This window comes from Marinobacter koreensis, assembly GCF_023156285.1.
GTDB classification, from domain to species: Bacteria; Pseudomonadota; Gammaproteobacteria; order Pseudomonadales; family Oleiphilaceae; genus Marinobacter; species Marinobacter koreensis.
In genome coordinates this window covers 513299-628641 of record NZ_JAKZAJ010000001.1, presented here as the reverse complement: position 1 = coordinate 628641, position 115343 = coordinate 513299, and the positions used below count along the sequence as shown (strand labels likewise).

General features: G+C 55.6%; 101 protein-coding genes (1 of these 101 cut by a window edge). 42 read left to right on the top strand and 59 right to left on the bottom strand.

Translation table 11 applies throughout. The annotated features are described in order from the left end of the window. The 30 genes from MLD04_RS02975 to MLD04_RS02830 all read right to left on the bottom strand — a co-directional run. Nucleotides 1-118 carry the 5' portion of a LegC family aminotransferase gene (locus tag MLD04_RS02975; RefSeq protein ID WP_248154625.1) on the bottom strand. Its footprint begins 1034 nt before the window's first position, so the window shows 118 of its 1152 coding nt (coding positions 1-118); the start codon lies at nt 116-118; the stop codon falls past the left edge of the window. Then, nucleotides 111-1097, bottom strand: coding sequence for an NAD-dependent 4,6-dehydratase LegB (locus tag MLD04_RS02970; protein WP_248154623.1), 987 nt, complete (start codon nt 1095-1097; stop codon nt 111-113). The genes MLD04_RS02975 and MLD04_RS02970 overlap by 8 nt, the downstream gene beginning before the upstream one ends. 108 nt (nt 1098-1205) lie before the next feature. After that, the gene (locus MLD04_RS02965) at nt 1206-3149 is read right to left on the bottom strand and encodes a polysaccharide biosynthesis protein (RefSeq protein WP_248154621.1); all 1944 of its coding nucleotides are present in this window, start codon (nt 3147-3149) and stop codon (nt 1206-1208) included. A 22-nt stretch (nt 3150-3171) separates the two neighbouring features. After that, nucleotides 3172-3729 carry a sugar transferase gene (locus MLD04_RS02960; RefSeq protein WP_248154618.1) on the bottom strand — a complete coding sequence of 186 codons (558 nt, stop codon included), beginning with the start codon at nt 3727-3729 and terminating at the stop codon, nt 3172-3174. A 1-nt stretch (nt 3730) separates the two neighbouring features. After that, the gene (locus MLD04_RS02955) at nt 3731-4684 is read right to left on the bottom strand and encodes a UDP-glucose 4-epimerase family protein (RefSeq protein WP_248154616.1); all 954 of its coding nucleotides are present in this window, start codon (nt 4682-4684) and stop codon (nt 3731-3733) included. Continuing rightward, nucleotides 4677-5810, bottom strand: coding sequence for a glycosyltransferase family 4 protein (locus tag MLD04_RS02950; RefSeq protein WP_248154614.1), 1134 nt, complete (start codon nt 5808-5810; stop codon nt 4677-4679). The genes MLD04_RS02955 and MLD04_RS02950 overlap by 8 nt, the downstream gene beginning before the upstream one ends. A gap of 116 nt (nt 5811-5926) precedes the next feature. Next, nucleotides 5927-7066: a glycosyltransferase family 4 protein gene (locus tag MLD04_RS02945; RefSeq protein ID WP_248154612.1), complete on the bottom strand. Its 1140-nt coding sequence runs from the start codon at nt 7064-7066 to the stop codon at nt 5927-5929. Then, entirely contained in the window at nt 7059-8996 is a 1938-nt protein-coding gene (gene asnB, locus MLD04_RS02940; RefSeq protein WP_248154610.1) for an asparagine synthase (glutamine-hydrolyzing), read from the bottom strand. The genes MLD04_RS02945 and asnB overlap by 8 nt, the downstream gene beginning before the upstream one ends. Nucleotides 8997-9713: 717 nt before the next feature. Beyond that, nucleotides 9714-10826, bottom strand: a complete 1113-nt coding sequence (locus MLD04_RS02935; protein ID WP_248154608.1) for a glycosyltransferase family 4 protein — start codon at nt 10824-10826, stop codon at nt 9714-9716. A gap of 147 nt (nt 10827-10973) precedes the next feature. Continuing rightward, nucleotides 10974-12092, bottom strand: coding sequence for a glycosyltransferase family 4 protein (locus MLD04_RS02930; RefSeq protein ID WP_248154606.1), 1119 nt, complete (start codon nt 12090-12092; stop codon nt 10974-10976). A 229-nt stretch (nt 12093-12321) separates the two neighbouring features. After that, on the bottom strand, nt 12322-13209 hold the full coding sequence (locus MLD04_RS02925; RefSeq protein ID WP_248154604.1) for a sulfotransferase family protein: 888 nt from the start codon (nt 13207-13209) through the stop codon (nt 12322-12324). After that, on the bottom strand, nt 13196-14569 hold the full coding sequence (locus MLD04_RS02920; protein WP_248155390.1) for a flippase: 1374 nt from the start codon (nt 14567-14569) through the stop codon (nt 13196-13198). The genes MLD04_RS02925 and MLD04_RS02920 overlap by 14 nt, the downstream gene beginning before the upstream one ends. Nucleotides 14570-14672: 103 nt before the next feature. After that, complete coding sequence (locus tag MLD04_RS02915; RefSeq protein ID WP_248154602.1) at nt 14673-15701, bottom strand: NAD-dependent epimerase/dehydratase family protein; 1029 nt, start codon at nt 15699-15701, stop codon at nt 14673-14675. Between the two features lie 3 nt (nt 15702-15704). Beyond that, nucleotides 15705-16979: a Vi polysaccharide biosynthesis UDP-N-acetylglucosamine C-6 dehydrogenase TviB gene (gene tviB, locus MLD04_RS02910; RefSeq protein ID WP_248154600.1), complete on the bottom strand. Its 1275-nt coding sequence runs from the start codon at nt 16977-16979 to the stop codon at nt 15705-15707. Nucleotides 16980-17839: 860 nt separating this feature from the next. Then, nucleotides 17840-19606 carry an SLC13 family permease gene (locus MLD04_RS02905; protein WP_248154598.1) on the bottom strand — a complete coding sequence of 589 codons (1767 nt, stop codon included), beginning with the start codon at nt 19604-19606 and terminating at the stop codon, nt 17840-17842. Nucleotides 19607-19616: 10 nt separating this feature from the next. After that, nucleotides 19617-20225 (bottom strand): adenylyl-sulfate kinase, encoded by a 609-nt coding sequence (gene cysC / locus MLD04_RS02900; protein ID WP_248154596.1) that lies wholly within the window; start codon nt 20223-20225, stop codon nt 19617-19619. 18 nt (nt 20226-20243) lie between these two features. Further along, the gene (galE, locus tag MLD04_RS02895; protein ID WP_248154594.1) at nt 20244-21239 is read right to left on the bottom strand and encodes a UDP-glucose 4-epimerase GalE; all 996 of its coding nucleotides are present in this window, start codon (nt 21237-21239) and stop codon (nt 20244-20246) included. 24 nt (nt 21240-21263) lie between these two features. After that, complete coding sequence (locus MLD04_RS02890; RefSeq protein WP_248154592.1) at nt 21264-22460, bottom strand: glycosyltransferase family 4 protein; 1197 nt, start codon at nt 22458-22460, stop codon at nt 21264-21266. Further along, nucleotides 22460-23419: a glycosyltransferase gene (locus MLD04_RS02885; RefSeq protein WP_282451709.1), complete on the bottom strand. Its 960-nt coding sequence runs from the start codon at nt 23417-23419 to the stop codon at nt 22460-22462. Before MLD04_RS02885 ends, MLD04_RS02890 begins: the two co-directional genes overlap by 1 nt. Then, complete coding sequence (gene galU, locus MLD04_RS02880) at nt 23403-24302, bottom strand: UTP--glucose-1-phosphate uridylyltransferase GalU (RefSeq protein ID WP_248154588.1); 900 nt, start codon at nt 24300-24302, stop codon at nt 23403-23405. The genes MLD04_RS02885 and galU overlap by 17 nt, the downstream gene beginning before the upstream one ends. Nucleotides 24303-24331: 29 nt before the next feature. After that, nucleotides 24332-25480 (bottom strand): UDP-galactopyranose mutase, encoded by a 1149-nt coding sequence (gene glf / locus MLD04_RS02875; RefSeq protein ID WP_248154586.1) that lies wholly within the window; start codon nt 25478-25480, stop codon nt 24332-24334. Beyond that, a complete protein-coding gene (locus MLD04_RS02870) occupies nt 25473-26531 on the bottom strand; it encodes a hypothetical protein (protein ID WP_248154584.1) in 1059 nt (352 codons plus the stop codon). Before MLD04_RS02870 ends, glf begins: the two co-directional genes overlap by 8 nt. A gap of 43 nt (nt 26532-26574) precedes the next feature. Continuing rightward, nucleotides 26575-28488 carry a DUF4422 domain-containing protein gene (locus MLD04_RS02865; RefSeq protein ID WP_248154582.1) on the bottom strand — a complete coding sequence of 638 codons (1914 nt, stop codon included), beginning with the start codon at nt 28486-28488 and terminating at the stop codon, nt 26575-26577. A 33-nt stretch (nt 28489-28521) separates the two neighbouring features. After that, on the bottom strand, nt 28522-29592 hold the full coding sequence (locus MLD04_RS02860; protein ID WP_248154580.1) for an acyltransferase family protein: 1071 nt from the start codon (nt 29590-29592) through the stop codon (nt 28522-28524). Then, nucleotides 29589-30224: an ABC transporter ATP-binding protein gene (locus MLD04_RS02855; RefSeq protein WP_248155389.1), complete on the bottom strand. Its 636-nt coding sequence runs from the start codon at nt 30222-30224 to the stop codon at nt 29589-29591. The genes MLD04_RS02860 and MLD04_RS02855 overlap by 4 nt, the downstream gene beginning before the upstream one ends. Nucleotides 30225-30233: 9 nt before the next feature. Continuing rightward, nucleotides 30234-31709 (bottom strand): ABC transporter permease, encoded by a 1476-nt coding sequence (locus MLD04_RS02850; protein ID WP_248154578.1) that lies wholly within the window; start codon nt 31707-31709, stop codon nt 30234-30236. Between the two features lie 729 nt (nt 31710-32438). After that, nucleotides 32439-33206 (bottom strand): 3'(2'),5'-bisphosphate nucleotidase CysQ, encoded by a 768-nt coding sequence (gene cysQ / locus MLD04_RS02845; RefSeq protein WP_248154576.1) that lies wholly within the window; start codon nt 33204-33206, stop codon nt 32439-32441. Nucleotides 33207-33292: 86 nt separating this feature from the next. Next, complete coding sequence (locus tag MLD04_RS02840; RefSeq protein WP_248154574.1) at nt 33293-34654, bottom strand: MBL fold metallo-hydrolase RNA specificity domain-containing protein; 1362 nt, start codon at nt 34652-34654, stop codon at nt 33293-33295. A 176-nt stretch (nt 34655-34830) separates the two neighbouring features. Further along, the gene (locus MLD04_RS02835; protein ID WP_248154572.1) at nt 34831-36366 is read right to left on the bottom strand and encodes an O-antigen ligase family protein; all 1536 of its coding nucleotides are present in this window, start codon (nt 36364-36366) and stop codon (nt 34831-34833) included. A 170-nt stretch (nt 36367-36536) separates the two neighbouring features. Beyond that, nucleotides 36537-37049 (bottom strand): pilin, encoded by a 513-nt coding sequence (locus MLD04_RS02830; protein WP_282451707.1) that lies wholly within the window; start codon nt 37047-37049, stop codon nt 36537-36539. 384 nt (nt 37050-37433) lie between these two features. Here MLD04_RS02830 and pilB point away from each other — a divergent pair, with 384 nt between their 5' ends. The 12 genes from pilB (at nt 37434) to MLD04_RS02770 (ending at nt 51161) form a co-directional block, all read left to right on the top strand. After that, the gene (pilB, locus tag MLD04_RS02825; protein ID WP_248154570.1) at nt 37434-39149 is read left to right on the top strand and encodes a type IV-A pilus assembly ATPase PilB; all 1716 of its coding nucleotides are present in this window, start codon (nt 37434-37436) and stop codon (nt 39147-39149) included. 2 nt (nt 39150-39151) lie between these two features. Beyond that, nucleotides 39152-40372, top strand: coding sequence for a type II secretion system F family protein (locus MLD04_RS02820; RefSeq protein ID WP_248154568.1), 1221 nt, complete (start codon nt 39152-39154; stop codon nt 40370-40372). Then, nucleotides 40372-41247 (top strand): prepilin peptidase, encoded by an 876-nt coding sequence (locus tag MLD04_RS02815; protein ID WP_248154566.1) that lies wholly within the window; start codon nt 40372-40374, stop codon nt 41245-41247. The genes MLD04_RS02820 and MLD04_RS02815 overlap by 1 nt, the downstream gene beginning before the upstream one ends. Before the next feature lie 3 nt (nt 41248-41250). Continuing rightward, nucleotides 41251-41850: a dephospho-CoA kinase gene (gene coaE / locus MLD04_RS02810; protein WP_248155385.1), complete on the top strand. Its 600-nt coding sequence runs from the start codon at nt 41251-41253 to the stop codon at nt 41848-41850. Further along, nucleotides 41843-42928: a hypothetical protein gene (locus MLD04_RS02805; RefSeq protein ID WP_248154564.1), complete on the top strand. Its 1086-nt coding sequence runs from the start codon at nt 41843-41845 to the stop codon at nt 42926-42928. Before coaE ends, MLD04_RS02805 begins: the two co-directional genes overlap by 8 nt. A 2-nt stretch (nt 42929-42930) precedes the next feature. After that, nucleotides 42931-43674: a tRNA (N6-threonylcarbamoyladenosine(37)-N6)-methyltransferase TrmO gene (gene tsaA, locus MLD04_RS02800; RefSeq protein ID WP_248154562.1), complete on the top strand. Its 744-nt coding sequence runs from the start codon at nt 42931-42933 to the stop codon at nt 43672-43674. Between the two features lie 42 nt (nt 43675-43716). Next, nucleotides 43717-46068: a response regulator gene (locus tag MLD04_RS02795; RefSeq protein WP_248154560.1), complete on the top strand. Its 2352-nt coding sequence runs from the start codon at nt 43717-43719 to the stop codon at nt 46066-46068. A gap of 49 nt (nt 46069-46117) precedes the next feature. Then, entirely contained in the window at nt 46118-46315 is a 198-nt protein-coding gene (gene yacG / locus MLD04_RS02790; protein WP_008938919.1) for a DNA gyrase inhibitor YacG, read from the top strand. Beyond that, on the top strand, nt 46312-46875 hold the full coding sequence (locus MLD04_RS02785) for a YfaZ family outer membrane protein (protein ID WP_248154558.1): 564 nt from the start codon (nt 46312-46314) through the stop codon (nt 46873-46875). Before yacG ends, MLD04_RS02785 begins: the two co-directional genes overlap by 4 nt. A gap of 115 nt (nt 46876-46990) precedes the next feature. After that, nucleotides 46991-49189: a hypothetical protein gene (locus MLD04_RS02780; protein ID WP_248154556.1), complete on the top strand. Its 2199-nt coding sequence runs from the start codon at nt 46991-46993 to the stop codon at nt 49187-49189. An 86-nt stretch (nt 49190-49275) separates the two neighbouring features. Beyond that, nucleotides 49276-50202 (top strand): glucosaminidase domain-containing protein, encoded by a 927-nt coding sequence (locus MLD04_RS02775; RefSeq protein ID WP_248154554.1) that lies wholly within the window; start codon nt 49276-49278, stop codon nt 50200-50202. A 38-nt stretch (nt 50203-50240) separates the two neighbouring features. Then, the gene (locus MLD04_RS02770; protein WP_248154552.1) at nt 50241-51161 is read left to right on the top strand and encodes a 1-acylglycerol-3-phosphate O-acyltransferase, YihG family; all 921 of its coding nucleotides are present in this window, start codon (nt 50241-50243) and stop codon (nt 51159-51161) included. Here MLD04_RS02770 and MLD04_RS02765 read toward each other — a convergent pair. The 5 genes from MLD04_RS02765 to zapE all read right to left on the bottom strand — a co-directional run bounded on the left by MLD04_RS02765 (nt 51127) and on the right by zapE (nt 59960). Continuing rightward, nucleotides 51127-53829, bottom strand: coding sequence for a LuxR C-terminal-related transcriptional regulator (locus MLD04_RS02765; RefSeq protein WP_248154550.1), 2703 nt, complete (start codon nt 53827-53829; stop codon nt 51127-51129). The two genes, MLD04_RS02770 and MLD04_RS02765, sit on opposite strands and share 35 nt — an antisense overlap. A gap of 248 nt (nt 53830-54077) precedes the next feature. Continuing rightward, entirely contained in the window at nt 54078-55439 is a 1362-nt protein-coding gene (locus MLD04_RS02760) for a DUF1329 domain-containing protein (RefSeq protein WP_248154548.1), read from the bottom strand. A 33-nt stretch (nt 55440-55472) separates the two neighbouring features. After that, nucleotides 55473-57305 (bottom strand): DUF1302 domain-containing protein, encoded by a 1833-nt coding sequence (locus MLD04_RS02755; RefSeq protein ID WP_248154546.1) that lies wholly within the window; start codon nt 57303-57305, stop codon nt 55473-55475. A 306-nt stretch (nt 57306-57611) separates the two neighbouring features. Next, nucleotides 57612-58796 (bottom strand): thiolase family protein, encoded by a 1185-nt coding sequence (locus MLD04_RS02750; RefSeq protein WP_248154544.1) that lies wholly within the window; start codon nt 58794-58796, stop codon nt 57612-57614. Nucleotides 58797-58862: 66 nt separating this feature from the next. After that, on the bottom strand, nt 58863-59960 hold the full coding sequence (gene zapE / locus MLD04_RS02745) for a cell division protein ZapE (protein ID WP_248155383.1): 1098 nt from the start codon (nt 59958-59960) through the stop codon (nt 58863-58865). A gap of 231 nt (nt 59961-60191) precedes the next feature. Between zapE and MLD04_RS02740 the strand changes: the two genes are divergently transcribed. After that, entirely contained in the window at nt 60192-60635 is a 444-nt protein-coding gene (locus MLD04_RS02740) for a Z-ring associated ZapG family protein (RefSeq protein ID WP_248154542.1), read from the top strand. Between the two features lie 172 nt (nt 60636-60807). Here the strand turns inward: MLD04_RS02740 and MLD04_RS02735 are convergent, their stop codons facing one another. From MLD04_RS02735 to MLD04_RS02685, 11 genes are all read right to left on the bottom strand, one after another. Next, nucleotides 60808-61551, bottom strand: coding sequence for a Nif3-like dinuclear metal center hexameric protein (locus MLD04_RS02735; protein ID WP_248154540.1), 744 nt, complete (start codon nt 61549-61551; stop codon nt 60808-60810). A gap of 162 nt (nt 61552-61713) precedes the next feature. Next, a complete protein-coding gene (hisC, locus tag MLD04_RS02730) occupies nt 61714-62766 on the bottom strand; it encodes a histidinol-phosphate transaminase (RefSeq protein ID WP_248154538.1) in 1053 nt (350 codons plus the stop codon). Continuing rightward, nucleotides 62763-64079, bottom strand: coding sequence for a histidinol dehydrogenase (gene hisD, locus MLD04_RS02725; RefSeq protein WP_248154535.1), 1317 nt, complete (start codon nt 64077-64079; stop codon nt 62763-62765). Before hisD ends, hisC begins: the two co-directional genes overlap by 4 nt. 204 nt (nt 64080-64283) lie before the next feature. Beyond that, entirely contained in the window at nt 64284-64931 is a 648-nt protein-coding gene (gene hisG, locus MLD04_RS02720; RefSeq protein ID WP_008938933.1) for an ATP phosphoribosyltransferase, read from the bottom strand. A gap of 29 nt (nt 64932-64960) precedes the next feature. After that, nucleotides 64961-66223, bottom strand: a complete 1263-nt coding sequence (murA, locus tag MLD04_RS02715; protein ID WP_248154533.1) for a UDP-N-acetylglucosamine 1-carboxyvinyltransferase — start codon at nt 66221-66223, stop codon at nt 64961-64963. A gap of 28 nt (nt 66224-66251) precedes the next feature. Further along, the gene (locus tag MLD04_RS02710) at nt 66252-66494 is read right to left on the bottom strand and encodes a BolA/IbaG family iron-sulfur metabolism protein (RefSeq protein WP_248154531.1); all 243 of its coding nucleotides are present in this window, start codon (nt 66492-66494) and stop codon (nt 66252-66254) included. Nucleotides 66495-66542: 48 nt separating this feature from the next. Next, a complete protein-coding gene (locus MLD04_RS02705; RefSeq protein WP_248154529.1) occupies nt 66543-66851 on the bottom strand; it encodes an STAS domain-containing protein in 309 nt (102 codons plus the stop codon). Continuing rightward, nucleotides 66848-67504, bottom strand: coding sequence for an MlaC/ttg2D family ABC transporter substrate-binding protein (locus MLD04_RS02700; RefSeq protein ID WP_379883322.1), 657 nt, complete (start codon nt 67502-67504; stop codon nt 66848-66850). Before MLD04_RS02700 ends, MLD04_RS02705 begins: the two co-directional genes overlap by 4 nt. A gap of 38 nt (nt 67505-67542) precedes the next feature. Beyond that, a complete protein-coding gene (mlaD, locus tag MLD04_RS02695; RefSeq protein WP_248154526.1) occupies nt 67543-67992 on the bottom strand; it encodes an outer membrane lipid asymmetry maintenance protein MlaD in 450 nt (149 codons plus the stop codon). Between the two features lie 22 nt (nt 67993-68014). Beyond that, on the bottom strand, nt 68015-68797 hold the full coding sequence (gene mlaE, locus MLD04_RS02690; RefSeq protein ID WP_248154524.1) for a lipid asymmetry maintenance ABC transporter permease subunit MlaE: 783 nt from the start codon (nt 68795-68797) through the stop codon (nt 68015-68017). After that, nucleotides 68797-69606, bottom strand: coding sequence for an ABC transporter ATP-binding protein (locus MLD04_RS02685; RefSeq protein ID WP_248154522.1), 810 nt, complete (start codon nt 69604-69606; stop codon nt 68797-68799). The genes mlaE and MLD04_RS02685 overlap by 1 nt, the downstream gene beginning before the upstream one ends. A gap of 200 nt (nt 69607-69806) precedes the next feature. Between MLD04_RS02685 and MLD04_RS02680 the strand changes: the two genes are divergently transcribed. The 12 genes from MLD04_RS02680 to yjgA all read left to right on the top strand — a co-directional run bounded on the left by MLD04_RS02680 (nt 69807) and on the right by yjgA (nt 78827). After that, the gene (locus tag MLD04_RS02680; RefSeq protein ID WP_248154519.1) at nt 69807-70787 is read left to right on the top strand and encodes a KpsF/GutQ family sugar-phosphate isomerase; all 981 of its coding nucleotides are present in this window, start codon (nt 69807-69809) and stop codon (nt 70785-70787) included. Then, nucleotides 70787-71353: a KdsC family phosphatase gene (locus MLD04_RS02675; RefSeq protein WP_248154518.1), complete on the top strand. Its 567-nt coding sequence runs from the start codon at nt 70787-70789 to the stop codon at nt 71351-71353. The genes MLD04_RS02680 and MLD04_RS02675 overlap by 1 nt, the downstream gene beginning before the upstream one ends. After that, entirely contained in the window at nt 71350-71955 is a 606-nt protein-coding gene (gene lptC / locus MLD04_RS02670; RefSeq protein ID WP_248154516.1) for an LPS export ABC transporter periplasmic protein LptC, read from the top strand. The genes MLD04_RS02675 and lptC overlap by 4 nt, the downstream gene beginning before the upstream one ends. Next, nucleotides 71939-72490 carry a lipopolysaccharide transport periplasmic protein LptA gene (lptA, locus tag MLD04_RS02665; protein ID WP_248154514.1) on the top strand — a complete coding sequence of 184 codons (552 nt, stop codon included), beginning with the start codon at nt 71939-71941 and terminating at the stop codon, nt 72488-72490. Before lptC ends, lptA begins: the two co-directional genes overlap by 17 nt. Further along, nucleotides 72468-73193 carry an LPS export ABC transporter ATP-binding protein gene (lptB, locus tag MLD04_RS02660; RefSeq protein WP_248154511.1) on the top strand — a complete coding sequence of 242 codons (726 nt, stop codon included), beginning with the start codon at nt 72468-72470 and terminating at the stop codon, nt 73191-73193. The genes lptA and lptB overlap by 23 nt, the downstream gene beginning before the upstream one ends. Nucleotides 73194-73342: 149 nt before the next feature. Continuing rightward, on the top strand, nt 73343-74863 hold the full coding sequence (locus tag MLD04_RS02655) for an RNA polymerase factor sigma-54 (protein ID WP_248155379.1): 1521 nt from the start codon (nt 73343-73345) through the stop codon (nt 74861-74863). Between the two features lie 17 nt (nt 74864-74880). After that, nucleotides 74881-75189, top strand: coding sequence for a ribosome hibernation promoting factor (gene hpf, locus MLD04_RS02650; RefSeq protein ID WP_008938947.1), 309 nt, complete (start codon nt 74881-74883; stop codon nt 75187-75189). 84 nt (nt 75190-75273) lie between these two features. Then, the gene (ptsN, locus tag MLD04_RS02645) at nt 75274-75744 is read left to right on the top strand and encodes a PTS IIA-like nitrogen regulatory protein PtsN (protein WP_248154510.1); all 471 of its coding nucleotides are present in this window, start codon (nt 75274-75276) and stop codon (nt 75742-75744) included. 27 nt (nt 75745-75771) lie between these two features. Continuing rightward, nucleotides 75772-76656, top strand: a complete 885-nt coding sequence (rapZ, locus tag MLD04_RS02640) for an RNase adapter RapZ (protein WP_248154509.1) — start codon at nt 75772-75774, stop codon at nt 76654-76656. A gap of 6 nt (nt 76657-76662) precedes the next feature. Then, entirely contained in the window at nt 76663-76932 is a 270-nt protein-coding gene (locus tag MLD04_RS02635; protein WP_248154507.1) for an HPr family phosphocarrier protein, read from the top strand. Continuing rightward, nucleotides 76929-78290 (top strand): magnesium transporter, encoded by a 1362-nt coding sequence (mgtE, locus tag MLD04_RS02630; RefSeq protein ID WP_248154505.1) that lies wholly within the window; start codon nt 76929-76931, stop codon nt 78288-78290. Before MLD04_RS02635 ends, mgtE begins: the two co-directional genes overlap by 4 nt. Nucleotides 78291-78305: 15 nt before the next feature. Further along, a complete protein-coding gene (yjgA, locus tag MLD04_RS02625; RefSeq protein WP_248154503.1) occupies nt 78306-78827 on the top strand; it encodes a ribosome biogenesis factor YjgA in 522 nt (173 codons plus the stop codon). 18 nt (nt 78828-78845) lie between these two features. Here yjgA and MLD04_RS02620 read toward each other — a convergent pair whose 3' ends face one another. Genes MLD04_RS02620 through MLD04_RS02590 form a run of 7 tightly spaced genes read right to left on the bottom strand, consistent with a single transcriptional unit; the run spans nt 78846 to nt 87980 of the window. After that, a complete protein-coding gene (locus tag MLD04_RS02620) occupies nt 78846-79688 on the bottom strand; it encodes a carbon-nitrogen hydrolase family protein (protein ID WP_248154501.1) in 843 nt (280 codons plus the stop codon). A gap of 19 nt (nt 79689-79707) precedes the next feature. Next, complete coding sequence (locus MLD04_RS02615; protein ID WP_248154498.1) at nt 79708-83442, bottom strand: YhdP family phospholipid transporter; 3735 nt, start codon at nt 83440-83442, stop codon at nt 79708-79710. Between the two features lie 38 nt (nt 83443-83480). Further along, nucleotides 83481-84962 carry a ribonuclease G gene (gene rng / locus MLD04_RS02610; protein WP_248154496.1) on the bottom strand — a complete coding sequence of 494 codons (1482 nt, stop codon included), beginning with the start codon at nt 84960-84962 and terminating at the stop codon, nt 83481-83483. Further along, a complete protein-coding gene (locus MLD04_RS02605) occupies nt 84959-85561 on the bottom strand; it encodes a Maf family protein (RefSeq protein WP_248154494.1) in 603 nt (200 codons plus the stop codon). Before MLD04_RS02605 ends, rng begins: the two co-directional genes overlap by 4 nt. 2 nt (nt 85562-85563) lie before the next feature. Continuing rightward, nucleotides 85564-86040: a rod shape-determining protein MreD gene (gene mreD, locus MLD04_RS02600; RefSeq protein WP_248154492.1), complete on the bottom strand. Its 477-nt coding sequence runs from the start codon at nt 86038-86040 to the stop codon at nt 85564-85566. Continuing rightward, entirely contained in the window at nt 86040-86906 is an 867-nt protein-coding gene (gene mreC / locus MLD04_RS02595; protein ID WP_345799605.1) for a rod shape-determining protein MreC, read from the bottom strand. Before mreC ends, mreD begins: the two co-directional genes overlap by 1 nt. Before the next feature lie 30 nt (nt 86907-86936). After that, nucleotides 86937-87980: a rod shape-determining protein gene (locus MLD04_RS02590; protein ID WP_008938959.1), complete on the bottom strand. Its 1044-nt coding sequence runs from the start codon at nt 87978-87980 to the stop codon at nt 86937-86939. Between the two features lie 409 nt (nt 87981-88389). On the opposite strand from MLD04_RS02590, the gene gatC reads away from it, so the two are divergent. From gatC to gatB, 3 genes are read left to right on the top strand one after another with little or no spacing between them, the layout of a single operon-like run. Next, nucleotides 88390-88677, top strand: coding sequence for an Asp-tRNA(Asn)/Glu-tRNA(Gln) amidotransferase subunit GatC (gatC, locus tag MLD04_RS02585; RefSeq protein WP_248154490.1), 288 nt, complete (start codon nt 88390-88392; stop codon nt 88675-88677). 56 nt (nt 88678-88733) lie between these two features. Beyond that, a complete protein-coding gene (gene gatA, locus MLD04_RS02580; RefSeq protein WP_248154488.1) occupies nt 88734-90191 on the top strand; it encodes an Asp-tRNA(Asn)/Glu-tRNA(Gln) amidotransferase subunit GatA in 1458 nt (485 codons plus the stop codon). A 22-nt stretch (nt 90192-90213) separates the two neighbouring features. Next, nucleotides 90214-91665, top strand: coding sequence for an Asp-tRNA(Asn)/Glu-tRNA(Gln) amidotransferase subunit GatB (gatB, locus tag MLD04_RS02575; protein WP_248154486.1), 1452 nt, complete (start codon nt 90214-90216; stop codon nt 91663-91665). Between the two features lie 420 nt (nt 91666-92085). Here gatB and rimO read toward each other — a convergent pair whose 3' ends face one another. Further along, nucleotides 92086-93432 carry a 30S ribosomal protein S12 methylthiotransferase RimO gene (gene rimO / locus MLD04_RS02570; protein ID WP_248154484.1) on the bottom strand — a complete coding sequence of 449 codons (1347 nt, stop codon included), beginning with the start codon at nt 93430-93432 and terminating at the stop codon, nt 92086-92088. Nucleotides 93433-93730: 298 nt separating this feature from the next. On the opposite strand from rimO, the gene MLD04_RS02565 reads away from it, so the two are divergent. From MLD04_RS02565 to MLD04_RS02550, 4 genes are all read left to right on the top strand, one after another. Next, entirely contained in the window at nt 93731-94141 is a 411-nt protein-coding gene (locus MLD04_RS02565) for a PilZ domain-containing protein (protein WP_248154482.1), read from the top strand. A 152-nt stretch (nt 94142-94293) separates the two neighbouring features. Then, nucleotides 94294-95208 (top strand): sulfate adenylyltransferase subunit CysD, encoded by a 915-nt coding sequence (cysD, locus tag MLD04_RS02560; protein ID WP_345799598.1) that lies wholly within the window; start codon nt 94294-94296, stop codon nt 95206-95208. 1 nt (nt 95209) lies between these two features. Continuing rightward, the gene (gene cysN, locus MLD04_RS02555) at nt 95210-96868 is read left to right on the top strand and encodes a sulfate adenylyltransferase subunit CysN (RefSeq protein WP_248154478.1); all 1659 of its coding nucleotides are present in this window, start codon (nt 95210-95212) and stop codon (nt 96866-96868) included. 163 nt (nt 96869-97031) lie between these two features. Next, nucleotides 97032-98048: a nucleoid-associated protein gene (locus MLD04_RS02550; RefSeq protein WP_248154476.1), complete on the top strand. Its 1017-nt coding sequence runs from the start codon at nt 97032-97034 to the stop codon at nt 98046-98048. Nucleotides 98049-98185: 137 nt separating this feature from the next. Here the strand turns inward: MLD04_RS02550 and trmH are convergent, their stop codons facing one another. Next, on the bottom strand, nt 98186-98923 hold the full coding sequence (gene trmH, locus MLD04_RS02545) for a tRNA (guanosine(18)-2'-O)-methyltransferase TrmH (RefSeq protein WP_248154474.1): 738 nt from the start codon (nt 98921-98923) through the stop codon (nt 98186-98188). 364 nt (nt 98924-99287) lie between these two features. Between trmH and miaB the strand changes: the two genes are divergently transcribed. The 5 genes from miaB (at nt 99288) to lnt (ending at nt 104564) form a co-directional block, all read left to right on the top strand. Beyond that, nucleotides 99288-100634, top strand: coding sequence for a tRNA (N6-isopentenyl adenosine(37)-C2)-methylthiotransferase MiaB (gene miaB, locus MLD04_RS02540; RefSeq protein WP_248154472.1), 1347 nt, complete (start codon nt 99288-99290; stop codon nt 100632-100634). 94 nt (nt 100635-100728) lie between these two features. Next, on the top strand, nt 100729-101715 hold the full coding sequence (locus tag MLD04_RS02535; RefSeq protein WP_248154470.1) for a PhoH family protein: 987 nt from the start codon (nt 100729-100731) through the stop codon (nt 101713-101715). Next, the gene (ybeY, locus tag MLD04_RS02530) at nt 101712-102185 is read left to right on the top strand and encodes an rRNA maturation RNase YbeY (RefSeq protein WP_248154468.1); all 474 of its coding nucleotides are present in this window, start codon (nt 101712-101714) and stop codon (nt 102183-102185) included. Before MLD04_RS02535 ends, ybeY begins: the two co-directional genes overlap by 4 nt. Beyond that, a complete protein-coding gene (locus MLD04_RS02525; protein WP_008938972.1) occupies nt 102182-103027 on the top strand; it encodes a CorC family transporter in 846 nt (281 codons plus the stop codon). Before ybeY ends, MLD04_RS02525 begins: the two co-directional genes overlap by 4 nt. Beyond that, nucleotides 103017-104564, top strand: a complete 1548-nt coding sequence (gene lnt / locus MLD04_RS02520; RefSeq protein ID WP_248154466.1) for an apolipoprotein N-acyltransferase — start codon at nt 103017-103019, stop codon at nt 104562-104564. Before MLD04_RS02525 ends, lnt begins: the two co-directional genes overlap by 11 nt. Here lnt and MLD04_RS02515 read toward each other — a convergent pair. Continuing rightward, a complete protein-coding gene (locus MLD04_RS02515; RefSeq protein ID WP_248154464.1) occupies nt 104561-105109 on the bottom strand; it encodes a zinc ribbon-containing protein in 549 nt (182 codons plus the stop codon). The two genes, lnt and MLD04_RS02515, sit on opposite strands and share 4 nt — an antisense overlap. A gap of 152 nt (nt 105110-105261) precedes the next feature. Between MLD04_RS02515 and leuS the strand changes: the two genes are divergently transcribed. The 5 genes from leuS to MLD04_RS02490 all read left to right on the top strand — a co-directional run bounded on the left by leuS (nt 105262) and on the right by MLD04_RS02490 (nt 110632). After that, nucleotides 105262-107847 carry a leucine--tRNA ligase gene (gene leuS, locus MLD04_RS02510; protein WP_248155375.1) on the top strand — a complete coding sequence of 862 codons (2586 nt, stop codon included), beginning with the start codon at nt 105262-105264 and terminating at the stop codon, nt 107845-107847. 1 nt (nt 107848) lies between these two features. Then, nucleotides 107849-108439 carry an LPS-assembly lipoprotein LptE gene (locus MLD04_RS02505; protein WP_248154462.1) on the top strand — a complete coding sequence of 197 codons (591 nt, stop codon included), beginning with the start codon at nt 107849-107851 and terminating at the stop codon, nt 108437-108439. Then, nucleotides 108436-109443: a DNA polymerase III subunit delta gene (holA, locus tag MLD04_RS02500; RefSeq protein WP_248154460.1), complete on the top strand. Its 1008-nt coding sequence runs from the start codon at nt 108436-108438 to the stop codon at nt 109441-109443. The genes MLD04_RS02505 and holA overlap by 4 nt, the downstream gene beginning before the upstream one ends. Before the next feature lie 101 nt (nt 109444-109544). Beyond that, the gene (locus tag MLD04_RS02495; protein ID WP_248154458.1) at nt 109545-109808 is read left to right on the top strand and encodes a hypothetical protein; all 264 of its coding nucleotides are present in this window, start codon (nt 109545-109547) and stop codon (nt 109806-109808) included. Nucleotides 109809-109996: 188 nt separating this feature from the next. Next, nucleotides 109997-110632: an endonuclease gene (locus MLD04_RS02490; protein WP_248154456.1), complete on the top strand. Its 636-nt coding sequence runs from the start codon at nt 109997-109999 to the stop codon at nt 110630-110632. 89 nt (nt 110633-110721) lie between these two features. Here the strand turns inward: MLD04_RS02490 and MLD04_RS02485 are convergent, their stop codons facing one another. The 3 genes from MLD04_RS02485 to MLD04_RS02475 all read right to left on the bottom strand — a co-directional run bounded on the left by MLD04_RS02485 (nt 110722) and on the right by MLD04_RS02475 (nt 115326). Continuing rightward, nucleotides 110722-112512: an acyl-CoA dehydrogenase C-terminal domain-containing protein gene (locus MLD04_RS02485; RefSeq protein ID WP_248154454.1), complete on the bottom strand. Its 1791-nt coding sequence runs from the start codon at nt 112510-112512 to the stop codon at nt 110722-110724. 210 nt (nt 112513-112722) lie between these two features. Next, nucleotides 112723-114522 carry an acyl-CoA dehydrogenase C-terminal domain-containing protein gene (locus MLD04_RS02480; protein WP_248154452.1) on the bottom strand — a complete coding sequence of 600 codons (1800 nt, stop codon included), beginning with the start codon at nt 114520-114522 and terminating at the stop codon, nt 112723-112725. Nucleotides 114523-114768: 246 nt separating this feature from the next. Further along, nucleotides 114769-115326 (bottom strand): putative metalloprotease CJM1_0395 family protein, encoded by a 558-nt coding sequence (locus MLD04_RS02475; RefSeq protein ID WP_248154450.1) that lies wholly within the window; start codon nt 115324-115326, stop codon nt 114769-114771. Nucleotides 115327-115343: the final 17 nt, after the last annotated feature.

Genomic DNA, 115343 nt, shown 5'->3' with positions numbered 1-115343 from the left:
TGTCAGCCACATAGCGCTTCTCATTGCCTCGAAAAACGGGAGCGTGTAGCGGAATAAACTCATTACTTTGGTAGTGATCCCGGACGAACTCAACAAGGCTTTCTGCTATGTCAGACATTATAAATGCCAGCCTTGTAGTGCTTCAGGTTGTCTGAATTCAAAAACCAGGCAATGGTTTTTCTTAATCCATCTTCAATGGAATGCTCTGGCTTGAAGCCGGTCAGCTCATGCAGTTTGGTATTGTCTCCCCACAAACGAAATACCTCCGATTTACCGGGCCGGATTCTTTGCTCGTCCGTAAGAAATTCCACGTCACTTTCCATGATATCTCGGATTATCTTCAGTGTATCACCCACTGAAATCTCGAAGTTCGAGGCAATATTCACTGTCTCCCCAATCGTCTTTGGCGATCGGGCAAGGGCCAAAAATCCCCTGCAAGTATCTTCCACATAGTTAAAATCCCGGGTTGGGGAGACGTCTCCCAACTTGATAGATTTCATGCCCGAAGCGATTTGGGTAATGATCGTTGGAATAACTGCTCGAGCCGACTGGCGAGGGCCATACGTATTGAACGGGCGAGCGATGGTCAGAGGTAAATCAAACGCGTTGTAAAAGCTCATCGCCATTGCGTCAGCGGCAATCTTCGACGCACTGTAGGGGGACTGGGGCTGAACCGGATGCTGTTCATTGATCGGCACGTATTGGGCAGTACCATATACCTCACTGGTCGAAGTATGAACAACACGCTTTACACCATTCTCAAGCGCAGCCTGGCAGATATTCAAGGTGCCCTTCACATTGGTATCTACGTAGCTATCCGGAGCCACGTAGGAGTAGGGAATAGCAATCAATGCCGCCAGATGGTAGACCGTGTCGACGCCCTTGGTAATATGCTTACAGTAGTGAGGATCCCGCACATCACCATTCAAAACCTCAATTGAATCGAGGCAGTCGGTATTTTCTAGCCAGCCCCAATAATTGAACGAATTGTACTGGGAGAGAGCCTTAACCTTATATCCCTCCCGGGCCAGAAGCTCCGTCAGATGGGAGCCAATGAATCCGTCCGCGCCGGTCACTAATACCGTTCCTTTGCTCAAAGCATCCCTCCTGTTTACCAAGTTGTGTTCGAAACTACTATTATCGCAATCGCGGTATAGAGGCGATAGAGGGAAATGGACTTCCTTGTCGGTCAACAGCTATCGAAATCAGGACTGGGGCAACTGATGAACGACTGCTTTGCGTTCAATCGGACTGAGACGATCCTGAATTTGGTTACACCATACCAAATCCTCAACATCACCATTAGGGGCAAATCCCGTCGGAGCGTGCCTTAACGTATCCACAACGGTCTTACAATCAAATGCGTGGCTGGCCCTTGTGAGATCGTTAAGGACCTTCTCCACCTCCTTCCATGACATAAAAGCCTCTTTGGCCATCATGATTCTCGGATGCGCAGTGCCCTGAGGGTTGTCACTAATCAGCAACTCTTCAAACAATTTCTCGCCAGGCCGAAGACCGGTATAGACAATTTCGATGTCACCATCGGGCGCTTCTTCGGTTTTCTCCGATAAGCCCATCAAATGAATCATTTTCCTGGCCAGATCCGCAATCTTGACCGGCTCCCCCATATCCAATACGAAGACTTCACCACCGGCTCCCATGCTTCCCGCCTGAAGCACGAGCTGGCTGGCCTCGGGAATGGTCATGAAGTAGCGAATGATTTCTGGGTGGGTCACAGTTATTGGGCCGCCGTCTCGGATCTGATCACGAAAGAGGGGCACGACCGAGCCCGAAGACCCCAGGACATTGCCAAATCGCACTATCGAGAACACCGTGGAAGCTTGGCGCTCTGCCAGCCCCTGAAGCACCAACTCCGCCATGCGTTTGCTGGCACCCATGACATTGGTCGGGCGCACGGCTTTATCCGTCGAGATGAGAACGAATCGCTCCACGCCTACATCAATGGCGGCTTCCGCCAAATGGTAGGTACCAAACACATTGTTCTGAACACCCTCAATTACGTTGTGTTCCACCAGCGGAACATGTTTGTAGGCTGCGGCATGATAGACCGTTTGTATACCAAAGGTCCGCATCACGGATTCACACCGCCGACGATGCACCACGCTACCTAGTAAGGGGTGAAGTTCGACGCCAAGACTCTCAACCTCGTTGATCCTCTTGAGCTCTCTTTCGATCTTGTAAAGGGAGTATTCACTTCGCTCAAAAAGAACGAGAGATCTCGGTTTATGGCGCAGAATCTGCCGACACAACTCCGAACCGATGGAGCCTCCCGCTCCGGACACCATCACGGATTTGTCAAACAGGCTTGCCGCAACCACGGCTGCGTCTGGCCGCACAGGATCCCGCCCTAACAAATCCTCGATTTCCAGGTCACGAATATCATTGATGCGTGCCTGCCCCGATAATAACTCTGATACCGATGGTACGGTCTGGACAGGAATTTCCAAAGGCTCAAGCCTGGACAGTAACTGTTTCCGATCGACCCCTGAATAAAGGTCTAATGCCAGAAGAATCCGACGGACATTATACCGAGCCAAATGCTTGGAAATCAGGTCGATGCTCACCACCGGGAGATCGTCAATCATGGTTTTGTGATTGGCCCTGTCCATAGTGACAAACAATACTGGCCGGTACTCCGTTCCCTGACGCAGGGCCGATGCGAGTGCCATACCGGTTTCACCTGCTCCCACAATCGCCACCGGCTCCTTGTTTCGCTGGTTAGGATGATTCACCAGCATGCGAATACCGAGACGGGTGCCACTCACGAACAGGAAAGCCAGGGCGCCGTATATGATAGGAACGGAGCGCGGGACTGGCACCTGCAACATGTACCCGAGAACAATAAGCGCCAAGGACGAAGCTGCAACCCCATAGATGATCGTCATCAAAGCCTTGTCACCCAAAAATCGGATAACTGCCCGGTAAAGTCCCAGCCGTATAAATACCCCAATGGTAAAAACAACCGTAATGGCCGCGACCAGAATGTGCTCCCTGGTTGGTATCCAAAGATCCTGCTCCAGGCGAAGCGAAAACGCCGCCCAGATAGCCACGAACAAGACGATCATATCCGAGGCAACGGAAATCAGACGCTTGTGAACCCTTGGCAAATTCAGGAAGGTAATAAGCATTTTGTTTCCTTCACGACGGAAATCAATTTTTCCCTGGCACCCGATCACCGACCCCTTTTCCAGTGAAAGTCATCAGAATATATCGAAAGTAGGCGGATATAGTCAGGCTTGCAAGCATCTTTGCGTCAGTCTCAGCCAACAGCACCGGCGTGGACATGTCAATGTCACTAACTTGAGCCAATCCAGTAATGCCAGGTCTTGCGGACAGAACACCACGAATCTCACGCTCCCGAATCAAATCCTCCTGATTGAAAAGCGAAGGCCTGGGACCAACTAAGCTCATCTCCCCCTTCAGCACATTCCACAACTGTGGCAGCTCATCAAGCTTGGTCTTGCGCAGGAGGCGCCCCAACCGCGTAATGGAAGTTATACTTGCCAAATGACTGGCCACAGAGGACGTATTCACCTTCATCGTCCGAAACTTAACCAGTGTAAATGGTCTCTTGCCCTTACCTACTCGCTCCTGAAGAAATAAGGGGGCACCCGTATCAAATATTCCAATAATAAACAGCAAGAGCAGTATCGGAAATCCAATTAAAAGACCAACCAAAGAAAACACAATATCCAAAAAACGAATCACCCTAACCATCCTGACTATTGCTAAAACAGCGCCTTAACCCCTCATCTACGGATATCGGAGGCTTCCAATCCAACACATCTCGTGTTTTAGAAATATCTACTTGCAAAGACCCAACTAGCCGCTGCGCTATAGCTCCTTTGCCGATAACCGAAAGCCCGAGCTGCAATAAGGCAACGGGCAAGGGCAAGAGTCGCGCCTTTCTTCCCATGGCCTCACCCACGCGCCGCAAAAGCTCGCACGTTGATAGATCCTCTCCATCGCCTGCCAAAAAGACCTGATTTGCGGCGGAAGGATGGTGGATACATGTGACAATCAGATCTATCAAATTATCCAGTGCCACCAGAGAGCGTTTATTGTGAACCGCACCCAAAGGCAAGGGCAATCTCTTAGCAATGATTCTGGCCATACTAGCGAAGTTGCCTTTCACTCCCGGACCATACACCAGCGGGGGACGAATAATCACCACCTCCATGCCTGTTTCCAGCGCAATCCGCTGCAGGCCCTGTTCTGCCTCCCACTTTGAGATGGCATATGGATCTTCCGGAGCAGGAAGGTCATCAGCCTTGAAACATCCTCCTGGCGGGCTCTGCTCTCCATTTACCTTAATAGAACTGATAAAGATAAAACGGCGAACTGCAGCCGCTGCGGCTTGGCGGGCAAGGTTGAGAGTACCAGCCACATTCACCTCGCGGAACTCGGCAAGCGGATCAACGGCTCCATCATCCATGATATGTGCTCGGGCAGCGGCGTGAACGATAACACGCTGGCCCTGCAATGCCTCAGCCCAATCCGTATCGGCATTGATCTCACCCACGGTGATAAGCACGGAATGATCACCCTCCAACTTTGCTCGCACGGCACCCCGAACAAGGGCCGACGGCTGAGCAGCTAACCGCGTTATCAGTTGGCCGCCGACAAAACCGGACGCTCCCGTGACCAGAATCCCCTCAGGCATCCTGAAGTAACTCCTCATAAATCTCTAAGTGCTGTTCCACAATACTATTAATAGAAAAGGCTTGCTCCGCCAGTTCACGACCTGCTTTGCCCATGCGCATCCGGCGTTCGGGCGCTTCAATCAATACTTGTATGGCATCCGCCAGTGCCGATGCGCTTTTTACCGGTACCAGAACGCCTGTTACATCCGGCTCTATAGCATCGCGGCAGCCGGGTACATCCGTCGTAACCACAGCCCGACCACACGCTGCCGCCTCAACCAGACCTTTCGGCAAACCCTCCCGATAGGAAGGCAAACACACAATATTGGCGGCTCCATACTGCCTCGCTATATCAGAGCGGTAGCCGACCAATTCGACAATACCTTCGGCTGACCAATCATCTAGCTCTGCCTGCTCGACGCTGGTAGGGTTGCCCGGGTCCGGCGCACCGATGAGGCGCATCACCAGCTCAACACCACGGGACTTTAACAGCCTGGCCGCTTCAACAAACTCATAAACACCCTTATCCCGCAACAATCGGGCAGCCATCACAACAACCGGCGTGCCTTCGGGTTCTGGCACAAATGAGTAGTTGAAGAGATTCACGCCAGAACCACGAATCATTCGCGTCTGACCTTTTTGAAGTGCGCCTGCCGCCAACAATCCCTCACGATCATCTGGATTCTGAAAGATCACCGCCAGACGTCTATGTTTAAATGCCAACCGATAAAGCCCCGAGACCAACACACGACGAACCTTAGCTGTCGCCGACTGCGCAACAAAAACGGTTCCCAGTCCGGACACGGCAGCAATCACGGCAGAAACTCCCGCCAGCCGGGCAGCTATGCCGCCGTATAGGACAGGTTTTATGGTAATCAAATGCACCAGGTCCGGTTTTAATGCCCGGAACAACCAATACAAACTGATGAGAGAACCCAGCTCCGCAAACGGGTTTTGCCCACTTCTGGCAATGGCAACAGTATGGTGCACTATGCCCAGGCAACGGATTTCTCGGACGTCCCCCCCTTCTGCTGTCGCAACATGAACCTCATACCCGGCGTCTTGAGCGGCAATGGCTATCGGCAACCGATGCGAAATAAAAAACTCAGGGGCATTGACAACAAACAGGATTTTTTTAGCTGTCAATGTACTACCGCCCACGCCTGATCATCACCAAACTCCAAAGATAAATACGGCCAGTTGTGCCTGCCACTCAGATGCTCAACTCACAGCCAAAACGACCGGCCCAGCCATTACAAACTCTAATCGCAAGCGGCATGAAACCAGCATGCCTCATACGCTTCTACCATAGCGTCTATTGAAAACTTTTCCGAAATTCGCCGACTACTCGCAACTTTTCGAGCCTGCCACTCTGAGGGAGAGTGAACCCACTCCTGAGCTAACTTAATGATCAGATCACCCAATGCCTGTGGATCACGCGCAGGACAGCATGCTTCTTGATCGCCCAAGATCTCCAAAGCATCACCGACATCAGTAGAAACACAAGGAGTACCGCAGGCCATAGCCTCGGCGATGACATTCGGAAATCCTTCCGAAGAGCTAGAAAGTATATGCAGATCCAACGCGTTCATAACAGCCGGAACGTCCGGTCGTTGCCCAAGCAAAAGCACTCTATCTTGCAGGCCAAGCTCCGCAATATGTTTTGCCAGGCTAAGGTTATCAGGAGACAGCCCTTTGCCAATCAGTAGGCAGCAAAAGGGGATCTTGGATTCCGCTACCCGAACCAGAGCTCGCAGCAGGTTGGAATGATCTTTCAATGGATCAAAGCGCCCGACGCTGCCAATGATAAAATCGTTTTGGCCCAGGCCCAGCTCCGCGCGCACCTTGGCACCGGCGGCCGCGTCAGACCTGAAGCGAGATAGATCGTAACCGTTTGGTATCACGCGCAGCTTTCGCGGCGAGTAGCCGATGTCAGCATGAACATCCCGTGCTTTTGTGGCACAGCAAATGATCTTATTCGGTACCCAGCTCGATAAAAGCGCACATAAACGGGCAATCATGATCGTTGATCGTTTCGACTTACCCTTCTCAAGTGTTGAATGACGAATTCCCCAAAATACGCGCCGCACTCCAGCCAACTTTGCCGCAATGCCGCCCAGCAAATCGGCGTGGTACATCCAGGTCTGCACCAAATCTGGCTGCTCCGCACGAATCAGCCTGACCAACCGGAAGAGCCGGACGATGCCAGGTTTTCCAGGATTCATCCCCAGGCAATGAACCGTCACACCAGACCGACCCAATAGAGGTCCATACTTGCCCTCATCCATCAGTGAAATGACCACATGTTGCACTTGTTCGCTATGCAGGCACAGTCGAGCCAGGACGCCTTCCGCACCACCATCATTCAGGCCGGTGATGATATGTACAACTTTCTTAGTCATGCTGATGTTCCAACCAGGCCTGAAACATCAGCACGTCCCAAAGGTAATAATGCCAGCGACGCTTTCCGGAGACATGTTCCTCCCACATCTTGCGAATAGGGGCCGGATTGAAAAAGCCTTCCTCACGCAGGCGCTTCTCGTCCAACAATTCCTCCGCCCATTCCCGCAATGGCCCACGCAGCCAGTGCTCAATCGGTACTCCAAACCCCATTTTAGGCCGATCCATAAGCGCTTTAGGGACATATCGATAAAGCACCTGACGGAGCAGCCACTTTCCCTTCCCATTGCGGTATTTGTAATCAGTCGGCACCCGCCAAGCGAATTCGATCAATCGATGATCAAGCAGTGGTACGCGAGCCTCCAAACTCACCGCCATACTGGCCCGATCAACTTTGGTGAGGATATCGTCGGGTAGGTAGGTCATTGCATCCAGGTACATCATCCGTTCACGCAACCCGGGCAGACCAGACATGCCCTCGGACCGATTTAGTATGGTGTGTGGTTCCTTGGCTCCCAGTACGAGCTCTTCGGGCTTCTGCGCATGGGAAACAAAATGGCGGTAAAATGATTGGCTATCCGGATAGGCCAGCATCTCGGCCAGCTTAGGCAAACGGTCAGCGAAGTGATCGATACGCAGCCGCCGGGGCAAAAATCCCATGGCTTTTTCCAGTCCACGGGCCGGCGCATGCGCAATCAGTGACGCCAAGGCCCGACGCAATGGCACGGGCACGCGTCCCAGTTTTCTCCAGATCGCATCTGCCTTGAAATAGCGTCCATAACCGTAGAACAATTCGTCACCGCCATCCCCGGATAAGCTCACCGTTACATGTTGCCGGGCGAGCTGGCTGACCAGAAACGTGGGAATCTGGGACGAATCTGAAAAAGGCTCGTCATACATGGCTGGTAGTTTGGGGATGACGGCCATCGCCTCCTCTGGCGTGACGTAAAGTTCCGTGTGATCGGTACCCAGGTGCTCCGCTACTGCCTTGGCATGCTGGGCTTCATTGTACCCCTTTTCATAGAAACCGATGGTAAAGGTCTTAATCGGCCGCTCGCTCTGCGCCTGCATGAGCGCGGCAACGGTTGTCGAATCATACCCACCGGAGAGGAACGCCCCCAGGGGCACATCTGCAGCCATGCGCCGGCCCACGGCATCGCGCAGTAGCCCATCAAGCTCATCAGTTAGTGCCACAGGTTCTCCAACGGCAGCGGCGACACCTTGCTCTGCTATCTTACCAAGGTCCCAGTAACAAATCGGTTCGCCCACATTTTTCCCGTTCTCGCGGATGGCGACGAAATGCGCCGGCGGCAGCTTGGCGATGCCCTGGTAAATACTCCAGGGCGTGGGCACGTAGTTGTGGCGCATATACAGCGCCAAGGCATCACGATCAATTTTGCCCTGCCAGTCCGGATGTGCGGCGAGCGCCTTGAGCTCTGAGCCAAACAAAAAATTGTTGCCGCTACGGCCATAATAAAGCGGCTTCTCGCCCATGCGGTCACGTGCCAGGAACAAAATTTGGTCATCCGCATCCCATAACGCAAAAGCGAACATGCCATTCAATCGCTCAAGCGTCCCTCTTACACCCCAGTGGCGCAAGGCCGCAAGCAAGGTTTCCGTATCAGAATGACCGCGCCACTTGAAGGCGGCATTTTGAGCCTCAAGGTCGGCTCGCAAATCCTGATGATTATAGATTTCGCCATTGAAAATCAGCGTGTAACGCTCGCAAGGCGACTGCATAGGCTGGTGCCCTGCTGGAGAGAGGTCGATAACGGCCAAGCGACGGTGTGCAAGTGCAAGTCCGGCAGCCACATCGTTCCAAACGCCGGCGTCGTCCGGACCGCGACTTTGGATTCGCAAGGCCATCCGCTCGGCGACTGTCTTGTCCACTACCCATCTTTTATTCCCCCAGAATCCCGCAATCCCGCACATAAATTCTAGCTAATCCTTATCTCAAAATGCGATGAACCACAAACGTGCCCACAGGCATAGGGTTCAGCCTTCGTATGATAGAACCGCGCTTACAAAAGGCCATTAAAAATCCATAGAGCTTGGACTTCACCTTTCGATCAGTTTTTCATACCGTTGAAGGGACCATGCATTGAGCTCTACGGCCCATGATGGCCCCGTGGATGGTCACAAAAGCTATAATTATTGAAAAGGCAGGCTGCTCAAGCTGATTATGGGAAAAAAGTCCGGCAACCCACAGCTGCAAAACTATAGCGCGCCCGATGCCGAAACTGTGTCTCGATAGCAAAAACATCAACAAGAAGTATAGTGCCAGCCCTATGACTCCCCCTTCTACTAAAGACAGTAGATACATATTGTGAGGCCCCACCGAAAGCCCCCCACTCCTTCGTGTATCCGAGCCCGTGACCAAGCAGCAGAGCGCTAGCAGCTTCGTGAAAAGAAAATTCAATCAGATGTATACGACTCGACGCGGCATAGTCCGAAAGAGAAGAGGAATATTGATTACACCCCGCCTGCCACGCTGACCGGAATTTCGCTTGCTTGAGCAGACGAAGTCCACCAGATCTCGGTACAGATGGATGAAGCCACTAACCGGAAACTCTGCTGCAAGCGCGAATTGAACAGGGTTGCCCAGTGGTAGCTGGACAAAACAAAAAGGTCTTCTCAAACCTCAGCACTCTATTTATTGAGACCCAGCGCATCATCCCATTGAGCCATCACCCGTTCGGGAGAAAACCGATCCCTCACAGTGGTGGCAGCCTTGCCCATGCATCGAAGCCGCTCATCGTCTTGCATGAGGGTCACCATCGCCTGGGTTAGACCTTCCTCGCCGTCGGAAGGAGGAACCAGAATGCCATCAACCCACTCCCGTATTATATCGGCCGGGCCGGTTTCACAATCGAAACTCACTGCTGGCAACCCGTGCGCCAAAGCCTCGAGCAAAGTGTTCGGAAACCCCTCGAAGCGCGAACTCATCACATACAATTCAGCCCGTTGATACCAGTCGGCCATATTCCCTACACGCCCGGGAAGAAGGATTCTCGCCGACAATCGTAACTTTTCGACTCGCGCCTCAAGCGCCGCGCGCTCATCTCCCTCCCCAAGGATCACCAAATCCCAGCCCGGGAAACACTCCACCAGTTGGGCAAATGCATTGATCAGGCCTGAAAATCCCTTCTCCTCACCCAGACGACCAACCGCCAAAACCACACGCCGTGCCGACCCTATCCAAACCGCCGGATCCAAGTACGGCTCAGAAACCGGCAGCGGGTAAACGCAGGGATTTGGAATCACCACGCTACGGGCCCTCGGGCTTTCTACAGCCAACCACTCGCTACCACGCAGTGTCTGCATCACCACCGTTGAAGCCCAAGGGTATGTCCAACGGCGCAATCGGCTCCAGAATTGACCCATCGGCATGGCGGGTGGATATGTTCGTTCCGAGACCACCACCGACATCTTAAGCCCGCGCGTTACCATCAGCGCTGCCACATTTACATGCGGCAGAAATGATATCACGCAATCAGGTCGCCACTCTCGCACCAGCTGCCACATGGCCAGAAAGCGCCTCGGAAGTGTTAGTGGTGACCTGCGCGTAGTGCCGACCCGGTCAGCAAGGTAGACCAGTTGCACCCGTTTATCCAATGGATAAACGCAGTCACCCCGTCCGGAGAACGTCGGCACAAGCATCACCCGATGTCCTTGCTCTGCCCAATGATTACAAAGTAGAGCGGCCACGCGCTCAGCCCCTCCTCCGTGCATGGAGCTTACGAAAAAAAGGACACGTTTCATGAATCCGCTCCGGCAAGAGGAATGGCGCGGCACAGTCGGTGAGTCAGACTGGAATAAAGGAGGCTCGAGAGTTCTGAGGGAAGATTCGATAAGATTGGAAGAAGAGCTGCCTGATAAAACTCCCTGACAGCAATGCAGTGGCGGCCTTCATACATTAGAAAACAATTTCTCCCACATTCTCGCAACGCGCTCCACAGCGAACCGCTGTCTTGCCTCGACTGCTCGTTTACCAAAGCTCTTCCTTAACTCATCATCCATCATCAGCCTCTCAAGGGCACCGACCAATGCAGCAGAATCATCCTGAGGTACCAGTAAACCATCCACCTCATGCCGCAAGATTTCGCTCGGCCCGGTCTCACAATCAACAGCTACAGATGGCAAACCGTGAGCTAAAGCCTCAAGCAAGGTGTTTGGAAAACCCTCGAACCGGGAAGTCATGACATATAGATCAGCGGCATCATAGCACTCCCCCACATTGCCCACCGAACCGGGCAAGCAAACTCGCGCCTCTACACCATTCGCTCGGCACTGTGCCTCCAATGCCGAGCGCTGCTCACCCTCGCCAAGAATCACAAGCCCCCACTCTGGCTGTTGGTCGGCGAGCTGCGCAAAGCCATCTATAAGACGGTCAAAGCCCTTTTGACGATCCAAACGACCAACTGCCAAGAGGATGCGCTTATAGCCCATATCGCGTTTACACTCAGCCAAGACGAGACTCGGCCGACTAGCAAGCAGCGGCAAAGTCACCGGATTCGGGATAACAGTGATGCGGTCACGTTCTGCGGTCGAATTCTCTGCAAGCCAATTGGCACTTAATTCGGTTTGCGCAACGATGGCCCTCAAACGGCCATAGCAAAGTCGCCTGGCGCTCTCCCATAGCCTCCCAAGGGGCATGCAGGGCGGATGCACACGTTCCGAACCGATTGTAGGAATGCCCATTCCCATGGAGGCTAGAACAAGCAACACGTTTGCCGCGGGCATCAGGGCTATTGCGATGGAGGGCCGCTCTTTGACGAGAATCGCACGCAGCGCCACGACTCTTCGATAATTATTCGCTATTCCTTCCAAACTACCTCGACTAACCCCATCCAGAGCGAGACCGATGCGGCGGACAGCCGGATGCAACGGGTAGAAGTCAAGGTCTTCCCCCGTCACCGTCACAATGACCACATCTGTACCTTTTGCCGCCCAGTAATTAGCAAGAGTAACCGTCACTCGCTCCGCCCCGCCAGACGACAAGGAGGAGATGAAGAAAAGTAGTTTCACATCTGCACCTCGGCACTATCAAAGCGAAACGTTCCCCAGCAGCGGAGCCCAACCACCAACATCGATAAGGGCCATCTTAGCCATATCCTGTCCGGTTGTGGCCTATTGATCTTCAGACGATGCCTTTCGCGTCCGCGAATATGCTGAGCATCATGAAATAACACCAGTCCCGTAATTTTTTGCAACACCTGCCGCTGATTTCCCCGTATCTCCCAATACACCTAGAGCTTCAGTTTGACTCCAACCAATGCCGGAGATCTCTATTGGTAAGCTCACCTAGTAACTTGATGTCCGACTCAAATTCACGTCTCAACAGATTATCAAATTCTTTGGGTAGCGGTTCCCTGGGTGCAAAAACCATATTCCATCTATTCAAACGAGAAAACAAACCCGTACCAAAACCAGAAAAACCTATTGTCGACCGAGCCTTCGCATATAAATCATTCACTCGCATTAGCATATGGGACTTTCTTTTTTTTGCTGAGTTTATTACTGGAAAATCAACACGACCATCATCTGGAACCGACAAAAAACTCAGCAAACTCTCCCACACCTTTTTTGGATTTTCCTTAAAATCATCGTAAAACACAGTATACAATTTTCTTCTATCAACTCGGCTCAGCAAACGCTCATACTGAAAACCCAATGAACAAGCCGATTTATATTGAAGTAATTTTGGCTCTGGACACATTCGAGGGCAATTCTCTCCATTTCTACGACACGCTTGGAGTGCCCAAGCATCCATAAAAGAAGATACATTTTCATAGTTGGAAAAAACCATCTGCTCGTGCAAAGAGTAAACCATCTCAACAGGATTTCGCAACATAACTATAAACTTGGCATCCGGATATTTCGATAGAATATTTGGAATCGCAGTATCCGAATAAAGATACCAAACCGAGGCCTCCCCTACTGCACTTACACTGTCGCTCACACCTAAAAAAAGGCTACGATAATCTTTATCGCTCTTATAAGAACCATGATTAAGGTCAGTATTAAAATGATGTGGTTCTTTAGGGTTTGTGATAAAAACTGAAGGGTGTTCGGAAAGGTATGCCGCAAGTGCCGTTGTTCCACATTTCGGTGCGCCAATAATAAAAAAATTAGGACGACTCATTTATATCACCATTACTACTAACATTCGAACCAAAGGCAAAAGAATTAATACCAAGTTTTTTTCGAACACGACCAAACAATAAAACATTCCACATCAGAAGACTTATGGACGAAGCAACGGCGGCACCAACCATACCGTAGAGAGGGATCAATAAAGCATTTAGCACGATATTCAAAAGTGCCGTCTGCCACAACGCCCTTGCCACCTGGCGCTCATTTCCAGTCATGTTCAGCAGAAAGCCCACGGAGCCGAAGGCGGCATTCGCCAGTTGCCCAAGTGCCAGAATAGCTAGCGGCAGGTGGCTGGCTACAAATTCAGTCCCGAAAACCCAAGTAACAATGGCACCCCCGGCAAAGACGAAGGCGAGTGCGAGCGGCAGGGCGGCCAGCAACACAACACGCGCACTCGCGGTCACCAGGCGCTGAAGCTTTTCGAGGTCCCCCTGCGCATAGAGCCGCGCAAACTGCGGTGCAACCACGGCATTGGCAGCTTGAAGCCCAAAGACCACCAAGGTGGCGCCCTGCACCGCTACACGATATATACCAACATCTGCTGTGCCACCAAACCAACCCAGCATTATGATATCGGCCTGATTGTTGATAATCCCGGCGCCGCCTATCAGAGCGAAGGGTAGTGTACTACTGAGCCACCGGCGAGTTTGATACTCCACTGGCTCCGTTCGGCTAGCGGCAGGCAGATAGCGGCGAAGCATCAACCCGCCCACCAACAATACGATCCCGGCCGCGACAAACTGAACCCCCATGGCATATTCGGGCTGACGGAGCGCCGGGGCGAGCAGGAACAGCGATCCGACACCCGCCAGCACGAGCAGCGGGCGCAGCAGCATGTCTAATGCTTGGCCAACGACCACTCGGTGCAGCCCTCGCATAGCGCTGGCGATGGCTTGCGTCATCGCTGCCAGCGGCAGCACCAGTAGCATTAACAAAGTTGTGTAGAACTGACCCGGGCTAAGGCGGTCGAACATTACAGTCAGCACGAGCATGCCAGCAATAGAAACGCTAGTAGAAGCCAGCAGCACAAGCTGACCTGCACGAATGAGCGCCCCGTATAGTAAGCCCCAGCGCTGCTGACTTTGAGCGGCCGCCACCTCGCGCAGGAGCAACGTCGGCACCCCTGCCTCGGCAGCCACCATCAGAAGGCCCATGATCGCGAAAGCATACGCGTAGGTTCCGTAACCGTCTGCACCCAGGCCACGCGCCAGCACGATGCCCAGCGCAAGCGCCAGGACCCGACTGAGCGCCTGGATGCCAGCGCTACCCAGGCCGCCACGGATCAGACGTGCGCGCAGTGCATCACCCCGCGATTGCGCCAACACGCGATTAAGCCAGCTCTTGAACATCACACGAATCTATCCGCCAGCATGCCCTCTGCATAAGTGTTCTGGGGATGTGCAGAATGAGAGCAGAGTCGGTAAAGCCTGCGCCGCCGGCAACCCAGGCGTTTCATAGCCGCCCTACATTTTCGATATACCAAGGCATCGCTTTGGCAATCCCTTCATTGATTCGGTATTCCGGCGCATAGCCGAGCTTGCCAGCCGCCTTGCCAATATCGGCTTGAGAATGGCGGACGTCGCCCGCCCGAAATTCCCGGTAAACCGGCGGTTTGGCATAGGGCTTTCCGTTTTCTGACAAGGCAGATTGCAACGCGTTGAAGAGGTCATTCAGAGTAGTTCGATCGCCCACTGCCACGTTATAAACTTCATTTTTCGCACTTGGGCCGGCGGTGGCAGCGAGAAGATTAGCCTGGATTGCATTTTCAATAAAACAGAAATCCCGGCTAGTTTCGCCGTCGCCATTGACGAAAATATCGTCGCCCCGAATCATTGCAGCGGTCCATTTCGGAATAACGGCAGCATAGGCACCATTTGGATCCTGGCGCTTGCCAAACACATTGAAGTAGCGAAGGCCAATGGTATTGAATCCGTATGTTCTGGCGAATACATCTGCATACAGCTCATTGACGTATTTGGTGACAGCGTAGGGCGATAACGGTTTCCCGATGTTCTCCTCAACTTTGGGAAGGGCCGTATGGTCGCCATAGGTAGAGCTGCTGGCCGCATACGTGAAGCTGGCAACTCCGGCATCACGAGCGGCCACAAGCATATTCAGAAACCCGCCAATATTTGTGCCATCGGTGGTGATCGGGTCGTCGATGCTGCGTGGCACCGACCCGAGGGCGGCTTGGTGCAGCACGTAATCCACACCCTTGCAGGCTTTTTGGCAGTCCTTCAGGCTCCGAATATCACCTTCGATAAACGTAAAGCGCTGCCATTTTTCGGCGCTCGTAGAACTTTTGACTTCATCCAGGTTGCGCTTATGACCTGTCGCAAAGTTGTCTAATCCGACTACTATCTGGTTTAGCTGCAGTAAATGCTCCAGCAGGTTGGAACCAATAAACCCAGCCACACCAGTTACTAGCCAGATTTTAGGCGACTCTTTGAGTTCATTCTGCAATTTTTGGTATCGGGTCATGTTTTACAGCCTAATGTCGGATTCGTCCGCAGACAGAATATATTTCAGGTCATAGATTACTCCACCACCTTTCACTAGCGAACGAATACCTGTAGCACCCAGCTCTTTAAACTGATTGTGCCCCACAGCAAGGATCACTCCATCGTACTGTCCGGGTTCAGGCTGCTCGATGGGTTCGATGCCGTATTCATACTGTGCTTCCAAGGCATTCACCCAAGGATCGTAAACGTCCACTTCAATATTGTATTCTGCCAACTCCTTTACGATATCGATCACCCGAGTGTTTCGCAGATCAGGGCAGTTTTCCTTGAAAGTAAGCCCCATCACCAACACTCGAGAGCCTTCCACGTGGATACGCTTTTTCAACATGGCTTTGACGAGCTGGGATACCACATAGGCGCCCATACCATCGTTCAAACGGCGACCGGCGAGAATGATTTCCGGATGGTAGCCGATGGTCTGAGCTTTATGTGTCAAGTAATAGGGGTCTACGCCAATACAGTGCCCACCCACCAGCCCGGGACGGAATGGCAGAAAATTCCATTTGGAACCGGCGGCCAGCAAAACGGCTTCGGTGTCGATGCCCATTTTGTTGAAAATCATCGCTAATTCATTGATGAGGGCAATATTCAGATCTCGCTGGGTATTCTCGATGACTTTGGCGGCCTCGGCCACTCTGATACTGCTGGCCTTATGGGTGCCTACTGTAATGATCTCGTTATAAAGTTTATCCACCAGATTAGCGACTTCCGGGGTAGAACCGGAAGTGACTTTTTTGATGTTGGTAACACGATGTTCTTTATCGCCGGGGTTGATCCGCTCGGGGCTGTAGCCAGCGTAAAAGTCCCGGTTGAAAACGAGGCCGGATACGCGTTCCAACACAGGCACGCAATCGTCCTCGGTTGCGCCCGGGTAGACCGTGGACTCGTAAATAACAACATCGCCCTGCTTGAGAACCTTCCCGATGGTTTCACTGGCCCTGATCAGTGGAGTCAGGTCCGGACGCTTGTGCTCATCAATCGGGGTTGGTACCGTCACGATGTAGACGTTAGCTGCCTTCAAGTCATTGACACTGGCCGTGAAGGTCAGGTGAACCGCCTCTGTCAGTTCCTCAGGACCGACTTCCAAGGTGTGGTCCTGACCGCCCTGTAGTTCTGAGATACGTTTTTGATTGATATCAAAGCCGATTACAGAACGTCTTTTACCGAATTCAACGGCCAATGGCAGGCCTACGTATCCGAGGCCAATTACAGCGATTTTCAGGTTATCTTCCAGCATTTTAAATAGTCCGGCTTGGTTAAAACTTGGGCTCTCCTAGACTGAGGGAAGCCAGATCCAAATTCGTCAGGGTACTCGCTTAAAAAAACGCTGCCTATTTCTGGCGCATTAAATGGATTCAATTTCAGAAAGTATACGGGCCCGCTCCTGAATGAGCTGCGCCTGGGCTTCACCACTTACCTGCATTTTCAATAACTCGTCAAGCGTTTCCTTTAATGAATCTACACGCTGCTCCAGTTCTCGCTTTCGACGATTCAACAACTTGGTTTGGTGTTCTTTAATGCGGTTAACAAATTCCTGATAGTACGCTTTAACGGTCTCTACCAATGCCGGTGAAGCTTCTCATGACAGCTTTATCAGATTGGTTTTCCCCGGATTAGTGGCCAAAACATTGAAGGGTCTCTTTTCAACTTCCACGGTCTGGCACTCACTCCAGACCTCAGGGGATCCAGTAGCCTTCGATACTGGTGATCACAGATTGGGATGGTTCAAGTGGATTACTGCGTTCACCACCAGCTTGTTCACCTAACTGAACCAACGTAGCTTATGAACGCACTTCGCCGACCAAAGCCAATGCAAAAAGAAGCGCAGCCCCTACGCTCCGTCCAAACACTACATAAAAACCCACCGGCGGCGGATAAACGTAAAGGCCGGATCCACCAAGCTTATTTCATCATCGTAGTGAGCCGATGGACGGTCGTTAGAACTGTTCATGGTTTAAAACTTTCAAGCCATCTTGATTTTTCCCAGTTGTACGGATTCCCTACCGCTTCATCGCGCAGAACCAGTTTCAAGATCCTGCCGAAGTGAAGACTTTTTACAGCCGGGGAATACACTGGTATCTAGGGTTACACATGTTCTCAAAATCCCCAAACCACAGGCACAAGACCAACAACCACCACTCCGACCAATACGCTCAGTGGTGCTCCAACTCGCAGGTAATCGGTAAACCGATACCGACCAGGGCCATAAACCATCAGGTTTGTCTGGTACCCAAGGGGCGTCATGAAAGAAGCAGAAGCTGCAAACATCACGGCAACTGCAAAGGGCAATGGACTCACTGCCAATTGATCCGACACTGCCACGGCAATGGGGAACATAAGGACAGCGGCCGCATTATTGGTGATCAATTCCGTAAAGACCAAGGTTAAAACGTAGATCACCGCCAGCGCTAACCAAGGCGTGAACCCTCCGAAACTCAAAAGCCCCTCTGCTATGAACTGAGCCGCGCCGGTTTCGGTCATGGCATTACCCAAAGCAAAGGACGCAGCTATGACGATCAAAACCGGAATATCCAGGCTCCGTCTAGCCCGGGTTGCCGTCACACATCCAGTGGCGATCATGGCACCTGCAGCCAATAGCGCCGCCTCCAGAATTGACAATACCCCGAATGCACTTACAGCGGCCATTAACGCAAGAATTACCAGAGCCCTGGGTGCCTTGTGGAAGTCTGGAGGGGTGGAATCATTCAAGGCGCTGACCAACAGAAAATCCCGGCGAAAGCGGTACTGCTCCGCAAACTCATGGCTGGCCTCCAGGAGCAAGGTATCCCCAACCTTGAACTGAATGTCACCCAGCTTGCCGGGCACCCGGCGCCCCTCACGAGACACCGAGAGAATCGCGGCATTGAAACGGGTTCTGAACCGACTCTCTCGAACCGATTTTCCCAGTGCCGGAAACTCCTGGCCCAATACCACCTCCACCAGACAGCGCTGGTGATTGGCGATATCCAGCTTGTGAACACTGCCACTGGCTGGGCGCAACCCCTGAATACGGCGCAGCTCACTGGCGCACTCCGGCGCACCCACAAAATATAGCTTGTCGCCAGACTGCAACGTGCGGTCTGGTTCTACGGCGGTAATCAATCGACCTTTACGATCAATTTCTGTCAAATAGCCATAACTCAGTGCGCGCAATCCGGCTTCGGCAATGGTTTTTCCGATCAGAGGCCCGGCGCTGTCCACTTCCACCTCAACTCCGTATTCGCGAACGGCCTCCAGATCCTCATTCAGTCCGCCGCGATCCGGTAGCAGGGGGGAACCAAACATAACCAGGAACGCGCCACCAGTCAGCAACAAGGGCAACCCAACCCATGCCAACTCAAATAGCCCCAGCTGTATGCCCAGCTGGCTTTGCAACATACCATCTACCACCAGATTGGTGCTGGTGCCAATCAACGTGCAGGTACCGCCAAGAATGGCCGCGTAACTGAGAGGCAAAAGCAATTTAGAAGCAGGAATTTGCAGGCGCTGAGCCCAGTCCTGAATAGCAGGGATAAACATAGCCACCACGGCCGTGTTGTTCATAAAGGCACTGAGTAACCCGGTGGGGGCAATCATCCGAGTTTGCGCCCCTCTCAAGGTTTGAGGGTGGCCCAGCAACTTGCGGGCGATCCACTGCACCGCGCCGGTTTCCTTTAGACCAGCGGCCACGACGTACAGCGTTGCAATAGTGATCACGCCAGGATTACCGAAGCCCGACAAAGCAGAAGCGGGCGCCAACACCCCAGATATTACAAGTAGCGCCAACGCCGCCATCAGCGTGAGGTCCGCAGACACCCGGGTAAACATTAACGTGGACAACACACCCCCGAGCACCGCCAGGGTAAACAGAGCTTCCCATCCCATCGGCTTATCCTCAGCCGTTAGGCTTCAAAATCAACTCGCGGTCCTGCAGATATCCAATCAACTGAGCAACACAGTCATCCACCGACTGAACGGACGTATCCAGGGCCACCTCTGGGTGTTTCGGCACCTCATACGGTGAGTTAATACCGGTAAAGTCCTTGATCTCACCCGCCCGGGCCTTGCGATACAGACCTTTTGGGTCGCGGTGCTCACAGGTTTCGATGGGCGTGTTCATAAACACTTCCACAAACTCACCGGCCGGAAACAGATTGCGCACCATACGACGGTCACTGGCAAACGGCGAGATGAAGGCGCTGAGCACAATCAAACCCGCATCCGTAAATAGCTTACTGACTTCTCCCACCCGGCGGATGTTCTCTACCCTATCCTCATCGGAAAAGCCCAGATCCCGATTCAAACCATGGCGAACGTTGTCACCATCCAGCAGAAAGGTATGATACCCACGCTGGTGCAACGCCACGTCCAGCGCATTCGCTATAGTAGACTTGCCAGAACCACTCAAACCAGTAAACCACAGCAAGCACGGATGCTGGTTCTTGGGTTCAGCGCGCTCTGCGCGGGTGACTTTGTGATTGTGCCAGACAATGTGTGTGCTCAAAGCGTAACCTTACCTAGTTCATTTTTTACTTGTTAGGTTCTTTTCCCAACACCAGGCATGCCGGATGATGGTTTCAAGATCCGCATAGGCCGGCTTCCACCCGAATTGTAACCTGGCCTGGGTTGCATCAGCGACCAGAACCGCCGGATCACCGGGTCTGCGCTCGCCCTCTCTCACAATGATCCTTTTGCCATCCTCAGCAACAACATTGCTAGCGACCCGGATAACTTCATCAACCGAGAAACCTGCACCGTTACCCAAGTTAAAGGCGGAAAAGCCGTCAAACTCGCCGTCAATAAGTTTCTTTAATGCAAGACTGTGGGCCGAGCACAAATCCTCGATATGGACATAATCCCGCACACAGGTGCCATCCTCCGTAGGGTAATCTCGACCAAACACCATGATTGAATCACGACGACCCGATGCAGCTTGCAGTATCAAAGGAATAAGGTGCGTTTCGGGATCGTGGCACTCACCCAATTCACCCTCGGGGTCTGCACCGCAGGCGTTGAAATAACGCAAGCAAACTGATCGAAGCCCGTATGCAGCACAGTAGTCCCGCAGTATTTCTTCCACCATTAATTTGCTTCTGCCGTAGGGATTGATGGGCACCTGGGGGTGAGCCTCATCAATGGGGGTATACTCCGGATTGCCAAATGTCGCTGCAGTGGACGAGAATACAAGATTGGCGACATTATGTTTTATCATAGCGTCCAATAGGTTCAGAGTACCAGCAACGTTATTACTATAATACTTTGCCGGACTGCGAACAGATTCACCCACTTGACTATTGGCAGCAAAATGCAAAACACCATCGAATTTCTTTTTTGAGAAAAGCGTATCCAACAGTTCAATATCGTTTAGATCACCAATAACAAGATCGCCATATTTTGTAAGGGAACGAAAGCCCGTTGAAAGGTTATCCAGAACAACTACCGAATGACCACCTCTAACAAGCTGTTTGGTCATTTGCGAACCAATATAACCTGCACCACCTACCACTAGAAGATCCATAACCACTCAACTATTAAATTTTTTTTAAATCAAGCTTTCATATAACGCCACAGTATCAGCGTTTACATAACCCTGATCAAATTTCTCCAAAACAATATTTCGGCCGGCTTTCCCAAAATTCGAGATCAGCTGCGGTGACTCAACAAACTGCTTTAACGCCTCCCGCAGAGCCAAAGGGTCTTCAGGACGTATCAAAGTCCCATTTACACCATCTATTATAATTTCCCGGCATCCTGCAATATCGGTCGCCACACAAGGCTTTCCGCTGGCTGCTGCCTCAATTAATATTCTGGGCACGCCCTCTCCGTATGAGGTAGGCAGTACAACAACATCACAGCTCTTCAAAACGTTCGACATATCCCGGCGCTGGCCCAGCCAATCAACAAAAGCCAGTCTGCTCCAATGCTCTAACACCTTTGAAGGAATAGCATCGGGGTTTCCTGAGTCTTCAAAACCACAAATTCTGAGAACACAGTTGTAGCCATCGTCATTTAGCGCCCCAACAGCAGCAATGAGATCTCCCAAACCTTTGCTATATAAGAAACGAGATGCAAAAAGAAATACTATCGGCTTATTATCTGTGTAACAGTCAAATCCTCTTTTTTCTTCAGCGGAAGGGTAATAAACTGAAGTATCAACTCCGGCACCCAAAATCAGTCTGTCGTTGGCATTCCTCGCTATACGCAGCTTTCTGAAGAGTGCTTGATCATCATTATTTTCAAACACAAACCTGAGCAGAGGGTTACGTGCCACCCAACGGAACCAGAAAACAACAAAAGTACGCAACATTTTCGCAAAGCCTGTACTACCACTGAAAACCCATCCGGTGCCTGTGATACTGCAGATTACTGGCCGGCTCCCCGTCTTGGCGACCATTGCACCTAAAAGATTGGGTAATAATGTAATACAATGAATGACATCCGCATCCAGATTACGAAGAATACGGCGCACGTGTATATATGTCTTTATCAACCTGAACGGGTTAAAGCTCCCCCGAACCAATGGTATTTCGTGGCACTGGATACCCTGATACTCCATTGCCTCGCGTGTTTCTTGAGTAAGCTGACCTGCCAATAAATGAACCTGCCAGCCCGCCTCTAATGCAGACTTGGCTCGCTCCTGCCAATGCAACTCAAAATACCACGCAACATTCACCAGGTAACACAACGTTCCCCGGATCGGTTTAGGCTCAGTGTAGTCAGCCTCAGTTTTGGCCGCCATCAGATCTCGTTCTTTGTAGTGTTTTTATACAGTGGATTGTAAGCGAAGTTTCCAGTAAGCCCATGCCAGAACCCGCGCACACTGTGTGCCAAGATAGCCTTACGGGCACCAGTCTGACGAGCAGCAACCAATAACACATTTGCCAACCGCATCATCACGGGCACCAGAAACCAGACCGGTGAATAGGCCCTGTATAAAGGGAACATGTTCCGAGTGTAAAAATAGGCTTTCCAGGGAGGGTTAATAGATTGACCACGACGAAAATTTACGCGGTGGACGAAGTGCAAATCAGGCGCAAAACACCCAGAGTATCCTCGTTGAGTTAAGCCCCAAGTAAAAAAAACATCATCAAAATAAATAAAAAACTCTTCTCGCAAAAGATCCAAATTCGCAAGCGCGATATCCGCCCGAATAGCAAGACCCACGAACGAGGCTGCCTCAGTTCTGGATATGTGAGCATAATCACTCACCACATAATGCTGCCGATTAAAAGCAAAACGAAACTGATCAATGAAAGAACGCGGCACACGTGCCAACGCCCGGTTCATCTCAATCGGCTTACCATCCGTGCCATAAACAGCACTAACGAGTACGTCACACTTTCCTCCGCTCGCGCGCCTTGAAAGCGTCTCGACAAATCCTGAGGCAGGCTGGGCGTCATCGTCGAACAACACCAGCCACTCATCCGAGGTATATCTGGAGCGCTGCAACCATTGCAGCGCAACCTTGAAACCACCGGCTCCGCCAGAATTCCGATTCAGCCTTAGCACAATCAGTCGATCATCATCTTGGGAATCCAGCCATTCACCGGTACCGTCAGACGAATGATTATCCACCACCACAACACGGGTAAACGGCTGACTCAAGGTAGCTGCAAGGGTGACCTTCAACTCTGCGAGCCGATTAAAGGTCACGATTACAGCCGTAACCGGACGGTGCTTGTTACACAGCGACAACATTTTCCCTCAACCATCGAGAAAACTGCTCTCCGAACCGCTCGTGCCGCGCCGCATATTCAACGAAAGCCTTGAGGTAACCCAGCTTGTCGCCACAATCGTGAGATTTACCAACCATGTGGTAAGCCTCGACGCTTTCCTGTGCCATAAGCGCAGCGATTGCATCGGTAAGCTGAACCTCACCACCGGCTCCTGGCCCTGTATGCGCAAGAATGTCCCAAAGCGCCTCAGAAAACACATAACGCCCAACGACGGAAAGGTTTGATGGGGCCTCATCTGGTGCTGGCTTCTCAACAATTTCCCTCAACTCCGCGCTGTTGCCGGGCTGAAGCTCCGTACCGCTTACATCAACCACACCATAATTCGATACTTTCTCCCGAGGGACCGGTTCCACAAGCACCTGGCTACGCCCCGTACTTTCGAAACGCTGCACAAGAGCTGCCAGATTCTCCTTTCTGAGATCCGCACTCGCATCATCCAATAATACATCCGGAAGTACCACTGCAAAGGGGGAATCGCCCACTAATGGGCGAGCGCTCAGCACCGCATGCCCCAACCCCATGGCGACCCCCTGGCGTACATGCATGATGGTGACACCACGTGGGCAAATGCTCTGAACCTCTTCCAACAACTGCCGTTTTACACGCTTCTCCAGTGTGGCCTCCAGCTCAAACGACGTATCAAAGTGATTCTCGATAGAATTTTTCGACGAGTGGGTTACCAGAACAATCTCTTTAATACCCGCAGCAATACATTCGTTCACGACATATTGAATCAGCGGTTTATCGACAATCGGCAACATTTCCTTCGGTATAGCCTTCGATGCCGGCAGCATTCTCGTTCCAAGGCCCGCTACCGGAATAACCGCCTTTTTGATTTTACTCATCAGAAATTAGTCCCTTGTACTTCACTATGCTAAACATCTACAAAGAAGGCCGGTACTGCTTTACCCGCTTCCAGGTGATTCAGGAATCCCCTTGCCGTGTCCAAAGCTTCTCGGATCGTTACATCCATATCCAGGTAACGATAGGTCCCCAGGCGCCCTACAAACGTCACCTTATCAACCTCGCGCGCCTTCTTAACGTATTGCTCCAGCAGCGATTTCTCCTTGACCAACCGAATCGGATAGTAAGGAATATCGTCAGCCCCGCACGCCCGGCTATATTCCCGGTAGCACACACTACCCTCGTGGGATTCCCAGGGCGAAAAATGCTTGTGCTCGGTAATTCGGGTAAAGGGCACCTGCTCATCGCCGTAATTCATTACCGCGCACCCCTGATAATCCCCCTCGTGGGTGAACCGTTCAAAATCCAATGTGCGATATCCCAAACGCCCCAACTCATAATCGAAGAAGCCGTCCAGCGGGCCGGAGTAGAACACATGATCGTAGCCCGCCGCCATATCTCGGGTGAACCGAGTATTCAACCGTACCGTAATCTTCGGATGATCAAGAATACCCTCAATCAGAGGCGTGTAGCCGTTCTCTGGCATCCCCTGAAAGCGATGGGCGAAGTAGTTGTCATCATAATTAAACCGCACAGGCAACCGCTTGAGGATGCTCGCCGGCAATTCTGTGGGGCTGCATCCCCACTGCTTCTGCGTGTAGCCTTTAAAAAAGGCCTCATACAGGTCTTTGCCGACAAAACGCAGCGCCTGCTCCTCGAAAGTCTGGGGGTTCTCGATGGACGTATCCGCTTGCGCCTCAATAAAAGCGCGGGCCTCTTCCGGCCGCAGGGCTTTACCGAAGAACTGATTAATGGTGTGCAGATTGATGGGCAGTGAAAACACCTGGCCCTTGGCCGTGGTTTTCACGCGGTTCACAAACGGCTTAAACGTACTGAACCGGTTTACATACCGCCAAACCTCCTCATCGTCCGTGTGGAAAATATGCGGGCCATAGACGTGCACCATCACATTGGTATCGGCATCACGCTCGGTGTGGCAGTTGCCGCCGATATGATCCCGCGCATCGAGAATGGTGACTGTGTGGCCGGCCTCAGCGAGTTCACGGCCGATGACTGCGCAGGAGAAACCTGCGCCTATCAATAGAACTAACTTATTCATCTCCACTCCTGGCTTTAAGCAAAGTGAGCAGTTCACCCATCTGTTCTTCAAGGGAATGTAATCTGCGGTTCTGATTTTCAATCCTGCGCTGTTGGTTCTGACATATCGCCGATAGATAGGTAAAATATATTTCTGGATCGAACTCAAAATCCTTCCCTTTCTTCACCGGCCTATCAGAGAAAAAACCGTCACTACGGCCCAGAATTTTGGCAAGGCTTTGATTAGCTTCCGCGTAACGATCAAATATTGCTTTTCTTGTTTCATAACTAACAAAAAAAACACCATCCTCACCCAACTCAATAAGACCAGCATCCCGAATTACCCCAACAAATTCACCTGGCAAAACCGAACCAACTCTTCCACGATTATACAAAGAAACTAACTTACTTAATGTGGAACCAAGTGATTCATGAACGTTACTGTACTTATCAAACGAAGCGCAGTAATCAACACCAAAATACTTGCAAAAATAGTTAACTATTCCACCATCATTCAAAACGTCATCATAAGAGAAAACATCCAGAACCCCCTCAGAATAAAGCCAACTATCAACAATATCTTGGAACTCAAAAAGTCTTTTGTTTCTTTCAACATATTGATCTGGGGTCATTATATATGTCTCAGCATTAGTCTTATGCTTTAATGCCCACTGTTTATATGCAGACTCAACCCACTCATCTTGCCTTCGAAGCACCAATACAAATTTAATTGATTTAAAATATTTAGATCGCTCCACATACCTTAAAAAATAATTTGCAATCTCTCTCGAGTTATACCCCATAGAGAACGCTTCATTAGACCAGATTGCCTTATCAAAAACTTGAGACTTTTTTCCTAGTTCATGCTCCAGAGCACCAAAGGCTTCATTTAAAACTTTAATATCGCAAACATCGCCCTGACTGATGATAGGCGTATTTACCAAAATTTCCTGTAGACGAATGCCTAACGGTAGCACTCCACTATTCATCAACCTTTCTTTTTCGTTATCTAGGAAGGATTGTAGCGCCGTCGTACCAGTTTTCCCCATACCTATATGAATAATGAGCTCCATACACACCCTACCCTATACACTCGGAAAAGCTGAAAAAAGTTAGTTATTTCAAAAAATCAAAAATCCGCCTATAAAAAAACAGGGCGCGAAAATAATATTTGCTAGCGTATTTCAACCGCTTGGAACCTACAGGAAGAACATTTTTTACGTACGGCTTCAAAAACCGCCTAAAACGCTCTTCCTTACTCAGCCGAACGACTGGACTCTCATGATGAACGTTGCTATCTCTCAGACGTTTACTAATGAGGTTTTTCACCCGCTCTTCATACCAAGGAGTCTCCCCGAGAGCAGCCCAGTAAAGCTCTGCAAAATCCACCCCCGGATTGTCCCAAGGCTTCTGATCGCCCGCGAAATGCACCATAGATGGCGCCCTTCTGGCTTCGAGAAAACGGGAGAAGGTCGAGAACTTCAACCCCGGGAAAAACTCATACGTATTTCCATTACCGTGGAAAACGTTCCAGTTTAACGGCAAAAAATGCACTCGACCCTCAAACACCTTATTCATGATGTCCTGATCGAGAAACCAATACACTTTCTCTGTCAGCACTTTGATAAGACGGGAGTATGTATCCTCTTCGCGCATTTTCTCGAGATTGAACAAAATCAAACCGGCCTGGAAGTAGTCGTCCGGGTTTCTCATGCCAAGGTACTTTCGAAGATACTCCCCGGCCTCCAAGGCGCCCGTGTGGTGGTCGGAAATCGCCCGAAACCTGACAAAACCCTCCATCACGATGTCCTTAACTGCGGCAATGAGGTTATCACCAAGCTCAGTTTGGAAGAGTTTGGCAACATCATCGTTGACAACGGTATCCGCATCAATAAACAGCACTTTGGATTGTTCGACGAAAATTTTCGGTATGAACAGCCGAGCATAGGTGGCCGGGCTAAAATGCGCCCGGGTGTGAACGTGCTTGATTTCGTCAAAAGCATTAACATTGAAGAATCGGAGATAAACGTTTTGACGGCTTTCCACCAGCTTCAGAAGCCGCTCCTTATTCCTCAGGGAGACTCCATTTTCCAGAATCAGAATGTCATAATTTTTGTCAGAAGACGCGTTGTTGACAATCGATTGGATAAGCGCACCGCCCGAGTGCGCGTAATTGTTGTCGAAACAAATAACGATTGGATGGTTCTTGGAAGAAAACCAAGGCTTCACACCGCCATTGAATGACTCTTTCTGAACGAAGGTTCTCTGAAGCTCTTTAATCACCCACTCATTTTTGTGATGGGTAAAATAAATTCCCAATAGCCGCTCAGAAATATGTCCGAACACCCGACATTGCTGCTGAGTGTAGTTCTGCAATGAGATGACCTCTTCAAGCTCTCTCATAATTCCAAACAGCCATTCTGAGTACTGCTCGAATATCCTACGCTTCATAACAAACATATTGGTATAATAACCAAATGGGCTTTCATTGTATTCTTTTACCGCCCCGTAATATTCAGGATGCTGTTTCAGCAGAACATCAATCGCCGCCTGATAGTCTTCAATAAAAAGATCCTGTGATTTCCGATAATGATCATAGTTATCACGGCTGCCTGCCTTTCGAACATCCCACTGTTTCGGCAGAAGCACATCATGCTGGGTTAGGAGACTTTTGATGGCCTGCTCATTGAGCCCATGCTTCTTCTGGTACGCGTCGTTAATTTCCTTATCAACCACCACACCCCAATTGTCTTCCTGTAACTCGGTTTCAGTCTGGAAGGATAAATGTCGGCGATAATGCATTAAACCAAGATAATCATTTTCGCCTGCATTCTTCCACATCCAATAATGTGCAGTCAGCTCGCAATAATAGGGATTTTTAAAGGAAATATTATCTCCGGTATCATCACCCGGGCATCCAATATCGTTGGGATTGTTCGCTTTGCCAACATGAATCGGCTGAAAGACAGCGTCTTTCAAAAACGCACTTTCTTTGTGGTGGCAAGTAAAAATCTTAACTGACTTTGACATATCCAATCCCTGTAGCTATCAAGTAAAACCAAACTACCATTTATAGGCGAACTTCTTCTCAACGTGCTTATTCAAGTACACCGACAAACCCAACGATATCGCTATCGCCAAATGCGCCAAAAGCACATTTGCGAATTCTCCATACCCTTTGAACGGGAGCAAAAAATAGATCACCGGCGTGTGTAGCAAATACACACTGAACGACAGCTCTCCGAGACGGCGAATAGCTGAATTTTCTAATAGCTGAAATGTCCAGCCCTGAGAGAATGGGAGGCACATCACGCCCACCGCAACCAAAATGGTTGCCACAATGTATTGCCACTTTGTGGGTGAATAGCCAATCACAAACGCTGCAATGATGACAAATACTGCAGCTGACAATACATTTAACACAGGTACGTTCAGGCGAACTTTCATTCTTTCGAAAAACTTATACACAAGAACACCTAAGGACATCCCGAAAACGCATCGCCAAACGCCAGAAGAAAACGCGAGATATTGCCCCCCCCCTCCGTCTTTGACGCTAATATCTGGCTGAATAAGAACGCTTGCCCCTAATACCACAAGAGGCACAGCAAAAATCCAAGATCGAAAAAAGGCAAGCATAACTAAAGAGCCCGCCCACATTTCAACAGAAATCGACCAGCTTGGTTGGTTAACTGATCCATAATTGCCAAAAAGGCCAAGGGAACTCAGAAGCGCACTATCCAGTGCAACCCCTTTAACCGAGTTATGAACCTTAACCCAACCTGGTAGAAGGATGCCTTGTGTTAGCAAAAATGCAACAAAGACTAGCACTAGGGTAACAATATGAGTTGGCCACAATCTAAAAAATCGAACTAAAACAAAGTTCTTAATTGGCCGCTCCGATTCGTCAAATCGATGCTTGTAGGCATGATAAAGCACAATTCCCGAAAGAATAAAAAAAACATCAACTGCATAAGCTCCGTTTTTTATTGGAGAATAGCTATCTTGCCAACCCAAAATGTGACCAAAGGAATGGGAGTACGCCACACTGAGCGCGAGCAAGCCACGTAACCCATCCAGCGCTGGGAGCCGCTTTGGCAATACACGGGACGCGCTTTTTGCCTCCGTGAACCTCATAAACAAATAACCCTGTCGCAAAGCCGATTAATCTGATTTTCCGAGTGTGAGACCAAGACAATGGTCTGGTCGGAACTCATTTTCCGGGTCATTTCAGACTCGGCCTTTTCACGGAAGCCCCTATCACCCACGCTCAGAATTTCATCCAGCAAAAGCACGTCCGGTGTCATAAATACGGAAACAGAAAAGCCAAGCCGAGAGCGCATGCCGGACGAATAGGTTTTTACAGGCTCGTCGATAAAGTCGCCCAGTTCGCTGAATGCAACGATATCGGTCATTCTGGCCTCTACTTGCCGACGGGTATAACCCAGTAGCATTCCGTTCATAATGGCGTTGTCACGGCCCGGTAACTCCGGATCAAATCCAGCCTGCAGAGCCAACAAAGACACAGACACTCCATAGTTGATGACCCGGCCCTGATCCGGCCGAATAATGCCAGCCATCACCCGAAGCAGGGTCGATTTTCCAGCGCCGTTGCGGCCTACAATCCCAAGCGTTTCCCCTTGGCGAAGATCAAAACTCACGTTTTTCAGGGCCTGGAAGTACTCGGGCTTTTGCAGTAGACCGCCCCGGCGCTTATAGCGGACGCCAACGTCACACAGAGACAGGACTGTATCGTTCTGAGGATGCATCACGGACAATTACTCAAGAACTACGCGCGGATAAATTGGCGCCAACCGACGGTAGGCGGCCAGCAGGACCAATAACGTCAACCCAGAGCCGAGCATCACCCATCCCAGGGATGACCACACCGGCCATTGCTGGTCGAGCAGGACGACTCGATACTGCTCCAGCAGAGTTGCCATGGGGTTGAGGAAAAATACTGTTCGCCATCGATCGGGGACAATGTCAGTGTTGTAAAATACTGCACTCATAAACATCACAAACTGGAGACCCGTTGGAATCAAATTGGCAATATCGCGGGCGAACGGAATAATCATGGCGACAGCGGCAGACACAACCACCGTGAGAATCAGTTGCGTCACGATCACAGGAACCAGACCTACCCAGTGCCAACCCGGGTACAAACCGTACAGCATCAGAAATAGAAATAGCATTCCAAAGACGAGTAGCTGCTTCCCCGCCGTTTGGACAATCATCACGAGGGGGAAGAACATCGGCGAGATGCGAACCTGATGCATTAGCCCACTGCCGGCAATAATGGACCCGGAAGCAAGCTGTACCGTTTTGGCAAACCACTGGAACGGCACCAGGCCGGACAAAAGATACACCACAAAATTATCGCCCCCCCGGTTTAGCAGCAAACCAAAAACCACGTAGAACACCGCCATATAGAGCAACGGATCGATGATCCACCAGAGGTAGCGAAGATAATTCTGGTTGGCCTCACTCTTTAAATTCAGCCGAGCTTTCGTCCAGACCAATTCTATGAACTGCAGCATACCCCGGCGCTGAGGCGGGTTCACACGATGAGCCGTCGCTCGGCTATCGCCACCAAGCGTGCTCTCCAGCCAGGCATTACCGTATTCGCGCGCCAGTCGGAGCGTTTTGGCCAAACGCCGGTCGCCAAGGTTTTCCGCCGCTACAGCGGCACGCATATACCCGGCGGCGTGATTGGCAAAGCGCTCCCGCATCATGGACCAACGCGTCAGGGCTTCTGCCCAGCGTTCTTGCTGCATTGCGAGTTCGGCGTATTGCTGCCAGCCGCGAGGCCGGTCGGGAAAAAGCTCTCGCACACGCTGGTTTACCTTAGCCGCCTCATCGAAGCGGCCCAGCGTCGCCAGCACGTCTGTGAGCCTGGCATAACCGGCCATGTCATCTGGAAACGCGTCCACTACTGTCCTGAGCTTTTCCAACGCGAGATCGGCTTGCTGCTCAACTATATGCAGCTCGGCCCACTGAAGAAGCACATTAGGATTCCCGGGGAACGCCTGCTTCGCATGCTCAAGCAACGCTTCGCTCTGCGCATAATTTTTCAACTCACGCTCGGCAATAGCACCCTGCACCCATCCCGGCGCATGCTGAGGGTAAAGCTTTCTGACCAGCGCCCAGCGACTGGCTGCCTCATCCCAGGCCCGATCATTGGCGGCACTCACAGCCCATTGACTCAGGCTGCCTGCATCCGGCGTGGTTCGTTCGTTCAAATCGGCTTGCACGCCCACTCCAGCTGGTTCTCTACGATGCATTAGATAAGGTCTCACTCCGTCTCGCCATGTTAGCGCGTATTAGGATGTCAACAGCGAGTTCGCAGATAATTAGCGATCTGCTCCGAATCCCAATATTTCAGGTACGCCTTTTTCAACACTTCTAGCGAAATACACAGAGTACTCTGAAGCGAGCAACTATCATTCGTTTAAAGGCATGAGGTTCATGTTTCCAAACGCCCTGCAGTCTTTCGACAGGTTGGTGAGTGTACGTAAACTTTCCCCACACGCAAGGGGTTAATCTTTTTTTAACACAAAATCAATTACTTAAAACCGTTAAAAGTTGTAAAGTGATGAAATAAACTTCCTGGGATTCTATCTTAAGCGATGAAGAACTTTCTGACACTCAAACGACTTGAAAGCCTCCTGAATCTGCTTGAGAATGCTATAGAATTAGCCCCAGCCCAGACAGGATTCCCTAACCTTCATAATAAGCCGGTGGACCGTCGCCAGTGCATGATTTCCTATTAGCAATTCTTCATAAAGCCTTTCACCAGGACAAGTGTCGGCGACCTTTTGCAGTCTCGCCCAAGGCAGACCGAACCTAACTGCCTGCCACTTCCGAAATGTGAATAAAAATTGTCTTCGGTCGATTTGAAACTGGCGTGTATGGAAAACTTGATTGGTACCGGCGAGAATCCGCTGTTTTGCGTCAGTTGCAAAATATACTATGTCATAAACTCAGAAGTACCAACCGCCAGCTGCGACAAAGAACGGATTCAGGACATTTTCCTTGCCGTACTTCAGCGGCTCACCTTCCAGGGTCTCTATGCGCCCACCCGCGGCCAAAAGGACCGCATGGGCAGCCGCCGTATCCCACTCACAGGTCGGACCTAGGCGCGGGTATATGTCGGCGTGCCCCTCGGCGATCCGACAGAATTTGAGTGAGCTGCCCGCCTGAACCAACTCATGTTCGCCCAGAGTGTCTATGAACTGCCGCGTCTCCTCGTTCAGGTGGTTCTTACTGGCGACCACCCGCTTCGCATCCTTTGGCTCGGCGACCCGGATGCGATGAACCTTCCCAGTGCGGTCCCGTTTGTAGGCGCCCTCGCCCACGAGCCCCCAATACGCCTCCTTAAGCGCCGGAGCAGTGACAACGCCCATAACGGGCTCGCCATTTTCGATCAGGGCAATATTGACGGTGAATTCGCCCGTACGTTGGGTGAAATCCTTGGTGCCATCAATTGGATCAATGAGCCAGAACCGATGCCAATGTCTACGCTCTTCCCAGGGAATGCTCTTCCCTTCTTCGGACAGTATCGGAATATCCCGACTGATGTTACGCAAGCCCCGCACAATCTCTTCATGACTGGCGACATCGGCTGCCGTAATCGGGGATTTATCGTCCTTGTACTGGACCTTGAAGTCAGACTCATAGATGTGAAGGACTTTTTCACTGGCGGCATCCGCCACCTTGATAACATCCGGGAGGATGGAGCTGTAATGCATCGGTGGTGCTTCCTGCTTCTGAGTTTGAATCTATGGTATCAAAATTCACCACAGGTCCCGCAGTGATCTGAGAAGAAAATTACCGCTTAGATGTCCACCTCTTCGTAGAGCTCGGGCACCTCAGCCTGCCAACCGAAGGTCTCGTGGATACGTTTACGCATCGTGTCGCTGGCGACCATTTCGCCATGGGTCACATACACTTTTTCAGGCTTCAGACTACCCTGCTCCAGCCAGGCGAGTATCTCCCGATAGTCTCCGTGCGCGGAGAGCGAGTCCAGGTTGTGGATCTCTGCCTTTACAGGCCAGTACTCACCATGAATTTTCACCTTGTCTGCGCCGCTTACCAGAGCGTCGCCCCGCGTTCCGGGCGCCTGGAAGCCGGCGAATACGACGCTGTTCCTGGGATTGGGCAGAAGCGTTTTCAGGTGATGCAGCACTCGACCGCCGGACGCCATGCCACTGGCCGAAATGATGATGCAGGGATAACGAACCCCATCCAGTTCAATGGACTGATCGACGGTTCTGACGAATTCGGTTTTGTCGTCAATCAATTCGCACTGGAGGGTATTGAGCTTATGTTCTTTATGGTGCTTACAGAAAATTTCTGTGGCTTTGATGGCCATCGGACTGTTCAGGAACACTGGTAGTTTGGGAATGCGCCCCTCCCCCATCAGCTTATGCACCACGTACAGAAGCATCTGGGCTCGACCAACCGCAAATGCCGGCATCAGCACAATACCGCCACGACCAGCCGTTCGGGTAACAATATCTTCCAGTTCCTTTTCCGGATCCGAGTCCCGATGTTCCCTGTCGCCGTAGGTGGATTCACAAATCAGCACATCGGCTTTCTGGAGAGGCTCCGGCGGACGCATGATCAGGTCATGCTGACGCCCTACATCACCACTGAAGACAATCGTACGGGACGACTCACGATGAGTGACATGGACACAGGAGGAGCCGAGAATATGGCCGGCCGGCGTAAAACTCACTTCAAAGCCTTTAACCGGCTGAAAGGCCTCATGATAGTGGAGAGACTCAAAATGCTTCAGAGCTTCCCATGCGTCTTTCTCCGTAAACAATGGCTCCGGCTTTTCATGTTTGGAGAATTTTTTCCGGAACGCGTACTTGGCATCTTCCTCCTGCAGAAAGCCGGCATCGGGCAGAAGGACTTTGCACAACTCGTGGGTGGCCTTGGTGCAATAGATTTTGCCTTTGAATCCATTCTTGACCAAAGCCGGCAAATAACCGGAATGATCGATGTGTGCATGGGTCAGAACCACGGCATCAATGGTTGACGGATCGACCGGAAATTTTGCCCAGTTCCTGCGCCGAAGGGTTTTCACGCCCTGGTACATGCCGCAATCAATCAACAGGCGGTGTTTTTCGTCAGACAGCAGATAGCGGGAACCAGTGACCGTTCCGGTGCCACCGAGAAAGCGAAGTTTCATACCGAGTCCCTTTTTTGATACTGGTTCGGGGAAGCTTAACGCATAATCAGGGGGTGGGCGCCAGACCGGGGTCAAAATGAGAGGCGGCAACCTCTAAACCATTATACAGTTACTGAGTTTGTATCCGGAATCCCGCCCCTTGCACGACGACTTTAGCTTTGGCCTGGAACTAAAAATTACCGTTCCGGAAATGCTGGACTAGCATGGCGAGGAAAATTGCCATGAAACCAGAATCTCGGCAAAGGCCTATTTGAGCTGTTTTTTTGATATGTAATCCAGTCTCTCTCCATTGCCTTTTCATAGCCTAGAACGTCTAAAAACCAGGACCCAGAAAACACTAAAAAAGCAAGAACTAACAAAAGCCCATACCCTGGGAATCGAACGTCCAAACCATTTCTTTCTGATCGGTTTTCATTGGGTAGTGAAATAGCCCAAAACAACGAGAGAATCAGTAGGCCGATTAACATCGAGCCAGGCGCTAAAAACACAGCAGAAACACCAGCATGAAATAGAGCCGCCGAGACTGAAGCTAAAAAGGCAATCAACACACTGCCATCAGGATTTAAACCCGCTCGAGTCAGCGAGAATTTGGGCAGTAAATTGCGGAAAGCAAATGCACAGAGCACCCCCAATCCCATTATTGAGAGCCACCCATATTCCGCGGCCCACATCAGATACATGTTATGAGGGTGACCGAATTTTGGGGCTGCTTTATAGGTATCGGTGATCGTGTCATGCCACAACCAAGCTTGGGAACCCATCCCAAAGGGAAAGTTCTGCAGACTCATAGCCCAAGCTTCTTGCCATAATGGCCATCGCCCAGAGCTAGCACTCTTGATTCCACGAACCTGGATTTCATCAAAGACGATACTTGGAATCAGAACTGATAAAACAAGCCAGGCGAGCATTCCCCAGAACGCAAATCTCAAAAGGCTCTTTAACCAAGGTAGGGTGGCCTTTCCCATGAACAACCAAACAATAACACAAGAAAACACGATACCAAGAATAGAGCCTCTGGAAGATGACAGGAGCAAGATCCACCACCAAATCGCTGCGGTAGATTCAACTCCGATCCGCCACAATTTATTGCCTTTCAGCTTATCCACTGAAAGAAACAACGGAAACAGTGGCAAAAGCCATGTCGCAACGTGACTCCAATATCGAATATTTACAAAACCCCAAGGAATAACATCATCAATTTTCGCGAAATTATCAGTAATCGCAAAAAAGTATACAGTGATCGTCATTGCGCCATAAAAAAAACACGCAAAGAAAGCAATAATGAAAAAAACATCTAAGCAAAAAGAAATGGATCCAACAACTAAAATGGTTCTCCCGAACAACACAAAACAAAGAAAATACAGTACGTAAAGGCCTGACTCAATTAATGAAAATGGCGTCTCAGAAAAAAGAAATGCACCAATAAAAAACGCGGACATTAGAACATACAGAGGCATTAGATCTCTGAGAATATACGATACACCCGATTTATAGGTAAGGATAAGTAGGCATGCTGCGGGGAGGAAAACCAACAAGAAGCACAGCAACACCCTTTGATCCGCATATCCTCCAAAAACCGAAGGTATAAAATCAATGAATAGTACATAAAGAAAGACTAGCAACGAAACAACCAGAAAACCGAGCCCCACAAGCTTTCCGGCTAAGTCATCAAAATTCCTGTCAAAATTCATTAGTTTTGGCTTAGACATCATTATTTTTTTAGTCTTCAAACGGTTTTTTAGAGTAAACGTTTACTTTTTATCGCTAAAAGTTCAAAAACAAAATAGATGCCTTAGACAAATAGAAAAAACCTCCGCCGAGGCGGAGGTTTTTTTACAGCTAGCTAACTAGCTAAGCCATTTCAAATATCGAAGGGCTTAGCTTAGGATGCCGGACAACCTGCAGGAGCGTAGCTGTCTTTCCAACCATCGGTGCCATCAGTCTTGCCAGTAATAGCACATGACCAGTTTCCTGACGCTGTCCGAGTCAGAGTCACGACCGCACCAGCTACTGCAGCTGAAGAATCGCCGCCCATGAACGCCTCAATTGTCGGTGCAGCAGTATCACCGGCAGAGATCGTAACACCGTTGGTACCACTATTAGGATCGAGCAGATTGGATTTGTCAGCATCATAGCCCAATGCGATTTTAATAGGCGTCGTGGACAAATCGTCGCTATAACCTTCAACAATCGTCGCGCCCCGCATCAGCGCATCTTCAACGTTGGTTTTCAGACTGCTTACTTCGCCTACAACACGGCTAACCTGGGAGCGGGCAATATAGTCCTGATACTGAGGGATCGCGATGGCAGCCAGGATACCAATGATCGCCACAACGATCATCAGTTCGATCAGCGTAAAACCTTTCTGAGCGTGATTGATTTGCATGTTTTTCATTATCGACCTCGTTTGTCGTTGATCAACTCGTCATGGCCCGGGTCGAAGATTCCACCCCGACCGGTTTTGAGCCTGACGAGAGTAGAGCATTCTTCGTGCCAATTATGAGAGAACAAATTTCCGCCAGCAAATTCAGTAGCCTGGAGGCTTTCGTGAAATCCATCACACGATTGCACTCAAGGCGAATACCGCCAAACAGGGTCACCCTCTGACGTTTTTCGTCACCTTCATTTTCACGTCATGTAGCCTGAAAGCAGAAGTGGCCCATTGAATCAGATCAACAAAAAGCGTCATCGTCTTTCCAAAGCAACCCAGTCCATCTAAACTCTGATCAATTCACCCATTCCGGTTTCAGACACTTACAACGCATTTCTGACCTCATTTATGGCGACAAACAAATCCAACGTGACGCTCACAGGCCTGGCCCGCCGCTTTGTTGACGACGGCATCCTTGATGAAGATACGGCCAAGGACGCATTCATCCAGGCATCCCAGAATCGCATTCCACTGATTACCTACCTCACACAGAACAACCTGGCCGACAGCGGAAAGCTGGCATTTTCAGCGGCCATGGAATTCGGGATGTCAGTCCTGGACCTCGATGCCTTCCTCCCCGAGATGCTCCCGGAGAAGGCGGTCGATGAGAAGCTGATCCGGAAACACAACGCCTTGCCTCTTTATAAGCGAGGAAATCGACTCTTTATCGCCGTCTCCGACCCGACCAACATCCAGGCTCTGGATGAGATCAAGTTCAACACGGGGCTGAGTACCGATGCGATTCTCGTCGACGAAGCGAAACTCCGGGCAGCTATTGATCGATATCTTGAATCCCAGGACACCTCCATGGGAGATCTGGAGGACGCAGATCTCGAGGGCGTGGAAACAGAGGGGGGTGAACAGGAGGATGAAGGCACCGTTACCGCCAGCGAGGTTGATGACGCCCCTATCGTGAAATACGTCAACAAAATGCTGCTTGATGCAATTCGGGGCGGAGCCTCCGACATTCACTTCGAGCCGTACGAAAAGATCTACCGTGTTCGTTACCGGACTGACGGCATTCTGAAGGAAGTCTCACGACCCTCTATCAAACTGGCCCCCAAGATTTCAGCCCGCGTAAAAATTATGGCTCAGCTGGATATTTCCGAGCGGCGGGTTCCCCAGGACGGCCGGATTAAAATGAAGCTGTCCAAGACCAAGGCCATCGATTTCCGGGTCAACACCCTCCCGACGCTCTGGGGAGAAAAGATCGTTCTGCGGATTCTCGATCCGAGCCAGGCAAAGCTGGGTATCGATGTGCTTGGCTACGAACCGGATCAGAAGGAAATGTACCTGGCGGCACTGGAACAGCCCCAAGGCATGATTCTTGTGACCGGCCCCACAGGCTCGGGTAAGACCGTTTCCCTCTACACCGGATTGAACATTCTGAACACCAATGAACGCAATATCTCGACGGCGGAAGACCCGGCGGAGATCAACCTGGAGGGCATCAACCAGGTCAACGTAAATACGAAAGTCGGGCTCGGGTTCGCCGAAGCTCTTCGGGCGTTCCTGCGTCAGGATCCGGACGTCATCATGGTGGGTGAGATCCGGGATCTCGAAACGGCTAACATTGCCATCAAGGCAGCCCAGACCGGGCACTTGGTTCTGTCTACCCTCCACACAAACAGCGCTGCCGAAACCCTGACCCGGATGATGAACATGGGGGTACCGGCCTTCAACATCGCCACATCGGTCAGCCTGATCATTGCTCAGCGCCTCGGGCGCCGACTGTGCAACAGTTGCAAGGAAGCAGCAGACATTCCCCAGGACGTGCTTTTGAAGGAGGGGTTCACACAAGAACAAATTGATACAGGCTTCACGTTGTACCGCCCCACGGGCTGTGATAAATGCAATGGAGGATACAAAGGTCGCGTCGGTATTTATGAGGTGGTCAAGATAACCGATGAGCTGGCGAACATGATTATGGAAGAGGCCAGCTCCATCCAAATTGCAAAACAGGCTCAGGCAGAAGGCTTCCAGAACTTGCGCCAGTCCGCCCTCCTGAAAGTCATTCAGGGCGTGACAAGCCTTGAGGAAGCAAATCGCGTGACGAAGGATTAAGCATGGCAGAAAAAGCTCAGAAGTTAGACTCCTTCATCTGGGAAGGCAAAGACCGCAAGGGCAACAAGACCAAGGGAGAGCTGACAGGTGCCAATCTGGCACTGGTCAAGGCCCAGCTCCGTAAACAGGGCATTATTCCGGACAAGGTCAAGAAAAAGCCTAAGCCATTGTTTGGCGGTAGCAAAAAGATCACGCCATTTGATATTGCTATGCTCACTCGCCAGTTGGCGACAATGATGAAAGCAGGCGTCCCTCTTGTACAAAGTTTCGATATCGTCGCTGACGGTCTCGAAAACAAAGGGCTTCAGGAGCTCGTGACCAATATTCGCAACGACATTGCCTCAGGGACAAGTTTCGCAGGTGCGTTGCGCAAACACCCGAAGCACTTTGATGATCTCTACTGCAATTTGGTCGACTCCGGTGAAAAAGCTGGTGCCCTGGAACAAATGTTGGACCGAATTGCCACTTACCTTGAGAAAACCGAAATTCTCAAGAAAAAGGTCAAGAAGGCAATGACCTACCCTGTGGCAGTAATTGTTGTGGCAATCATCGTGACCGCCATTCTTTTGGTCAAGGTAGTTCCACAATTTGAGAGCCTTTTTAAAGGATTTGGTGCGGATCTACCGGTATTTACCCAGATGGTCGTGCGTCTTTCCGAATGGCTACAAAGCTGGTGGTTTGTCGTGCTTTTAAGCATTGTTGGTGTAATCTTCGTATTCAAGGAAATGCGCCGACGGTCCCAAAAATTTTCAGATTTGGTTGACAAATACATCCTCAAGATGCCTGTTGTCGGCGAGATTTTGGATAAGTCAGCTGTAGCAAAATTTGGACGAGTACTATCCACAACATTTGCCGCAGGGGTCCCGTTGGTCGATGCTCTCGATTCCGTCGCAGGTGCGACAGGAAATGCGGTGTATCGAGAAGCGATTAATCGAATCAAAAGCGACGTATCCAGCGGTACTCAACTTCAGGCGTCTATGCGTCAACAAGACATTTTCCCCGTCATGGCCGTTCAGCTAACAGCCATCGGCGAAGAATCGGGTAATCTCGACGAAATGCTGGCAAAGGTAGCGGAGCACTACGAGGCCGTCGTCGACGACATGGTCGATAACCTCACGGCCCTTATGGAACCGATGATCATGGCGGTTCTGGGTGTCCTGGTTGGCGGTCTCATCATCGCCATGTACCTGCCAATCTTCCAGATGGGACAGGTTGTGGGTTGATGGCACTACTGGATGTATTTTTCGCCACACCCTGGCTGCTGTACCTGACTATCACACTGGTTTCACTCTGCATAGGCAGCTTCCTGAATGTCGTCATTCTGAGGCTGCCGAAGATGATGCATCAGGAGTGGCGATGCCAGTGTGAAGAGTTCCTGGAGGTTCCGGAAAAGGACCGCAAGACTGAGGCGCCGGTAACGCTGTCAAAGCCGGCTTCAACTTGCCCTTCCTGTGGTCATCGGATCCGGGCCTGGGAAAACATTCCTGTTGTCAGCTATCTGGTGCTTCGTGGTAAGTGTGCCTCGTGCAAAACCGGGATTTCCCCACGCTACCCGCTCATTGAGGCACTGACCGCCATTTTCTCCGTGGTTACGGTTGCGGTTCTCGGGGCGAACACCACCGCCCTCTGGGCCCTGGTACTCGTCTGGTGTCTGATCGCCCTGACAGTGATCGATTTCGACACCCAGCTGCTGCCGGACAACATCACCCTGCCCCTGCTTTGGCTGGGCCTGATCCTCAACTATTTCGGCGGCCTGACCGAGTTTACCAACGCCTTCTGGGGTGCGGTTGCCGGTTATCTGTCGCTCTGGTCCGTGTACTGGCTGTTCAAGCTGGTGACCGGAAAGGAAGGCATGGGCCACGGAGACTTCAAATTGCTGGCCGCGCTCGGTGCCTGGCTCGGATGGCAATTGCTGCCCGCGGTTATCCTGATGTCGTCGGTCGTCGGCGCCGTGGTTGGTATTGCCCTGATGGTTTTCCGCAAGCATGGTCGCGAGGTTCCGATTCCGTTCGGGCCATACCTGGCTGCCGCGGGTCTGTTGTGCCTGTGGTTCGGCCCCCAGATCAAGACCTTCTGGTTTGCCTTCCTCGGAGTCTGATTGATGGTTGTCGTTGGTCTGACGGGAGGCATCGGATCCGGAAAATCCACGGTGGCGAGGCTGTTTGGCAGCCTCGGGGTCCACTGGGTGGATGCGGATGATGTTGCCCGAGAGGTGGTGGAGCCGGGAACCCCGGCACTGGCCAGCATCGCAGAGCATTTCGGTACCGGGATTCTCCTGCCTGAGGGCAGCCTGGATCGCGCTGGGCTCCGGCAGATTGTGTTCAATGATCCATCAGAACGTGCCTGGCTGGAGTCGCTGCTGCATCCCATCATCCGGGACGAGTTGATACGCCAGCTACGACCGGCCGATTATGAGCTGCCCTATACACTCCTGGTTTCACCGTTGTTGCTGGAGACCGACCAGCACAATCTGGTTAACCGTATTGTCGTGGTCGACGTGCCGGTGTCCGTTCAGATCGAGCGCACCATGGCTCGGGATGCTAATGCGCGGGATCAGGTGGAACGGATCGTTGCCGCCCAGATTTCCCGGGAGAAACGTCTTGAGCGGGCCGACGATGTCATCGACAATGATCGTCCGATGAACGAAGTGGAGCGCCAGGTTCTTGATCTGCACAACCGTTTCCTGGTGGATTTTGACTGAAAAATTTCGGCCGCTGGCCCCCGCCGGCTTTGCATGTTTTCTGTCACTGATGACCCTGCCGGCGTTTGCTGCCGAACCGGTGTTCGACATCCGGGAACAGCCGATTTCCGAGCGTCTCTCACCTGAGAACGCCCCGCTCATCGACTACACCTTCACGCCGGATGAATACTGGGCGGAACCGCGGGATACCTACTGGACCAGCTTTACCGACTGGGTTATCCGCCAGGAACGTATCCAGGGCCCCCGCATACAGAGGCTCGGCGCCTGGGCTGATCGGACACTGTCCGGTTCCACCCAGTCCCTGCCGAACAACGAAAGCTACCTTCGTCTCGGCTTTGCCACCAAGTCGGAATACAGCAACCCCGCACAGTTTGAACCGGAAGCCCGTTTTCGCCTGGACATCCCAACCACCCGCCGCAAACTCCGGCTCGTCATTGAGAGCGAGAGCGAGGAGCAGATCCCCCTGGAGGAGCGCCAGCGGGATCGACAACTGACGGAACCTGACCGCACCAGCACCCAGGCCACAGGCGCACTGCGGTATCTGACCCTGGTGGGTGATGCCATCAACTTTTCCACGGACATTGGCGGTCGTTTACGGTTGCCCCCGGACGCTTTCTGGCGCATGACCGCCCGCAAATCCTGGCAGCCCGGCCCGATCTGGACCTTTGGCACTCGCCAACGGGTCTACTATTACCATCAAAGCGGATGGGGTGCCCGGACCTGGTTCGGCGCAAGCCGGTACCTGAGCGATGGCTGGGACTTCTCCTCGTCGTCGGAGCTGGAATGGGTGCACAGTGACCGGAAATTCAAGGCAGCCCAGATCCTCGCGATCCGTAAGCAGTTGAATAGCCGCTCCCGGTTGATTCCCCGGATCGGGGTGTTGGGTGAAAGTCAGCCTTCCTGGCGGACGACGTCCGTTTTCGCAGACTTGACCTGGCGCTATCGGGTGTACAGCGACTGGCTTTACGCCGAACTTATTCCCGGGCTGGAATTTCCGCGGGATGAAAACTTTACCGACCAGGCATCGCTTCTTTTCAGGATCGAAATGTATTTCTCCGGCACCATCGGACAACGCTGACCATGCCCAGACACCTAGCCAGACCTTCAGACGAAGCCCTCTCCTTAACGCCGGTGGCCATCACTCACTCATGCTTCAAGGATAAGTTCGGCGTACCCCGCCAGCCAGGCCTGACGAAGCATGCGCACGCAGAACTGGTCATCCAGGCGCCCTTTGATCGGGAAGACGCGTTTCGAGGACTGGAAACCGCCAGCCATCTCTGGCTGATTTTCCAGTTTCACGAGGCTGTGCGCGCGGAGTGGCGACCGGTTGTGCGTCCGCCTCGCCTGGGTGGAAACCGGAAGATGGGCGTGTTTGCCAGTCGCTCTCCCTTCCGGCCAAACAGCCTTGGCCTGTCGGTCGTCCGGAATGAGGGTCTGATTAGAAAAGAGGGCAAGCTGGTCCTCAAGATCAGTGACCACGATCTGATCGAAGGTACACCGATTCTCGATATCAAACCCTACCTTCCGTTCGCCGATGCCCTGCCCGAAGCCAGTCTCGGCTGGGCTGGCGCGCCCCCGACCGAGCGGTTGCCGGTGCGATTTCTGGAGGAAGCAGAAGTTCAGCTTGCCGGGCTCTCCGGAGATGCCTATCCGGATCTCAGAGCCTTGATAGAAGATGTGGTGGGCTACGATCCCAGGCCTTCTTTTCGCCGTGGCCGGGACGAGGAGCGTATTTACGGCGCTCATCTTTACGACCTCAATGTCCGATTCCGCTTCGTGACGGAGGAAAGCGATAAACGTGTCGAAGTCCTGACGGTCTGTTAAACTCGGTTGGTGATTTTGTAGTCGACACAGGGAAGTTGCGTCTTGCCTTCAAACCGGTTTCTAAAGCGATGGGGCGTCCGACCGCTGGCCGCCAGATTGCTCGTCTACGTACTGCTTTTCAGCCTTGTCCTGTCCCTGGCAGCGACGGGTGTCCAGATGATTGGCGAGTTTGACCGACGCAAGAACGATCTGATGAACACCCAGACCAAGGCGGCTGAACTGGTATCGGGCGGCATGAGCAACAACCTCTGGCTGATGAATTTCAGTGAGGTGGCCAACAGCCTTGATGACATGAAGGCCGTCCCTGCCATCCAGTACGCCCAGGTGGCTACAACGACCGGCGAGGAATTTTCCACCGGCACCTACCCCAGTGGGCGGGTCATCTCCCAGACCTTTCCCCTGATTTTCGATCGCTCCAGCTTCCAGGAGCCCCAACGGGTCGGCACGCTTACCCTGGTCTCTTCCGTCGAGCAGATCCACAAAGACCTCCGTGGCACCGCGCTTCTGACACTGCTATTCGTGTCTCTGGTCGTGATGCTGGGAACCCTGGGACTGCTGCTCATCGTACGTTTTACCCTGTCACGGCACCTCGAGGCCATGGCGGACTACGCGGCGAAGCTGAATCTGGACGCCCTGGTCGAGCCCCTTCGCCTGAGGCGTAAAGCGCCCCGCGCGCCGGACGAGCTGTCGGAACTGGAACAGGCGCTGAACAAGATGCGCCTGCAGATTCTGGAGGACACCCGCTCCCTCCGGCAGACGACGCTGCAATCCCAGGGAGAGCGGGACGAGGCCGTACGCGCCAATCACGCCAAGAATCAGTTTCTGGCGAACGTAAGCCACGAACTGCGTATTCCTCTGCAATCGGTCCTGGGCTACGCCAACCTGCTCACCGACACCCCGCTTGACCAGGAACAGCGGGACTATGTGAACACACTGTTGAACGCATCGGAATCACTCTCCGCCATCATCAACGACCTGCTGGACATTTCCAGCATGGAAGCCGGCAAACTGGTTCTGGACCAGATTCCGTTTGACCTGCGGGAAACCCTGAACGACCTGGTGCACATGCTGGGCAGCCGGGCCCGGGAGAAGGGGCTGGCACTGGAGTTACGAATCGACGAAAACCTCCCCTGGGCACTGCAGGGCGATCCGGTTCGCATTCGGCAGATTCTGCTGAACCTCGTCTCCAACGCGATCAAATTCACTGACTCGGGCCACGTACTGATCAGCATCGAGGTACTCGGGCGCCGGGACGAAAAGGCCAGGCTCCGGCTTTCGGTGGAAGACACCGGGGTAGGTATCAATCCGGAGGACATTCCGCTGGTCTATGAGCCCTATGTACAGCTTGGCCAGCAGTTCCAGCGGCAACTGCCGGGGGCGGGACTGGGTTTGACCATCTGTCGCCAGCTGGTGCAGCTGATGGACGGCTCACTGGATCTGGAAAGCCGCCCGGGCGAGGGATCCACCTTCTGGGTAGAGTTAACCCTGCCAATTGCGCCCGAAAGTTCGGCACGGGTTCGGCCGGACACCCGCATGGTCCGTGACCGCCGGATTCTGGTGGTGGATTCCTACGAACTCTCCCGGAAAATCACACTGGAAATGCTGTCGCGCTATAACGTTCACATTGAAGCGGTCAAATCCGCCGGGGAAGCGCTGACCTCAATACGGCAGGCGTTTGACAGCAGGGAACCGTTCGATGCCATCGTCCTTGATGGCTTTGTGCCGGACATGGACAGCGACCTGCTCTGTCGCCAGATCCGGGGCAACCCTCAGTGGAGTAATATGCGCCTTCTGATCCTCTCGTCCAACCCGCAGCGGGGCGATGCCGAGCACTTCCGCCAGGCAGGTGCCGATGCGTTTCTAAGCAAGTCACTGCGCGAATCCTGCCTGATGCCGATTCTGAACCAGCTGTTCTCGGACGCCCATAATAACGAACGCCGGTTCCTGACCCGCTTCTCCCTGCAGGCGGTCACCGATACCACCGAGCGACGTGAATTGCCCTGTGGCCGCATGAAGGTGCTTCTGGTGGAAGACAATCCGGTCAACCGGACGCTGACCCGGCGGCTTCTGGAAAAGCTCGGGTGCGATGTCATGACCGCCAACGATGGCGAGGCCGCGGCCGCACTCTGGCAATGGCATCCGTTTGATCTGATCTTCATGGATTGCGTGATGCCGAAAGTCGACGGTTTTGAGGCAACCCGAAGACTCCGTGAGTGGGAAGCCAGCCACCACACCCGCCATGTCCCGGTGGTGGCCCTGACCGCGAGCGCCATGGAAGAGGACGAGGAAAGATGCCGCCGTGCAGGCATGGATTCCTTCGTTGCGAAGCCTGTCAATATTGAAATGTTGCGGGCAGTACTGGAACAATACTGCCCCGCATCGGCAGCATCGTGAATCCAGTCGCTGTCTGCCGGCTTCGAGTCATCAACCTGAAAAAATCGCCATGTTTGTGCAATGCCCCACCTGTAAGCAATCCGTAGAATGGTCCGAAGATAACCGGTACCGGCCCTTCTGCTCTGAGCGCTGCAAGCTGATCGATCTCGGTGCCTGGGCAAATGAGGAATACCGGGTACCGTCCGAAGACGAGGACGCGCTGTCCGACGCGTATCAACAATCCGAAAACAGGAAGGTAGAAGAATGAAAGTCTCCCGTGTTTCAGTAATCCTGATTACCCTGGCCTCGGCACCGTTCGCGTATGCGGGTGATGTCGACCTGAGCCTGACCAACAACTCCGTCAAGGGACAAGTGGATTTCTTCGGCTCAAACAACGATACCCAACTGGGCGCTGGCTACACCTATCACGAGGGAAGCCGCCACATTGTCAACCTGGACTTCCACGCCCAGGGTCGTACTGCGCTTGGCAATCTGCCGACAACAGCGGGCATCGGCGTCAAGGGCATTGCCTGGGATGACCATAAACTGGATGGCGGCGCACTGGGCATCGGCGGCTATGCCACCGTGAACCTGCCTCGTGTGCCGGGCCTGTCCTTCACTGGCTCACTGCATTACGCGCCGAGCATTCTGTCCTTCGGTGAATCCGATGACATGACCAACCTGGAACTGCGAGGCAGTTACCGGGTCATTCGCAACGCTGAGGTGTTTGCCGGCTATCGGTACCTCAACACCGATCTGGATGCCCCCTACCGGGGCGATATCAATCTGGACGAAGGCGTTCTGGCCGGCATCAAGGTTTATTTCTGACCCATAAGACCGGGGCCCGGATCCATGGGCCCCGGTTTCGTGCCTTTCTTCACGATTTCTCCCCCCTTGCGCTGTTAGACTGGGTCCTCCGAATTCCTAGCACGGATGGCCTCACATGTATTGGAAACTGGGACTGTGTCTGTCTCTGTCGACCGCTCTTCTGACCGGCTGCGGCAGCGGCGAGCAGGCGATAAGTGGCGCACGAAGCGAGCCGAATGACTTCGCCGGGGTCAAGAACCCTGTCGATGACTTCAGCAACAGCAGCACCGGTGACTCCACCAACAATAGCGATCTGGCGTCCAACGAAGTCCGTATCACCATGGAAGTTCCCGGCAGTGTGGCGCCCGACGGCGAACTGACACGCCGTCAGCTTCGGATCGTCCAGCCAGATACCGTCAGCGTCTACGTTACCAACACGGCCCTCCAGAAGGTAAGCAGCGTCAAGACCACGACCCGCCTGGACTCGGCCGGCTACACCATCATTGCCTTTGAGAATGGTCAGCCGCTGGCGCCCAATGTGGTCATCGATGCGACTTACGGCAATGCCCGGATGAGGGCCCTCGCCGCCGATTCCGATCGGGACATCAAGGTGAATCCTTTCTCGGAATACCTCGTGCGCTATGGTCTGGCCAACTACACGCCAGGCGAACTCGGGAGCATCCTGGACTGTGTTAACGATGCGTCCGGCCAGCTGTGCCTGAACAAGTACGTCTGGTCCACCCTGGCCGACCAGATCCAGGATTTCGAGATCGACATCCCTGAAACCGCGACCGTGCAATCCGCCCTCGATCTTCTGCATCAGCGGGGTGACTTCGCCCATTACGTGTCGGCAATGGCGGATTACGCCCTGCTCGACGAGGACTCCTCCGGAAAGATCAGCGCCAGTTCCGCTGATTACAATTCCGTTTTTCTCGGTGTCGGGCTGGGCCAATCCTTCGCGGAACCCATTATCAGCGGCGCCGGACAGTGGACGGTGCAAACCGCCCAGGAGGAATGCTTGCCAGATTCCGACGGTAACTGTGCTGCATATGTCTACCCCGCTCTGACGCTCGCGAGTTTTGACGCCTTCAGTATCCGGGTAACGTCTCTCGCCACGGACATTCCCTATGACCGGGCTCTGCTGCTGCACGCCGATAGTAATCAGTTTTTCCTCAGGGGCTCGGAATACTGGGAAAGAAACACCCACTCATCCTCACCCGGCGCGGCCACATTGAAAGGTGACACCCGGCTTCTGGCAGGCCGTTCGCTCTACCAGAGCATCACCGGGCGTGGCAGCTCCCGGATAACCGGCTGGACGAGAAACCCCTACTATCTGGACGCCTTCACCAGCACGCCGGTCGACAGCACCGTTGGACCTGATCGGGTGCTTGCCGGTTATTTCGACGCGGGCAAGACGATCGAACTGGAGGTGAATGGCGATCAACTGCGCCGCAAGCAGACGCTCGAAAAGAACTATCAGTCGATTTTCGAGCTGCACCTGTTACGTCCGGCCGGGAATGACACGTTCGATCCGTCGGTCATCCAGAACAAGGACTATAACGCCCTGTACCTGTCCACCCGCTTCAACGATCCGAACAGCGCATCCACGCCCCTGGCCTTCGAAAGCGGCCTGGGCACCTGGTCGATTGACGGATCCGGCAATATCACCCAGGCGCTGCAACTCTCAACCGTTCGACAGGACGATAGCGGTACGGTGACAAAGAGCGAAGCGGGAACCATAAATGATCAGTGGCTAGTAACCGCCCGAAAATCGCGACTCAGCAAGGAAGATAAACAAATTGGTCGTCTCAATCTTGACCAAAATACGCCTGCGAAGGATTTCGCGAGCCCAGACGTTGGAATGGGGGCGAGTACGCCCACGGGCTCACTGCTTGCTTTCAATCTCGACGACAGCCCGGTGGGCGATGGCCTGCTGATTGCTGCGCCACAGCCTTCCTCAGGGGCCCCAACGTCCGGACGCTATCGTTTGCAAGGCGTGGCTCTGGGCCTGTCTTCCAGTGCCAATCACCTGCGACACTTCGATAATGCTGTCCTGACGCTCCAGTCTGACACTGCAACACTGACTGGCGAGGTCCTTTCAGTGATTAATACCATCTCCGGCAATCAGGTGGCCCCGCCGGCCTCTTCGTCCATCGACCAGACGTTTTTCTACACCCATAGCGGAGCCATCAATGGCCAAGTGTCATTCACCAGCGGCAACTTCATTCTGGATGGTTTTTATACCGACGATCACTCTCAACTGTTCCTGCGACTGCGCGATACCAACAGCGGCGAGCAGGCCGTCGGACTGGTGATGGCCACGCGGCTGCCCTGAGCCCTGACCTCGAATTGGATCCAATCGGAGATTCGCCCGTATAACCTGTTATAATCATTGTCATATCGGTTCTGACGAGAGGTTTTATGTCTGCAGGAAAACGGGCCCTGTTGCTGATACTGCCACTTATCGCATTTGCGATCGGAGGCGGTTTCTATGTGCCGGTACCGAATTCTGATTTTGATACCAACGGCAGTATCGCACTGGCATCAAAAGACCTTCCGCGGTTGCCTGACTGGGCCCGGGAACCCCTGCCGGATTTCAGCCAGATCAGGGACACCACCGAGAAAAAGGCCGCTTTCTTCTCATTCCTCTACCCCCGTATCGTTCTGGCGAATTCCCGGGTGCTGATTGAGCGGAACTATATGATGCAATTGAGGCAGAAGTCCTCCCTGACGGCTCGCGAGAAAAAGTGGCTCCAGGGCCAGGCAGACCGCCTGAAGATTGATGCAGCACCGGGCAGCGAGGAACAATGGCAACTGCTTGAAAAGCGGCTCGATGTGATTCCACCGTCCCTGATCATGGCCCAGGCCGCCAATGAGTCTGCCTGGGGAACCTCTCGCTTCGCGAGGAAAGGCAACAACCTGTTCGGTCAATGGTGCTTCAGCACGGGTTGCGGCCTGGTACCCAAACACCGGGTTGAAGGCGCAAATCACGAGGTGGCGCGATTTTCATCTCCCTATGGCTCCATCAGGGCCTACATTCAGAACCTGAACCGGCACGCCACTTATCAATCGCTTCGTGAGATCCGGATCCAGGATCGTGAGCAGCAGCGTCCTTTGTCAGGCATCGAAATGGCTCAAGGCCTCCTTGGCTATTCCGAACGCGGGAAGGAATATGTAAAAGAAATCCGGGGCATGATCCACTACAACAACCTGGAGTTCTACGATGATGATTTTCGGGCGACGGTCAAGGATCACAACCTCGCCACCCTCCAGCAGCTGGTATCGACTCGCTCTGAGGATCGACTGCTGCCCGGTAATACCGCGTTGTCCGATAACGCGGAAGGCTGACCCCTTCTCAACAACGTTCAAGACCGAGATTCAATCGAATGCTAGATAGCCTGCCTGCGCCGCTGAAGGGAACCCTGGCGGCCTTGTCGATCCTGCTTAACACCCTTGTCCTGCTCCCCGTACTCCTGGTTGTTGCCCTGATAAAGCTCGCGATCCCCGCACACTCGCTCCGCAAAGCCTGTACCCGCATTCTCAACTGGATTGCCAGGATCTGGATCGGGTTCAACAACCTGCTGATGGACCTTCTTCACAAGGTACGCTGGGATGTGCGTGGCGTTGACAACCTCAGTCGCGAGCACTGGTATTTTGTCACCTGCAATCACCAGAGCTGGGCAGATATTCCGGCCATCCAGTACGTCATGAACAGCCGCATTCCCCTGTTGAAATTTTTCCTCAAGAAGGAACTCATCTGGGTGCCCTTGCTGGGGGTCGCATGGTGGGCACTGGATTTTCCGTTCATGCATCGCCACACCAAGGAACAAATTGCCAAACGGCCGGAACTGAAGGGTAAGGATATCGAAGCGACCAAGGCAGCTTGTGAGAAATTCCGGTACACGCCTGTCACCATTTTCAATTTCATGGAAGGCACCCGATTTACCGATGAAAAGCACCGCCGCCAGAAATCACCCTACACTCACCTGCTGAAGCCCCGGGCCGGCGGAACCGCGTTTGTGCTCGGCGCGATGGGCGACATGATCCATACCATGCTGGATATCACGATCGTTTATCCGGGGACTCACACCGGGTTCTGGGACTACCTCTGCGGCAGGATCCGACACATCATTGTGGATATTCAGGTGCGGGAAATTCCCACCCGCTTTCTGGGGATGGACTATGAGAATAACCGGGAAATCCGGACCGAATTCCAGCGCTGGATCGGTGAACTATGGGCCGAGAAAGACCAGCGGATCGGCGAACTGAAAGCTACAGCAGCCCTAACTCCCGAGCCCGTACAATAGCTTGGGTCCTGGACCGGACCTCCAGCTTGGCGTTGATCCGCCGGGCATGGGTTTTCACTGTATGCAGGGAAATGTGGAGCTTATCCGCAATTTCCTGATTCGAAAGCCCCTGGGCGATCAGTTCCAGGACCCCCTGCTCCCGCTCACTGATCGGTTCCTGCAGGGTATCAGCGTTCCCGTCTTCCGAACGCAGGCCGAACAGTTCCGCCAGTGACTGCTTGAATCGGGAGTCGGGCAACTGATCGTTGCACTTTTCCATCAATCCCTGAAGCTCGCCCCGCAATTCGGCAAATGGACTGATGAAATGCTCTGGCGTGGCTTCTTCGACCACCGCGACCAACGCTTTTCGGGCAGGGGCTAGTCCCTTCTCCTCGTGGAGAAGTACGGCATCCAGCAACTTCACGTGCAGCTCCACGCCCCAGGGAATAGTCTCCTGATATTGCCGCGCTGTCTTTAGCAGGGTTTCCCGTGCCCGGACAAGATCGCCCCGGGAAAGGTGTATTCGCACCTCGAGGCAGTCCAGCAATCCGGGCATCATCGGGAACAACTCCGGCACGCACCCGGCGTCCCGGTATGGCTGCAATCGCTGTAGGGCGTGGAAGGCGCTGTCTGGTTGGCCCTGGGCCAGCCAGCAACTGGCCTTGAGTGCTTCGAGTACCGGCACAAACAGGGATTCGTCGACTTGCCAGGAGTGCATCGTCCGCTCGGCCCGACCAATCCAGACGAAGGCATCGTCAAGGCGCTGCTGGGCACGGCAGATCAGAACCCGTATCGCCATGGCCAGCAACAGACCCAGATCCCGGGTCTGCTCTGCATGGCGACCGCAGAGCACCAGCAGACGGTCCGCTTCGTCGAACCGGCCCTGGTGCCACAGGACCAGAACCAGATTCAGCTGCAGCCGTGTTTCTCCAATCCGTGCGGGCCGCGCCAGTTCCTGAATCGCGGTATCCAAGCCGGTCCGCAGCAATTGCTCCGCATGTCTTAGCGCCCCCTTGCCCAGCTCGATCCGGGCATGGGAATACACGGCTAACGCCTCCGAACCGGAGTCGCCCGCCTCCCGAGCCAATCGGGAGGCTGCGCGATTGGCGTCCCTGGCATCCTGGAATCGGCCTGCTGCACACAGGGCACTGGAACGGACCATTTGCGTTACCAACTGGCCTTGCGGTGACAGCGTGTCGTCAGCCAGTGCCTGGTCCGCGAAGTCCAGCGCCGGCTGAACCTTGCCCTCACCCCGAAGGATAAAGGCCTGCAAGGCGGCGAGACGCGCAGCATGTTGGGAGCGTTCCTCATCAGCAAGGCCATCAATCAGAGCGCGGGCCTGTCGGAACTGACCGCCGATGGCGTGGACCCAACTGTAAACGATGCGCAGCCGCCCGCTGTGCTCAAGAAGCCTGGGAGGCAGGCTCTTCCTGAGCCGGAGCAAGGATGCCGTGTCCTGCCCCAGCAACAAAGCTTCGGAACTCTCTGACGCAATCCGGATGACCTCGTCACCATCACCGGCAAGCAGCGCATAACGCAGCGCCTCGGGAAACTGCTGCTGCCGACTGAACCAGCGACTGGCAATCACCATACGCTCGCTGTAGCCCGCCATGGCCTGTGTCTGCAACCATTCCTGCAACAAGGGATTCAGACGATACCAGCGACCTCTGCCGGGCATAGACCGAATCGGTAGCCCCCGCTCGCACATCTCGGAAGGCGGCATCGTTGCCTCGGCCAGACATTCCTGCAGGATGGAGAAGAGATCGTCGGAACACAGCTCCAGTTCGGCCACGGCCCGAATGGAACGACTCTGCGCCGACGTAAGCTGGCCCAGAACCGTGTCCCTGAGGAAGCGCTCGACACTCGCACATTCCTGGAGGGGTTTGCGATCAGGGCCACGCTGTAGTTCCCGCCGGTAAAGCGCAAGAGGCGTCGGCCAGCCCTCGGTCAGGTCGTACAAGCGGTCGATCGCCACACTTGTCAGCCCCCCTCCGTCGGGTGACTGCCTGAAAAATTCGAAGGTCTCAGAGCGACTGAACTCCAGGAATTCCGAAGCAATCCGGACGAACCGATTCTCCAACTCCAGATTGTGAGTTTCAAAGGGCAGATGACACCGGGAAGCGACAATCAGGCAGAGGCTCTTCGGGAGATCCCGGCATAACTGATGAACCAGTGCGGTTGCCGCCGGGTTGGTCAACGACTGGAACGAATCCAGAACGAGTACCTGGAGTGCTGAATCGGACTGCCGCGACCAGGCGACCAGCAACATGGCCAGGGCGTCGGAAAAACTGGCACCACCTTGCAGGGCGCTCTCCAGCTCCTCGGGCAACTCCAGTGCCATGGATAACAGTGTGAGAAAGCGAACCGGCGCGTTCTCCTGATTGGTCAGGGAAATCCAGCGCAGCCCACCAGAATCGCTCTCTCGCGATTTCATCGCACTGAGGATGGAGCAGGATTTTCCGAATCCGCTCGGTGCTTCGACAAAGACGGTGGTCGCAGGACGGATTGCTTCTGCAAGCTGGGCATCCAGGTTCGGCCTTGCCATAAAATCCGAGGGAAGATCAGGCACCTTCACGCGCTGACGTAACAGGTCCCGAACCAGTTCCCCTCGCTGGAGTCCCTTGTTCGCAGACTGGAATTCGTCGTTGGCGGCTCGACCGTCACTGAATGGTTTCACGCACTGCCCCATGTTCAAACCGAACCGCGATAGCAAGAAGTACCGCAACCGGTATTGGATATGCCCAATGACTTTTGATTGGCGTCCTGCTTCGGGTACGCCTTTAGTATTAGAGGAAGGTTAAACCAAGTGGGGGCACGCCTGCAAAACTTTGACGTGTAACAAATTGTTTGAGCGCCGTTTTTTTAACAGCATTGGCTCTCAACACAAAAAAAGGCGGACCAGATGGTCCGCCTTCGCTACTCGAGGTTCAGGAACGCTTACCGCGTTCCCGCCCTGCGCAGGGCCGCAGGTGTGTAATCACGGGAACTGCGCTTGATACCGAACTCGTAGGGATCGGCTTCCTCGTTCGTCAGACCCAGCGCCAGATAACGACCGGACAAGCGATCGTAGAGAACTTCGATCGCGTACCAGGGCACTACCTGATCGTAGAACTGCACTGCATGAGCTTCCGCAACACGCCACAGCTCGCCCCGGCCATCGTAGTGGTCGATGACCGCTGCCTGCCAGGAGTCTTCGTCGATGTAGAAGTCTCGCTGGGCGTATACGTGGCGCTCGCCCTTCTTCAGGGTCGCACGAACATGCCATACCCGATGCAGCTCGTAACGGGTGTACTCCTGATTGATGTGGCCAGCCTTGATGATCTGATCGTAGTTAAGATTGCGATCCATCAGCTTGTAGGAGTTGTAGGGGATATACATCTCCTGCTTGCCAACCAGTTGCCAGTTGTACTTGTCGGGCGCGCCGTTGTACATGTCGAAGTTGTCCGAGGTACGCATGCCGTCGGCAGCGGTACCCGGTCCGTCATAGGCAACCTGCGGGGCGCGACGCACACGACGCTGACCCGCGTTGTAGATCCACGCACGACGGGGCTCGGCCACCTGGTCAATGGTCTCGTGAACCAGCAGCACGTTACCCGCCAGACGAGCCGGTGCCGTAATAGCCTGCTTGAAGTAGAACAGAACGTTGGGATCGTCACCCGGCTTGTAATCCGTCAGGTAGGTCCGCCAGGTCAGCTCGTCCTGGAAGCGGACGACGGAGTAATCTCCGTCAACCGTCGGGGTCACCTGGCCCACGTTACGCTGAACCGATCCACCCCGGTAGCGGGTGATATGGTTCCAGATGACTTCCAGACCATTCTTGGGAATGGGGAAAGGCGTGGCACTCTCGTAGTTGCCCAGGCCATTACCGTCCTTGATCAGCTCGGTCTTGGTCGCGTTCTCCACGGTCTGCTTCATGACGTCATCAGGGTAAGCAGCCGTACGGTGCGTTTCATAGACCGGCATGAAGTAATCGTCGTACTTCTTGATCATGGCAACCTGACCGGGCGAAAGCTTGTCTTTGTACTGGTCAACATTGCTCTGATCAATCACGAACTTGGGCTTCTCCTCCGGGAAAGGATTGACGTAGATACCATCGCCTCTGTATCCCGCAGGCGGTGTCGTCAGACCACCCGTCCAGGCCGGGATAGCACCGCCATTACCGGCTTTCTCGGCGCCCATCGGCGTCAGGGTATCCCCCAGCTTCGCCGCTTCTGCCGCAGAAACCGCACCCCAGGCCTGGCCGGCACACAAACTGGCAGCCAGAACACCCGTGGTCAGTAGTTTCTTGTTCAATTTCATTTAAGTTACCTCGTTGAACGAATTCTTGCCGGTTCAGAAGGAGTAGGACACGCTCGCGGTTACGAAATCACGGTCGGTCAACTCGTTATACGGTTTGCCGCCGAAAAAGTTCGTGTACCCGATGTTGCCGGTAATCTTGTTCTGGTAAACCGCCTGCAGGGACAGACCAATTGCCTTGCTGCCTTCGTTGAAAGCACCACCCGGCTGCGGGCTGTAACCCTGGACGTCGTGACTCCAGGCCAGCTGCGGAGACAGGTTGATACCGGCGATGGCATTCGGATAGTCCCAGACGAACCGGGCACGGTAGCCCCAGGAGAAGGCTGTGGTGTAGCCATCCGTAGTACAGTAGGAGTCATTCAGGTTCAACTCTGCACAGCCACCGCCAACTCGGGTACCGACACCGAAAGTACCTGAACGACCATAAAGTGCCTCGTCTGTATTCGGAAGGTCATGAACGTAAGTTGCGCCGAATTCCGTGATGAACGACAGCCGGCTGGCACCCATGACCTGATCGAAGAACTTGATGAGAGTGAACTGGGCCTGTGACACCTTGAAGCGGTCATAACCCTTGACCACCTGACCGCTCAGATCAGCACCGCCGGCCTCAGCCTCACGCTGATCCTGAAGAAGACTCGCATTATCTCCAGTGACCGGATTTTCGATTTGCGCGCCTCCATATAGCAGCTCGAAGGCGTTCCACTGAAGCGGTAGGTTTTCACGGAAGCTGTACTCGGCACCCAGAGACCACCCCCCCGGAGTAGTGGTGTTGATACTGATACCGTAAAGATCAATATTCTCGGGATACTCAATAAAGTAGGACGGGAACTGAACACCGTTCGCCGGATCATTAACCCGGCCGCTGACGTAGGGAAGCCTGCTATTGTATTTGATGTAGTAGAAACCCAGCTCGGAGTCGTTCAACTCAGGCACATACCAACGTACGGCAACACCAAACTGGTCTTTTTCATCCGCCTCTCGATCACCCTCACGCGGCGCGATAAAACCCTGCGCATACGCCTGTGAGTCAGGCAACTGCCCAGCCAGAAGAACCGGTCCACAACCATCAGCAGCAAAATCGTTGGTGGAGAAGAAGGTACCGCAGTCATCCGGACGCACGGGCTCCCAGTCTGTCTGGACAAAAGTCTCGACCGTGACATTCTGGGTAATCCCCGCCGAACCATAGAACATTTCGACTGGCAGCAGTGCGTCTTTCAGCTGGGAACCCGGAGCGCGGAACGCAGGAACGTCGATGGGGTTGATGGTATTGATACCGCCCTGAATGAACGTACTTTCGCCCCAGCTCACCACCTGCTTACCGTAACGCAAACTCACCGGAACATTCCCGAAGTACCAGTCAGAGAAGACGTAGGCATCCAGAATCTCACCGCCGGAGGCATTGTCCTTGGCCTGGTCATTCAGTTCCCGCTGCTGGCCAACATAATCCACGGCCCGGCTTTCATCCTTGAGCTCGAAGTCATACCAGTACCGACCGCGCAACAGACCACCAACGCGGGTGAGCATGTCACTGTCCACGGAATAATCCAGGAACAGCTCGCTGTTGCCCTTCACAATCTTGGAATAGGTATCCCACTGATCGAAATTAAGGTTGCCGTCGTCGTAGTTATTGGTCGAGGCACCCACCGTGGTATTGGCATACTCCGGGCCGAGATTGCCTTGAGCAATCAAGCGGCTATCCCTGTCCTCAACACGCCAACCCACACCCGCAGACAGCGTCGTATTGAACTGGGCTTCCACATCTCCCATGTAGAAAGAGTAGGCAGAGGCCTGACCCGATACGGTGGCCGCGATCGCCGCCGCCAGCGGCAATTTGGTCCAACGCTGCCATTGCTGAGTTTTTCTTGTCATTGGAAGGCTACTCCATTGTTGTTCTGAGTCGCTGCTCTGATTATTGGTGTTCACGATGTATTGGAGGCTTCATGCACAGTGCTCGTGATGGTGGCACTATAGCTAACGGAATCGGAGGCTTTGATCAGTCAAAAGTATGATTTTGCTTTTCATCCCCAACAGCCGCCCGGTTTTCTCGCACTGAAAATCACTATAGACAACAAATGGATCGCCAACCAGATTCGATAGCTTCCGAACGCAAGAGGGCGGCCGGATGCGTCTTTCCGGCCGCCCTCTTTGAAACGCCTGGCGTAAAACCTGGCGCGATCAGAGCATCTCGATCGCCATTGCGGTTGCTTCGCCCCCACCGATACAGAGAGCCGCAACACCTTTTTTCTTGCCATAGTGCTTCAGAGCATACATCAAGGTAACCAGCAGGCGGGACCCCGTAGACCCGACCGGATGGCCCTGGGCGCAAGCTCCGCCATGAACATTCACCTTATCCGGATCCAGCCCCAACTCCTTGATCGGCATCATGGCGACCATGGCGAACGCTTCATTGATCTCGAACAGGTCCACGTCATCTTTCGACCAGCCTGTCTTCGCGAACAGCGTTTCCATCGCAGCTACGGGCGCACAGGTAAACTCGGACGGATGCTGGGACTGCGTGCTGTGACCGACAATTCTCGCCAGCGGCTTCAAGCCCCGCTTCTCGGCTTCGGACTCACGCATCAACACCAGCGCGGACGCACCATCTGAAATGGACGACGCATTGGCCGCCGTAACCGTGCCATCCTTCTTGAACGCCGGGCGCAGAGTCGGAATCTTGTCCAGGTTGGCCGTCAAAGGCTGTTCGTCGTCCTCGACCACAACCTCACCCTTCCGGGTCTTCACGGTCACCGGGATAATTTCGTCCTTCAACAGCCCTTCCTTGATCGCTTTTTGTGCGCGCTTCAGGGAGTTGATGGCGTAGTTGTCCATCTCTTCGCGGGTATACCCCTTCTTATCCGCCATATCCTGGGCAAAAGCACCCATCAGCCGACCGGTTTCAGCGTCCTCAAGGCCATCCAGGAACATGTGATCCTGAGCGGCATCTCCCGGTCCCATGCGATACCCTTTGCGCGCATTGAGCAACAGGTAGGGCGCATTGGACATGCTCTCCATGCCACCGGCGACCATAATGTCGTTGCTGCCGGCCTTAATCAGGTCATGGGCAAACATGGCGGCCTTCATGCCGGAACCACAGAGCTTATTAATTGTGGTCGCCCCGGTATGGTCCGGAAGCCCGGCCTTGCGCATGGCCTGCCGGGCCGGGCCCTGCTTCAGACCCGCCGGCAAAACGTTGCCCATAATGACTTCCTGGATGTCTGCCGGCTGCAGACCCGCGCGACGGACCGCCTCCTGAATGGAAATCGCACCCAGCTCCGGCGCGGATACGTCAACCAGGCTGCCCTGGAAACCGCCCATCGGCGTGCGGACGCCACTGACGATGACTACGTTGTCGTTGCTCATAAAATCTCTCCAGATTGTTTCGTTCTTCTCATTCAACAGCGCGCCCGGACGGCAGACGTGCTGGCTTCAGGGTTTGTGTGGTGCTTCGAGGTATTCCCGTGATTGCATTTCCAGCAAACGGGACTCCGTGCGTTCGAATTCGAATCCAAGACGACCGCCGGCATACAATTCGGTGATCGGCGCAGCGGCGGACATGATGACTTTCACGTTGCGATCGTAAAATTCGTCGATCATGTTGATGAAACGGCGAGCCTGATCGTCCTTGTCCCCACCGAGGACGGGCACGTTGCTGACAATGATGGCGTGGAACTGACGGGCGATCTCGATGTAATCGTTCTGGCTCCGGGGACCGTCACAGACATCTTTGAAATCAAACCAGACCACGTCGTCAGCGTGGGCCTGAGCCGGAATCTTCCGACCGTTAATTTCCATGGTTTTGCTGTGTTTTGCGGCTTCCACCGCCAGGTTATCAAAGCTCTGCCGAAGGCTCCGACTCGCTTCCTCGTCCAAGGGAAAATGGTAAAGCTCAGCTTGTTCGAGGGTCCGGAGGCGATAGTCGACGCCACCATCGACGTTCACGACATCGGTGTGCTTCTTCACGAGGGCAATCGCGGGCAGGAAACGCTGACGCTGCAGCCCATCCTTATAAAGGCCATCCGGAACGATGTTGGAGGTGCAAACCAGCGTGACGCCCCGACTGAAGAGCCCGCCCATCAGCGTGGCCAGGATCATCGCGTCCCCGATATCGGAAACAAAGAATTCGTCGAAACAGATCACGCGGGCTTCGTCCGCAAACTTTTTGGCGACGATATCCAGAGGGTTCTTCTCACCCTTCAGAGATTTCAGCTCGTTGTGAACCCGCTGCATAAAGCGGTGAAAATGTACCCGCATCTTCCGGTCGAACGGCAGGGACTCATAGAAGGTATCCATGAGATAGGTTTTACCGCGGCCAACGCCGCCCCAGAAATACAGCCCCTTGACGGGCGTTTCCTTGCCCTTCTTCAGTTTGCGGCGAATTTTGGCCATCGCTTTGTTACGTTCACTTTCAGCGTCCACCAGTTTGTCGTACAGTGACTGAAGACGTTTGACGGCATCTTCCTGCGCCGCGTCCCTGTGAAAATCCGGGCGTTCAAGATCCTTTTGGTACCGTTGCCAAGGAGTCAGGTTCGCACTGGTTTCAGAGGACATCGATGCTGTCATTAAGGTGATCCCGGAGGTTGAACGTGAATTTGGGCGCGGTATTGTCGCTCATTTCGCATTTTTTGGCCATTCGGAACCACCACAAGAGCAATACGACGATTGTTGCACCCCCGGAACGTGGGCGCCCGATGCTCCGTCGCGTTATACTTCGGCAAGGAGCTTGGCTCATTTCCAGCAAAAAGGACGACACAGCATATGACGAACCTGATTCTGGCAGCGCTTGCCGCGTTGGTTGTTGGCATTGTTATCGGGGTTCTGGTGGGCCGGTCCGGCCAGGGCCAGACACTGCGACAGCGCCGCGCAGAGCAGCAGATCGAAGAGTTGCGGAGTGAATTCACCCGCTATCAGGCGCAGGTGAACGAGCACTTCATGGAGTCGGCCCATCTGCTGCGCCGGTTCAACGACGCTTACCGGGACGTCAACCAGCATATGGCTCGTGGCGCGAATCGCCTGTGTAACGATGAGGACTGGATGGAGGAACTTCAGCAGGAGACGTCGAAGAAACGGCTGGAGGAAGTCCGGGAAGACGCACCGGCGGAACCACCTCGCGATTACGCTCCGAAAACCGATCCGGAGGCCAAGGGCACGCTTGCCGAGGATTTCGGGCTGGATAAGGAGAAGAAGGCTTCTCAGGCCTGAGCTGATGTTTCAAGACTGGGAGGTCCGGAGTATGAGCGGGCGGGGCTCTGGCTCCCAAAACCCGCTCCTTGCGGCACATCCTTGTGGCGCTTGAGCTCCGCCATCCATGGCTCCGCACAGTTTTGGGAGCCAACGCCCCACCCGCTTATCCAAACTTCCGGGGGTAGCCTCCTTACACCGGATTGTCGCAATCGATAAACTGGTGCTTCACTCCGAACTCTTTTTCCAATGCCTTCCCTAATGCCTGCACGCCATAACGCTCAGTCGCGTGATGGCCTGCGGCAAAATAGTGGATACCGCATTCCCGCGCGGTGTGTGTCGTCGGCTCGGAGATTTCGCCGCTGATGTACGCATCCAGACCGGCATCCAGAGCCTTTTCGATAAAGCCCTGAGCCGCGCCCGTGCACCAGCCGACCTTGCGGATTTTCTCCGGGCCTTCCCCCACCCAGAGGGGCTCGCGGTGGAGTTTTCGGGCAAGGTGTAGTGCGAAACCCTGAGGGCTCATGGCCTCAGCCAGCTCGCCTTCCCAGACCAGACCGCCAAGCGGGCGAGGGTTTCTGATGTCGAGTACATTGGCCAGCTGACGGTTGTTGCCATAATCCGGGTGGTCGTCCAGCGGAAGATGATAGGCCACGAGGTTGATGTCGTTGTCGAGGAGTTGTTTCAGGCGGTCTCGCTTCATACCCCGGATTCGCTGGTCTTCACCCTTCCAGAAATAGCCGTGGTGAACCAGGATCATATCGGCATTGGCGTCGATGGCGGCTTCAATCAGGGCTTTTGAGGCGGTTACACCGGAGACGATGCTGCTGACCTCTTCCTTCCCTTCCACCTGAAGGCCATTCGGGCAGTAATCCTGGAAATTCTCAGGCTGCAGCCAGCCATTAATAGTCCGCAGGATATCGTTTCGGGCTGCCATGGTGCTCCTCCTCGTAACCTTTTGAGTTGGGAGTCGACGGCAGGCGGGGAGGGCCTTCCGGGAACCGCTACGAGCACATCCATGTGCGCTTGTTTCGGGCCATCCATGGCCCTCTACATTCCCGGAAGGCCCTCCCCGCCTACCTCTGCGAGCCATTCAGTGTTAGATAGACTGAAGACCCTTGATTAGTGCATCGTTTTGCTCAGCGGTACCGATCGTGATTCGCAGGAACTCGCTGATTCGGGGCTTGTTGAAGTGCCGGACAATGATGCCCTGTTCCCTCAGACTTTTTGCCAGCGCCTCGCCAGAGTGCTCTTTGTGTCGGGCGAAGACGAAATTGGCTTTGGACGGGAGCACTTCAAAGCCCATGAGTTCCAGTGCTTCGGTGACACGCTCACGCTCACTGATGACACCATCACAGGATTTACGGAACCAGGCTTCGTCCTCGTACGCAGCCTTCGCGCCAGCCAGGGCCAGCCGGTCCAGCGGATAACTGTTGAAGCTGTTTTTCACGCGATTCAGGGCTTCAATCAGATCCCTATGACCAACCGCAAAGCCAACCCGCAGACCTGCCAATGAGCGGGCCTTGGACAACGTCTGGCTGACCAGCAGGTTCGGGTATTGATCCACCAGCGTGATCGCACTCTCCCCACCAAAATCCACGTAGGCTTCGTCAACCACGACCACGCGGTCGGGGTTGGCCTTGAGGATGGTTTCGACCTGCTCCAGCGGAAGGTAACGACCGGTCGGTGCATTCGGGTTCGGGAATATCACCCCGCCATTGGGCTGACGGTAGTCCTCCGGATCGATTTCAAAGCTGTCCGTGAGCGGGACCGGCTTGCCCTCGATTTTGTAGAGGCCACAGTAAACCGGGTAGAAACTGTAGGTCACGTCCGGAAACAGGATGGGCTCACCGTGCTGGAACAGGCCATAGAAAATATGGGCCAGCACTTCGTCCGAGCCATTTCCCAGAAACACCTGATCCCGAGTAACTCCGTGATACTCCGCAATTGTCTCGCGCAGGGCCTCGCCCTCGGGATCCGGGTACAGCCTGAGCCCATCGTTCAGCTCGGCTTTGATCGCCTCGATCACTTTTGGTGAGGGACCAAACGGATTTTCGTTGGTATTGAGCTTGACCAGGTTCGCCATTTTGGGCTGCTCGCCCGGAACATAGGGAACCAGGTCATTAACCAGAGGACTCCAGAATCGACTCATGACTCACCACCCTTGATCCGGTATTCCGCGGACCGGGCGTGTGCTGTCAGCCCTTCGCCACGAGCCAGAACCGAGGCTACCCGGCCCATCCGGTCGGCGCCCACTGCGCTGAAACCGATCAGTGACGAGCGCTTCTGGAAATCGTAAACGCCCAGCGGTGACGAGAACCGGGCGGTGCCACTGGTCGGCAGCACGTGATTGGGACCGGCACAGTAGTCGCCAAGGGCTTCGGCCGTGTAGCGGCCCATAAAGATGGCACCAGCGTGGCGGATGTCTTCCAACATCGCCTCGGGGTCTTCCACGGACAGCTCCAGGTGCTCGGGAGCGACGCGGTTGGAGACGTCGGCGGCTTCTTTGAGATCCGAAACCTGAATCAGGGCAGCGCGATCGGCCATGGAGGTGCGAATGATGTCGGCCCGCTCCATGGTTGGCAGCAATCTTTTGATGCTCGCTTCCACCGCATCCAGAAAGGCACCATCCGGGCTGATCAGAATGCTCTGCGCCTGCTCATCGTGCTCCGCCTGGGAAAACAGATCCATGGCAATCCAGTCCGGATCGGTCTTGCCGTCGGAAATCACGAGGATCTCGGACGGTCCGGCAATCATATCGATCCCAACCACGCCAAACACTTCCCGCTTGGCAGTCGCCACGAAAATGTTGCCGGGCCCGACAATCTTGTCGACGGAGGGAATAGTATCGGTGCCGTAAGCCAGTGCCCCGACGGCCTGGGCGCCACCTATGGTGAACACCCGATCCACACCAGCAATCGCGGCCGCCGCCAGAACCATGCCGTTCACCACCCCGTCCGGAGTGGGAACCACCATGATGACTTCACCAACGCCTGCCACTTTCGCCGGTATGGCGTTCATCAAAACAGACGAGGGATACGCCGCCTTGCCACCGGGCACATACAGCCCTGCCCGATCCAGCGGTGTCACCTTCTGGCCAAGCACCGTGCCGTCGGCGTCCTCGTACTGCCAGGACTTCTGGTTCTGACGTTCGTGGTAATCCCGAACCCTCTCGGCCGCCTGCTCCAGCGCCACACGCTGATCTTCAGGAATGGCCTTGAGGGATTGCTGCAGCCGCGCGTTATCCATTTCCAGCTCAGCCACAGAACCAACCGACAACCGATCAAACTTCTCGGTAAACTCCAGGACGGCCCGGTCCCCCCGGGTCTTCACCTCGTGCAGGATGTGACGGACCGACTCGTTCACCTGATGATCCACGCTGTCGTCCCAGGCCAGCAGCTTGGCCAGCGCACTGTCAAAGTCACTCTGGGAGGCGTTTAATCGCTTTATGGTCAGGTCAGTCATTTCGCTTTTCCTGTTTCAGGAGAACATTGCTTCAGTGGTAATAGGATGGCCTAGAAAAGTTTGCAAAGCAGATCGGGGACGGCTTTCCAAAACTGTGCGGAGCCAGGGATGGCGGAGCTCAAGCGCCACAGGGACGTGCTTGAGCGGGTTTTGGAAAGCCGTGCCCGGTCTGCTCCAACCCCGAAGCCAGCGGGCCCCGGAGTCTTATTCGGCAACGCGACGCTTTTCTACCGCCGCAGACATCTTCTCGATTATGGGGTTAATCCGACCATGTTTCATCTTCATGGACGCCCGATTCACCACCAGACGGCTGCTGATGTGCTCAATCAAATCCCGCGCCTCAAGCCCATTCGCCTTGAGCGTATTACCGGTATCGACAATGTCCACGATCTCGTCGGCCAGCCCGAGGATCGGCGCCAGTTCCATCGCCCCGTAGAGCTTGATGATATCCGCCTGGCGCCCCTGCGAGGAATAGTACCTTCGAGCCAGATTGACGAACTTGGTGGCCACCTTGATTCGACCATTGGGTGGAGTTTGCCCCTTGGGACCGGCAGTCATCAGGCGGCAACGGGAGATATTCAGATCCAGTGGCTCATACAACCCCTCGGCTCCATGCTCCATCAGGACATCCTTGCCGGTCACGCCCAGGTCCGCCCCACCGTATTGCACGTAGGTGGGAACATCCGTGGCCCGGATGATCAGCACACGAACATCGGGATCCGTAGTCGGAAACACCAGCTTGCGGGATTTTTTCACATCGTCGACCAGCTCAATACCAGCTTCCGCCAGCAATGGCAGGGTTTCATCGAGGATTCGCCCCTTCGACAAAGCGATGGTGATGGAATCTGTCATGCGTCCTTCCGGTTTCCCGTCTGTGTCTGTCACGCTGGCAGTCGCCTGATACTGGCGCCCAGCAACTGCAATTTTTCTTCAATGCACTCGTAACCGCGGTCGATGTGATAGATGCGGTCAACAATGGTGTCGCCGTCGGCGACCAGGCCGGCGATCACCAGGCTGGCCGAAGCACGCAGGTCCGTCGCCATTACCGGCGCCCCGGTCAGATGCTCAACGCCCTTGATGATGGCGGCATTGCCTTCCAGGGTAATATCGGCGCCCATTCGCCCCAGCTCCTGAAGGTGCATGAACCGATTTTCGAACACCGTCTCCACGATGGTGCCTGAACCTTCCGCCACCGCATTCATGGCCGCAAACTGGGCCTGCATATCGGTTGGAAATGCCGGATAGGGCGCTGTCCGCAAGCTGACCGCTTTCGGACGATTGCCTTTCATGTCCAGCTCAATCCAGGTGTCGCCGGTGGTAATGTGTGCTCCCGCCTCTTCGAGCTTCAGCAGGACCGCCTCGAGCAGATCCTCACGGGTATCCTTGAGCTTGACCCGCCCCCCGGTCGCTGCTGCTGCCACCAGGTAGGTTCCTGTCTCGATGCGGTCAGGCAGCACGTCGTAATGACATCCGTGCAACCGCTCAACGCCGTTGATTTCGATGGTTGCTGTACCGTGGCCCTTGATATCAGCGCCCATGGCAATCAGGCATTCCGCCAGATCCACGACTTCCGGCTCACGGGCGGCGTTCTCGAGAATGGTTTTGCCATCCGCCAGCGCCGCCGCCATCATCAGGTTCTCGGTACCGGTCACGGTGACGGTGTCCAGGAAAATATGAGCGCCTTTCAGCCGACCGTTGGTTTTGGCCTTGATGTAACCATTCTCGACCCGCACATCCGCTCCCATCATCTCCAATCCATGGATATGGAGATTGACCGGCCGACTGCCGATCGCACAACCACCCGGTAGCGAAACTTCAGCTTCACCAAAGTGGGCGACCAGAGGCCCCAGAACCAGAATGGATGCCCGCATGGTCTTCACCAGCTCATACGGCGCGTGGAAATGCTTGATGGTGTTGGCGTGAATCTCCACGCTCATCTTTTCATCAATCATCAATTCCACACCCATACGACCGAGCAGCTCGATCATGGTCGTGATGTCATGCAGGTGCGGCAGGTTGCCCACCGTTACCGGCTCATCCGCCAGCAGGGTGGCAGCGAGGATCGGCAGGGCGGCGTTTTTGGCACCGGAGATACGAATTTCACCATCGAGGGGTTTGCGCCCCCGAATCAGGAGTTTGTCCACAATAGAAGTCCTGTGTCTTGCGGGCGCGTCAGCCCTGGCGCTCAGCCCATTCTGCCGGCGTAAAAGCTCGCGGATGCAGAGCGTGAATGGTGCCATCCATTATGTGCTGGAACAGCGCCTTGTTGATCAATTGCTGCCGCTTGATGGTCGGCAGGCCTTCGAATACCTCACCGACGACGACAACCATGTAATGGGTCCCGTCAACTTGAACCTGAACCTCACAACCGGGCAGGGCTTCTTTGACCAGTTCAGTGACTTCGGCGGCGTCCATAGAGCATCCTCAGGTGTTTTAAAAATTGAGGGGCGAGATTGTAACCAATTAGTGGGCGCGGGTCAGCTGACTGTCCAGATTACTGAGCGCCGCGAGCGAGGCCAGTCGATCGTTCATACCCCGGAAAGACAGAGCAACTCCGAGGCTGGCAGCCAGACGCTGCCAGCATAAAAGCATGGAAAGCACCGCACTGTGAGCGGTTCCGAGGCCGGACAGATCAACAACCAGGTCCTTGCCCGCTTCCCGGATCCGGCGCTCGCCCTGGTAGCGGAGCGCCACGACCGAGGTCAGGTCCACGGTTCCGGTGATCTGCAGAACGCCATCGGTAAGCTCCGCCTGTGCTCCGGTCGCCGTCATGACTTGTTTACTTCCTTGTCCAGGTTCAGGGAGTTGACCGCATCGCTCCAGCCGTCAATGACCGCTTGCACCTGGCCATGATTCTGCTCCATTTCCTGACTGAAACGATCCCGGAACGCCAGACCGATATTCACACCCTCGACGATGACATTTTCCATCATCCACTGGCCACCAGCCTCCTTCCGGTACATGGAGTAGGTGACCGGGTAACGATTACCAGAGGCACTGATAACCTCCATCTGAACAGAGGCACGGTCATCGTTCTGGGGCAGGATGGTGGCCTCCTGCACGACAATTTCAAAATTCTCGGCGCTGACCAGAGCCTGGGCGTAACTATCGAACAGGCTTCGCTTGAACTTTTCAACAAACTCGTTCCGCTGTTCGGGTGTTGTCTGCCGCGCATAGCGTCCCATCACACGGGCCGCGATACGCCGGAAATCGACAAAGTCACTCAGGGCCTCATCCATGCTCTTGTAGAACGCTTCCGGATCCTTCTCATACAACCCCCTCTCCTCGTTCAACTTCTTGACGAGGCGCTGGGTGTTGGCGTCGACGTAATTCCGGAGGTCTTCGGCCTCATCCGCCTGAACCTGGCCAACAAAGAAGGCCATCAAAGCAATGAACAGTACCATGCGTTTTGTCAGGGTAAGCATCAGGTTCTCCTGCAAATATCCTGTATCGTACCGGTGGATCAGCGCCCCGAAGCGAAGTTACTGATCAACCGTTCGAGATTCATCGCCGACTGGGTCGTGTAGAAGGTATCTCCCGGCTTCAGGGAGTCCATATCGCCGCCCACCGATACATCAATGTACTGCTCGCCGAGCAGCCCGGATGTACGTATAACTGCTGCGCTGTCGGTGGGTATGTTGTCGACGTCCGAATTAATGGCCATCTTCACACGGGCCTGGAACGTCTTTTTGTCCAGCGTTATGGAATCGATGGTTCCGATGGTGACCCCTGCCATCGAAATCCGCCCCCGAGGCGTCAGACCGCCTGTGTCGTTGAAGTTCGCGTACAGCGTGTAGGTGCTTTCAGCAGCCTTGGGAGACAGGCCACTGACCTGCAGCGCCATGAACAGCAAGGCCGCCAGGCCCGCAATCATAAACAGGCCAACAATGCTTTCTACGGTTCTTTGTGCCATTTCCGGCTCCCGTTATTCCAGATCAGAAGTTGCCGAACATTACGGCGGTCAATACAAAATCCAGGCCCAGCACGGCAAGTGAGGAATACACCACCGTTTTCGTGGTAGCCGAGCTGATGCCTGCAGAGGTGGGGACACAGTCATACCCCTGGTAAACGGCAATCCAGGCGCAGACAAAGCCAAAGACGACACTCTTGATGACACCATTGAGCACATCATCCACAAATTCCACGGAAGACTGCATGTTGCCCCAGAAGGAGCCGTCGTATACCCCGAGCCACTCCACGCCCACCAGCATTCCGCCCCAGATGCCAACGACGGAGAAAATCAGCGCCAGTACCGGCATGGTGTAAAAACCCGCCCACAGCCGTGGTGAAATCACGCGCCGGAGGGGATCAACACCCATCATTTCCATGCTTGAGAGTTGCTCGGTGGCTTTCATCAATCCGATCTCGGCGGTCAGGGCCGAGCCGGCTCGCCCCGCAAACAACAACGCCGTCACCACCGGCCCGAGCTCCCGGACCAGTGTCAGCGCAATCATCTGGCCGATGGCCGACTCGGAGCCGTAGTCACTCAGAATGGTATAGCCCTGAAGCCCCAGCACCATTCCGATGAACAGGCCGGACACCACAACGATCGCCAGTGACAGGACACCCACCGAGTAGATCTGGCGCACCAGAAGCGGAAATCCGACAGCCGGCTTCGGAACGCCCCGAAGGACCCCGAACAGGAACTGGCCAGAGCGGCCAAAGGAGACGACCACATCGATGCCTGTCCGGCCGAGGGCTCTTACATGATCCAACATCAGACCTTCCCCCCCAGACCAAAGTCTGTTGTCGCATCCTCAGCAGGATAGTGAAACGGCACCGGACCGTCTGGCTGCCCCTGCAGGAATTGCTGGACCCGCTCCGATTCATGGGCACGCAACTCTTCCGGCGTGCCCTGCCCGATCACCTTGCCATCCGCAATGATGCAGGCGAAATGGCAGATACTCAGGGATTCCGTGACATCGTGAGACACCAGAACGCTGGTCAGGCCCATGGAACTGTTCAGGTCACGGATCAATTTGACAAGAACCCCCATGGCAATCGGGTCCTGGCCGGTAAACGGCTCGTCGTACATGATCAATTCAGGATCCAGTGCGATACTCCGCGCCAGGGCCACCCGTCGGGTCATCCCCCCGGATAGCTCGGAGGGCATCAGATCCCGGGCACCGCGCAGCCCGACCGCCTCGAGTTTCATCAGGACAATGTCCCGGATCATATCCTCCGGCAGATTGGTGTGCACGCGGATCGGAAAGGCCACGTTTTCGAACACACTCAGGTCGGTAAACAGCGCGCCGCTCTGGAACAACATGCCCATTTTCTGCCGGAGAGCATACAGAGCCGTCCGCTTGAGTCTGGGCACCTCGTGGCCATCCACCCGGATGCTGCCGCTATCCGGCCGAAGCTGGCCACCGATCAGCTTGAGCAGGGTTGTTTTTCCCGTGCCGCTCGGCCCCATGATGGCAGTAACCTTGCCACGCGGAATGTCCAGCGAAATACCATCAAAAATACGGCGACCGGACCGCGAGAACACCACGTTTTCCAGAGAAATATATGCGCTCGAACCCATAGTCAGTCCTTACAAAAGAGCGGGTACATTATTCGAAGGTGGCGGGAACCTCAACGTCTTGGTTCCAAAATGTACCGATAGTCACCGATGGTTTCACTGAACTTTACGTAACAGGGCCGCGCTGGATGCGTAAAATGTTATACTCCGCCGACCTTTTCAGTTATCTCACGGAACCTCAAATTGAAGGCATACCATTGGCCATGACATCAGAGAATCGCAAACACTTTCGAACTTCCGCAGTCCGAGCCATCCAAATCGAAAAAAAGGCGATCGAAGCGCTGGAAGGCCGTATTGACGAAGATTTCATCCAGGCATGCGAAGTCATTATGCAGTGCAAGGGTCGGGTAGTGGTCACCGGCATGGGAAAATCCGGCCATATTGGCAACAAGATAGCCGCAACACTCGCCAGCACCGGCACGCCGGCTTTCTTTGTCCACCCCGGCGAAGCCAGTCACGGAGACCTTGGCATGATCACCAGCCAGGATGTGGTCATCGCCATATCGAACAGCGGCAACACCAGCGAAGTCGTCACGATCCTGCCTTTGATCAAACGCATGGGCGCGCCCCTCATCAGCATGACCGGCAATCGTGATTCCGTGCTGTCAAGGGAAGCCGTCGCCAATCTGGATGTGAGCGTCGAAGCGGAAGCCTGCCCGCTGGGACTGGCACCCACCTCCAGCACCACAGCCACGCTGGTCATGGGGGATGCTCTTGCCGTTGCATTACTTGAAGCCCGTGGTTTCAGCGCCGAGGATTTCGCTTTTTCCCACCCTGGTGGCAGCCTTGGCCGGCGACTGCTGCTCAGGGTTTCAGACATCATGCACACTGGTGATCGAATACCGGTGGTCACTGAAGGGACGACACTGAGCGGAGCCCTGCTGGAGATTTCCCAGAAAGGGCTGGGCATGACCACGGTGGTGGACGCCAAAGGACGATTCTCCGGAGTTTTCACTGACGGCGACCTCCGAAGGACTCTTGACAAGTCGATCGACATCCACAATACGGCCATCGAGCAGGTTATGACGCGGAACGGCAAAACCATTGCTGCCGACCAACTCGCGGCCGAGGCACTGAAGATCATGGAAGACATGAAAATCAATGCATTACCGGTCACCGGTGACAACGGCGAACTGGTCGGCGCCATCAACATGCACGATCTGCTCCGTGCCGGGGTAATCTGATGACAGTCCGACCGTCCCTCAGCTCCGACTGGCCGCAAGCCCTGATCCACAAGGCCGCCCGGATCCGGCTGATCGCACTGGATGTCGACGGTATCATGAGTGATGGCAAACTCTACTTCAGTGCCACCGGCGATGAACTGAAAAGCTTCAACATCCTGGACGGTTTGGGCCTGAAACAGCTCATGGCGGCAGGCATCACCGTTGCGGTAATTACCGGACGTCGCTCTCCCCTGACCGAGAAGCGCATGACCGACCTCGGCATTCCTCATCTGATGCAGGGCCGGGAAGACAAGAGACAGGCACTGGACGAACTGGTTCGGGACATGAATATCCAACCCGACGAGATTGCGTACATGGGCGATGACCTCCCTGACCTGCCAGCACTTCGCTTCGCCGGACTCGGCATCACCGTCCCCAACGGGTACTGGCTGGTGCGACAGCATGCAGATTATTGCACCAGCGCCGCAGGAGGCAGCGGGGCTGTGAGGGAGGCCTGTGACCTGATCCTGACCGCACAGAACAAGCTTGAAGCGGCTCTCGCGTGCTACCTGGAGACCGACGCATGATCCGGCCGCTGGGATCGCTGCTCCAGCTCTCGGAACGCCCGGTGATCCGGACCGCTGCGCTGGTAGCTATCCTTGCCGCCACCGCGTTGCTGCTCTGGCGCAGCGGCGACCAGCCTGTAACGGACACGACCAACGCAGAACTGAGAGGCCCGGCAGAACCTGACGGCTTCGTTGTCGATGGCCGATACACCGAATACGATCAGGCTGGGAACCTCGATGTCCGGTTTTCCAGCCCACGGATCGAGCAGTTCGAAGACGGCAACCTGACCACCATGGAGGCACCGGAAGCGGAGCTTTTCGGGGACCCGGACACACTTCCCTGGAAGGTAAAAGCGGAGCATGGCAGTCTGTTGCAGGATTCGAACCTGCTCTACCTGACCGGAAACGTCAGGGTCACCCGCCAGATCGGTCAGCGGACGGCGACGCTGGAGACCACGAAACTGACGCTCGACAATGACCAGAACATCATCTATACCGACGCGCCAGTGACCATTACTGACAATGTCGGCGTAACCCGTTCCAAGGGTATGAAAGCCTGGATCAACGACCGCATCCTGGAGCTCAACTCCCAGGTGGAAGGACGCTATGAAACTGCTCGATAAACCCATTTCCCTGCTGGCGATCGCAATGCTGTCGTCGCTTGTGGCACTCCCTGCATGGGCGTTCGACCTGGATTCGGACATTCCCATTAAAGTAAATGCCGACCACGCCCGACTGGACGACAATCAGGGCATTGCAACCTACACCGGCGACGTCATCCTGACCCAGGGCGAAACCCGCCTCGATGCCGATCGGGTTGTCCTGTTTCGCAATGCCGAGGGCCTTAATCGTATTGAGGCGACCGGCAACCCGGCCCACTACCGACAGCCAACCCGTGATGGCAACGGAGAAACCGACGCACGTGCAACCAACATCACCTGGTCGGCACAGGACAAACAACTCACCTTTGAAAAAGATGCCGTCATCAAGCAGAACGGCAACGTTTTCCGGGGCGACCTGATTCATTACGATACCGTTCAACGGGTGGTTACCGCCCAGGGCTCTCCGGATAACGGATCCGGCAGTGGTCGCGTCGAAATGGTCATTCAGCCCCGCAGCACCAAAAAGGGATCCGATGGCAGTTCTCAGAGCCAGTAACCTGGCAAAAAGCTACAAGCAGAAAAAAGTGGTGATCGACGTCTCCCTGGAAATCCAGAGCGGAGAAATCGTTGGTCTCCTCGGGCCCAATGGCGCCGGGAAAACCACCTGTTTCTACATGATCGTCGGACTGGTTCCTGCCGACAACGGGCGGATTACCATCGACAGTAAGGACATCACGCCACTTCCGATGCATGGACGGGCACGCAAGGGTATCGGATACCTGCCCCAGGAAGCTTCTGTTTTCCGCAAACTGAGTGTGCGCGACAACATCATGGCCATCCTGGAAACCCGGAAGGGCCTTAACCGCGCAGATCGCGAGGCGCGACTCGAGGAACTGCTAGCCGAATTCCACATCACCCACATCCGTGACAGCCTGGGAATGGCGCTGTCTGGCGGCGAACGGAGGCGGGTGGAGATTGCCAGGGCACTGGCCATGGAGCCCGCCTTTATCCTGCTGGATGAGCCTTTCGCCGGTGTCGATCCGATTTCCGTGAGCGACATCAAGCACATTATCCGGCACCTTCGGGACAAGGGCATCGGCGTCCTGATCACCGATCACAACGTCCGGGAAACCCTGGACATCTGCGAAAACGCCTACATTGTTTCCGGCGGCCATATCATCGCATCCGGGAGCGCGGAAGACATCCTCGCCAACCAGCAGGTGAAAGAAGTGTACCTCGGTAATGAATTCCGGCTCTGACCACCATTGGCTGATTGTCTTGCCGGCGTGTAACAAGTAAACTCGGCAAAGAACTTGCTTACCCGCCCAAGTAGCGGGCAAACATAGCATTTTTTCATAAATTCCAACGATGTAGAGCGCCAATGCGTGACGGATCCTGAATCATGGTGATGAAAGCGTCCTTACAGCTGAAGCTGGGCCAGAGCCTGACAATGACGCCCCAGCTCCAGCAGGCTATCCGGCTTCTACAACTTTCCACCCTGGATCTGCAACAGGAAATCCAGCAGGCCCTCGAGTCCAACCCCATGCTGGAGACGTCCGAAGAGGACGAGCACTCTGAATCACCGGAGGATGGCCAGGATTCCGAGCCAACGGCCAGCGACTCTTCCTCAGAGGAATCTGCGGAAGGACAGGATGACTGGGACGTCAGCGAGTCCGGTCCGGACTGGTCCACCGAGAATGACACGCCTGACAATATCCCGGACGATTTACCCGTGGATACGGCATGGGACGACATCTACCAATCAGCCCCTGCCCCGGCAGCCCGCTCGGATGAGGACGGCGAACAGGACTTCGAGAGCCGCAACTCCGCGACGGAAACACTGCACGATCACCTGGAATGGCAACTCAATCTCACGCCGCTGAGCGAACGAGACCAGGCCGTTGCCCACGCGCTTCTGGATGCCGTGGATGACCGTGGTTATCTGACCAGTTCGCTGGAGGAGATTCACGCCGGCCTGGCGGATGAAACCGATGAGGATCCACTGGAACTCGATGAAGTAGAGGCGGTGCTTCACCGCCTGCAGCATTTCGATCCGCCCGGCGTGTTCGCCCGGGACCTGCAGGAATGCCTGCTGATCCAGTTGAACCAGCTTCCACCGGATACACCCTGGCTGCCCCAGGCGCGACTGGTCATTACCCACTACATCAACCTGCTTGGCAACCGCGACTATGCCCAATTGCTGCGTCGCAGCCGTCTCAAGGAGGACCAGCTTCGGGAAGTACTGGCTCTGATTACAGGCCTCAATCCGCGTCCCGGGGACGTTCTGGATCAGGGTGAGCCCGACTATGTCATTCCCGACGTTATCGTCCGCAAACACCATGGACGCTGGCGGGTTGAGCTGAACCCGGAAATTGCCCCGCGCATCCGGGTCAATGCCAGCTATGCGTCGCTGATTCGCCGCGCCGACAGCAGTGCAGACAACACCTACCTCAGGGATCAGTTGCAGGAAGCAAAGTGGTTTATCAAGAGCCTTCAGAGCCGGAATGAAACCCTGCTGAAAGTGGCGACCCGTATCGTTGAACATCAGCAGGGATTCCTCGACCACGGTGAAGAGGCGATGAAACCGCTCATTCTCTCGGATATCGCCCAAGCCGTGGAGATGCATGAATCCACCATTTCCCGGGTAACGACCCAGAAATACATGCACACCCCCAGGGGCATCTTCGAATTGAAGTATTTCTTCTCCAGCCACGTCAGTACCGACGAAGGCGGAGAATGTTCCTCAACGGCTATCCGCGCGATGATCAAGAAACTGATTGCGGCGGAAACTCCCAAAAAGCCATTGAGTGACAGTAAAATTGCAGCCATGCTAGGAGAACAGGGCATCAAGGTGGCAAGACGCACCGTGGCCAAGTATCGGGAGGCAATGCATATACCGCCTTCCAACGAAAGAAAACGACTGGTGTAAAAACAGGAGAGACGCCTATGCAACTCAATATTTCAGGCCATCACGTAGAATTGACTCCCTCCCTCAAGGACTATGTCACCGAGAAGTTCAACAAGCTCGAGCGCCACTTTGACCACATTTCCAACTGCCAGGTGACCCTGGAGGTCGACAAAGTGCGTCAGATTGCCGAGGGGACGCTGCACGTGGTTGGCGGTGATATTCACGCAAAGGCGGAAGACAGCGACATGTACGCTGCTATTGATGGCCTGATCGACAAGCTTGATCGCCAGATACTCAAGCACAAAGAAAAGAACGTAGACCGGATGCACGGAAACGGCCAGCGCTAACTGGCGGTTCCCATGCCTGTCATGCCACAGCGCTGCGGCACTTGAGGTGCCGCAGCCTTTTTTTTACGGAAACGCAGTCGATCCATGAGCGACACATCCCTGACCATAGACACCATCCTTGCGCCTGAGCTCACCCTTTGCCGGGTGCCGGCCTCCAGCAAGAAGCGGGTTCTGGAGTTCATCGCTGAACAGATCCACGAGCAGGACGAATCCCTGAACGATGTCCAGATCTTCAACAATCTGATTTCCAGAGAACGTCTGGGCAGTACCGGCATCGGCCAGGGCATCGCCATTCCCCACTGCAGGCTTGAAGGCCTGGATCGGGTCATCGGGGTCTTGCTGACGCTGGAGGAAAGCGTCGAGTTCGATGCCATCGACAACCAGCCTGTCGACCTGGTCTTCGCCCTGATCGTTCCCAAGGAAGCGACCAGCGAACACCTCGAACTGCTGAGCCAGCTGGCCGAGAAATTCAACGAGCGTTCGTTTTGCAATGCGCTTCGCGAGTGCGAAGACGCCAGGACACTGTATGAGCGAATGACAGCCGCAAGCGGCTGAAATCCACTGGACAGGAGGCAACGGGACATGAAGCTGATCATTGTCAGTGGTCGTTCAGGCTCGGGCAAGAGTACCGCGCTGCATGTACTGGAAGACCTTGGCTTCTACTGCATCGACAACCTGCCCATCGGTCTGTTGTTTCCGCTGACCCAGGAAGCCGCCACCAAGGCAACGACCGATCGCCTGGGCCGTATGGCGGTCAGCATCGATGCCCGCAACCTGTCGGGTGAGATTGCCAATTTCGAGGATATCTACAGCCAGTTGCAGGAAACCGGCGTCACCATTGAGATCATCTTCCTTGATGCCGATGAACAATCCCTGCTGCAACGGTTTCATGCCACCCGTCGCAAACATCCCCTCAGCGATGATCGGACCTCCCTGAGAGAGGCCATCAGCAACGAGAAAAATTTGCTGGAGCCCCTGTCCAAACTGGCGGATCTCTACGTTAACACCGCTGGCATGTCGATCTACGAACTTCGCGACCAGATCAAGCAGCGGGTCGTGGGCCGCAAGGGACAGGAACTGGCCCTGTTATTCCAGTCATTTGGCTACAAGCATGGCGTGCCACTGGATTCGGATTATGTCTTTGATGTCCGCTGCCTGCCGAATCCCTACTGGGATACCAGCCTCAGGAAATACGTGGGCACCGACCAGCCCGTCATCGAGTTTCTTGAGCGCGAACCGGCCACCCGTGCCATGGTCGATGATCTGACCGGATTTCTGGCAACCTGGCTACCGTCGTTCGCCGACAGCAATCGCAGCTACATGACCATTTCCATCGGTTGCACGGGCGGACAACACCGATCGGTTTACGTGTGTGAGCAACTGGGTCGATTTTTTCGGGAACATTACAGCAATGTGCAGGTTCGGCATTCCGAATTACCGCACCTGCAAGCTCGAGAAGAGATCTGAGCCACTATGATCCGCCGTCCAGTCACCATTATCAACAAACTGGGTCTGCACGCCCGCGCAACCGCCAAGCTGGTGGCCACTGCATCGAATTTCGACTCATCACTTCGTATCGCCCGCAACGACCGGGAAGTCGACGCAAAAAACATCATGCAGGTCATGATGCTGGCGGCCAGCCAGGGAACCGAGGTGGAACTCATCGCCGAGGGGCCCGATGAAGAAGAGGCTGTCGAAGCGCTGGTCGAACTGATCGACGATTATTTTGGCGAGGGTGAATGACCGATATCCTGGAAAAGGGTCAGGCCAAACAGCGTCTTCGTTCACTCAGTGAGGCGCTGGACAGCGGCGCACTCAAACAGGTCGCCCGGATACTGAACGGGGGCCTGAGCCCGAGCGACATTGCCCACCTGCTGGAATCTTCCCCGCCCCGACAGCGTGCCCTGCTCTGGAACCTGGTCGAGAAAGATCTCGAAGGTGAGGTTCTCCAGTATCTGAGCGACGATATCCGTGGCTATTTCCTGAGTCAGCTCAATGCCCAGGAACTGGCGGATATCATCGAGGATTTCGAATCCGACGATCTCGCCGACCTCCTGCAGCAACTTCCGGACACGGTCATCCAGGAAGTGCTCGATACCATGGACGAGCAGGACCGCCAACGGGTGGAAGAAGTCCTCTCCTACCCGGAGGACACGGCCGGCGGCCTGATGAACACGGACACCATCACGGTTCGTCCGGACATCAGCATTGACGTCGTGCTCCGTTACCTGCGACTGCATCGAAGCCTGCCGCCCATGACCGACAGCCTGATTGTTGTCAGCCGTCGGGATGAGTTCATCGGCATACTCCCGATTACCCGGATCCTGGTATCAAGCCCGACAGCCACTGTCCGCGAGGTGATGGACACCGATATAGAACCGGTCCCGGTGACCCTCTCCGATACCAAGGTCGCCACGCTGTTCGAACGCTACGACCTGATCTCTGCGCCGGTGGTCAACGATCAGGGCCGTCTGCTCGGCCGGATTACCATTGATGACGTGGTCGACGTTATCCGGGAGGATGCCGATCACTCGTTGATGAGCATGGCGGGCCTGGACGAAGACGAGGATACCTTTGCTCCGGTCTGGAAGACTACCCGGCGCCGTGCGGTGTGGCTCGGCATCAACCTGCTTACCGCGTTCATTGCCTCTGCGGTGATCGGCCTGTTTGAGGCCACGATCAGCAAGGTCGTCGCCCTCGCCGTTCTGATGCCGATTGTCGCCAGCATGGGCGGAATTGCCGGCAGCCAGACACTGACACTGGTCATCCGCGGCATGGCCGTCGGACAGATCAGCGGTGCAAACGTGAGCTGGCTGCTGAACCGGGAATTCATGGTGGGCGCCCTCAATGGGCTCTTCTGGGCGGTCGTGGTGGCCTCCGCCGCCGCAGCCTGGTTCCAGGACATGCTGATTGGCGGGATTATCGCCGCGGCACTGGTCATCAACCTGATTGCGGCGGCCTTTGTCGGTACCGTCCTCCCCCTGTTTCTCAAATCGCGAAACATTGACCCGGCACTGGCGGGCAGCGTTATTCTGACAACGGTGACCGACGTTGTGGGATTTATGGCCTTTCTGGGCCTGGCGACATTTTTCTATTCCTGACAAGCAGATAACACCATGATCGAGCAACACGACGACGAACATCCCGAGGATCTGGGCCCCAGCAAATCACAGATCAAGCGCGAAATGCAGGCGCTGCAGGCACTGGGCAAGCGAATGCTCGACCTGAGTGACGAACAGATGGCCAACCTCCCGATCAGCGACACCCTGCGGGCGGCTATCGTTGAATCACGACGGATTCGCCAGCACGAAGCCCGGCGCCGCCACCTTCACTACATCGGCAAGATTCTCAGACAGGAAGACGATCCGGAGGCGATCGAGCGAGGCCTTTCCGCGTTCGATGCGGGCAGCACCGAGCATACCCGTCGTCACCACCTGGCTGAGCGCTGGCGCGACCGGATGATAAGTGAGGGAGATGCAGCCGTGGGCCAGTTTATCGATTATTGTCCCTCGGCGGACGTGCAGCATCTGCGCAACCTGGCCAGAAACGCCCGGAAGGACGCCGAGAAACAGAAAAATACCGGCCAGGCCAAAAAACTGTTCCGCTACCTTCGGGAATGCATTGACGACATTGAATGACCGCCTGGGTCAGGAGCGCTATAGCCGTCGATGTGCCCACACCGGCATTTTCTCGCGCACGGCTTTCAATCGCTCACGGTCGAGTTCGGTTGTTACCAGCCCCGCGCCATCTTCGGTCAGCTCCGCCCGAACCTCACCCCAGGGGTCGCAGATCAGGCTGTGGCCGTAGGTGCGGCGTTGCTCACTGTTGTACCCACCCTGCCCGGGCGCAACCACCCAGACCTGGTTCTCGATCGCCCGTGCCCGGATAAGCGCATGCCAATGGGCATTGCCGGTATACCAGGTGAAGGCACTGGGCAGGGAGATCCACTCGGCGCCGCGTTCACGAAGTTCACGAAACAGCTCCGGAAACCTCAGATCGTAGCAGATCGCCATGCCAAGGCGACCCACCGGAGTATCCACCGTCACGACCCGGTCACCCGGCTCGAAGGTATCCGACTCCCGATACTGGCCATGGGCGTCTTCCACGCTGGCATCGAACAGATGGATTTTGTCGTAGCGTGCCACTTCCCGGCCGCTGTCATCGACCACCAGGCTTGACGCCCGGACCCGCCCACCAATCCAGCTGCCGTCCGGGCGCCGTGCCATGGGCAAGGAGCCACCGACGATCCATAAGCCGAGTTCTTTCGCCCGCTGACCTAGGAAATCCCGGATCACCGGATGATCTCCGGATTCGACCGCACCACAGGACACCATGTCGGACGTCGACATCAACGCGAAATTCTCCGGCAACACCGCCACCCGTGCGCCCTGGCGGGCAGCCTGATTCAGCAGTTGCGCGGCCATCGAGAGATTCGATTCCAGCGATGCACCACTGACCATCTGGATTGCAGCGACGCCGCCTTGTGATGGATGGGGCATGGACACCTCCTACGCGGTTTTACTTGCCATTATCGAACACCCGGCGCAGTTCCACCTTGGGGTCACTCCAGGTTCCGGTGACACTGTAGGAGGCACTGGTCAGTTTGCTCAAAGGATCGCCCAGAACCTTGTCGAGGACAAAGAGCGCTCCACCCACGGGCGCTGCGGCGCCCATCAAAAGGGCTGCCAGCGGCAGGTTCTGCGTCAATGGCAGAACCACCACCAGTCCCATGTCCAGGGTCTCCGCACCAAGGTCGGTTGTGCCGCTCAACTTGAATGCACCGGAAGGTCCGACGATCTGGAGCTCCGGATCAAGGGTCACGAGACCGTTGATGATCTGGGCCTTGCCCGAAATGGCGTCAAAAGCCACACCCCGTTCGTACAGATCGGAAAAATCCAGCTTCAGTCGACGCCAGAGCGTGTCAGTGTTGAGCAGATTAAAAATGCGGAAAACCTGGGCTGTGTTGTTTTTCTGCAGGATAATGCCGTCATCCAGGCGCAGCCGGACGGATCCGCTCAGCTTTCGGAGCGAGAACGCATCGGGCCGGCCAGGCCAATCCACGTCCAGTTCGATGTCAGTCTTCTTGTTGGTCAGCGGGATGTCGGCGCCAAACAGTTTCTGGAGATCCGCCAGCGCCCCACCGGTGACCGAGCCGTCAAAGCGGCTCACCTGACGGTCGCTGACAACGCTCCAGGTCAGGTCTCCCAGCAGGGTCAGGGAGTCCAGTCGCCCCTGGATACTGTTGACCTTGAGACGATAAGGCTCCGGGCGCAATTGGAAAGACCAGCTTCCCAGGGTGTTGTCGTTCACCTGAAGCTTGGCAATGCTCACATCGACATCCGGCCAACGGCCCATGTTCAGCGACCGGAAGGCCTTGAGCTGTTCGTCCAGCGGCAGCGAATCCGGTTCGGTACCGGATGCACTGTCGTCCCGGGCGAGACGCACGTTTTCAAAGTCTGCCTTGACCGGATCGTCGTTTTTCGGAATCACCACCCGACCGGTGGCCCGATCGGATTCGGTCGTCACTACCCATCGATCGGACAGTGTCAGGGAACTGATATCGATGTTTTTCAGGACACTCTGCCCCAGGTGCAGGCTACCGAAGGTCAGGTCGAATCCGGTTTTTTTCCATAACACGTCAAAATCGGCGCGGTCCTGCCAGGTTCCGCGAACCCTCACGCCGTCTTTGGCGGTCGGGTCTATGTTCACTGTCAGCGGCGTCTTTTCTGACGCCGCTTTCGCAAGTGGCTCAGGCCAATTTACCTTCAACCCGTCCAGTGACGACGTCACCCGGATTCCGGAGGTGGTCTCCGCATCCACCGAGAGATCCGCCACATAGTTCAGCTTGCCGGTTACACCAAGTCCGTCCAGCGCTTCCAGTCCGGCTTGCCTGAAGACCCGGGGGACCTCCAGGCGACCGCTCTGGCGGATTCCAAGCCGGTTATTGCCGTCACCCAATCGCAGACTGACGGTTACCGGTTCACCAAAAAACGTTGCCTTGATGGGAGCGCCAGAGAAACCGTCTTTGGTCCGGTAGGTCACGTCCCCCTGGATGTCCTTCCAGATCAGGTTGGCATCGGGGTAGGACACAGATCCATTGTCGGTTCGGACCCTTGCCGTCACCTCTGTGGGACGATCCGGGGCCAGCGGAATGCTCAGACCGAGATCCAGGCCGAACCGCCCCCCATAAACCAGTCCGTTTGCAGCACTGCCGGCCATTTCCCCCAGGGGCGTCTGGTCAAGCCAGAAGCGGATGGCCTCTCCCGGCACCTCTGTGGATGCATCCACCTGAATCGTCGAACCGCCTTCGGCAGGAAGCACCTGGACATGGCTCGGTGACAACGACAACCCGCCGGTCTCGCCGGCAGTCAACCGAACGTCAGTCTTGCCGTTGTGTACCTCGACACGACCACGGGCGCCGGTCACTGCCGGCCATCGCTCGTCATACCGGACAGAAGCATTGTCGAATTCGTACCACATAGAGGAGACGAAGGCGCCATGGGGCGCATTCCGTCCGATAGGACCATGGCCGTAATACACACCGGACGTGATATCCGCTTTGGTGATGGATGTTGTCAGCCACTCATACAGACCCGGATCGACCGCTTTGACCGGGACGAAGTCCGCAAGCATGGACGCCTGTCCGTTTTCCACGCCGACACGCAGCCCAAGATTATCCTCGCCGTCTTTCTCCAGCCTGAGGTCAAATGCCCCCGTTAGCTGGGTCCTATCGCCATAACGCATACCGATGTTATGGGAGAAGACCCGGGTGGTCTCGTCAGAGAGCTGCCAGGCCACCGTCCCCTGCATATCGGAAAGGGACCAGTCATCCCCGAAAAGCATCGGAAATCCAAGCATGACCGGTCCGTGCCCTGGTTCCAGCTGCACGAAACCGGATGTAGCATCCAACGCAATTTGTCCGTACAGACCGGACGCGCCGGGTGCGCCTCCATAGGCGTCCACTGCAACATTATTCAGATGCCCGGCCATGGCAAATCCACCGCTTCCGGTGAGACTGAGATGTACCTTGTCCAGTGCCCCGCTGGGCTTGTAGTGATTGAGGGCACGGTCCGCCGCACCCGGCAGCAAAGGCAACGCCGTGAAGAGCCGTCGCAGGGGCTCCAGGGGCAGAGAATCTGCGACAAGCTCCAGATCCGCCCCCTTCTTCGGCATCACCCGGACGCTGAAGGGAGGGACGGAGGTTTTGTCCCACCGCCATTGCAGGTCCCTGATGTGCCACTCGCCCGAACCCGGCTCTTGGTTCCCCGGGCCGCCGGAGGTCCGACGCCAGCCGAAGTGTGCCCGGATATCTTCAATGGGTGCCAGCGACTGCTGACCGGTCCCAAGCTGCAGGTACGGCGTCTGCACCGATCCGCTGATCTGTTCCAGGATGCCATCGCGAAACGTCAGCCAGGCCCGGCCACCCAGATCAAAACCTTCGATCCGGATTCCGCGCCAGTCATACGCTTCCGCGAAACTGTCGAAGAGCCGGCCGGAGGTGACATCCAGGTAGAGCTGTCCGGTGAAGTCGCCCCGGAAGAACTGGCGCCCCACCAGCGAAAAACTGGCCAACTGTTCGGTGGTCCCGGCGCGCATGGCCCTCCCGGATGCCCGGAACAGGCCACGGCTGTATACCAGATCAAGCTGGGGGATATCGAGATAGCGGACGTTGTCCGAGTTGTCTCGAATGCGAAGATGCAGGCGGGTCAGCTTGACGTAGGGATCGGAGAGCCACTCCCCGGCCAGACCCAGCAGATCCTGCAAGCGTGTCTGGGCTGGCGCAGGCAGCTGAACCCCCTTCACACTGACATTGCCACTCGGAGCCTGGGTCAGGGTCAGATCCAGGCCGTCGGCTTCAAACTCCTCAAATACCAGTCGGGCGCGTAGCAGTGAGGCCAGGAACGATGGCCGGATCCTGAGGTGCTGTAAACGTGCAACGGTTTCAGCAGATTCGGGCTCGGCCACCGAAATATCCTGGGCCAGGAACGTCGGATCCAGCCAGTTCCAGCGGGCGGACAGGGCACCGATTGTGACCTGCTTGCCGGTGCGGATGGACAGTTGGTGAGCGAGGTCGTCGCGAAAGCTGTCGATGTTGCTGGTGAGCTGGCGCCCAATGCCGGCGTAGAGGGCAAACAGCAAAAGTATGCCCAGAAGCAGCCACCAGATCAGACTGGCAAGTCGGGAGGCCCACCTGACCGGACCGGACTCGGCGGGGAGGTCCGGCAGTGACGGCCCGTGATCGTCAGAAGACATGGGTTTGCTAGGCTCCCAACCTCAATTCAGGGCGGGATTCAGAGCAGAACCACATCGTATTGTTCCTGACTGTAGAAGGGTTCGACCTGGAAGCGAATGGTCTTGCTGATGAAGGTTTCCAGATCTGCGACGTTGTCCGATTCCTCGTCGAGGAGGCGGTCCACAACACTCTGGGAGGCCATGACAAGATAATTTTCGGCTTCATAGGCCCGATTGACCCGGAGGATTTCCCGGAAGATTTCGTAGCAGACGGTCTCCGAGGTCTTCAGGAAGCCGCGCCCGTCACAGATCGGACAGGGTTCGCACAGGACCTGCCCGAGACTTTCGGTGGTCCGCTTTCGCGTCATTTCCACCAGGCCCAATTCCGAAACGCCGGTAATCTTGGTTTTGGCGTGATCCCGTTCGAGCATCTTTTCCAGCATCCGATGCACCTGACGCTGATGCTCGGAGTCTTCCATGTCGATGAAATCGATGATGATAATGCCACCAAGGTTACGCAGGCGCAGCTGGCGACTGATGGCACGTGCCGCTTCCAGGTTCGTTTTAAAGATGGTTTCTTCAAGGTTCCGGTGGCCAACAAACGCACCGGTGTTGATATCAATGGTGGTCATCGCCTCGGTCTGGTCAATGATCACATAACCACCGGACTTTAGCTGTACTTTTCGACTGAGGGCCTTCTGGATCTCGTCCTCGACCGAGTAGAGGTCGAATATAGGGCGCTCGCCCGGGTAATACTCCACCTTGTCGGAAAATTCGGTCACGAACTCCTCAACGAACTCCATGACGCGCTGATAACTCTCGCGACTGTCGATCCTGACCTTTTCGGTCTGGGGGCGCACCAGATCCCGGATCGTGCGAATGAACAGGGGCAGGTCCTGGTAAACCACAGAAGGTGCCTGGACCCGCGCGATCCTCTCCTGGATGGACTGACTCAGGCGATGCAGGTACTTCATGTCGCCGATCAGATCATCCGCCGGTGCAGCCTCTGCCGCTGTGCGGATTATGTAACCGCCCTGCACCTCGGTCTGTTCCGACGACGCCTGCTCGAGCAGACTCTTCAGACGTTCACGCTCATTATCGTCTTCGATGCGCTGGGAGATACCGATATGACTGACGCCAGGCATGAACACCAGGTATCGGGACGGGATGGAAAGCTGGGTGGTAAGCCGTGCGCCTTTGGTTCCAATGGGATCCTTGGTGACCTGAACCACCAGCGACTGGCCTTCCCGCAGCAGCGTTCGGATATCCGGGACCGTTTTGGGCCCTTCGGACAATTCCTCAGAACCGGGCTGGCTAACGACAACGTCGGAGGCATGGATGAACGCCGCCCGCTCCAGGCCGATGTCGACGAAAGCCGCCTCCATGCCCGGAAGAACCCTGACGACCTTGCCTTTGTAGATATTGCCGACAATGCCCTTGCGGCTGGTCCGCTCGATATAGGCTTCCTGCAACATGCCGTTCTCGACCAGGGCGACCCGGGTTTCCACAGGCGTCACGTTGATCAGGATCTCTTCACTCATTTCAGGCTCTCCAGACTGCGTGGCCAGTTCTTCCAGACCGGGAAACCGGCATCGGCCAGAAGTGCCGCAGTTTCCTGCAAAGGCAAGCCCACTACCGCACTGTAACTCCCCCGGAGTTCCTCTACAAAAATACCACCAAGGCCCTGGATTCCATAACTTCCTGCCTTGTCCATGGGCTCCCCACTGTCTACGTAAGCTGCAATTTCCTCATCGGCGAGGCGCCGGAAGCGTACATCGGTGGTTACCAGACAGGTATGGCAGTCGGAACCGTTGGCCAGTGCCACGCCCGTCATCACCTGATGGACCTGCCCCGAAAGACGCTGCAACGTCTCGCAGGCATCCGCCCGATCACGTGGCTTGCCAAGTATGTGTCCATCAAGGACCACCGAAGTGTCCGAGCCGATGACCCATGCCCCGGAACTGTGACGGGCCACCGCCAGTGCCTTCTCCCGGGCGAGACGCTCCACGTAGTCGCTGGAGGCTTCGTTCACTCTCGGGGTCTCGTCGACATCGGCGGGCTGAGTATCAAAGCTGACGCCGATTTGCCTCAGCAACTCGGCGCGACGGGGAGAACGGGATGCCAGGATAAATCTCTCCACGATCACCCCAGCTTCCGGTTGAGGTTATCCAGAATCACCGAGACGATGGGCCAGATCAAGGCACTGGTTGCCGCAGGCCAAAGGTAACTGAAACCGGTATTTTCAGCCCCGAGCAGCTGCTTGATAAAGTGCACCAGCATCTGGTTGATACCCAGTACCAGGAAGACCATCAGGCATTGCTGGGCCAGCGGATACATCCTCAATCGCTGGTGCATGGTAAGAACGAGGAAGGCAATCACACCCATGGCCATACCGTTGACGCCCAACGGCGTCGATTCGAGCACATCAAGAAGCAGTCCCAGGCACCATGCCAGCAGGATGCCGAACTGGGCTGGCGCCCGGAATGTCCAATAGAACACGATCAGGCCGAGCCACTCGGGACGAAACTGGAACCACTCAACCGGGAAGAGCGAAATACTCAGGACCAGTGCCAGGAGCACTGACAACGCAAACACCGGATAACTGATCACCGATAACATCAACCAGCCTCCCCGTTCGCAGCGCCTTCACTTTCCGGCTCCGCCGGGTTATCCCCTTCCGGAGGGAACACCACCAACACGAGCCTGCTCTGATTCAACTCCGCCTTGGGCCTGGCCTTGATAGACACAAAGGGCTCGCCCGGTTCTTGGGAGATACTGGCGACCTCGGCCACCGGGTAGCCTCTGGGGAATCGCCCTCCCAGCCCGGAACTGACCAGCAGGTCACCTTCGCGGATATCCGCGGTATCCGGCACATGCACCAGGTCGAGAGTATTCGGATCTCCGGTACCCAGCAAAATGGCCCGCAAGCCATTCCGCACTACCTCAACCGGAACGGCGTGACTGCTGTCCGATACCAGCAAGACCCGGGACGTAACCTGGCTGGTCTGGATAACCTGCCCCATCAAACCATGGGCATCCAGTATGGCCTGTCCCGGCTTGACGCCGTCACTGGATCCTTTGTTGATAACGATCTCATGGGAAAAGGGATCGGGCGACACGCCCACGACCTCACCGACAATGACCCGGTCGTCCAGGACATCGGAGGAATTCATCAAGCGACGAAGCTCGTTGTTTTCAGACGCAAGCGCCGCATATTTGAGCGCCCGGCGCTCCAGGATAAGGAGCCGTGCCTTGAGATCCTCGTTCTCCTGCTGAAGATCGTCCTTGGAAACGAACAGCCCGGAGAACCAGCTGTGGAATTGGGAAGGCGCATTGCCAAGCCAGTACACAGGCGCGAGACCAGTCGCGAGTGTACTGCGCACTTCAGCAACCCGGTCGAAACGAGCATCGGCAACGATTAACGCTGCCGATACAAGTATGACCAGAAACAGTCTGAAGCCTGGAACGGGCCCCTGAACAAAGATCGTTTTAATGGCTCTCCCTCCCCATGGGGCTTACCCCTCCTGGGAGAACATTCCGATGCCACCGCGATCAATGACTTCCAGCGCTTTGCCGCCTCCCCGAGCCACACAGGTCAGAGGATCCTCGGCAATGATCACCGGCAGACCGGTTTCTTCGCTGATCAGCTTGTCCAGGCCGCGCAGCAACGCACCGCCGCCGGTCAGTACGATACCTCGTTCCGCGATGTCCGATGCCAGTTCCGGTGGAGACTGCTCCAGAGCGCTCTTGACGGTCTGGACGATCTGGGCAAGGGATTCCTGGAGGGCATCGAGAATTTCTTCGCTGTTCAGGGTGAACGCCCGGGGAACGCCCTCGGCCAGGTTACGGCCGCGAACGTCAATCTCACGAACCTCCAGGCCCTCGTAGGCACAACCAATCTCATGCTTGATGCGCTCTGCAGTCGAATCCCCGATCAGGCTGCCGTAATTGCGGCGAACGTAGGTCACGATGGCTTCGTCGAACTTGTCACCGCCAACACGCACCGACTCGGCGTACACAATGCCATTAAGGGAGATGATGGCGATTTCGGTGGTCCCGCCGCCGATGTCAACGATCATCGAGCCACTTGCTTCCTCGACCGGAAGGCCGGCACCGATGGCAGCCGCCATAGGCTCTTCGATCAGGAATACCTCACGAGCGCCGGCACCGAGCGCGGATTCGCGGATCGCCTTGCGCTCCACCTGGGTCGATTTACTCGGAACACAGACCAGAACGCGCGGGCTCGGAGTAATAAAGCTGTTCTCGTGCACTTTGTGAATAAAGTGCTGAAGCATCTTTTCGGTGACCACGAAATCCGCGATGACGCCGTCTTTCATCGGACGAATCGCCGTGATGTTGCCCGGTGTCCGGCCCAGCATACGCTTGGCTTCGGCACCGACGGCAGCAACCATCTTCTGCGAGTTATTGGTGCGGATGGCGACCACGGACGGTTCATTGAGAACAATGCCGCGTTCGCGGACGTAGATCAGGGTGTTCGCGGTGCCCAGGTCGATGGACAGGTCGCTGGAGAAAATGCCTCGGAGTCTTTTGATTAACATTCGTGTCGTTTCAACCTGAGAGTTGCGGTTGCAGAAAAGAATGCGGCAACTTTAGCAGTGAGCACCTACTCAGGCAAGGCGCCATACGGGCCCAGGGCTTACCATTCTCACATTTCCCGAATTCTTTCAGGCCCTCCCGTGATTGTTCGAATCTGTTACCATAGCCGATTGTTTCTGACTTCGGTGAAGGGGCGCTTGGAGCTTGGTGCAGGAATGCTCGGGGGATGGCTTTCCAAAACACGCTCCTTGCGGCACGTCCCTGTGACGCTTGGGCTCCGCCATCCTTGGCTCCGCACAGTTTTGGAAAGCCATCCCCCAAGCATTCACGAGCTTGTGAGTTACCTTTCATCAGAAAGAACAGGCACCGACTCAACTTGACATTAAATAATCTTCACAGACTGGAGGCCACGTGAGCATTTCCCGCGAGGACATTGAAAAAGTTGCCGTGCTCGCCCGCATCAAGGTGGACGAGGAGCAGGTTTCGGCGCTGGAAAAGGATCTGGGCAATATCCTGGACCTGGTGGACCAACTGAGTGCCGCCGATACGGATTCGGTCGAGCCCATGGCACACCCGCTGGATGCGGTTCAGCGACTGCGGCCGGACGAGGTCACCGAGACCAATCAGCGGGACGCGTTCCAGGCCATCGCGCCTGCGACCGAGGACGGGCTTTATCTCGTGCCGAAGGTCATTGAGTGATTCCCGCGGGAACCGAACACCGGACGATCTGAATACCAGCGATTTCAGGACTCATCATGCATAACAAATCTGTAGCAGAGCTTTCCCGGGAACTGGAGAGCGGCAAGATTTCTAGCGTGGAACTGACCCATCAGTTCCTGGACCGTCTGAAACAGGAAGACGGCAAATACAACAGCTTTATTACCATCACCGAAGAACAGGCACTGGCTGAGGCCAAAGCCGCTGACGAGATGCGGGCGGCGGGCAAGGCGACGGCCTGGACCGGGGTGCCTTTTGCCCACAAGGACATTTTCTGCACCAACGGCGTTCGCACCACCTGTGGCTCCAAGATGCTGGAGAACTTTGTGCCGCCTTACGATGCGACGGTAACCGGGAAGTTCCGACAGGCCGGCGCCGTATGTCTGGGCAAGACCAACATGGACGAATTCGCCATGGGGTCCTCCAACGAGTCCAGCTATTTCGGTGCCGTGACCAACCCCTGGGGCCTGGCCTCCGGCCAGAAGCGGGTACCGGGTGGTTCCTCCGGCGGCTCTGCGGCGGCGGTGGCAGCGCGCCTGGTACCAGCCGCGACCGCGACCGATACCGGTGGCTCTATCCGCCAGCCGGCGGCACTGTGCGGCGTGACCGGGCTGAAGCCCACCTACGGCCGGGTCTCCCGGTACGGCATGATCGCCTTTGCTTCCTCCCTGGACCAGGGCGGCACCATGGCGCGGACCGCCGAAGATAACGCGCTGATGCTGAACGTGATGGCGGGCTTTGATCCGAAGGATTCCACTTCCATCGATCGTGAGGTACCGGATTACACCGCGACCCTGAACGAGCCGCTGAAAGGCCTCAGAATCGGCCTGCCAAAAGAGTACTTCAGCGATCAGCTGTCCCCGGCGATGGAGGAGCAGGTCCGCAACGCGGTGAAAGAATACGAGAAGCTGGGCGCGACGGTGAAAGAGGTATCCCTGCCGAACGCGAAACTGGCGATTGCCGCCTACTACGTGATCGCGCCTGCGGAGGCTTCCGCAAACCTGTCCCGGTTCGACGGGGTGCGATACGGCTACCGCTGCGAGGACCCGAAGGATCTGATGGACATGTACACCCGGACCCGGGCCGAAGGTTTCGGGGCCGAGGTGAAGCGCCGGATTCTGGTGGGCACCTATGCCCTCTCCCACGGTTACTACGATGCCTACTACCTGAAGGCCCAGAAGGTTCGCCGCCTGATCCAGCAGGATTTCGCCAAGGCCTTCCAGGACGTGGACGTGCTGATGAGCCCCACCTCCCCGTCTCCGGCGTTCATCCAGGGTGAGAAGACCAACGATCCGGTGACCATGTACCTGGAGGACATCTTCACCATCGCCATTAACCTCGCGGGCCTACCGGCCATGTCGGTACCGGCGGGTTTTGTCGACGGCCTGCCCGTTGGCCTGCAGATCATCGGCAATCATTTCGCCGAGGCCCGGCTACTGAACGCCGCCCACCAATTCCAGCAGGTGACCGACTGGCACCAGCGTGAACCCCAATAAGCCCGAGAGAGGAGACGAACACATGCAGTGGGATATCGTGATCGGGCTGGAAATTCACGTTCAGCTCGCCACCAGAACCAAGATCTTTTCCGGCTCCAGCACCGCCTATGGCGCCGAGCCCAACACCCAGGCCAACGCCGTTGATCTGGCCATGCCGGGCACCCTGCCGGTACCAAACGAGAATGCGTTCCGCTACGCGGTAATGTTCGGTTTGGCCGTCAATGCTGAAATCGGCCGCCGCTCCATGTTTGAACGGAAGAACTACTTCTACCCGGATCTGCCGAAAGGGTACCAGACCACCCAACTGGAGCAGCCGATTGTCGGCCCCGGCTATGTCGATGTCGACCTGGCCAACGGCGAGACCAAACGGATTCGCATTCACCACGCCCACCTCGAGGAAGATGCCGGGAAATCCCTGCACGAGGACTACCATGGCATGTCCGGCATCGATCTGAACCGCGCGGGAACTCCGCTGATCGAGGTGGTCACCGAGCCGGATATGAACAGCGCCGAAGAAGCCGTCGCCTTCGCCCGCAAACTTCACAGCCTCGTGACCTCGCTCGGCATCTGCGATGGCGACATGTCCCAGGGCTCCATGCGCTTTGACGTCAACATCTCCCTGAAGCCCAAGGGCTCCGACCAGCTTGGCACGCGCACCGAGACCAAGAACCTGAACTCCTTCCGGTTCATGGAACAGGCCATTGCCCACGAGGTGGAACGGCAGATGGACATTCTCGAAGACGGCGGCCGTATCGTGCAGGAAACCCGCCTGTACAACGGCGACCGCGACGAGTCACGTTCCATGCGAACCAAAGAGGAAGCCAACGACTACCGCTACTTCCCCTGCCCGGACCTGCTGCCGGTGGTGATCGACGATGACTTCATCGAAGACGCCCGCAGCCACCTGCCGGAATTGCCGGACGCCCTCAAGGCGCGCTTCAAGGAGCAATATGGCCTGAACGACTACGACGCCGGCCTGCTGTCCGGTGACGCCAAACTCGCCGCGTTCTTCGAAGAAGCCGCCGAGCACGGAAAAGACGCAAAACTCGCCGCCAACTGGATCCAGGGCGAGTTTTCTGCCCGTCTGAAAGCCGAAGACAAGTCCGTGGCTGAATCACCAATCTCCGGCGCGCAGCTCGGCGATCTGGTAGTCCGCATTGCCGACAACACGGTCTCCTCCGCCGGCGCCAAGAAGGTTTTCGAGGCCCTCTGGACCGGTGAGAACGACAACGTGGATGCCATCATCGATGCCAAGGGCCTGAAGCAGGTCTCTGATACTGGCGCTCTGGAGGCTATGGTGGATGAGGTTCTGGCCGGCATGCCGGATCAGGTTGCGCAGTACCAGAACGAGGAAGACCCCAAGAAGCGCAAGAAGATGCTTGGAGGCTTTATGGGGCCGTTGATGAAGGCCTCTAAAGGCCAGGGGAACCCGAAACTTTTCAACGAGATTCTTGTTAAGAAGCTTGGGGGGTAATCCGTTGGCTCTGGGTCGTGTTTTTACTGCGGCCCTAGCCTTTCTGGTTTGGGGTATCGCACGGGTGGGTCAGGCCTTCCAAAACTCGCTCCTTCGGCACGTCCCTGTGACGCTTGAGCTCCGCCATCCATGGCTCCGCACAGTTTTGGAAGGCCTGACCCACCCGCGCTTGCCAAATTCAGAGTGATAGTCCGACAAATCGTGCCTGCTACAACGGCTCAGTTTCGCTACGGCATTTTTGGATGCTGACAATCACTGGAAGTTGCGAGGCCTTGGCAGGCAGTGCCTCCCAAAAATGTTGAAGGCCAGGGATGGCCTGAAACAAGCGCACATGGACGTGCTCGTAGCGGTTTTTGGGAGGCACTGCCTGCCAAGGCCTTCCCGCAAAACTCAAAGGCCAGGAGCCACACTCACAACCAATCAAACAAGCCGCCCCCAGAGATCGTGCTCATCAGCATGCTCCACAACGGCCTGGACGATCTGACCAGGAGCCAGGTCGGTCTCGCCATTGAGGTAAACCATGCCGTCGATTTCCGGCGCATCCGCCTTGGAACGGCCGATGGCACCCTCCTCGTCGACTTCGTCAATGAGGACGTCGATGGTCTTGCCGATTTTGGCCTGCAGACGGGCCGCTGAGATCTGCGCCTGTTTCTCCATGAAACGGGCCAGGCGCTCCTCTTTCACTTCTTCAGGAACCGCCGCTTCCAGCTCATTGGCCTTGGCACCCTCAACGGCGCTGTACTTGAACGCTCCCACACGATCGAGCTGAGCCTCATCCAGCCAGTCGAGAAGGTACTGGAAGTCCTCCTCGGTCTCGCCCGGGAAGCCGACAATGAAGGTGGATCGGATGGTAAGTTCCGGGCAGATATCCCGCCACTTTCTGATGCGCTCCAGCGTCTTGCTGTCGTGGGCGGGGCGCTTCATGGCCTTGAGGACTCTGGGGCTGGCGTGCTGGAACGGGATATCCAGATACGGCAGGATCTTGCCTTCGGCCATTAACGGGATGATGTCGTCCACGTGCGGGTATGGATAAACGTAGTGTAAACGCACCCAGACACCGAGTTCGCCCAGGGCTTCGCACAGGGCCTGCATCCGGGTTTTCAGCGGCCGGCCCTGCCAGAAGCCGGTGCGGTATTTGACGTCCACACCGTAAGCGGACGTGTCCTGGGAAATAACCAGTAACTCCTTCACACCGGCATCGACCAGCCGTTGGGCCTCATCCATCACGTCGCCGATCGGGCGACTGACCAGATCACCGCGCATAGAAGGGATGATGCAGAACGTACAGCGGTGATTGCAGCCTTCGGAAATCTTGAGGTAGGCGTAGTGCCGTGGCGTCAGCTTGATACCCTGGGGCGGAACCAGATCCAGGAACGGGTCGTGCTGCTTCTCTTTAGGCGGCACGTACTGGTGAACCGCGCCAACCACTTCTTCATAGGCGTGAGGACCGGAAACCGCCAATACACCCGGGTGGGTTTCGCGAATGCGCTCCGCTTCCACTCCCATACACCCGGTCACGATAACCTTTCCGTTCTCGGCAATCGCCTCTCCGATCGCGTCCAGGGATTCCTGCTTGGCCGCGTCGATAAAACCACAGGTGTTCACCACCACAACATCGGCATCGTCATAGGTCGGGACGACATCATAGCCATCCAGCCGAAGCTGGGTAAGAATCCTTTCGGAGTCCACCAGGGCCTTGGGACAGCCAAGACTGATAAAGCCGACTTTACCGCCACTGGGCGCTGTGTTCTGAGTTTTTTCGGTCATAGTGTTCGCGGAAATCCCGGAGCGGCAGACTGTTCGCCGCCGTAATGAATGGAAGCGCATAGTTTACCGCAGGTGGACAGCCAACTGCAGCCTGCTCTATTCACAAACAAAACTGATCTACGTCATAATTTGTGACGCTTTGTTCAGAAAAAAATCACGTAACTGCAACAATAGACGTCAGATTTCTTGCTGATCACATTTTAAACACATACACTTTACAGGTTGTAAGTGTTTTTTCTGGAAGGGTTTTATGGGGAAAGTAGCCTCTTTTCAGACCAACCAAGCCAAAAGAGTCCGAATGAAAAGCGTCGCAGCGAAACCCAATCTGCGCAATCAACAGCGCGTCGATGTCTCCACCGACATCACCATCGAGAAACCGGATGGTGCATGTCTGACCTGCACAGTCTCAAACCTTTCCCGCACGGGTGTCATGGTGTCTTGCAACATGGAAGCGGTCAGACAGCTCATTCCCGGGAAAAAAGCGCCCGCCCCGGGGCACTGGATCTCGGTGAAAACCCGCTTCTCGGTTCCGGTTCTGCCAACCCAGCCCGTCTCCGTCATCGCCGATGGCAACATTGTTCACCTGCGCCGTGTGGCAAGGGATGAATTCCACCTGGGCATTCAGTTTGCCGAATTTGAAGGCAACGGCTTTGATTATGTGGATCGGTACGTCTCGGAGCTGCTCTCCGATTCCAGAAACCTCACCTGAGCCAAAGGCCCCTGCATAGATTCCCTGACGCCCACAGGGCTATAGTTTTATAGCACATTGCTCTAACCCACCACCTTCTTATGCCCTCTGACAATCTGGTATAGTTGTCGACGCAATTTATCCAGCCATCAAGGCCCAATCATCGGCAACGGATGACCATGACCACATACAACCTCACGCACCTGAAACAGCTGGAAGCGGAAAGTATTCACATTATCCGTGAAGTGGCAGCCGAGTTTGACAACCCGGCCATGCTCTACTCCATCGGCAAAGACTCCGCTGTGATGCTGCACCTGGCACGCAAGGCCTTTTACCCCGGCAAGATTCCTTTCCCACTGCTGCACGTGGACACGACCTGGAAGTTCCGGGAGATGATTGAGTTCCGCGACCGCAAGGCGAAGGAATACGGTCTGGACCTGATCGTTCACATCAATGAGGAAGGCGTAAAGCAGGGTGTCGGCCCCTTTACGCATGGCAGCGCCAAGCACACGGATATCATGAAGACCCAGTCCCTCAAGCAGGCGCTCAACAAGTACAAGTTCGACGCTGCTTTCGGTGGCGCTCGCCGGGACGAGGAAAAGTCCCGCGCCAAAGAACGGGTCTACTCTTTCCGGGACGAACACCATCGTTGGGATCCCAAGAACCAGCGTCCTGAGCTCTGGAACATCTACAACGGCAAGATCAACAAGGGCGAAAGCATTCGGGTCTTTCCGCTGTCCAACTGGACCGAGCTCGATATCTGGCAGTACATCTATCTCGAGAACATCGAGATCGTTCCGCTGTACTACGCCGCGAAGCGACCGGTCGTTGAGCGCGATGGCACCCTGATCATGGTGGACGATGACCGGATGCCCCTGAAAGAGGGCGAAAAGCCGATGATGAAATCCGTCCGCTTCCGGACCCTCGGCTGTTATCCCCTGACCGGCGCCATCGAATCCGAAGCGGATACCCTGCCGGAAATCATCCAGGAAATGTTGCTGGCCACCAGTTCCGAACGTCAGGGACGCGTGATTGATCATGACTCGGCCGGATCCATGGAACAGAAGAAGCGGGAAGGGTATTTCTAAGATGTCACACCAGTCCGATCTGATTGCAGAAGATATTCAGGCCTACCTGAAACAGCATGAGAACAAGGAACTGCTCCGTCTGCTCACCTGCGGCAGCGTAGACGACGGCAAAAGCACCCTGATTGGTCGCCTGCTTCACGACACCAAAATGATCTACGAAGATCACCTGGCCAGCCTGAAGAGCGACAGTGCCAAGATGGGTACCACGGGCGAAAAGCTGGACCTGGCCCTACTGGTAGATGGCCTGCAGGCGGAAAGGGAACAGGGCATCACCATCGACGTTGCCTATCGTTACTTCTCCACCGACAAGCGCAAGTTCATCATTGCGGACACACCGGGCCACGAGCAGTACACCCGCAACATGGCTACCGGGGCTTCCACCGCACAACTGGCCATCCTGATGATCGATGCGCGCCATGGCGTGCTGACTCAGACCCGCCGGCATTCCTACATTGCGTCCCTGCTCGGCATCCGCCACATCGTGGTTGCCGTGAACAAAATGGACCTGGTGGATTTCAGCGAAGAGCGATTCAATGAAATCAAGGACGAGTACCTGGCCTTTGCCGCCAAACTGGGCCTCAAGGACATCCGGTTCGTGCCAATCTCGGCTCTCGAGGGTGACAACGTCGTGAACAAGAGCGCGAATACGCCCTGGTTCACCGGTCAGCCACTCATGGAAATACTGGAAACCGTTGAAGTCTCCCGGGACAAGAATCTGGAGCATTTCCGTTTCCCGGTACAATATGTGAATCGCCCGAATCTGGATTTCCGCGGGTTCTGCGGCACGATCGCGTCCGGTGTCATTCGCCCGGGGGATGCCGTCATGGCACTTCCCTCAAAGCGCACCAGCCGGGTCAAGGAAGTCATCACCTTTGAAGGCGCCATCGACGAAGCGTATATCGATCAGGCGGTCACCCTGACGCTCGAAGATGAAATCGATATCAGCCGCGGCGACATGCTGGTGAAGCCGGAAGACGAACCGGAAGTCGGCAATCGCTTCAACGCCAACATCGTATGGATGACCGACGCCCCGCTGGAAACAGGTCGACTCTACGACATCAAGCTCGGGCCGACGTTCACCTCCGGCACGGTGAAGAGCATTCATCACCAGACCGACGTAAACACCCTGGAGCAGCAGGCCAATCCGTCGTCCCTGCAGCTCAACGAAATCGGACTGTGCGAACTGACCCTGAACCAGCCGATTGCGTTCGATGCCTATCCCCGGAATCACGCGACCGGCAGCTTCATCGTGATCGACCGCCTCACCAATGTGACGATCGGCGCCGGCATGATTGCCGGACTGGCCGACGGCAGCGAGTCGCTGGATCCGGTAACGCCTGAGGAACGGGAACGCCGCCTTGCCCAGAAGCCCGCCATCATTGGCTGCAATGGCAAGCAGGCACCTGCACTGGCCCTGGCCGTCGAACGGGCACTGTTTGATCAGGGCAAAACCGCAGTGGTCCTGAGCGAAGAAAGCGCCGGCGACGCAGACGAACGCCGTCGTGCCGCGCAGGTGCTGACAGCGCACGGCCTGATTGCCATCGTGGTCAATCTTGGAACCGATGTGGCCAACGCTGCTGCGAGCGCCGACAGCGATCAGGACATCCCCGGCTCTGTCAGCGAACTGGTACAGGAACTGATCCGCGGAAAGCGCATCTGACCGCCGGCATTCCTGTTCACCCCCAGCTACCATTGCCCCCGTCGAGTGATCGCGGGGGCAATTTTTTGCCTATGAAAGCCAGCAGACGCCCATGCCGCTTCTGTGGCAGAATCTCTCCCCCTGATCATCACCTCCAAGCGTTTGCCAACAGGAGACGTTACCCATGGCCATCAAACACCTCCGCACCTCCTTTGCCAGCCAGTACCAGCCGGGCCAGCCCGCCCGCCTGAACAGTGGCGAAGCCCTGCAGGAACCGGGTGGTGACTACGAGGCCCTACACAAGCAGATGAAACGTCTGTTCAACAGCAAGCCGGGCAAGAAGTACGGCCGGTTCTCCGAAGACCTCGGGGAATGCCCGTTCAGCAGCTGGCTCAAGGATTATCTGGAAGACAAACAAAGCTTCGGCGCGATGACTGACCGTCTGTTCGCCCAATGGCAGGAGCTACTGACGGGCTGTCAGGAGGAATTCGATGGCCACCTGATGATTGTCCACGAGGCTCTGGCGGACGCCGATGTGGTGTACCTGTTGATCGTAGAGACCGACAGCGCGATGCGCTTCGATGGCAATCAGGTTCTGGACGCCACGGATGTGCTCAGTCTTTCCCGACTGAATCTGGCCGTCAGGATCGAGCTGGATGACTGGCTGGGTGACAATGGCAGCGAAAATTACCTGACCCTGGTTCATGGTCGAGGCACCGGTGAGGCGGGCGACCTGTTTATCCGACTGGCCGGCTTTACCAACAATGTGGATGTCGAAAAGGAAACCATGACGTTCCTCGATGCCGTGGAAGCCTTTGCCAAGAATTCCGAGCCGGAGAAGGCCGGCGAGGTCCGCTCCCGTGCCTACGAATTCTGCAAGGAGCAGCATTCGCTGGGTGAGCCGGTGGAAATTGAGGCGCTGTCGGGCTATCTGGACGAAAACGAGCCTCAGCGTTTCAAGGAATTTGCGAGCCAGAATGCCGAGCTTCCGGAAACCGGTGTTCTGCATCCGGACCACCGGAAGGTCAAGAAGCTGATTCGTATTGCCGGTTCTGGTGGCGGCATGAGTGTGTCGTTCTCGTCCGACCTGGTGAACCAGGCGGTTTACTATGATCGCGACAAGGATGCGCTGACTATTACCCGCTTGCCCAAAGCATTGCGGGAGCAGTTGCAGCGGTATCTGGAGACTCGCGAGGAATGATAAAGCTTTGGGGGCGGGCCTGATGGTGGGTTAGTGTGTCTTTGGAAAAAGAACTCGCTTTGCTCGGACATCTTTTTCTGGCAGAAACACTAACCCACCACCAGGCCGACCGAGCTTAAGAGAGAAGCTCTATCGAATCAGCCGTCAGTTGCCGGAACCTTTAACTCGTCATCCCACCGCGGGCGATTAGCCCTTTGTTTCCGGACTTCCTGCATCCAGCCGACACCATCGACCAGCTCACCGGTTTCCGGATCGATGGGCGGGTATGGCAAGTTGCGGTCGTCACAGTAGCGCTTGACCGTCGGCTGGCACCAGCAGAACAGCAGGCGGTTGTATTCCTCATCCAGCAAGCGGCGCCGGTCGAACATACCGGCCAGCTTTCGCTGGCGTTGGGCTTCGGAGAGGATAATGGCGCAGGCGGAAGAGACGTTGAGGGACTCGACCATGCCCATCATGGGGATCACGATGTGTTCATCCGCCTGCTCTGCTGCTCCCGAACTGACGCCGTCTACTTCGTTGCCCATGATGACCGTGCAAGGAACGGTGTAATCGACTTCTCGGAAATCCACCGCGCGATCGGAAAGTTGGGCAGCGTAGAGCTTGTGACCCTGAGCCTTGAGGTCGGCAACGGCCTCGTCCATGGTCGGATGAGTGTGGGTCGTGATCCAGTTGTAGCTGCCACCGGCAGTCTTCCGGAAGGCCCGGAAGCCTTCCTTTGGCCAGACAACATGCATGTTGGCCAGGCCGAATGCATCGCAGGAGCGGATGATCGCCGAGAGATTTCGCGGTTTATGCACCTGGTCGGTCAACACGCGCAAATCAGGTTGTCGGGTATCCAGGGTTTGTTTGATTCGGGCAAGGCGTTCAGGGGTCATGTTTTTCTGTGAGTTAAGGGCCACTTTGACACAGCCCTCAATCCAATCAATGCTATGTCAGCGAATACTCAAGGCTCTGGAAGCGCTTGGCGGGTGGCTGTCCAAAACTGTGCGGAGCCATGGATGGCGGAGCTCAAGCGTCACATGGACGTGCCGAAGGAGCGGGTTTTGGACAGCCACCCGCCAAGTGCTTCATGCACCGAGCGCAATGGACGACGCATAATATCACATAGTGGTAGCAACAAGCCGAGACAAAGGTGGTTGCAGAATAATCACCCCGTTATAATACCCAGTTCCTTTTTGCCAGCGCCAAGCGGCACCTTTGCCAATCCCGGCGCACCATCCATCAGATTACGTGAGACCCATGGCCAAGAAGCTGTACATCAAAACCCACGGCTGTCAGATGAACGAGTACGATTCTGCCCGCATGGCAGACCTGCTCAAGACCGGTGAAACCGTTGAAATGGCGGACACTCCGGAGGAAGCCGATATCCTGCTGCTGAACACCTGCTCGATTCGGGAGAAAGCACAGGAAAAGGTCTTTCATCAACTCGGTCGCTGGAAATCCCTCAAGAACAGCAAGCCGGATCTCATCATCGGTGTGGGCGGTTGTGTCGCCAGTCAGGAAGGACAAGCCATCATCGACCGGGCGCCCTACGTGGACATGGTATTCGGCCCCCAGACACTCCACCGTCTCCCGGATATGATCACCGAAATCCGCACCAAGGGTAACGGCGTCGGAGTTGTCGACGTAAGCTTTCCAGAGATCGAAAAATTCGACAACCTGCCGGAGCCAGGCGCAGACGGGCCGTCTGCCTTCGTCTCCATCATGGAGGGCTGCAGCAAGTACTGCACTTTTTGTGTGGTGCCCTATACCCGTGGCGAGGAAGTCAGCCGGCCGGTGGACGATGTCATTGCCGAAGTCGCCCATCTGGCCAGCCAGAACGTACGCGAGGTCAACCTGCTGGGGCAGAATGTCAACGCCTATCGCGGTGAAACCCACGACGGTGACACCATGGACCTGGCCGAGCTGATCGAACTGATTGCCACCATCGACGGAATCGACCGCATCCGCTATACCACGTCTCACCCGGTGGAATTCTCCGATGCCCTGATCGATGTTTACGAGCGGGTTCCGGAACTGGTCAGCCACCTGCACCTCCCGGTCCAGAGCGGCTCCGATCGGATCCTGGCGGCAATGAAGCGCGGCCATACAGCCCTGGAATACAAATCCAAGCTTCGTCGTCTGCGGAAAATCCGGCCGGACATCAGCTTCTCGTCTGATTTCATCGTGGGTTTCCCGGGCGAGACCGACAAGGATTTCGAAGACACCATGAAACTGATCAACGACATCGGTTTCGATGTGTCCTTCAGCTTCGTCTACAGCGCGCGCCCCGGGACGCCCGCGTCCGATCTGCCGGATGACACCCCCATGGAAGTCAAGAAAAAGCGCCTGGCGATCCTGCAGCAGCGGATCAACCAGCAGGCCATGGACATCAGCCGCAAGATGGTCGGCACCACCCAGCGGATTCTGGTGACAGGCCTGTCCAAGAAAGACCCGGGCGAATACGCCGGCCGAACCGAGAACAACCGGATCGTGAACTTCCGGCACGAGAATCCGGAGGTGGTCGGGAACTTTATTGACGTGGAGATTGCAGAGGCTTATCCCAACTCGCTAAGGGGTGTGCCCTCTAACTCGAACCTGTATTAAAGCTGGGATCGTATTTGCCCCAGCCCCGGGCCTGAAGCCGGACTATGAAACACGTGCTCCCTGAACCCGGGGAGCAAACCAATACGGAGCAAGATTGAACACACACGACACAAGACAATTCGACCTGCACCCGGTAGACCAGCGCCGGCTCGCCACCCTGTGTGGCCAGTTTGATGAAAACCTCAAGATGATCGAAAAGCGCCTTGAGGTAAAAATCGGTCGCCGGGGACACCACTTCCGTGTTGAAGGATCGACCGAGAACGTCGCGGCAGCGGTCGAGGTGGTGCGACACCTTTACCGCGAAACCGAAGCCAGCGACGACATTCCACCGGACACTGTGCACCTGTTCATCCGGGAAACCGGCCTGGAGCGACTGCCCGACGACGTACCCTACGACGAAGGAGCCGTGACGGTCATCAAGACGCCGAAGCTCACAGCCAAGCCCCGGGGGCGAAACCAGCAGAAATATGTGCACAACATCCGCACCCACGACATCAACTTCGGTATCGGCCCTGCCGGCACCGGGAAGACGTGGCTCGCGGTCGCATGCGCTGTCGAGGCGTTGAAAGACGAACAGGTCAAACGCATCCTTCTGGTCCGGCCTGCGGTTGAGGCGGGCGAAAAACTGGGCTTCCTCCCCGGCGACCTGGCCCAGAAGGTGGATCCCTACCTTCGACCGCTTTACGATGCCCTTTATGAAATGCTGGGCTTCGATCAGGTCACCCGACTGATCGAGAAGAGCGTGATCGAGATCGCACCGCTGGCCTTCATGCGCGGCCGCACCCTGAACAATTCGTTCATCATCCTGGACGAAAGCCAGAACACCACCCGGGAACAGATGAAAATGTTCCTGACCCGGATCGGCTTCGGCTCTACTGCAGTGATCACCGGCGATACCACCCAGGTGGACCTGCCGCGCGGTCAGAACTCCGGCCTGATTCACGCGGCCAACGTACTGAGCAAAGTTTCCGGCATCGGATTCACACGGTTTGATGCCAAGGATGTGGTCCGTCATCCCCTGGTGCAGCGTATTGTTGAAGCCTACGATTCCTTCGATGACGGGAGTGCGACAGGACAGTGAGCGACCTTACCGTTGACTTCCAGAATGTCTATGAGGGGGAAAACGTCCCGGACGAGTCCCTTTTCCAGAAATGGGCGGAGTCTGCCTGGTTGGGCCAGGACCCTGCCGAGGTGACGATCCGGATCGTCGGCGCACTGGAGAGCCAGGGACTGAATCACGAGTATCGAGGGAAGGACAAACCGACCAATGTATTGTCCTTCCCATTTGAAGCGCCAGCGGGTATAACGATCCCATTGGCGGGAGATCTCGTCATTTGTGCGCCTGTTGTCGAAAGAGAAGCGATTGAGCAGCACAAGGCGTCAGAGGCACACTGGGCGCATATGGTCGTGCACGGGATGCTGCATCTCCAGGGCTACGATCACATTGAGGATCAGGATGCAGAGGTCATGGAAGCCCTCGAGATCCGGCTGATGCACCGGCTCGGATACAGCAATCCTTACGAAGCAGAGGAAACGGAACCAGACTCATGAGCGACGATCAGTCGAGTCGCAGCCAGGGCAACAAGTCCTGGCTGGAACGTATATCACAGGCCTTTTCCAGCGGGCCTGAGTCCGTAGAGGACGTGCTGGAAATCCTGCGGGACGCCGAGTCCCAGAGCATCATCGATGCGGATGCCATGAGCATCATCGAGGGGGCGATGCAGGTCATCGACATGCGGGTTGATGAAATCATGATCCCCCGCTCCCAGATGGTCACCGTGAAAGCCTCCCAGGAGCCCAAGGAGTTTCTCGGAGAAATCATCTCCTCTGCCCACAGCCGGTTTCCGGTCATCGGCGACAGCCAGGACGACGTTATCGGTATCCTGCTGGCCAAAGACCTCCTACCCCTGGCACTGAACAATGAAGTCAACTGGAACCGCATCCGGGAAATCCTGCGACCGCCCACGTTCGTTCCGGAAAGCAAACGCCTCAACCAGTTGCTGAAGGAGTTCAAGGAAAACCGCAATCACATGGCCATTGTGGTGGATGAATACGGCGGTACTGCCGGCCTGATTACCATCGAAGACGTGCTTGAACAGATTGTTGGCGAAATCGAGGATGAGCACGACTTCGACGAGGAAACCAACATCAAGGCTCGAGGAGACGGCACTTTTGCGGTCAAGGCGGCCACATCGATTGAAGACTTCAATGAATTTTTCCAGACGGATCTCGACGAGGAGGAATTCGACACCATCGGTGGCGTCGTCCTCAAAGAATTCGGTCACCTGCCCAGACGCGGGGAAACGGTTGAATTCGGCGGTTTGCGCTTTACTATTGCCAACGCCGATAACCGTGTCATCCGTCTGTTGCAGGTAAATCGCAGTGAGTCATGATTCCACACTTTCCGCTCTGAACACGCACCTGAGCAGGAACCGTTGGCTGGGCGCCATCACGCTGGTCGTGGCCGGTGCCCTGCAAACCCTGACCTTCTCTCCGTTCAACTGGTGGTGGCTCGGGCCGGTCTCCATCGCACTCATCCTGCTGGTCACTGTGCCACTGCCCTCCCGGAAACTGTTCAGGGCGGGCTGGCTCACGGGACTTGGCCTCTTCGCTACCGGCGCAAGCTGGGTCTATATCAGTATCAGCAAATACGGCAACACCCCCATCCCGGTTGCCGTGCTTCTGACCGTGCTCTTTGTCATGGGCCTGGCACTGTTCCACGGGCTTGCCTTCTGGTTCTGGGGCAAACTGGCTAAATCCAGTCCGGTCCGACGGCTGATTCTGTTTCCGGCAATCTGGGTATTGGGTGACTGGCTGAGAAGCTGGTTACTGACCGGTTTCCCGTGGCTGTATCTGGGTACCGCGCATACCGATGGCCCGTTGGCCGGGCTGGCCCCGCTCACCGGTGTCCATGGCATTACTTTCTGGATCACACTGACCGGGGCTGCGGCTTACGGAGTCGCCTGGCTGCTGTTTCAGCGGAGGAAAACCCTGGCTGCGGTCACGGCCGTGGTTGCGATCCTCCCCTGGCTCGCCACACCCGCACTGAACCGTATCCACTGGACGAAGCTGAGCGACCAGCCCATCCAGTTTGCGGCCATGCAGGGCAATATCCCGCAACTGATCAAATGGGATCCCGAGTTTCTCAAGCAGCAGATCGTCACCTACCTGACAATGACCGAGGACTACTGGGATACCGATCTGATTCTCTGGCCGGAAACCGCCATTCCGCTGCCGCAGGACCAGGCCGGCGCGATCATCGAACACATCAACAAGAAACTTGGCAAGAACAGCACGCTGATAACGGGTATTCCCTGGTACGGCTTCAGCGAGCAACGGGAAGGCTTCACCTATCGAAACAGTATCATGGCCATCGGCAACGGCGAAGGCATGTACTACAAGCAGAAACTCGTTCCTTTTGGCGAATACGTGCCGCTGGAGGGCCTGCTCCGTGGCCTGATCGGTTTCTTCGATCTGCCGATGAGCAGCTTCAGTCCCGGGCCGGCCTACCAAAAACCACTGGAGGCCAACGGGCTCAAAGTCCGCCCCTTCATCTGTTACGAAGTGGCCTATCCCGATTTCGTGGCCTCCAACAGTTGGGGCAGCGATTTACTGCTGACGATCAGCAACGACGGCTGGTTCGGCGATTCCATTGGCCCGCTTCAACACCTTCAGATCGCCCGGATGAGCGCCCTCGAAACCGGGCGCTACATGTTGAGGGGAACCAACAACGGGGTGACCGCGGTGATCGACAACAAGGGGCGGATTACCGGCCGACTTCCACATTTCGAACGCGCCACACTGACCGGCAAAGTCTACGCCGCCAGCGGCAATACGCCCTATATGGAAACCGGCTCCTGGCCGGTCCTGATTCTGGCGGCCATTCTGGTCGTTTTTGTCCGGGAGCGGGACATTCCGCCCGTCCGCTAGCTCTCTTTCCTCGGCCAGCGACTGGTCACCCGTTCGTAGTAATGGGATCCACAGGCCTCGCAGGGCTCCAGGTGACTGGTCGCGGTCAGGCACCGCATGTGACCGCAGTTGAGGCAACGGAACATGCCGGCCGTGGCCACTTCGCCGGAAATGTAGTGGCCGGCATCTTCGTTTTCGAGCTTCTGTCGAAGCTCCAGGTTGTCAATCAGAGTCTGGTCAGCGACAGACAGCAGACTGTCGGTCAACTGGTGTTCCAGCAGCGACATGTCCAGCTGCAACCACTCCTTTAAGCCCTCGCCGGTCTCATCGACAAAATGCAGCAGGTGCTCCAGATCACGCTTCAGGTAGGCGCCAAGCAGGTCCGCCTCCTCGCGGGTCATCTCTTCAAGTTCGTACTCGAATTCCACCGCATCCTGGATTTCCTGATCCAGGGTTTTCAGGGAGGTCTGCTGTACCTGCCGCAACCCGAACTGCACCCGCTCGAGCATCCTGTCGTAGGCTTCCAGTGCCTTTCCGGAAAGGTGATTGCGCTCGCTTTCGCTCATAACTGCTCCTCATGAAAAAAACACCGCTCTGATGACTATCATGGCACAGTATTCCCGGAATGGCAGACTACCTGTAAGGTCGAGTGTGCGTTAGAATGTTCGGCCCTTTCGAACATCTTTCTGAACACAGGGTAACTTTGGCAATGGCAGGAATGGACGAGCAATACAATCCCCGTGACGTAGAACGGAACGCCCGAGAATTCTGGGAAAAGAACGACACATTCAAAGTGAAGGAAGAGCCCGGCAAGCCCAAATACTACTGCCTGTCCATGTTCCCCTACCCCAGCGGCAAACTGCATATGGGGCACGTCCGCAACTACACCATTGGTGACGTCATCTCCCGCTACCAGCGCATGCAGGGCAAGAACGTCATGCAGCCCATGGGCTGGGATGCCTTCGGCCTGCCCGCCGAAAATGCCGCCATCGCCAACAAGACAGCGCCCGCCAAGTGGACCCGTTCGAACATCGACTACATGAAGAGCCAGCTCAAGCAGCTGGGATTCGGTTATGACTGGAGCCGGGAACTGGCCACCTGCGATCCGGATTATTACCGGTGGGAACAGTGGTTCTTCGCACGGCTTTACGAGAAAGGCCTGGTATACAAGAAAATGTCCACCGTGAACTGGGATCCGGTGGACCAGACCGTTCTGGCCAATGAACAGGTCGTGGACGGCCGCGGCTGGCGCTCCGGTGCCCTGGTGGAACAGAAGAAGATTCCCCAGTGGTTCATTCGCATCACCGACTATGCCGAGGAGCTGCTGAACGATCTCGACGAGCTGGAAGACTGGCCCGAGCAGGTCAAGACCATGCAGCGCAACTGGATCGGCAAATCCGTTGGCACCGAACTGACGTTCCCCCTGAAAGACCGGGACAGCGGACTGACCGTTTACACCACCCGCCCCGACACACTCATGGGCGTGAGTTACATGGCCGTGGCGGCTGAGCATCCCCTGGCCAAGGAAGCGGCGGAACGCCATCGCGACGTTGCCGAGTTCGTCGATGAGTGCCGCAATAGCAAGGTTGCCGAGGCCGAACTGGCCACCATGGAAAAGAAGGGTATCGATACCGGATTCAAGGCGATTCACCCCCTCACCCAGGAAGAAATTCCGGTCTGGATCGCCAATTTTGTGCTGACCGACTATGGTACCGGCGCACTGATGGCCGTTCCCGGACATGACGAACGGGACCACGAATTTGCCCTGAAATATCGCCTGCCGATCAAGCAGGTTATCGCGCCGAATGACAGCCGCGACATCGATGTTCAGGAGAAGGCGTTTACCGAGAAGGGCGTCCTGGTTTCCTCGGGTAAATACAGCGGACTGACCAGCGAGGAAGCCTTCGACGAAATCGCTGCCTACCTGGAAGCGAACGGCATTGGCAAACGCACCGTCAACTATCGGTTGCGCGATTGGGGGGTTTCCCGTCAACGGTATTGGGGCGCCCCGATTCCGATGATGACGCTGGAAGACGGTACCGAAATGCCGGTGCCGGATGACAAACTGCCGGTGCGTCTGCCGGAAGACGTCGAAATGGACGGCGTCCAGTCTCCGATCAAAGCCGATCCCGAATGGTGCAAAACCGAATACAACGGCCAGTCGGCAACCCTGGAGACCGATACCTTCGACACCTTCATGGAGTCTTCCTGGTATTACGCGCGTTTCTGCAGCCCCAACTACGATAAAGGCATGCTGGACCCGGCTGCGGCCAACTACTGGCTGCCGGTGGATCAGTACATCGGCGGCATCGAGCACGCCATCCTGCACCTGCTCTACGCCCGCTTCTTCCATAAGCTGCTTCGGGATGTGGGGCTGGTGACCAGCTCCGAGCCGTTCAACCGTCTGCTCTGCCAGGGCATGGTGCTGGCTGAAACCTACTATCGCAACGATGCCAATGGCGGCAAGACCTGGTTCAACCCTGCCGATGTCACCACTGAGAAGGACAGCAAGGGCCAGGTGACCCGCGCCGTATTGAAGTCCGACGGCGAGCCGGTGGAGATCGGCGGCGTGACGAAAATGTCCAAGTCCAAAAACAACGGCATCGATCCTCAGGCGATCATTGATGAATACGGGGCCGATACCGTGCGCCTGTTCATGATGTTCGCCGCTCCACCGGAGCAGTCCCTGGAGTGGTCTGACAGCGGTGTAGAAGGGGCACACCGGTTCCTCAAACGCCTGTGGCGCATGGTTCATGAGCATGCTGCCAGCGGGCCGGCGCCAACCCTCGACGCAGCCGCACTGACGGATCCGCAGAAGGACCTTCGGCGCAAGACGCACGAAACCATAGCTAAGGTCAGCGACGACATCAGCCGGCGACTGACCTTCAACACCGCTATCGCAGCGGTGATGGAGCTGCTCAACGACGTCGGCAAGCTTGCAGGAGATGAGCCTCAGAGCCGCGCGGTACGCCAGGAGGCCCTGAATATCGCAGTTCTGGTGCTCTCACCGATAGCGCCCCACATCTGCCACCAGCTTTGGCAGAGCCTCGGACACGAGACACCGGTGGTCGAAGCCTCCTGGCCTGAGGCGGATGCGAAAGCCATGGTTCGCAGTCAGATCCAGGTGGTACTTCAGGTCAATGGCAAGGTTCGGGCGAAAGAGGACGTGCCAGCTGACATTGCCAAAGATGATCTCGAGAAACTGGCGCTGGAGAACGAGAACGTGATGCGCTTTACGGAAGGGAAAACCGTCCGCAAGGTTATCGTGGTCCCCGGGAAACTTGTGAACGTGGTGGCCAATTGACATGTCACAGCCCCCTGCCCTGAAGATCCGCACCGGTCGGCTGATATTCGCGTTGGCTCTCGTCAGCATTGTCAGTGGCTGTGGTTTTCAGTTGCGGGGGACATCACCGGTGCCCGAGGCGGTCCAGCCTCTGATGGTGAAATGCAGCTCGCAGATTCCCGACAGCCTGTGCCTGTCGCTGAAACGGCAACTGGAACTGGGTGGTGTAAAAGTCGCGGGTAAAGGTGACGAGGCCTACACGCTCAACCTGGGTGATTTCGGCCAGGACCGAAGGGCCTCTGCGATCACCGTAAGGGCAGGAGCCGCCGAATACATGCTCACGCAAACGGTGCACATCGACCTGATCAGCCCGGACCATGTTCCTCTGATCGCCGATACGGCACTGAGCGTTCGCGAGAGCTACCGGTACGATGAAACCAACGTACTGGCAAAACAGCGTGAGCAGGATGAGCTGGAGCAACGCCTGTATGACCGCCTGGCCCAGCAGATCCTGTTCCGCCTGGCACCGCTGACGCCATCCCGGATCGACTCACTCCGGGAGGAATACCAGTCTGCGCAAACACCGGAAACAGAAAACGCCGGGCCACAATGAAGACTCAGCCCGCCCAGCTTCCACAGCTGCTCAAGAAAGGCCTGGCACCGGTTTACCTGGTTTCGGGAGACGAGCCTCTGCTGGTTCAGGAATGCTGCGACCAGATTCGCCAGGCTGCCCGACAGGCCGGCTTTGAAGACCGCCTGACCTTTCATGCGGATCAGCATCTCGATTGGAGCAAAGTCTCCGACGAATGCAACGCAATGTCCCTGTTTGCCGAAAAACGGCGGATTGAAATACACCTGCCAACCGGAAAGCTCGGGGATGGCCGGAATGTGATGGAAAGAGTGCTTCAGCAGCCTCCGGAAGACATCGTTTTGCTGTTGATCAGCACCCGTCTCGACTCGGCGGAAACCAAACGGAAATGGTATCGGGAGCTTCAGGGCAAAGGCGTTCACGTTCCAGTCTGGCCAATCGACGCCGATAAGTTTCAGGGCTGGCTTCAGCAGCGGGCCAATCGTCATGGCCTGAGCCTGACGCGTGGCGCTCTGTCGATGCTGGCCGAGCGCCTGGAGGGCAATCTGTTGGCCGCCAGTCAGGAACTTGATCGACTATCATTGCTGACCAACGGCAATACTGTAGACGAAGAAACCATAGAACAAGCTGTTCAGGACAGCTCACGTTTCAACGGTTTCGAACTGGTTCAGGAACTGTTGGCCGGGCGGGCGCAACACGCCGGCAAGATCATCGGCGTCCTTCAGCAGGAAGGCGAAAACCCGCTTGGTCTGTTGGCCGTACTGCACCGCGACCTCAGCATTCTGGCCGAACTGCAGTCCACACCGGCCGCCCGCGAGAATCCGTCAGCCTTTCTCAAAAAGCGCGGCGTATTCCAGCCCCAGAGAGCGCGTATTCTTGAGCGCGCTGGCCGCCGGGTAACATCCCCCCAGCTATTGGAAGCCCTTCGCCTGTGCAGCCAGATAGATCGCGCCGCCAAAGGGTTTGACGAGCTTTCCCCGTGGCAGCATCTGCGAGATCTGTCGGTATTGTTGGCTGCAAAAGCCTGACCTGCGTCAATCGTCGGGAAAACACTCCGCTTTCAGCTCTTGACAGTTTTTCACATTCCGGCGCATTGTAGCCTCACCGATTGTTCAAGGAGGTGCAACAGATGAGTCTTCAAGATGATTTGAAAAAGCTGTCCGACAAGATCAAGCAGTACCGGGATGAGGCCCGGGTTCAGCTTCACCTGGCGCGGGAAGACGTCAAGGACGAGTGGGACGATCTTGAGCAGGATTGGGAGCGATTCCGCAACAAGATCGATCAGGTGTTGCACGACGCGGAAGGCGCTTCCAGGGAAGCCCGTGAAACCGCCGAAAAATTGGGCGAAGACCTGAAAACCGGTTATCAGAACATCCGCAACAAACTCAAGTAATGTGTTAACGGGTTAACATAACGCCACAGTTTTACAACACAAAGGCTCTGCCGAACGGAGCCTTTGTGCCATACTTCTCATTACTGGTGAACGAAGCGTCATATTTTTGACCCAAAGAACCTCGAAGCCGTACCGATACGGCCCGATGGGACAGTGCGCTTCAGAACACTGAGAGGTATAAATGGCGTATGAAAAAGCTGCTGATTTCCGTCTCCTCCCTCGCGCTGCTGGTCTCGGCCTCGCTTGTTATTGGCCAGAACACCCGGTTCAGCGATCCCAATGCCGTCATCAAGGATCAATTCTGGGGCAACCTTTACGCTGAAGGTGGCCACTCCTTTTTCTGCGACACCCCGTTCACGTCCAAGGGCTTCACCCTGACCGACGGCTATGTGTATCCACTGGCAGACATCCGAAGCGCCCTGAATTGCGGCACCTCACGGCAATGCGAACAGGATAACCGGTATCGCCAGATCGCTTCGGACCTGCACAATATGGTACCGGTTCGGAGCCGTATCGAGATGCAGAGACGTAACATCCGATACGATGACGTGGGTAATGTTGCCCAGCCGGACGATTGCGGCATACGCGCAAGCGCCCAGTTCTTTGAACCTCCGAAGAGGGTCAAGGGTGATGTCGCCCGAACCGTCGCCTATATGGTCGACACCTACGGGCTGCCCTGGCTCGGCGCACCGCCCGTTTTCAAGGACTGGAACCGTATTGACCCACCGGACGATACCGAACTCACCCGTCATCGCCGGATTGCCGAAATACAGGGTAATGAAAACCCCTTTGTCACCGATCCCGACCGCATGAACCAGCTCTGACCAGCTGCCTCTGGGTCACCACGCCCCACGGTTTCACGCATAAAAAAAGGCAGGTCGTATCAACCTGCCTTTTCATCGCATAAATGACCTCAGAACTCGTCTGCGGTCAACGCCATCATGGCGTCGCCGCCACTGCGAATCCCTTCGGCCAGGGAAACCGTCTTGGGCAACAGGCGGTCAAAGTAAAAGCGGGCTGTTTTCACCTTGCCCGAGTAGAAGCCCGAGCTGTCACTCTCCGCCTTGGGTGCGGCCGCCTTCACCATTCGAGCCCACATGTAGCCCAAAGCTGTCAGGCCAAAGAGATCCAGATAATCCACCGATGCCGCACCGATTGCGTCCGGCGACGCGGCCGCCTGCTTCAGCACATGCTCAGTGACATCATCCAGGCGCTCCACGGCAGCGGCGAGCGGCTCCAGGAAAGGCTTGAGATGCTCATCGGCACTGTTTTCCTCCAGGAAGTTGGCAACATCCTGTGCAAACAGTTCGTACAACTTGCCCTGACTGCCGACCACTTTACGACCCATCAAATCGAGCGCCTGGATGCCATTGGTTCCCTCGTAGATCTGGGTGATCCGGCAATCACGTACCAGTTGCTCCTGACCCCATTCCCGAATGAACCCGTGACCGCCAAAGACCTGCTGACCGAGGATGCATGCCTCAAGGCCACGATCGGTCAGGAACGCCTTCGCAACGGGCGTCAGTAACGCAACCATGCCTTCGGCGTGCTTGCGACGCTCGTCGTCATCCGCGTACTTGGAGATGTCCAGCCACTGCGCCACGTAGGTGGAGAACGCACGTCCACCTTCAACATAGCCTTTCATGGTCAGCAGCATCCGACGTACATCCGGATGCACGATGATCGGATCTGCCGCTTTCTCCGGCTGCTGGGCACCGGTGGGCGCGCGACTCTGAATGCGGTCCAGCGCATATTCGCGGGCACTCTGCAGGGAGGCTTCCGCGGCACCAATACCCTGGATACCGACCCCCAGACGCTCGTAGTTCATCATGGTGAACATGGCTGCCAGGCCTTTATTCTCCTCGCCAACGAGCCAGCCTTTGGCGCCGTCAAAGTTCATGACGCAGGTGGCAGAGCCCTTGATTCCCATCTTCTTCTCGATTGAGCCACAGCTGAAGCTATTGCGCTCACCCAGGGAGCCGTCGTCGTTCACCAGGAACTTGGGCACCAGGAACAGGGAAATGCCCTTGGGCCCTTTGGGGGCGTCCGGCAGCTTGGCCAGCACCAGGTGGATAATATTCTCCGCCATATCGTGCTCGCCCCAGGTAATAAAGATCTTGGTGCCGGTCACGTTGAAGGAGCCATCATCATTGGGCTCGGCCTTGCTGCGGATAATACCCAGATCCGTACCGGCATGGGGCTCGGTGAGATCCATGGCACCGGACCACACGCCGGAATACATATTGGGGAGATACTTTTCTTTCAGCTCCTGACTGCCGTGAGCGTCCAGGGCGAGACAGGCACCGGCGGTCAACATGGGCGCAAGACCAAAGGCCATGTTGGCACCCTGCATCATTTCCTCGAATTGCGCTACGAGGGTCTTCGGCATCCCCATGCCGCCGAACTCGGGATTACCGCCCAGTCCGTTCCAACCACCCTCAACGATGGTCTGATAGGCTTCCTTGAAACCCTCCGGAGCAGTCACCTCACCGTCATTCCATTTGCTGCCCTGCTCGTCACCCTCGCGATTGAGCGGCGCCAACACACCACTGGTGATCTTGCCCGCTTCTTCGAGGATCGCATCGGCGGTCTCCGGGTCCACGTTTTCCGCTACCTTCGGCAGCGATGCCCACAACGACGGTGCATCGAACACTTCGTTCAGAACAAATCGGATGTCACGTAACGGTGCCTGATAATCAGCCATGTAAAACTCTCCAAAAATCCCAGTCAGTCTTTGCAGGTGTACCCTGACCCGGCGTTGGTACGGGGCCACCTGTTCGGCTATGTGTCCGCTGAATATTGTTCTTTGTGAGGCCGGTAGTTTACCTCAAAAGTCCGTCCGGACTCATGAAAAAAGCCCGGCTCTGCGAGCACGGGCTTTTTCTTACATCCGTTTCAGGACAGTGCCCGCACCTCAGAGGGCGAAGGCTTCTTCCGGCATGTCCAGAAGCGTATCCGCACCCGCCAGCATAGTCTCGGCGTGGGCCTTGGACCGCGGCAGCATACGCTTGAAGTAGAAGCGTGCTGTCTGGATCTTGGCGTTGTAGAACATTTCTTCAGTGGTACCTTCGACCATCTTGTCGAGGGCAACTTTGGCCATACGCGCCCACAGGTAGGCAAATACGGCGTAACCGGAGTACATCAGGTAATCCACAGACGCCGCGCCAACTTCTTCGCGGTTCTTCATGGCAGCCATACCAACCTTGGTGGTCAGCTCGCCCCACTCCTTGTTGATCGCCGCCAGCGGCTCGATGAATTCCTTCAACTGTTCGTTATCCGCATTTTCTTTGCAGAACACATGTACCAGCTTGGTGAAGCCCTTGAGGGATTCGCCCTGGGTCATCAGCACCTTGCGGCCCAACAGGTCCAGCGCCTGAATACCGGTGGTACCTTCGTAGATCATGCCGATACGCGCATCACGCACGTTCTGCTCCATGCCCCACTCGGAGATGAAACCGTGGCCGCCGAACACCTGCATACCCAGGTTGGCAGACTCGTAACCGATCTCGGTCAGGAAGGCCTTGGCAATCGGTGTCAGGAAGCCGAGCAGGCCATCCGCTGCCTTGCGCTCTTCCTCGGTTTTGCCACTGTGAACCACGTCCACTTGCTGGCCGGCAAGATAGATCAGGGCACGTGCGCCTTCGGCGACCGCTTTCTGGGTCAGCAGCATACGACGAACGTCCGGATGCACAATGATCGGATCGGCAATGCCTTCCGGATTCTTCGGTCCACTCAGGGAGCGCATGGCAAGACGATCTTTGGAATAGGTCAGTGAGCCCTGGAAACCAAGCTCAGCGGCACCCAACCCCTGAATCGCGGTTCCGATACGCGCCGTGTTCATGAAGGTGAACATGCAGTTCAGGCCCTTGTTCTCGGGACCAATCAGCCAGCCCTTGGCGCCGTCGAAGTTCATGACACAGGTAGCGTTACCATGGATGCCCATCTTGTGCTCCAGGGAGCCACAGGAAACGGCGTTACGCTCACCTGCAGAACCGTCTTCGTTCGGCAGCTGCTTGGGCACGATGAACAGGGAAATACCCTTGGTGCCTTCCGGAGCACCCGGGAGACGCGCCAGGACGATATGAACGATATTCTCGGCCATGTCGTGCTCACCGGCGGAGATGAAGATCTTGGTACCGGTGATGCTGTAGGTGCCGTCGGCATTCGGCTCGGCCTTGGTGCGCAAGGTACCCAGATCGGACCCACAATGCGGCTCGGTCAGACACATGGTGCCGGTCCACTCACCGCTGATCAGCTTGGTCAGGTAGGTCTGCTTCTGTTCTTCGGTACCATGCGCCTCGATCGTATTGGTCGCACCGTGACTCAGACCGGGGTACATGCCCCAGGACCAGTTTGCCGTTCCAACCATCTCGCTGATGACCAGGCCGATGGAATGCGGAAGTCCCTGACCGCCGTAGTTGGGATCGGCGGTCATGGACGGCCAGCCACCCTCTACATACTGCTGATAGGCTTCCTTGAAACCGGTCGGTGTCTTCACCCCGTCCTCGCTCCAGGTACAGCCTTCTTTGTCACCCACCTGATTCAGCGGAGACAGCACCTGCTCACAGAACTTTGCACCTTCCTGGATAATGGCGTCCACCATATCCGGAGTCGCGTCTTCCGCGCCTTCCAGGCTGGCGTAATGCTGCTCGCTGTTCAGCAGCTCGTTCATGACAAATTTGATATCACGCAGGGGCGCTTTGTATTCAGGCATGGAATCCACCTCAGTTTTCGGTCTCAGCTGACAACAGGTTTACAGCCTCAGGCCTTGGTTTGCTCAGACACCACAACGACCCGCGCCGTGGCGTTAATTAAACACTTGTTTGAAACATACGTTTAGAGGCAATGAATTGTCAATAGCCGAAATGAAAATTTGTGTCGTATGGCCATGCGGAAACCAGGCTCTGACGGCAGGGCCAGGCGCTGATAGAGGAACGATCTGTAGGTTGGAAGATGCAGGTCAGGCGTAGAGAGAGGGTGGCAACAAGGACGCCCCGGATCCGTTCGGGTTCTCACCCAGTCCGGCCACGTCCTGATACACATTTCTGGCTCGGCGCGAGGATTCCGAACCAGACTCGGCGCCCGGAGCTGACGACGTCTCCGGCGCAGAGTCGGGCTCGCCCTTCCCTGGTTCGGCTTTGCCCGAACCCTGCGTTGCAAGCTCTGATTGAGCCTCCAGCATGGTTTGCATCGCCTGGGCTGCAACGGCTCGATCCTGACCGGATGGCTGTGCAGGCGCGAGGGCCGCGGCGCGGACGATCCGCATTTTCTCCAGTGTCGCCTGGGGATTTCCCTCTACCGGGGACACATCGACCGGCACTTCGCCACCTATAGCGTACTGGGCACCATCCGGCCCTCTCTGATAGGTGAACGACATCGAACCGGCATACTGGCCCCCAACAGACTGGTGAGCTGCCTCATGCGCCCGAACCTCGCGGTCCCGTGACTTCAATCTGGACAGCAGCTTGAGTTCGGATTGGTCCAGACCGGACGCCTGCGCCCCCTCGACTGAGCGCACGCACTCCCTGCCACCTT

Coding starts and splice junctions, on each gene's coding strand:
- MLD04_RS02655 (WP_248155379.1), top strand. CDS start 73,343: ATGAAAGCGTCCTTACAGCTGAAGCTGGGCCAGAGCCTGACAATGACG.
- ptsN (WP_248154510.1), top strand. CDS start 75,274: ATGAGCGACACATCCCTGACCATAGACACCATCCTTGCGCCTGAGCTC.
- MLD04_RS02780 (WP_248154556.1), top strand. CDS start 46,991: ATGTATTGGAAACTGGGACTGTGTCTGTCTCTGTCGACCGCTCTTCTG.
- MLD04_RS02945 (WP_248154612.1), bottom strand. CDS start 7,066: ATGACTAAGAAAGTTGTACATATCATCACCGGCCTGAATGATGGTGGT.
- MLD04_RS02785 (WP_248154558.1), top strand. CDS start 46,312: ATGAAAGTCTCCCGTGTTTCAGTAATCCTGATTACCCTGGCCTCGGCA.
- MLD04_RS02750 (WP_248154544.1), bottom strand. CDS start 58,796: ATGAGCAACGACAACGTAGTCATCGTCAGTGGCGTCCGCACGCCGATG.
- MLD04_RS02865 (WP_248154582.1), bottom strand. CDS start 28,488: ATGTCAAAGTCAGTTAAGATTTTTACTTGCCACCACAAAGAAAGTGCG.
- MLD04_RS02925 (WP_248154604.1), bottom strand. CDS start 13,209: ATGAGTCGTCCTAATTTTTTTATTATTGGCGCACCGAAATGTGGAACA.
- MLD04_RS02835 (WP_248154572.1), bottom strand. CDS start 36,366: ATGATGTCTAAGCCAAAACTAATGAATTTTGACAGGAATTTTGATGAC.
- cysN (WP_248154478.1), top strand. CDS start 95,210: ATGTCACACCAGTCCGATCTGATTGCAGAAGATATTCAGGCCTACCTG.
- MLD04_RS02755 (WP_248154546.1), bottom strand. CDS start 57,305: ATGACAAGAAAAACTCAGCAATGGCAGCGTTGGACCAAATTGCCGCTG.
- MLD04_RS02700 (WP_379883322.1), bottom strand. CDS start 67,504: ATGCTTACCCTGACAAAACGCATGGTACTGTTCATTGCTTTGATGGCC.
- MLD04_RS02490 (WP_248154456.1), top strand. CDS start 109,997: ATGAAAAAGCTGCTGATTTCCGTCTCCTCCCTCGCGCTGCTGGTCTCG.
- MLD04_RS02565 (WP_248154482.1), top strand. CDS start 93,731: ATGAAAAGCGTCGCAGCGAAACCCAATCTGCGCAATCAACAGCGCGTC.
- cysD (WP_345799598.1), top strand. CDS start 94,294: ATGACCATGACCACATACAACCTCACGCACCTGAAACAGCTGGAAGCG.
- MLD04_RS02870 (WP_248154584.1), bottom strand. CDS start 26,531: ATGGAGCTCATTATTCATATAGGTATGGGGAAAACTGGTACGACGGCG.
- yacG (WP_008938919.1), top strand. CDS start 46,118: ATGTTTGTGCAATGCCCCACCTGTAAGCAATCCGTAGAATGGTCCGAA.
- yjgA (WP_248154503.1), top strand. CDS start 78,306: ATGATCGAGCAACACGACGACGAACATCCCGAGGATCTGGGCCCCAGC.
- MLD04_RS02740 (WP_248154542.1), top strand. CDS start 60,192: ATGACGAACCTGATTCTGGCAGCGCTTGCCGCGTTGGTTGTTGGCATT.
- miaB (WP_248154472.1), top strand. CDS start 99,288: ATGGCCAAGAAGCTGTACATCAAAACCCACGGCTGTCAGATGAACGAG.
- rapZ (WP_248154509.1), top strand. CDS start 75,772: ATGAAGCTGATCATTGTCAGTGGTCGTTCAGGCTCGGGCAAGAGTACC.
- MLD04_RS02710 (WP_248154531.1), bottom strand. CDS start 66,494: ATGGACGCCGCCGAAGTCACTGAACTGGTCAAAGAAGCCCTGCCCGGT.
- galU (WP_248154588.1), bottom strand. CDS start 24,302: ATGAGTAAAATCAAAAAGGCGGTTATTCCGGTAGCGGGCCTTGGAACG.
- MLD04_RS02840 (WP_248154574.1), bottom strand. CDS start 34,654: ATGAAACTTCGCTTTCTCGGTGGCACCGGAACGGTCACTGGTTCCCGC.
- MLD04_RS02550 (WP_248154476.1), top strand. CDS start 97,032: ATGGCCATCAAACACCTCCGCACCTCCTTTGCCAGCCAGTACCAGCCG.
- galE (WP_248154594.1), bottom strand. CDS start 21,239: ATGGATCTTCTAGTGGTAGGTGGTGCAGGTTATATTGGTTCGCAAATG.
- MLD04_RS02905 (WP_248154598.1), bottom strand. CDS start 19,606: ATGGGATGGGAAGCTCTGTTTACCCTGGCGGTGCTCGGGGGTGTGTTG.
- MLD04_RS02705 (WP_248154529.1), bottom strand. CDS start 66,851: ATGACGGCGACCGGAGCACAGGCGGAGCTTACCGATGGCGTTCTGCAG.
- cysQ (WP_248154576.1), bottom strand. CDS start 33,206: ATGCATTACAGCTCCATCCTCCCGGATGTTATCAAGGTGGCGGATGCC.
- MLD04_RS02675 (WP_248154518.1), top strand. CDS start 70,787: ATGACAGTCCGACCGTCCCTCAGCTCCGACTGGCCGCAAGCCCTGATC.
- MLD04_RS02955 (WP_248154616.1), bottom strand. CDS start 4,684: ATGCCTGAGGGGATTCTGGTCACGGGAGCGTCCGGTTTTGTCGGCGGC.
- MLD04_RS02760 (WP_248154548.1), bottom strand. CDS start 55,439: ATGAAATTGAACAAGAAACTACTGACCACGGGTGTTCTGGCTGCCAGT.
- MLD04_RS02770 (WP_248154552.1), top strand. CDS start 50,241: ATGCTAGATAGCCTGCCTGCGCCGCTGAAGGGAACCCTGGCGGCCTTG.
- MLD04_RS02590 (WP_008938959.1), bottom strand. CDS start 87,980: ATGTTAATCAAAAGACTCCGAGGCATTTTCTCCAGCGACCTGTCCATC.
- lptB (WP_248154511.1), top strand. CDS start 72,468: ATGGCAGTTCTCAGAGCCAGTAACCTGGCAAAAAGCTACAAGCAGAAA.
- mlaE (WP_248154524.1), bottom strand. CDS start 68,797: ATGTTGGATCATGTAAGAGCCCTCGGCCGGACAGGCATCGATGTGGTC.
- tsaA (WP_248154562.1), top strand. CDS start 42,931: ATGCCCAGACACCTAGCCAGACCTTCAGACGAAGCCCTCTCCTTAACG.
- MLD04_RS02635 (WP_248154507.1), top strand. CDS start 76,663: ATGATCCGCCGTCCAGTCACCATTATCAACAAACTGGGTCTGCACGCC.
- MLD04_RS02765 (WP_248154550.1), bottom strand. CDS start 53,829: ATGGGGCAGTGCGTGAAACCATTCAGTGACGGTCGAGCCGCCAACGAC.
- rng (WP_248154496.1), bottom strand. CDS start 84,962: ATGAGTGAAGAGATCCTGATCAACGTGACGCCTGTGGAAACCCGGGTC.
- MLD04_RS02680 (WP_248154519.1), top strand. CDS start 69,807: ATGACATCAGAGAATCGCAAACACTTTCGAACTTCCGCAGTCCGAGCC.
- MLD04_RS02965 (WP_248154621.1), bottom strand. CDS start 3,149: ATGCTTATTACCTTCCTGAATTTGCCAAGGGTTCACAAGCGTCTGATT.
- mlaD (WP_248154526.1), bottom strand. CDS start 67,992: ATGGCACAAAGAACCGTAGAAAGCATTGTTGGCCTGTTTATGATTGCG.
- MLD04_RS02735 (WP_248154540.1), bottom strand. CDS start 61,551: ATGGCAGCCCGAAACGATATCCTGCGGACTATTAATGGCTGGCTGCAG.
- MLD04_RS02495 (WP_248154458.1), top strand. CDS start 109,545: ATGAGTCTTCAAGATGATTTGAAAAAGCTGTCCGACAAGATCAAGCAG.
- glf (WP_248154586.1), bottom strand. CDS start 25,480: ATGAATAAGTTAGTTCTATTGATAGGCGCAGGTTTCTCCTGCGCAGTC.
- lptA (WP_248154514.1), top strand. CDS start 71,939: ATGAAACTGCTCGATAAACCCATTTCCCTGCTGGCGATCGCAATGCTG.
- MLD04_RS02525 (WP_008938972.1), top strand. CDS start 102,182: ATGAGCGACGATCAGTCGAGTCGCAGCCAGGGCAACAAGTCCTGGCTG.
- gatA (WP_248154488.1), top strand. CDS start 88,734: ATGCATAACAAATCTGTAGCAGAGCTTTCCCGGGAACTGGAGAGCGGC.
- hisG (WP_008938933.1), bottom strand. CDS start 64,931: ATGACAGATTCCATCACCATCGCTTTGTCGAAGGGGCGAATCCTCGAT.
- MLD04_RS02515 (WP_248154464.1), bottom strand. CDS start 105,109: ATGAGCGAAAGCGAGCGCAATCACCTTTCCGGAAAGGCACTGGAAGCC.
- holA (WP_248154460.1), top strand. CDS start 108,436: ATGAAGACTCAGCCCGCCCAGCTTCCACAGCTGCTCAAGAAAGGCCTG.
- MLD04_RS02615 (WP_248154498.1), bottom strand. CDS start 83,442: ATGTCTTCTGACGATCACGGGCCGTCACTGCCGGACCTCCCCGCCGAG.
- coaE (WP_248155385.1), top strand. CDS start 41,251: ATGGTTGTCGTTGGTCTGACGGGAGGCATCGGATCCGGAAAATCCACG.
- MLD04_RS02885 (WP_282451709.1), bottom strand. CDS start 23,419: ATGTTGTCGCTGTGTAACAAGCACCGTCCGGTTACGGCTGTAATCGTG.
- MLD04_RS02915 (WP_248154602.1), bottom strand. CDS start 15,701: ATGACCCGATACCAAAAATTGCAGAATGAACTCAAAGAGTCGCCTAAA.
- MLD04_RS02920 (WP_248155390.1), bottom strand. CDS start 14,569: ATGTTCAAGAGCTGGCTTAATCGCGTGTTGGCGCAATCGCGGGGTGAT.
- hisC (WP_248154538.1), bottom strand. CDS start 62,766: ATGAGTCGATTCTGGAGTCCTCTGGTTAATGACCTGGTTCCCTATGTT.
- hpf (WP_008938947.1), top strand. CDS start 74,881: ATGCAACTCAATATTTCAGGCCATCACGTAGAATTGACTCCCTCCCTC.
- MLD04_RS02820 (WP_248154568.1), top strand. CDS start 39,152: ATGGCAGAAAAAGCTCAGAAGTTAGACTCCTTCATCTGGGAAGGCAAA.
- tviB (WP_248154600.1), bottom strand. CDS start 16,979: ATGCTGGAAGATAACCTGAAAATCGCTGTAATTGGCCTCGGATACGTA.
- trmH (WP_248154474.1), bottom strand. CDS start 98,923: ATGACCCCTGAACGCCTTGCCCGAATCAAACAAACCCTGGATACCCGA.
- MLD04_RS02830 (WP_282451707.1), bottom strand. CDS start 37,049: ATGAAAAACATGCAAATCAATCACGCTCAGAAAGGTTTTACGCTGATC.
- pilB (WP_248154570.1), top strand. CDS start 37,434: ATGGCGACAAACAAATCCAACGTGACGCTCACAGGCCTGGCCCGCCGC.
- lptC (WP_248154516.1), top strand. CDS start 71,350: ATGATCCGGCCGCTGGGATCGCTGCTCCAGCTCTCGGAACGCCCGGTG.
- mreD (WP_248154492.1), bottom strand. CDS start 86,040: ATGTTATCGGTGATCAGTTATCCGGTGTTTGCGTTGTCAGTGCTCCTG.
- gatB (WP_248154486.1), top strand. CDS start 90,214: ATGCAGTGGGATATCGTGATCGGGCTGGAAATTCACGTTCAGCTCGCC.
- MLD04_RS02620 (WP_248154501.1), bottom strand. CDS start 79,688: ATGCCCCATCCATCACAAGGCGGCGTCGCTGCAATCCAGATGGTCAGT.
- leuS (WP_248155375.1), top strand. CDS start 105,262: ATGGACGAGCAATACAATCCCCGTGACGTAGAACGGAACGCCCGAGAA.
- MLD04_RS02775 (WP_248154554.1), top strand. CDS start 49,276: ATGTCTGCAGGAAAACGGGCCCTGTTGCTGATACTGCCACTTATCGCA.
- rimO (WP_248154484.1), bottom strand. CDS start 93,432: ATGACCGAAAAAACTCAGAACACAGCGCCCAGTGGCGGTAAAGTCGGC.
- MLD04_RS02890 (WP_248154592.1), bottom strand. CDS start 22,460: ATGGCGGCCAAAACTGAGGCTGACTACACTGAGCCTAAACCGATCCGG.
- MLD04_RS02480 (WP_248154452.1), bottom strand. CDS start 114,522: ATGCCTGAATACAAAGCGCCCCTGCGTGATATCAAATTTGTCATGAAC.
- MLD04_RS02485 (WP_248154454.1), bottom strand. CDS start 112,512: ATGGCTGATTATCAGGCACCGTTACGTGACATCCGATTTGTTCTGAAC.
- MLD04_RS02855 (WP_248155389.1), bottom strand. CDS start 30,224: ATGCATCCTCAGAACGATACAGTCCTGTCTCTGTGTGACGTTGGCGTC.
- MLD04_RS02815 (WP_248154566.1), top strand. CDS start 40,372: ATGGCACTACTGGATGTATTTTTCGCCACACCCTGGCTGCTGTACCTG.
- MLD04_RS02860 (WP_248154580.1), bottom strand. CDS start 29,592: ATGAGGTTCACGGAGGCAAAAAGCGCGTCCCGTGTATTGCCAAAGCGG.
- mgtE (WP_248154505.1), top strand. CDS start 76,929: ATGACCGATATCCTGGAAAAGGGTCAGGCCAAACAGCGTCTTCGTTCA.
- MLD04_RS02505 (WP_248154462.1), top strand. CDS start 107,849: ATGTCACAGCCCCCTGCCCTGAAGATCCGCACCGGTCGGCTGATATTC.
- MLD04_RS02685 (WP_248154522.1), bottom strand. CDS start 69,606: ATGGGTTCGAGCGCATATATTTCTCTGGAAAACGTGGTGTTCTCGCGG.
- MLD04_RS02935 (WP_248154608.1), bottom strand. CDS start 10,826: ATGAAACGTGTCCTTTTTTTCGTAAGCTCCATGCACGGAGGAGGGGCT.
- hisD (WP_248154535.1), bottom strand. CDS start 64,079: ATGACTGACCTGACCATAAAGCGATTAAACGCCTCCCAGAGTGACTTT.
- asnB (WP_248154610.1), bottom strand. CDS start 8,996: ATGTGCGGGATTGCGGGATTCTGGGGGAATAAAAGATGGGTAGTGGAC.